The sequence below is a fragment of the Candidatus Polarisedimenticolia bacterium genome (genome assembly GCA_036004685.1).
In the GTDB taxonomy this organism is placed as follows: Bacteria; Acidobacteriota; Polarisedimenticolia; order Gp22-AA2; family AA152; genus DASYRE01.
The window spans coordinates 1-97,216 of the sequence record DASYRE010000037.1 but is presented as its reverse complement, the minus strand read 5'-3'; the positions used below and the strand labels follow the sequence as shown (position 1 = coordinate 97,216).

Annotated in this window: 81 protein-coding genes and 1 rRNA gene; 47 read left to right on the top strand and 35 right to left on the bottom strand. The window is 65.9% G+C overall.

Annotation, left to right across the window (positions count from 1 at the left end; genetic code table 11):
- Positions 1-167: 167 nt before the first annotated feature.
- Both VGR67_10325 and VGR67_10320 read right to left on the bottom strand, forming a co-directional pair.
- Positions 168-752 carry a hypothetical protein gene (locus tag VGR67_10325; GenBank protein ID HEV8336802.1) on the bottom strand — a complete coding sequence of 195 codons (585 nt, stop codon included), beginning with the start codon at positions 750-752 and terminating at the stop codon, positions 168-170.
- Between the two features lie 97 nt (positions 753-849).
- Entirely contained in the window at positions 850-2,082 is a 1,233-nt protein-coding gene (locus tag VGR67_10320; protein HEV8336801.1) for a hypothetical protein, read from the bottom strand.
- Between the two features lie 37 nt (positions 2,083-2,119).
- Between VGR67_10320 and VGR67_10315 the strand changes: the two genes are divergently transcribed.
- From VGR67_10315 to VGR67_10290, 6 genes are all read left to right on the top strand, one after another.
- Complete coding sequence (locus VGR67_10315; GenBank protein ID HEV8336800.1) at positions 2,120-3,004, top strand: DUF72 domain-containing protein; 885 nt, start codon at positions 2,120-2,122, stop codon at positions 3,002-3,004.
- Between the two features lie 73 nt (positions 3,005-3,077).
- Positions 3,078-3,452, top strand: a complete 375-nt coding sequence (locus VGR67_10310; protein ID HEV8336799.1) for a VOC family protein — start codon at positions 3,078-3,080, stop codon at positions 3,450-3,452.
- 25 nt (positions 3,453-3,477) lie between these two features.
- Positions 3,478-4,086, top strand: coding sequence for a transcriptional repressor LexA (gene lexA, locus VGR67_10305; protein HEV8336798.1), 609 nt, complete (start codon positions 3,478-3,480; stop codon positions 4,084-4,086).
- Positions 4,087-4,096: 10 nt separating this feature from the next.
- Positions 4,097-5,287 carry a hypothetical protein gene (locus VGR67_10300; protein HEV8336797.1) on the top strand — a complete coding sequence of 397 codons (1,191 nt, stop codon included), beginning with the start codon at positions 4,097-4,099 and terminating at the stop codon, positions 5,285-5,287.
- Positions 5,284-8,394, top strand: a complete 3,111-nt coding sequence (locus VGR67_10295; protein HEV8336796.1) for a DNA polymerase III subunit alpha — start codon at positions 5,284-5,286, stop codon at positions 8,392-8,394. Before VGR67_10300 ends, VGR67_10295 begins: the two co-directional genes overlap by 4 nt.
- Positions 8,395-8,412: 18 nt before the next feature.
- On the top strand, positions 8,413-9,408 hold the full coding sequence (locus VGR67_10290; protein ID HEV8336795.1) for a rhomboid family intramembrane serine protease: 996 nt from the start codon (positions 8,413-8,415) through the stop codon (positions 9,406-9,408).
- A 13-nt stretch (positions 9,409-9,421) separates the two neighbouring features.
- Here VGR67_10290 and VGR67_10285 read toward each other — a convergent pair whose 3' ends face one another.
- Positions 9,422-9,745, bottom strand: coding sequence for a carboxymuconolactone decarboxylase family protein (locus VGR67_10285; GenBank protein HEV8336794.1), 324 nt, complete (start codon positions 9,743-9,745; stop codon positions 9,422-9,424).
- Between the two features lie 305 nt (positions 9,746-10,050).
- Here VGR67_10285 and VGR67_10280 point away from each other — a divergent pair, with 305 nt between their 5' ends.
- From VGR67_10280 to VGR67_10265, 4 genes are read left to right on the top strand one after another with little or no spacing between them, the layout of a single operon-like run.
- Positions 10,051-10,530 (top strand): CBS domain-containing protein, encoded by a 480-nt coding sequence (locus tag VGR67_10280; GenBank protein ID HEV8336793.1) that lies wholly within the window; start codon positions 10,051-10,053, stop codon positions 10,528-10,530.
- A 16-nt stretch (positions 10,531-10,546) separates the two neighbouring features.
- On the top strand, positions 10,547-12,406 hold the full coding sequence (locus VGR67_10275) for a 2-oxoacid:acceptor oxidoreductase subunit alpha (protein ID HEV8336792.1): 1,860 nt from the start codon (positions 10,547-10,549) through the stop codon (positions 12,404-12,406).
- A gap of 10 nt (positions 12,407-12,416) precedes the next feature.
- Positions 12,417-13,457 carry a 2-oxoacid:ferredoxin oxidoreductase subunit beta gene (locus VGR67_10270; GenBank protein ID HEV8336791.1) on the top strand — a complete coding sequence of 347 codons (1,041 nt, stop codon included), beginning with the start codon at positions 12,417-12,419 and terminating at the stop codon, positions 13,455-13,457.
- A gap of 24 nt (positions 13,458-13,481) precedes the next feature.
- Complete coding sequence (locus VGR67_10265; GenBank protein HEV8336790.1) at positions 13,482-13,988, top strand: CBS domain-containing protein; 507 nt, start codon at positions 13,482-13,484, stop codon at positions 13,986-13,988.
- Between the two features lie 6 nt (positions 13,989-13,994).
- Here VGR67_10265 and VGR67_10260 read toward each other — a convergent pair whose 3' ends face one another.
- From VGR67_10260 to VGR67_10245, 4 genes are all read right to left on the bottom strand, one after another.
- Complete coding sequence (locus VGR67_10260; GenBank protein HEV8336789.1) at positions 13,995-14,891, bottom strand: NAD(P)-dependent oxidoreductase; 897 nt, start codon at positions 14,889-14,891, stop codon at positions 13,995-13,997.
- A gap of 13 nt (positions 14,892-14,904) precedes the next feature.
- Positions 14,905-16,056: a trypsin-like peptidase domain-containing protein gene (locus tag VGR67_10255; protein HEV8336788.1), complete on the bottom strand. Its 1,152-nt coding sequence runs from the start codon at positions 16,054-16,056 to the stop codon at positions 14,905-14,907.
- A 94-nt stretch (positions 16,057-16,150) separates the two neighbouring features.
- A complete protein-coding gene (locus tag VGR67_10250; GenBank protein HEV8336787.1) occupies positions 16,151-16,918 on the bottom strand; it encodes an ABC transporter permease in 768 nt (255 codons plus the stop codon).
- Positions 16,911-17,873 carry an ATP-binding cassette domain-containing protein gene (locus tag VGR67_10245; protein HEV8336786.1) on the bottom strand — a complete coding sequence of 321 codons (963 nt, stop codon included), beginning with the start codon at positions 17,871-17,873 and terminating at the stop codon, positions 16,911-16,913. The genes VGR67_10250 and VGR67_10245 overlap by 8 nt, the downstream gene beginning before the upstream one ends.
- Before the next feature lie 125 nt (positions 17,874-17,998).
- Between VGR67_10245 and VGR67_10240 the strand changes: the two genes are divergently transcribed.
- Both VGR67_10240 and VGR67_10235 read left to right on the top strand, forming a co-directional pair.
- Positions 17,999-20,851, top strand: coding sequence for an alkaline phosphatase family protein (locus VGR67_10240; GenBank protein HEV8336785.1), 2,853 nt, complete (start codon positions 17,999-18,001; stop codon positions 20,849-20,851).
- Between the two features lie 69 nt (positions 20,852-20,920).
- Complete coding sequence (locus VGR67_10235; protein ID HEV8336784.1) at positions 20,921-22,327, top strand: class I adenylate-forming enzyme family protein; 1,407 nt, start codon at positions 20,921-20,923, stop codon at positions 22,325-22,327.
- On the opposite strand, the gene VGR67_10230 is transcribed toward VGR67_10235, so the two are convergent.
- The 3 genes from VGR67_10230 to VGR67_10220 all read right to left on the bottom strand — a co-directional run bounded on the left by VGR67_10230 (position 22,324) and on the right by VGR67_10220 (position 25,661).
- Positions 22,324-23,679: an NAD(P)/FAD-dependent oxidoreductase gene (locus VGR67_10230; GenBank protein ID HEV8336783.1), complete on the bottom strand. Its 1,356-nt coding sequence runs from the start codon at positions 23,677-23,679 to the stop codon at positions 22,324-22,326. The genes VGR67_10235 and VGR67_10230 overlap by 4 nt on opposite strands.
- Positions 23,680-23,790: 111 nt before the next feature.
- Positions 23,791-24,849 (bottom strand): hemolysin family protein, encoded by a 1,059-nt coding sequence (locus VGR67_10225; protein ID HEV8336782.1) that lies wholly within the window; start codon positions 24,847-24,849, stop codon positions 23,791-23,793.
- A gap of 164 nt (positions 24,850-25,013) precedes the next feature.
- The gene (locus tag VGR67_10220; GenBank protein ID HEV8336781.1) at positions 25,014-25,661 is read right to left on the bottom strand and encodes a hypothetical protein; all 648 of its coding nucleotides are present in this window, start codon (positions 25,659-25,661) and stop codon (positions 25,014-25,016) included.
- Positions 25,662-25,915: 254 nt separating this feature from the next.
- Between VGR67_10220 and VGR67_10215 the strand changes: the two genes are divergently transcribed.
- From VGR67_10215 to VGR67_10205, 3 genes are read left to right on the top strand one after another with little or no spacing between them, the layout of a single operon-like run.
- Positions 25,916-26,410 (top strand): hypothetical protein, encoded by a 495-nt coding sequence (locus tag VGR67_10215; protein HEV8336780.1) that lies wholly within the window; start codon positions 25,916-25,918, stop codon positions 26,408-26,410.
- 7 nt (positions 26,411-26,417) lie between these two features.
- Positions 26,418-28,226: a SpoIVB peptidase S55 domain-containing protein gene (locus VGR67_10210; protein ID HEV8336779.1), complete on the top strand. Its 1,809-nt coding sequence runs from the start codon at positions 26,418-26,420 to the stop codon at positions 28,224-28,226.
- A 22-nt stretch (positions 28,227-28,248) separates the two neighbouring features.
- On the top strand, positions 28,249-30,486 hold the full coding sequence (locus VGR67_10205) for a hypothetical protein (protein HEV8336778.1): 2,238 nt from the start codon (positions 28,249-28,251) through the stop codon (positions 30,484-30,486).
- Positions 30,487-30,498: 12 nt separating this feature from the next.
- Here VGR67_10205 and VGR67_10200 read toward each other — a convergent pair whose 3' ends face one another.
- The 4 genes from VGR67_10200 to VGR67_10185 form a co-directional block, all read right to left on the bottom strand.
- Positions 30,499-30,723, bottom strand: a complete 225-nt coding sequence (locus VGR67_10200; protein ID HEV8336777.1) for a hypothetical protein — start codon at positions 30,721-30,723, stop codon at positions 30,499-30,501.
- Between the two features lie 27 nt (positions 30,724-30,750).
- Positions 30,751-31,839, bottom strand: a complete 1,089-nt coding sequence (locus VGR67_10195) for a hypothetical protein (protein HEV8336776.1) — start codon at positions 31,837-31,839, stop codon at positions 30,751-30,753.
- Between the two features lie 39 nt (positions 31,840-31,878).
- On the bottom strand, positions 31,879-33,048 hold the full coding sequence (locus VGR67_10190; GenBank protein ID HEV8336775.1) for a tetratricopeptide repeat protein: 1,170 nt from the start codon (positions 33,046-33,048) through the stop codon (positions 31,879-31,881).
- A gap of 99 nt (positions 33,049-33,147) precedes the next feature.
- On the bottom strand, positions 33,148-34,683 hold the full coding sequence (locus VGR67_10185; protein ID HEV8336774.1) for a tetratricopeptide repeat protein: 1,536 nt from the start codon (positions 34,681-34,683) through the stop codon (positions 33,148-33,150).
- 335 nt (positions 34,684-35,018) lie between these two features.
- Here VGR67_10185 and lpxC point away from each other — a divergent pair, with 335 nt between their 5' ends.
- From lpxC to VGR67_10150, 7 genes are all read left to right on the top strand, one after another.
- Positions 35,019-35,948 carry a UDP-3-O-acyl-N-acetylglucosamine deacetylase gene (gene lpxC, locus VGR67_10180; protein ID HEV8336773.1) on the top strand — a complete coding sequence of 310 codons (930 nt, stop codon included), beginning with the start codon at positions 35,019-35,021 and terminating at the stop codon, positions 35,946-35,948.
- Between the two features lie 125 nt (positions 35,949-36,073).
- Positions 36,074-36,667: a DUF4390 domain-containing protein gene (locus tag VGR67_10175; GenBank protein HEV8336772.1), complete on the top strand. Its 594-nt coding sequence runs from the start codon at positions 36,074-36,076 to the stop codon at positions 36,665-36,667.
- Positions 36,651-38,906, top strand: coding sequence for an ATP-binding protein (locus tag VGR67_10170; protein ID HEV8336771.1), 2,256 nt, complete (start codon positions 36,651-36,653; stop codon positions 38,904-38,906). The genes VGR67_10175 and VGR67_10170 overlap by 17 nt, the downstream gene beginning before the upstream one ends.
- Positions 38,907-38,909: 3 nt before the next feature.
- Positions 38,910-40,310 (top strand): sigma-54 dependent transcriptional regulator, encoded by a 1,401-nt coding sequence (locus VGR67_10165; protein HEV8336770.1) that lies wholly within the window; start codon positions 38,910-38,912, stop codon positions 40,308-40,310.
- A 98-nt stretch (positions 40,311-40,408) separates the two neighbouring features.
- Positions 40,409-40,840 (top strand): Rrf2 family transcriptional regulator, encoded by a 432-nt coding sequence (locus tag VGR67_10160; GenBank protein HEV8336769.1) that lies wholly within the window; start codon positions 40,409-40,411, stop codon positions 40,838-40,840.
- Positions 40,841-40,880: 40 nt separating this feature from the next.
- Entirely contained in the window at positions 40,881-41,933 is a 1,053-nt protein-coding gene (locus tag VGR67_10155; protein ID HEV8336768.1) for a PHP-associated domain-containing protein, read from the top strand.
- A 130-nt stretch (positions 41,934-42,063) separates the two neighbouring features.
- Positions 42,064-44,115: a radical SAM protein gene (locus VGR67_10150; GenBank protein HEV8336767.1), complete on the top strand. Its 2,052-nt coding sequence runs from the start codon at positions 42,064-42,066 to the stop codon at positions 44,113-44,115.
- A gap of 81 nt (positions 44,116-44,196) precedes the next feature.
- Here VGR67_10150 and VGR67_10145 read toward each other — a convergent pair whose 3' ends face one another.
- The 10 genes from VGR67_10145 to VGR67_10100 form a co-directional block, all read right to left on the bottom strand.
- The gene (locus tag VGR67_10145) at positions 44,197-44,952 is read right to left on the bottom strand and encodes a glycosyltransferase family 2 protein (protein HEV8336766.1); all 756 of its coding nucleotides are present in this window, start codon (positions 44,950-44,952) and stop codon (positions 44,197-44,199) included.
- 9 nt (positions 44,953-44,961) lie between these two features.
- Entirely contained in the window at positions 44,962-46,503 is a 1,542-nt protein-coding gene (locus VGR67_10140) for a fatty acid--CoA ligase family protein (protein ID HEV8336765.1), read from the bottom strand.
- 11 nt (positions 46,504-46,514) lie between these two features.
- On the bottom strand, positions 46,515-47,426 hold the full coding sequence (gene ftcD, locus VGR67_10135) for a glutamate formimidoyltransferase (protein HEV8336764.1): 912 nt from the start codon (positions 47,424-47,426) through the stop codon (positions 46,515-46,517).
- Positions 47,410-48,786, bottom strand: coding sequence for a glutamate-cysteine ligase family protein (locus VGR67_10130; GenBank protein HEV8336763.1), 1,377 nt, complete (start codon positions 48,784-48,786; stop codon positions 47,410-47,412). Before VGR67_10130 ends, ftcD begins: the two co-directional genes overlap by 17 nt.
- A gap of 71 nt (positions 48,787-48,857) precedes the next feature.
- On the bottom strand, positions 48,858-50,519 hold the full coding sequence (locus VGR67_10125) for a helix-turn-helix domain-containing protein (protein ID HEV8336762.1): 1,662 nt from the start codon (positions 50,517-50,519) through the stop codon (positions 48,858-48,860).
- A 10-nt stretch (positions 50,520-50,529) separates the two neighbouring features.
- A complete protein-coding gene (locus VGR67_10120; GenBank protein ID HEV8336761.1) occupies positions 50,530-52,017 on the bottom strand; it encodes a SpoVR family protein in 1,488 nt (495 codons plus the stop codon).
- Positions 52,014-53,120, bottom strand: a complete 1,107-nt coding sequence (locus VGR67_10115; protein ID HEV8336760.1) for a DUF444 family protein — start codon at positions 53,118-53,120, stop codon at positions 52,014-52,016. Before VGR67_10115 ends, VGR67_10120 begins: the two co-directional genes overlap by 4 nt.
- Positions 53,121-53,209: 89 nt before the next feature.
- Positions 53,210-55,276 carry a serine protein kinase gene (locus VGR67_10110; protein HEV8336759.1) on the bottom strand — a complete coding sequence of 689 codons (2,067 nt, stop codon included), beginning with the start codon at positions 55,274-55,276 and terminating at the stop codon, positions 53,210-53,212.
- Between the two features lie 214 nt (positions 55,277-55,490).
- Positions 55,491-56,090, bottom strand: coding sequence for a zf-HC2 domain-containing protein (locus tag VGR67_10105; protein ID HEV8336758.1), 600 nt, complete (start codon positions 56,088-56,090; stop codon positions 55,491-55,493).
- A complete protein-coding gene (locus VGR67_10100) occupies positions 56,090-56,725 on the bottom strand; it encodes a sigma-70 family RNA polymerase sigma factor (protein HEV8336757.1) in 636 nt (211 codons plus the stop codon). Before VGR67_10100 ends, VGR67_10105 begins: the two co-directional genes overlap by 1 nt.
- A gap of 197 nt (positions 56,726-56,922) precedes the next feature.
- On the opposite strand from VGR67_10100, the gene VGR67_10095 reads away from it, so the two are divergent.
- From VGR67_10095 to VGR67_10000, 20 genes are all read left to right on the top strand, one after another.
- Positions 56,923-58,146 carry a GGDEF domain-containing protein gene (locus tag VGR67_10095; protein ID HEV8336756.1) on the top strand — a complete coding sequence of 408 codons (1,224 nt, stop codon included), beginning with the start codon at positions 56,923-56,925 and terminating at the stop codon, positions 58,144-58,146.
- On the top strand, positions 58,143-59,351 hold the full coding sequence (locus VGR67_10090) for a diguanylate cyclase (GenBank protein ID HEV8336755.1): 1,209 nt from the start codon (positions 58,143-58,145) through the stop codon (positions 59,349-59,351). The genes VGR67_10095 and VGR67_10090 overlap by 4 nt, the downstream gene beginning before the upstream one ends.
- A complete protein-coding gene (tsaB, locus tag VGR67_10085; GenBank protein HEV8336754.1) occupies positions 59,352-60,032 on the top strand; it encodes a tRNA (adenosine(37)-N6)-threonylcarbamoyltransferase complex dimerization subunit type 1 TsaB in 681 nt (226 codons plus the stop codon).
- Positions 60,029-60,481: a ribosomal protein S18-alanine N-acetyltransferase gene (gene rimI / locus VGR67_10080; protein ID HEV8336753.1), complete on the top strand. Its 453-nt coding sequence runs from the start codon at positions 60,029-60,031 to the stop codon at positions 60,479-60,481. Before tsaB ends, rimI begins: the two co-directional genes overlap by 4 nt.
- Positions 60,482-60,602: 121 nt before the next feature.
- Positions 60,603-60,851, top strand: coding sequence for a DUF465 domain-containing protein (locus VGR67_10075; protein HEV8336752.1), 249 nt, complete (start codon positions 60,603-60,605; stop codon positions 60,849-60,851).
- 86 nt (positions 60,852-60,937) lie between these two features.
- Positions 60,938-61,591 carry a phosphatidylserine decarboxylase gene (locus tag VGR67_10070; GenBank protein HEV8336751.1) on the top strand — a complete coding sequence of 218 codons (654 nt, stop codon included), beginning with the start codon at positions 60,938-60,940 and terminating at the stop codon, positions 61,589-61,591.
- Positions 61,569-62,348, top strand: coding sequence for a CDP-diacylglycerol--serine O-phosphatidyltransferase (pssA, locus tag VGR67_10065; GenBank protein ID HEV8336750.1), 780 nt, complete (start codon positions 61,569-61,571; stop codon positions 62,346-62,348). The genes VGR67_10070 and pssA overlap by 23 nt, the downstream gene beginning before the upstream one ends.
- Positions 62,332-63,378 carry an Asd/ArgC dimerization domain-containing protein gene (locus VGR67_10060; protein ID HEV8336749.1) on the top strand — a complete coding sequence of 349 codons (1,047 nt, stop codon included), beginning with the start codon at positions 62,332-62,334 and terminating at the stop codon, positions 63,376-63,378. Before pssA ends, VGR67_10060 begins: the two co-directional genes overlap by 17 nt.
- On the top strand, positions 63,375-64,175 hold the full coding sequence (locus VGR67_10055; protein HEV8336748.1) for a hypothetical protein: 801 nt from the start codon (positions 63,375-63,377) through the stop codon (positions 64,173-64,175). Before VGR67_10060 ends, VGR67_10055 begins: the two co-directional genes overlap by 4 nt.
- A 31-nt stretch (positions 64,176-64,206) precedes the next feature.
- Positions 64,207-65,448, top strand: coding sequence for an ABC transporter permease (locus VGR67_10050; GenBank protein HEV8336747.1), 1,242 nt, complete (start codon positions 64,207-64,209; stop codon positions 65,446-65,448).
- Positions 65,441-66,169: an ABC transporter ATP-binding protein gene (locus tag VGR67_10045; protein ID HEV8336746.1), complete on the top strand. Its 729-nt coding sequence runs from the start codon at positions 65,441-65,443 to the stop codon at positions 66,167-66,169. Before VGR67_10050 ends, VGR67_10045 begins: the two co-directional genes overlap by 8 nt.
- Positions 66,170-66,215: 46 nt before the next feature.
- Entirely contained in the window at positions 66,216-68,642 is a 2,427-nt protein-coding gene (locus tag VGR67_10040) for an ATP-dependent Clp protease ATP-binding subunit (protein HEV8336745.1), read from the top strand.
- A gap of 59 nt (positions 68,643-68,701) precedes the next feature.
- On the top strand, positions 68,702-71,443 hold the full coding sequence (bamA, locus tag VGR67_10035) for an outer membrane protein assembly factor BamA (GenBank protein HEV8336744.1): 2,742 nt from the start codon (positions 68,702-68,704) through the stop codon (positions 71,441-71,443).
- Between the two features lie 48 nt (positions 71,444-71,491).
- Positions 71,492-72,112 (top strand): OmpH family outer membrane protein, encoded by a 621-nt coding sequence (locus VGR67_10030; GenBank protein ID HEV8336743.1) that lies wholly within the window; start codon positions 71,492-71,494, stop codon positions 72,110-72,112.
- Between the two features lie 17 nt (positions 72,113-72,129).
- A complete protein-coding gene (gene lpxD, locus VGR67_10025) occupies positions 72,130-73,161 on the top strand; it encodes a UDP-3-O-(3-hydroxymyristoyl)glucosamine N-acyltransferase (GenBank protein ID HEV8336742.1) in 1,032 nt (343 codons plus the stop codon).
- Positions 73,161-73,601, top strand: coding sequence for a 3-hydroxyacyl-ACP dehydratase FabZ (gene fabZ, locus VGR67_10020; GenBank protein HEV8336741.1), 441 nt, complete (start codon positions 73,161-73,163; stop codon positions 73,599-73,601). The genes lpxD and fabZ overlap by 1 nt, the downstream gene beginning before the upstream one ends.
- Entirely contained in the window at positions 73,598-74,380 is a 783-nt protein-coding gene (gene lpxA / locus VGR67_10015; protein ID HEV8336740.1) for an acyl-ACP--UDP-N-acetylglucosamine O-acyltransferase, read from the top strand. The genes fabZ and lpxA overlap by 4 nt, the downstream gene beginning before the upstream one ends.
- A 17-nt stretch (positions 74,381-74,397) precedes the next feature.
- Positions 74,398-75,330 carry a Gfo/Idh/MocA family oxidoreductase gene (locus VGR67_10010; GenBank protein HEV8336739.1) on the top strand — a complete coding sequence of 311 codons (933 nt, stop codon included), beginning with the start codon at positions 74,398-74,400 and terminating at the stop codon, positions 75,328-75,330.
- The gene (locus VGR67_10005) at positions 75,327-76,418 is read left to right on the top strand and encodes a serine hydrolase domain-containing protein (GenBank protein ID HEV8336738.1); all 1,092 of its coding nucleotides are present in this window, start codon (positions 75,327-75,329) and stop codon (positions 76,416-76,418) included. The genes VGR67_10010 and VGR67_10005 overlap by 4 nt, the downstream gene beginning before the upstream one ends.
- 1 nt (position 76,419) lies before the next feature.
- Positions 76,420-77,430 carry an energy transducer TonB gene (locus VGR67_10000; GenBank protein ID HEV8336737.1) on the top strand — a complete coding sequence of 337 codons (1,011 nt, stop codon included), beginning with the start codon at positions 76,420-76,422 and terminating at the stop codon, positions 77,428-77,430.
- A 12-nt stretch (positions 77,431-77,442) separates the two neighbouring features.
- Here VGR67_10000 and VGR67_09995 read toward each other — a convergent pair whose 3' ends face one another.
- Positions 77,443-81,117 (bottom strand): FG-GAP-like repeat-containing protein, encoded by a 3,675-nt coding sequence (locus VGR67_09995; protein ID HEV8336736.1) that lies wholly within the window; start codon positions 81,115-81,117, stop codon positions 77,443-77,445.
- A 212-nt stretch (positions 81,118-81,329) separates the two neighbouring features.
- Here VGR67_09995 and rsmD point away from each other — a divergent pair, with 212 nt between their 5' ends.
- From rsmD to VGR67_09980, 3 genes are all read left to right on the top strand, one after another.
- Complete coding sequence (gene rsmD / locus VGR67_09990) at positions 81,330-81,914, top strand: 16S rRNA (guanine(966)-N(2))-methyltransferase RsmD (GenBank protein HEV8336735.1); 585 nt, start codon at positions 81,330-81,332, stop codon at positions 81,912-81,914.
- Between the two features lie 56 nt (positions 81,915-81,970).
- On the top strand, positions 81,971-82,783 hold the full coding sequence (gene ybgF / locus VGR67_09985) for a tol-pal system protein YbgF (protein HEV8336734.1): 813 nt from the start codon (positions 81,971-81,973) through the stop codon (positions 82,781-82,783).
- A gap of 194 nt (positions 82,784-82,977) precedes the next feature.
- The gene (locus VGR67_09980; protein ID HEV8336733.1) at positions 82,978-84,411 is read left to right on the top strand and encodes a LysM peptidoglycan-binding domain-containing protein; all 1,434 of its coding nucleotides are present in this window, start codon (positions 82,978-82,980) and stop codon (positions 84,409-84,411) included.
- A 50-nt stretch (positions 84,412-84,461) separates the two neighbouring features.
- On the opposite strand, the gene amrA is transcribed toward VGR67_09980, so the two are convergent.
- Positions 84,462-85,040, bottom strand: a complete 579-nt coding sequence (amrA, locus tag VGR67_09975; protein ID HEV8336732.1) for an AmmeMemoRadiSam system protein A — start codon at positions 85,038-85,040, stop codon at positions 84,462-84,464.
- A gap of 97 nt (positions 85,041-85,137) precedes the next feature.
- On the opposite strand from amrA, the gene VGR67_09970 reads away from it, so the two are divergent.
- Positions 85,138-85,341: a helix-turn-helix domain-containing protein gene (locus VGR67_09970; GenBank protein HEV8336731.1), complete on the top strand. Its 204-nt coding sequence runs from the start codon at positions 85,138-85,140 to the stop codon at positions 85,339-85,341.
- Between the two features lie 8 nt (positions 85,342-85,349).
- On the opposite strand, the gene VGR67_09965 is transcribed toward VGR67_09970, so the two are convergent.
- The 9 genes from VGR67_09965 to rimP all read right to left on the bottom strand — a co-directional run bounded on the left by VGR67_09965 (position 85,350) and on the right by rimP (position 95,339).
- Positions 85,350-86,681, bottom strand: coding sequence for a hypothetical protein (locus VGR67_09965; GenBank protein ID HEV8336730.1), 1,332 nt, complete (start codon positions 86,679-86,681; stop codon positions 85,350-85,352).
- Positions 86,682-86,694: 13 nt separating this feature from the next.
- The gene (gene pnp, locus VGR67_09960; protein HEV8336729.1) at positions 86,695-88,860 is read right to left on the bottom strand and encodes a polyribonucleotide nucleotidyltransferase; all 2,166 of its coding nucleotides are present in this window, start codon (positions 88,858-88,860) and stop codon (positions 86,695-86,697) included.
- Between the two features lie 206 nt (positions 88,861-89,066).
- Positions 89,067-89,336, bottom strand: a complete 270-nt coding sequence (gene rpsO, locus VGR67_09955) for a 30S ribosomal protein S15 (GenBank protein HEV8336728.1) — start codon at positions 89,334-89,336, stop codon at positions 89,067-89,069.
- 148 nt (positions 89,337-89,484) lie between these two features.
- Complete coding sequence (truB, locus tag VGR67_09950; GenBank protein HEV8336727.1) at positions 89,485-90,405, bottom strand: tRNA pseudouridine(55) synthase TruB; 921 nt, start codon at positions 90,403-90,405, stop codon at positions 89,485-89,487.
- Complete coding sequence (gene rbfA / locus VGR67_09945) at positions 90,402-90,770, bottom strand: 30S ribosome-binding factor RbfA (GenBank protein ID HEV8336726.1); 369 nt, start codon at positions 90,768-90,770, stop codon at positions 90,402-90,404. Before rbfA ends, truB begins: the two co-directional genes overlap by 4 nt.
- Before the next feature lie 5 nt (positions 90,771-90,775).
- Positions 90,776-91,060 carry a DUF503 domain-containing protein gene (locus VGR67_09940; protein ID HEV8336725.1) on the bottom strand — a complete coding sequence of 95 codons (285 nt, stop codon included), beginning with the start codon at positions 91,058-91,060 and terminating at the stop codon, positions 90,776-90,778.
- A 47-nt stretch (positions 91,061-91,107) separates the two neighbouring features.
- A complete protein-coding gene (gene infB, locus VGR67_09935) occupies positions 91,108-93,417 on the bottom strand; it encodes a translation initiation factor IF-2 (GenBank protein ID HEV8336724.1) in 2,310 nt (769 codons plus the stop codon).
- A 28-nt stretch (positions 93,418-93,445) separates the two neighbouring features.
- On the bottom strand, positions 93,446-94,831 hold the full coding sequence (gene nusA, locus VGR67_09930; protein HEV8336723.1) for a transcription termination factor NusA: 1,386 nt from the start codon (positions 94,829-94,831) through the stop codon (positions 93,446-93,448).
- Positions 94,832-94,874: 43 nt separating this feature from the next.
- Positions 94,875-95,339, bottom strand: coding sequence for a ribosome maturation factor RimP (gene rimP, locus VGR67_09925; protein HEV8336722.1), 465 nt, complete (start codon positions 95,337-95,339; stop codon positions 94,875-94,877).
- A gap of 306 nt (positions 95,340-95,645) precedes the next feature.
- Here rimP and VGR67_09920 point away from each other — a divergent pair.
- Positions 95,646-97,205 (top strand): 16S ribosomal RNA (locus VGR67_09920).
- Positions 97,206-97,216: the final 11 nt, after the last annotated feature.

Genomic DNA, 97,216 nt, shown 5'->3' with positions numbered 1-97,216 from the left:
TTCGGCCCCCGATCCATCCCGGCTCGCCGCGTTGCGCCTCGCTTGCGTACCGCCTTGGGTACGCGACGCTCTGGCGCGCCTTGCGATCCGGGCGCCTCGGCGACCTCGGTGTTAACATGATTTCCGAAACGCAACACTAGGAAGGCTAGATTCGGCGGCCGCCCTTGTCAAGGAGGGCGGCGTTCGGTCGACGGCGCCGCCCCGGAACCCGATCGCGCCGGCGGAGCCGGGGACAGCAGGGTCATTTCGAAGAAGCTGTCGGAGGCGAAATGCCGGAGTAGTATCGTTCCATGCTGCCAGCTTCCGAGGATTTCAGGCGATTCGGCGAGCCCGGAATCCTGGGGGCCGTAGATCTTGGTCAGGTGCAGGAGGATCGATTTCGAGGTGATGTGCGGCGCCTGCATGACGGTGACGGTGATGTGGTCGAGGCGGGCTTCGGCGTCGCGGCCCGCGAAAACGAAGGACACGGTCGCGCGCCCCGAGATTTCCTTCACGAACGCCGTCGGGGAGCCGGCCTCCGCCGCCTCCTTCCCGAGATCGAGGCCGGCCGGGAGGTCGGCGCGCCGGATCCCCGGCACGATGCCGAACACTTCCGGCGCGGACCGGGGCTGGTCTCCGAAGATCTGGCGCAGGAGATAAGGGCCCCGCGGCCGGCGGGCTTCCGCCGATTTCGAGGAGCCTTCCTCTCCCGCCGCGCGGGCGGCCGTTCCGAGAGCGAATGCGCCCAGAAGGAGCAGGGAGCCGATCCGCATTGGCAGCTCTCCGTCGGGACGGCCTGAAAGAGGGAAGTCGATGCCGCAAGTTAGGCCTCCGGGACGAGGATGTCAAGACGGGAGGCGGCGCCGCGGCTCACGGGAAGACGACGTGCGCGGCAATCTCCGCGGCGATCCAGTCGATCCCTTTCTCACAGAAGTGCTCGTCATAGGGACATTGGAAGTCGGCGCGGCTGCGTCCTTCCCGCTCCAGGAGATCGGTGAGGTCCAGATAGCTGTCGATCGTCTTCCGGGCGAGGAGACGCCGGAAAGCCTCGGCGCTGGCCGCCTTGCCGCGAGCGGCGAGGGCGCGCGCGCGGAACGAATCGGGGAACTGCACCAGGTGGATGGCGCGCAGCGACGGGATCCTCCGGAGCGCGCCGAGGAGGAATTCCATCTGGGAGTCGAAGTATTCATGGCAGCGGGCGCGCGGCTCGCCGGCGTCGGTGTACGCGGAGTAGCAGGCCCAGTCGCGGCCCCGCGTCATGGCCTCGGGATCGACGTCCGCCGGATCCGGCTCCTCGAAGAAGCGACGGATCCTTCCCAGGCCGCGCGCCAGGAAGAGGTGATCGTCGAGGAAGCGCCGGGGCGCGTCGAGCCGCCGAGGCTCCGGCTTCCGGGCGACGCCCGTGCGGACGCGCGGGATGCAACCTCCGTCGAGGACGACCAGTCCGACGAAATCGCCGGGATAGGCCGGAACGGGATAATCGTAAGCGATGAAATCGGCGCTTCCTTCCGGACGGAGATAGACGCCCTTGCCGAACTTGCGTCCGGCTTCCCGGAGGACGTTGTTGTCGAAGGGATCGTTTTCCACGTACAGGTAAATCGCCGCGACGGGCTCCCGGCTCGCGGCGAACTCCAGCGCCTTGCGGACCGACTGATCGGTTCCATAGCCGCGGACGCCCAGGTTGACGACGTTGTAGCCCAAGCCCCGCCGGCGCAGCGCCTGCTCGAGACGGGCGGGGACGGTTTTCCCGTCGTCGACCTCCATGGAGACGGTCGTGCTGTCCCCCAGGAACAGGATGTCCCGATAGCCGGCGACGTAAGTGCCGGCGCTGGAATTCATCCGGTTTCCCGCGGCGTCGATGTGGACTTCCCCGCGGAAGGCGCCGTTGGTGAAATATCCCGAGGCGCCCGGGACGTGGTCCCATCCCAGGGAAGGACTCCGCCGCCAGAAGAGATGCTCCGCGCTCCGCTCCGCCGCGAGGGGCGCCCTTTCGAGCTCGCGCCGGAAGAAGATCCGCAGGAGGGCTTCCCCGAGGACGCCGGTGGCGGCGGCCAGCAGGAGGAGATAGAGAAGAATGAAAAGAGGCCGCGGGCCCTCGCGCATCTCGCGCACCATACCATGAGTTGGTAGACTCGCTTCGATGATCCGCCTCGGCGTCGCCGGATGGTCCTACCCCGACTGGGAAGGGATCGTCTACCCCGCGCGCAAGACGCGGAGCTTCGATCGCCTCGCCTATCTGGCGCGCTTCTTCGACACGCTCGAAATCAACACCTCCTTCTACCGGATTCCCGAGCCGGCCTACGCGGCTTCCTGGGCGGCGCGCGTCCGGGATCGGCCGGAATTCCGCTTCACGGTGAAGCTCTTTCAGAACTTCACCCACCGGCGCGACGAGCTGAGGCCGGGAGACGAAGCCGCCTTCCGGGGGGCTCTCGATCCGCTGGCGGCCGCCGGCCGGCTCGGCGCGGTGCTGATCCAGTTTCCCTATTCCTTCCGGCCCACCGCGGAGAGCCGGGACGTCATGGAGTCGATCTTCGAGGCCTTCCGCGAGTACCCCCTGGTCGTGGAAGTGCGGCATCAGGCCTGGGCGAAGGAGCCGTTCTTCGACCTTCTGCGCGCGCGGCAAGCCGGCTTTTGCAACGTCGATCAGCCGGGAGTGGCCCGGTCTCTCCGGCCCACCGAAGTGGTCACCTCGCGGGTCGGCTATGCGCGGTTCCACGGGCGCAACGCCCGCGACTGGTTCCGCCGGGAAGGACGGGACGGTCGCTACGATTATCTCTACGCCGAGGAGGAGCTCGCCCCTTGGGTGGATCGAATCCGGCGCATGGCCGAGCAGACCGCCGATCTCTTCATCATCGCCAACAACCATTTCCGTGGGAAGGCGCCCTTGGCGTCCCTGACGCTCTTGTCGATGCTCCTGGGCCGCAGGGTCGAAGCGCCGCCCGATCTGGTGGCCGCCTACCCGCAGATTGGACCCCGGGTCCTCACGCTTCCTCCCAAGGGGCAGGGATCGTTGTTCAGGGATTGACTTTCACCCTCCTTTCACCTACCTTATTACTATCACTTTTCGCCGAGCGGGCCCTTTCGGAAAGGAGGCCGGAATGTTCCAGGGACTGAGGACCGTCATCTATCCTGTGGACGATCTGGAGAAAGCGAAGGCGTGGTACAGCCAGGTCCTGAAAATCAGGCCCTACTTCGACAAGCCGTTCTACGTCGGCTTCAACGTGGGCGGGTTCGAGCTGGGCCTCGATCCCGACATCGAAGGCTCCTCCCGCGGCGGCCTGGTCGCCTATTGGGGGGTCGCCGACGCCGCCGCGGCGTTGCAGCGCCTGCTGGCGCGGGGAGCCACCGCCCACGGCCCCGTCCAGGAGGTGGGAGACGACATCCGCGTGGCCACCGTCACCGACCCTTTCGGGAACGTCTTCGGCATCATCGAGAACCCTCACTTTCCTGCCAGCCACGCTCCGGGAAGGTGAGGATGCCGGCGACCGAGGTTGGGCGATGTACCTGACGGCGCGGCAGAGGGAGATCTACGAGTTCATCCGGGACTACATCGCCCGGAAAGGGGAGGCGCCCACCTATCAGGAGATCGGCCGGGCGCTGCGCCTGCGATCCACCAACGCCGTGGCCAAGCACCTCCGGAAGCTCGAGGAGAAGGGATACCTCAGCAGCCCCTGGGGAAACCGCAAGCGCGCCCTCCGGCTCGTCGAGCACGGAGCGCCCTCCTTCTCCATCCCGTTGCTGGGGACCGTGGCGGCGGGCAAGCCGATCGAGCCGATCGAAGGCAGCGAGAAGATCGAGATCCCGCAAAGCCTGCTGGGAAGCGGCGAGAACTTCGCGCTGCGGGTGCGCGGCGACAGCATGATCGACGACGGCATCCGGGACGGCGACGTGGTGGTCGTGAAGCGGCAGGCCGTCGCCCAGAACGGCCAGACGGTGGTGGCCGTGATCGACGGCGAGGCGACGGTGAAGCGGTTCTACCGGAAAGGAGGCCGCGTGGAGCTGCGCCCGGCCAATCCCGCCCTGCAGCCCCTGTTCCTGGAGGAGGGGGCGGGAGATCTGGAGATTCGCGGCGTCGTCATCGGCCTGATCCGGAAGTTTCAATCGTGAGTCTCCGTCCATGCACCGCGCCATCCTGCACCTCGACATTCCCGCCTTTCCGATCGCCGTGGAGAGGGTGGTGGCGCCGCGCCTGCGGGAGCGTCCGGTCGTGGTGGCCCCCTCCTCTTCGACGCGGGCGCCGGTTCTCGTCGCGTCGCTCGAAGCGCGCGCGGCGGGGGTTTTTCGAGGGATGCTTCTCGTTCGGGCGCTCCGGATCTGCCGCGATCTGACGATCCTGCCGTCCAATCCATCCCTGTACCGCCGCGCCTCTGAAGCCATCCTGAAGCTGCTCTCCGGCTACTCGCCCCTGCTGGAGCCGGCGGGGGAAGGACACGTCTTCCTCGACATGACCGGGACACGGCGTCTGTTCGGCGAGGCGGCCGATTCGGCCGGCCGGATCCACCGGGAGCTCTTCGGGCGCCTGCGTCTCGCCTCCACCCTGGGGGTCGCCTCCAACAAGCTGGTGAGCCGGGTGGCGGCGCGGGTCGTCCGCCCGGAGCGTCTGGTCGACGTTTTTCCCGGCGGCGAAGCCCCCTTTCTGGCGCCCCTGGGAGTCGATTTCCTCCCCTCGGTGGACCCTCCCTCCCGCGAGATCCTGTCGGAAGTCAACGTGATCCAGGTGAGAGAGCTGGCGGCGCTGACGCTGGCGCAGCTGCGTCTCCTGCTCGGCCAACGGCGCTGCTGGCCTCTCTATCGGGAGGCCCGCGGCATCGACGAGTCGCCGGTGCGCTCCCCCACGGCGGCACCGGGAGTGCTGGAAGAGGAGACGCTGGCGGAGGATTCCAACGAAGAAGCGGTCCACCGCCAGGCGCTGGATCGCCTGGTGGTGCGGGGCGCGGCGCGGCTGCGGAAGCTGGAGAAGGAGGCGGCGCGGGTCGCGGTGCGGCTGCGTTACGCCGACGGGGTCACGGCGGCCCGTGAAGAAAGGCCGGCGCGGCCCACCGCCTCGGAGTTCCTTCTCCGCGCCACGGCGGGGCGGCTCTTCGAGACGGCGCGCCGGCGCCGGATCCGGATCCGGCACCTGGAACTGGAGCTGGCGGATCTCCGGACGCTGCCGCGGCAGCTCTCCCTTTTCGCGTCTCCGGCGGAGGGTGCGGTTCGGGCCGGGCGCGAGGCGCGCCTCGAGACGGCGCTGGCGCGGATCCGGGAGCGCCACGGCGAGGCCGCGGTCGCGCCGCGGCGGGCGCGGGACGGGTGGAGGGCGCCGTGAGCCGTTTCGTTCCCCTCGCGGTGCATTCCCATTACAGCCTCATGCGGGGAACGGCTTCGCCCGAGGAGCTGATCGCGGCGGCGGCGCGGCGCGGGTTCGATCGGCTGGCGGTCACCGACACCGACGGCGTCTACGGCATCATCCGGTTCTGGGAGGTGGCCCGCGCCGCCGGGATCCGGCCCTTGCTGGGAGCGGAGATCCGCGGCGCGGACGGACGCGCTTTCTGCCTGGTGAAAAGCGACGCGGGCTATTCCCGGCTTTGCCGGCTTCTCACCCGTCGGCATCAGGAGCCGGCGCTGCGGCTCGCCGAGGCGCTGGCGGAGCGGGAAGGGCTGGTGATTCTCTGCGCCTCCCTGCCGGTGCTGCGCGCCTTGTTCGAGACGGGAGGGGGGCGGGATCTCTACCTGGCGCTGACGGCGGGCGGGGAGGGGCGCGCGACGGGCTCGCTGGCGCGCCTGCAGGAGGCGCGCGCGCTCGGGCTGCCGCCGGCGGCGGCCGGCGAGATCTACTTCACCGATCCCGGCGATTGGGAGATGCACCGGCTGCTCCGGGCCATCGCGCTGAACACGACGCGCGATCGGGTCCCCCCGGAGGAGCTGGCCTCGAAAGGATCGTGGCTTCGATCCCCGGAAGAGCTGGAACGGATCTTCTCCTTCTGCCCCGAGGCGGTGGAGAACGCCGGCCGGATCGCCGGGGAATGCGAGCGGCAGGAGCCTCCCTGGGGACGGCTGATCTTCCCCTGCTTCCAGGGACGGGATCCCGAGGCCGCCTTCGCGCTGCTCAAAGAGCACGCGGAAGCGGGAGTGATCCGGCGCTACGGCTCGATCACCGCCGCCGCCCGCGCGCGCCTCGACTACGAGCTCGCCATCATCCGCGAGAAGCGCTTCGCCGACTACTTCCTGGTGGTCCAGGGAATCGTGCAGCAATCGCCGAGGACCTGCGGCCGCGGATCGGCCGCCGCCAGCCTCGTCTCGTATTCCCTGGGCATCACGCACGTCGATCCGCTCCGGCACGATCTCTATTTCGATCGCTTCCTGAACCCCGGGCGGAAGGACCCCCCCGACATCGACGTCGACTTCTGCTGGGACGAGCGGGACGACATCCTGAAATATGTCTTCGACACCTACGGCGGCGGGCAGGCCGCCATGATCGCGAATCACGTCACCTTGAGACCGCGCGCGGCGGTGCGGGAGGTGGCGAAAGTGTATGGGCTGCCGCCGGCCGAGATTGGCGCCGTGACGTCCCGGTTGAGCCGGTATGGAGGCCCCGAGGATCCGGAAGAGGCGGTCGGGCGCGATCCGCTTTTCCGCGGGCTGCGGCTGCCGCCTCCCTGGATGGAGATCCTGGCCTGGGCGAAGCGCCTCGCCGGCTCCCCCCGGAACCTCTCGGTCCATTGCGGCGGCGTGGTGATCGCTCCGGACGGGATCGACCGGCACGTTCCCGTTCAAAGGGCGGCCAAGGGAGTGCCGGTCGTGCAATGGGAAAAAGACCAGGCCGAGGAAGCGGGACTGGTGAAGATCGACCTCCTGGGGAACCGCTCGCTCTCCGTCATCCGGGACATCCTGGCGGCGGTGCGGCGGAACCACGGGACGGAGATCCGCCACGACGCCTTCAGCCCGCTCGACGATCCGGCGACGCTAGCGCTGATGCGCGACGGCAAGACGATGGGGGTCTTCTACGTGGAGTCGCCCGCCATGCGCCAGCTCCAGCAGAAGACCCGGCGGGGCGATTTCGAGCACCTGGTGATCCATTCCTCGATGATCCGGCCGGCGGCGAACGAGTACATCCGGGAATACGTCCGGAGGCTGCGCGGCGGCGCCTATCGGCCGCTCCATCCCATCCTGGGCAGGATCCTCACGGAGACGCACGGCATCATGTGCTACCAGGAAGACGTCGCGAAGGTGGCGATGGAGATGGGCGGGCTCTCCACCATCGAGGCGGACGGACTCCGGAAAATCCTGTCCCACAAGTGGCCCGGCCGGCGCCTCGAGGATTACCGCCGGCAGTTTCTCGCGGGGGCCGTCGCCCGGGGGGTGGACCGGGAGGTGGCCGACAAGGTCTGGGAGATGATCCTGTCGTTCTCGGGCTATTCCTTCTGCAAGCCGCACTCCGCCTCCTATGCCCTCGTCTCTTTCCAGGCGTGCTACCTCAAGGCCCATTACCCGGCGGAGTTCATCGCCGCGGTGATCAGCAACCAGGGGGGGTATTACTCGGCGCTCGCCTACGTCTCCGAGGCGCGCCGGATGGGATTGGAGGTGCTCCTGCCGGACGTGAACGCCTCCGCGATGCATTACACCGGAGTGAGCCACCCGAGGCCGGCGAACGGGAGGGCCCTGGAGGCAGAAACTTCCGGCCCGCCGGAGAAGCGGGGAAGCGTGCGAGTGGGATTCATGCAGGTGAAGGGGCTGAAGGAGGCGACGGTGGAGGCGCTGCTCGAGGAGCGGCGGCGCCGGGGAGCTTTCCGATCGATCGCCGATTTCCTGGCGAGGGTGGACGCCGATCCATCGGATGTGCGGCTGCTGATCCGCTCCGGCTGTTTCGACTCGATCGCGGGACGCCGTAGCCGGCCGGCGCTGACCTGGCGCCTCGCCGCCCATGCCGATCGAAGAGCCGCGACGGGAAGGCAGCCCTCCCTGTTCGAGCCGGAGCGCGCCGATCTGCCGGAGCCCCCGGAAGTGGACGGGGAGAAAATCCTGAGGGAGGAAGCCGACACGCTGGGCTTTTTGGTGAGCCGGCATCCGCTGACGCTTTACCGGCGGGCGCTTTCCGGAATCGGCACCATCGCCGCCCGGGACCTGGGGCGCCACGCCGGCCGGCGCGTCACCACCGTCGGCTGGCTGATCACCGGCAAGCTGGTGGAGACCCGCAAGGGGGAGCCGATGGAGTTCCTCTCCTTCGAGGACACCACCGACATCTACGAGACCACCTTCTTTCCCCGGGCGTACGACCGATTCTGCCGGATCCTGACGAACACCCGCCCGTTTCTCCTGCGCGGCAAGGTGGAGGCGGATTATTCGGCGCTGACGCTCACGGTGGAAGAGGCGCGGTGGCTCGAAGCGGGAAAGCGCCCCGCGCGCCCGGCCGCGCGCGCCGCGAGGATCGGTTAGACTCTGCCGATGCAGCTCGTGGCGCAGCTCCTCCGCTCCCTCTTCGATCTGGCGATGTCCCTGATGGGGCTCCTGGGGATGCGCGGCTCCCGCTGGGAGTGGAAGAAGAGCCAGTGGAAGATGTCGCTCGAGTCGAAGCTCGCCTCCTGGGAGATGACCGACCGCGGCGTGCGGGCGAAGGTGAGGATGTGCCGCCATTGCCGCGAGCTGGTCGACCGGAGCCTGGCGACCTGTCCCGCCTGCGGCGCTTCGATGCGCGACGTGCCGCGCGGCGGCATCGGCCGGCTGTTCGCCGCGGTCCTGCCGCAGTTCTCCTCGCTCACCGCGATTCTCATCACCGCGAACGTGGCAATCCTCGCGATTCAGCTGATGACCTGGGGTGCGGAACCGACCCGGGGGTTGTTCAGCATCTTATCCCCGCGCGGGGAGGCCCAGTTCGTATTTGGAGAGAAATGGACCTCCGCCATTCTCAACGGCCAATACTGGCGGCTCGTCACGGCCGGATTTCTCCACGGGGGGATCCTCCACCTCGCCATGAACTGCTACGCGCTATCGATCCTCGGTCCGATGCTGGAGGAGGAGTTCGGGTGGCGCAAGATTCTCGTCGTCTATCTCGTCAGCGACATCGTCGCCTTCTCGGTGAGCACCCTATTCAGACCGGACACCGCCAGCGTAGGGGCCTCGGGACCCCTGTTCGGACTGCTCGGATTCGGAGTGATCTTCGGGAGGTTCCGGGCCGGCGCGCGGGGGAAGGCCATGTCGGATCAGCTGATGCGCTGGATCACTCCCGCGATCGTGATGCTCTTCCTGCCGGGAATCGACAACGCCGCCCACGCCGGAGGATTCGCGTGCGGCGCTTTGCTGGCCCTGGGGATCGACCCCGGCGAGCCGCGCACCGAACGGGCGCGGAAGATTTGGGCCGTGCTGACGACGTTGAGCCTGGTGATCCTGATCGGGGCGTTCGTCGCCATGCTGATCGAATACCCGGCGAACGTCGAGCTGCTTCGACGCTGAGGGTCGTGGGCCTCTATTCTTCCGGATCGCTCAGGACGTCCTCGGCCCAGGTGAGCGCCGCCATCATCGTCGGGAGCCCGAGCGTCGGCAGCGCCAGGAGCACGGCGTGGCGGATCTCCTCGGGCTGCATTCCCGCTTCCAGCGCCTTGCGCACGTGAGAGTGCAGGCCTCCCTCGAGGCGGGCTCCCGTGGAGAGGCCGATCTTGACGAGCGCCTTTTCCCGCTCGCTCAGCGGGCCCGCGGCGGCGCACGCCTCGCCGAGCTTCTCGTAGGCTTCCATCATGAGGGGCTGCTGGTCTTTCAGTCGGCGGTAGCTCCGGGGAATCTTGGGCGACATCGTAACCTCCCAGCTCGTGCGAGGAAGACCGACGCGATGAAGATAACACACCCCGCCGGAATCGCTTCCGCGGATCGTGAAGGCCGCGCCGCGGCGGGCGGGCTTGAGCGCCGCGGCCGGACGCAGTAAACTATCGTCTGCCCGACAGCTTGGGACCAGGCATTCTGTCCGGCCGGTGGGGAAGGTCGGGCCCGGCGGTGGAGCGCGGCCGATTTCGACACTATATTGTCCGAGCACCCGGGCCCACGGACCTTGGGGACCCGGTCCTGAATCAGGACGGTTAACGTTCGTCGAATCCGTGGGTTATGAAGCTTAGCGCGACGGTCGTCGAAGCGCTCCAGAGCGAGCGCATCCGCACCTTGCGGCTCAGCGAGCCGGTCCGGGTGACCCCCGACACCACCCTTTCCGACACCCTCCGAGCCATGAAGGCCTCCGGCAGCGGCTGCACCCTGGTGTGTGAGGAGGGCCGCGTGGCCGGGATCTTCACGGAGCGGGACGTGCTGAACAAGATCGCCGGCTCGAAGGTCGATCTCACCGAGGCGATTCGCCACCACATGATCCGCGATCCCAGCTCGCTGAATCCGGACGACACGCTCCAGGAGGCGATTCAGCTGATGGTGGACAAAGGGTACCGGCACGTCCCACTCGCGGACGCGCAAGGACGCGAAGCGGGAATGGTATGCGCCAAGGATCTCGTCGAATACATCGCCGAACACTTCCCTGCGGAGGTGGTGAACCTGCCTCCGCGACTGCATCAGGTGATGCGGAAGCCAGAAGGCGGCTGAAGGAGTCCGATCGATTGTGAGCACACAAGCGGAAGCGCAAGTTCCCGAACCGAAGAGCCAGGTCCAGGAGCTCGACACCGTCGTCATCCGATTCGTGGGAGACTCCGGTGACGGCATGCAGCTGACCGGGACGCAGTTCGCGGACACGACGGCCATCGCCGGCAACGACCTCGCCACCCTGCCCGACTATCCCGCGGAGATTCGCGCCCCCGCCGGCACGCTTCCCGGGGTGAGCGGCTATCAGATCAGCTTTTCCTCGCGTGACATCCACACCCCCGGGGACCAGCCCGGCGTGCTGGTCGCCATGAACCCCGCCGCGCTGAAGACGAACATCCTGGATCTGGAGGATGGAGGGATTCTGATCGTCGACACGGATGCCTTCACCGCCCAGAACCTGACGAAGGCGGGATACAAGAGCCATCCCCTGAAGGACGGAAGCCTCGCCGGCTACCGTCTCTTCGAGCTGCCGCTGACGAGCATGACCCTGCGGGCGGTAGGCGACACGACGCTGGGAGCGAAAGCCGCCACGCGATGCAAGAACTTCTTCGCGCTCGGGCTGGTGTTCTGGCTGTACGAGCGGCCGGTCGATTACACGGAGCAGTGGATCAAGGAGAAGTTCAAGGGGAACGAGGAGGTGGCGCGGGCCAACCGGGCCGCGCTCCTGGCCGGTTACAACTACGCCGAGACGACGGAGATCTTCACCACCCACTACCGCGTGCGCAAAGCGCACCTCGCGCCCGGCACGTACCGGAAGATCACCGGCAACGAGGCGACGGCGCTCGGCTGCGTCGCGGCCTCGGTCCTCTCCGGGCGCCCGCTCTTCTACGGTTCCTATCCGATCACGCCGGCCAGCGACATCCTGCACGAGCTCTCGCGGCTGAAGAACTTTCCGGTGCGGACCTTCCAGGCCGAGGACGAGATCTCCGCGATCGGAGCGGCGATCGGCGCCTCCTACGGCGGCGCCCTGGGGCTCACCGGCACCAGCGGCCCGGGCGTGGCGCTGAAGAGCGAGGCGATCGGCCTGGCGGTGATGACCGAGCTGCCGCTCGTCGTGATCGACGTGCAGCGCGGCGGGCCGAGCACGGGGCTGCCCACGAAGACGGAGCAGGCCGATCTGTTCCAGGCGGTCTTCGGACGCAACAGCGAGTGCCCGGTCGCGGTCGTGGCGCCGGCGACTCCGGCCGAGTGCTTCACGATGGCCCTCGAAGCGTTCCGCATCGCCGTCCGCTACATGACGCCGGTCCTGTACCTCTCCGACGGCTATCTGGCCAACGGAGCGGAGCCCTGGAGGATCCCGGCGCTGTCGGAGCTTCCCGAGATTTCGGTGCACTTCCACACCGATGCGTCGACCTTCCAGCCCTACCGGCGCGACCCGAAGACCCTGGCGCGGCCCTGGGCGATCCCGGGTACGATCGGCCTCGAGCACCGGATCGGCGGCCTGGAGAAGGAGGACGTGACCGGGAACGTCAGCTACGATCCCCTGAATCACGAGAAGATGGTGCGGCTCCGCGCCGAGAAGATCGCGCGGATCGCCGAGGACATCCCCGATATCGAGGTCCACGGCCGCGACTCCGGCAAGGTGCTCGTGCTCGGCTGGGGCAGCACCCACGGGTCGATCACCTCCGCGGTGGAGGAGATGCAGTCCCGCGGGGCGGAAGTCTCCGCCGCCCATCTCCGATATCTGAATCCCTTCCCCAGGAATCTCGGGGAAGTCCTCGCCAAATTCGACAAGGTCCTCATTCCGGAGCTGAACCTGGGTCAGCTCCGTTTCATGATTCGCGCCCACTTCCTGGTGGACGCCGTCGGGCTGAACAAGGTCCAGGGAAAGCCCTTCAAGATCTCCGAGATCGTCCGCAAGATCGAGGAGATGCTGTGAGGAAAGACTGATGGCGCAGACGGAAGGAACGGGGCTCCTCGAGCCCCCGAAACTGACACGGCAGGATTTCGTCACCGATCAAACGGTCCGGTGGTGCCCGGGATGCGGCGATTACTCCATCCTGGCCCAGGTCCAGCGGGTCATGCCTGAGCTCGGGATCCCGAGGGAGAAGATCGTCTTCATCTCGGGAATCGGCTGCTCGAGCCGCTTCCCTTACTACATGAACACCTACGGCTTCCACAGCATCCACGGCAGGGCGGCGACGCTGGCGTCGGGACTCAAGATCTCGCGCCCGGACCTCTCGGTCTGGGTGGCGACGGGAGACGGCGACGGGCTGAGCATCGGCGGGAACCACCTGATCCACTGCCTCAGGCGAAACCTGGACATCAACATCCTCCTGTTCAACAACCGAATCTACGGGCTGACGAAGGGACAGTACTCGCCGACCTCCGAATTCGGAAAGAAGACGAAGTCGAGCCCCTTCGGGACGGCCGAGCAGCCGATCAACCCGGTCTGCGTGGCCATCGCCTCGGAGGCGACGTTCGTGGCCCGGAGCATCGACATCGATCCGGTCCATCTCGCCAAGATCGTCCATCGGGCGGCGCAGCACAAGGGGACGTCGTTCGTGGAGATTTACCAGAACTGCAACATCTTCAACGACGGCGCGTTCGAGGACTTCACGGCGAAGGACGTGAGATCGGAACGGGTGCTCGTGCTGGAGCACGGCCACCCGATGGTCTTCGGGAAGAACCGGGACAAGGGGATCCGGCTCAACGGCCTGGATCCCGAAGTGGTGACGTTGGGCCGGGACGGCGTCACCGAAAAGGATCTGCTGGTCCACGACGAGAACGCCCCCGAGCCGACCTTGGCGTATCTCCTCTCCCGGATGAGCTATCCCGAGTTCCCGGTTCCGGTGGGAGTCTTCTATTCCGCGCAGCGCCCGACCCTGGAGGAGATCCTCACCCAACAGGGGGAGGAGATCGCCCGCCGGAAAGGGCCCGGCGACATCGAGAAGCTGATTCGAGGAACCGAGACCTGGACGGTCGCCTGAGGGGCGATCGGATCGAGGCGCGTCATGATCTGCCCCGATTGCGGCCACGACAATCTCGCCGGGACCGACGCCTGCGAGCAGTGCGGGCAGGAGCTGGCGTCGCTGGACATCCCGACCCCGAGCGGCGGGATGCACACGACCCTTCTGGGCACTCCGCTCCGGGACGTGGGATTGCACGCCCCGAACGTCGTCTCCTCCTCCACCTCGCTGCTGGAGGCGATTCGCCTCATGCAGCGCACGCGCCAGGGAAGCGTCCTGGTGGTGGATGAGGGGAGGCTGGTGGGGATCTTCACGGAGCGCGACGTCCTGAACCGGATCGCGGGAGAGAACGTCGACCTCGCGGCGGTTCCCTTGCGGGATCACATGACGCCCGATCCCCAGGCGCTCAGCGAAGACGACGCCCTGGCGTTCGCGCTGCACCGGATGGCGGTGGGCCATTATCGCCACGTGCCGGTGGTGCGCGACGGCTCCCCGGTGGGATTCCTGTCGATCCGCGGAGTGCTTCGCTTCCTCGCCCGCCACAAGGCCTGAGAAAGCCTAGGACTCGATCTTCGTTCCCGCCCGCCGCTCCACGATCCGCGCGATCGAAATGAAGTCCTCCTCGCCGTATCCGCCCGCCATCGCGTCGGAGAAGAGGTCGCCGACGACGCGGCTGGTCGGCAGCTCCGCTCCCAGTCCCGCCGCCTCGTCCAGGATCAGCCTGAGGTCCTTGTGCATCAGCTTGAGCGAGAAGTTGGCGGAGAAATCCCGCCTCATCAGGAAAGACCCCTTGTAACGGAAGAGCGCCGCGTTGCCGGCCGAGTGCTGCAGGACCTCCAGGATCGTGTCGGGCGAGAGTCCGAGGCGCTTGCCGAGCGCCAGCCCCTCCGAGAAGACGGCGAGCATGCCCGCCTGGATCAGGTTCAGAACGAGCTTGGCGCGCGTCCCGTCGCCGCAGCGCCCTACGTGAAGAATCGTCCGGCCGACCGCCGTCAGGACGCCGCGGGCCTTCTCCAGGACGGCGGCGTCCCCGCCGACCAGCAAGGTCAGCGTCCCGTCGACGGCGCCGCTCCGGCTTCCCGTCACCGGAGAGTCGAGAAATCCGACGTGAGCGCGTTCCGCCTGCCGGGCGATCCCCTCGATCTGCGCGACGGCCTGGGTTCCCATGTTCACCAGGATCGTTTCGGGGCGCAGCCCCTCCCAAACCCCGTCCGGTCCGCCGAGGACCGCATCGAGGGCGGGCGGATCGGCCACCATCACGATGGTGATCTCGGCGTCGCGCGCCGCCTCCCGCGGAGAGGACGCCAGGGTCGCGCCTTCCGGGACCAGCGTCGCGGCCTTGGAAGGGGTGCGATTCCAGACGGTGAGCCGGTGGCCGGCGCGCAGCAGGTTGCGGGCCATGGGCCCGCCCATGATCCCCAGCCCGAGCACGGCCACCGCCGGCCGGGCGCTCACCCGCCGGCCCCGATCACTCGATCTCCTGCAGCGTGACCACCGCCTGGCGCTTGGCGTCGCCGCGCACGTATTCGACGGTGACCCGGTCCCCGACCTTGTGGCGATCGAGAATGGTCATCAAGTCGTCGGCAGTCTCCACTTCTTCTCCGTCGATCGCGGTGATCACGTCGCCCAAGATGACCTGGCCCGTCGCCGTCTCCACGGCCCCCTTCAGGCCCGCCCGTCCCGCGGCGCTGGAAGGGGCGAGTCTCATCAGGACGGCGCCCTTGATCCCGTAGCGTGCCGCGATGCCGTCGGAGAGCAGGTGCACTCCGAGCCCCGGCCGGATGATTTTACCGTGCGCGATGAGTTGCGGAACGATCCTCCTTACTGTGTCCACCGGGACCGCGAAGCTGATCCCCGCGAAGGCGCCGCTCGGACTGATGATCTGCGTGTTCACCCCGATGAGACGGCCCGAGCTGTCGAGAAGAGGGCCGCCCGAGTTGCCGGGATTCACCGCCGCGTCAGTCTGGATGACTTCCTCGATCGTTCGATCGCTCATCGAGCGAATCGTCCTCCCCAGGGCGCTCACCACGCCCGTCGTCAGGGTATGGTCGAGGCCGAAGGGATTGCCGATCGCCAGGGCCTTCTGGCCGACGCGCAAGTCCTTCGAGCTGCCGATCGCCAGCGGGATCAGCGATTTCTTCGGGGCCTGGATCTCGAGGACCACCAGATCGTGATCCGGATCCGATCCGGCGATCGCCGCGCGGTACTCCGAGTGGTCGGCCGTCACGACGGTGATCCGGTTGGACCCGGCGATGACGTGATAATTCGTGACGACGTGGCCCTGATCGTCCCACACGAAGCCCGACCCCGATCCCTGCGGGACCTCGAAGACGTTCATCGACCAGAAATCGCGGCGCAGCGCGCTGGTGGTGATGAAGACGACGGAGCGTGAGGCAGCCTCGAAGACCTCGATCGTGGCGCGCTCGTCCGTCCCGAGGTCGGCGGAAGGCGCCGGCGCAGGGGCGGGGGGGGAGGGGCGATCGGCGGCGCGGCCCGCTGCGGGCGCCGTCGCGGCGGCGCGCGACGAAGGGGGTGACGAGGATCCGCCCTGCACGCACGAGTTCGAGGCGACGAGAAGCGCCGCGAGCGGCGCGAGAATCCGCAACAGCCATGGTCCCATGGTCCCGGGAGTCTACACGATCTCCTTTCGGGGCGGCAAAACGGTCGAGCGCCGCGGCGGCCGGCGTTGGCGCGTCGAGTCAGGGCTCGGCGGATCAGGAAATACGCCGCCTCAGCGCGAGCGAGCCGAGGACGAGGCTGACGGCGTCGAAGACGAGGAGGACGGCCGCCATCCGCAGGAGTCCCGGCCAGTCCCAGCCCGAAACGACGAGCGTCCTCATGCCGTTCACCGCATAGGTCATCGGATTGACGCGCGCCAGAGCCGCCATCCACCCCGGCATCTTCTCCAGCGGCACGAAGGCGGTCGACAGGAAAGCCAGAGGCAGGGTGAGAAAGCTGAGGATGGCGAAGAACTCTCCGTGGTTCGTCAGGCTGAAGGCCAGCACCAGCGACACGATCGTCAGGGAGAAGCCCAGGAAGAGCCCGAGGATCAGCAGGGCGACGAGACCGGCCAGCCCGGTGGCGATACGCACCCCGAGAAGGTAGGCGAGGGTCACGACGATCAGCACTTGCAGCGAAGCGACCAGGTTGACGTAGAGGAAGCGGCTCACCAGGATCGAGGCGCGGGAGATGGGCGCCGCCAGGATGCGCGTCAGGGTGCCCGACTCCTTGTCGAACAGCAGCTCGATCCCGCCGGAGAGGCTGCTGCCGAAAACCGTCAGGGCGATGATTCCGGGAAGGATGAAGGTCCGGTAGCTTCCGCCCGGGAGCGCCGCCGGTGCCATTCCCGAAAAGGCTCCGCCGAAGAAGACGAGGAACGTGATGGGCGACACCAGGGCGAAGATCAGGCTGAACCGCTCGCGGCGGAGGTGAATGAGCCACCGGACCATCTGGGCCCGCGTCTCCTGGATGAAGTCAGTCATGGGGCGCGTCCTCGAACCGGTGGCCGGTGTATTTGAGAAAAACTTCGTCGAGACCCGGGCGGGAATAGGAGATGCGGTGAACGCTCGTCCCGTGGCGCGACGCCAGCTCGAGGATTCGGGGGACCGCCGTCTCGTTCGCCTCGACGTAGACGGTGAGGCGCGAGCCGTGAAGCCGCGTCTCCTTCACGAAGGGGAGGGAGGACAACGGCGCGGCGAGCGGCGCCAGCGGCTCGCCGTCCGGCTGCGGCGCCTCCAGGGTGACGACGTCGCCCCCGAGCGCGGCGCGCAGCTCGGAGGGGGTCCCCGACACGGCAATCCGCCCGCGATCGATGATCGCCACCCGATCGCAGAGACGATCCGCCTCGTCCATGTAATTGGTGCTGAGGAATACGGTGACCCCCGACGCCTTCAGGGAGGCGACGTGGCGCCAGAGATCCGAGCGGACCTTGACGTCCAGCCCCAGCGAGGGCTCGTCGAGGAACAGGATCCGCGGCCGATGGATCAGGCCGCACGCCAGATCCAGCTTCTTCTTCATCCCTCCCGAAAAAGTGCGGGTCGGGCGGTCCGCCGCCTCCTCGAGGCCGACGAGCCGGAGCGCCTCCGCGACGCGCGCCTCGCGTCCGGAGCGGGGAAGGTGATACAGGTCGGAGAACCAGCGCAGGCTCTCGCGGGCGGTCAGCGAACGATCGGCGGTGAGCTCCTGAGGGACGTAGCCGAAGAGCCTCCGGGCCCGGACGGGATCCCTCACGACGTCGACGCCGCCCACCTCGGCCATGCCCCGATCGGGCTGCGCCAGGGTGATGAGGATCTTGACGGTCGTCGTCTTCCCCGCGCCGTTGGGTCCGAGCAACCCGAAGGTCTCGCCCGGCGGGACTTCGAGATCGACCCCGTCCAGCGCGACGACGGATCCGTAACGCTTCACCAGTCCGCGGGCCCGGACGGCGGGTCGTTCCAAGAGTCACTCCCGTGGGCGAATCGCGGCGGAATATAGCAGAGCGCCCGGCGCCGTTCAAACCCCGCGATGGCGGCCGCCCCGGGATCGGTCTGGTATAATTTCCACGCAGGAGGGCAGTCCGTCTCATGCCGAGAAAACCCGGTCCATGGCTCCCGGCCTCCCTCTTCCTGCTCCCGATCCTCGTTCTGTGCGCCACGCTGACCCGGGTCCCGGCGGGGTTCCAGGCGGTGCAGCGCGGCGGATTCGGCCTCGGCTCCCCGAAAGTCCTCGCCCCCGGCCTGCATTTCCGGATCCCCCTGCTGCAGACCGTGCATCGTTATCCCTCGGCCCGGCTCGCGGTCGACGGAACGGGCGATTTCACTTCTTCCGAAGGCGTCAGTCTGCGCCTGCCGTACCATTTCTCGGGGCGGATCGATCCGGCGCGCCTGGGCGATTTCGACGAGCGGGCGCGCGGCCGCCCCGTCCGGGTCTTCCTGCAGGAGGCGGTGCAAAGGACCCTCTCCGCCTGGCTGTCGGGAGAATCGGCGGCAAAATGGACCGCCGGGGAGAGCCGGAGCATTCCGGACGCGGTGGCCGGGGAGCTGGCCGCTCTGGGCCTGCAGGAAGTGCGTCTCGTCCTCGGCAGCGCCGCCGGCGCGCCCGAGGCCCGCAGGGCCTCGGCGATCACCGCGCTGCAAGCGCGCTCCCGGAGCACCGGGAGAAAGATTCTGCTCATCGGACTCGACGGGGCCGACTGGCAGTTGATCGATCCCTGGATCCGGGAGGGCAAGCTCCCCACGCTCGCCCGGCTCAAGTCGGCGGCCGCCTGGGCCAACCTGAAATCGATGCAGCCGATCCTCTCGCCCTTGCTCTGGACGACGGTGGCCACGGGCCGGACGCCCGAGGAGCATGGGATCGTCGATTTTCTCGTCAAGGATCCCGGCACCGGGGAGCGGGTGCCGATCTCGTCGCGGTTCCGCAAGGTCGAGGCGCTCTGGAACATCTTCAGCGAAATGGGGAGAACGGTGGACGTCGTCGCCTGGTGGGCCTCCTGGCCCTCCGAGCCGATCCGCGGAGTGATGATCTCGGATCGCGTCTCCTACTCGCTGTTCGGCTATCAGGCCGACGCCGAGAAGCTTCCCGGCGCCACCTATCCGGAGGACTTCCTCGCCACGGCGCGCGGCCGCCTCGTCAGCGACGCCGACATCACCCTCGGCGAGGTCCGTAAATTCGCGGACGTCACGGCGGTGGATTTCCAGGAGCGGCGCGCGCGGATCCAGGAAGGCGATCCCCGCAAGGCTTATGCCGACCCGGTGAACCATCTGACGAGAATTCTCGCCTCGACCCGCAATTACCAGACCCTGGCGCTGGAGCTGCTCGGGCGCGGGCAGAGCGATCTGACGATGCTCTATTTCCAGGGGATCGACGAAGTCGGGCATCGCTTCGCCCACATGATGCCGCCGAAGATGGCCATGGTGACCGACGACGAGTACCGGCAGTTCCACGGCGTCGTGGAGGCTTTCTATCGCTACCAGGACCGCCTGCTCGGCGAGATCCTCCAGCACGCCGATCCGCGCACCACCGTGGTGCTGCTCTCCGACCACGGATTCAAGAACGGCTCCGGCCGCCCCACCGACGATCCTCCCTATATCGAGGGGAAGCCGGGTAAATGGCACCGTCTCTACGGAATCTTCCTGATCGCCGGCCCCGGGGTCCGTCCCGGAGCCCTGGACACCGTGTCGCTGCTCGACGTCGCCCCGACGGTACTGGCGCTGGCCGGGATCCCTCCGTCGCGCGAAATGAAGGGGCGCGTCCTCGCGGAAGCGCTCAGGCCGGCGGAAGCCAAGAGCCTGGCGCTCGAGAGAGTCGAGACCTACGAGCTCGGAGCGCGGCCCGAGTCGTCCGCCACGGCGACGACCGAAGCCGATCGGCAGATGATCGAGAGCCTGCGCTCTCTGGGCTACATCGCCTCGGGAGACGGGGGCGGGGGAAGCCGGGACGAGGCCCCGAGCGGAGAGCTGACGGGCGACACGGTGACCTATCATTCCAACCTGGCGGCACTTCACCTGAAATCGAAGAACTTCGCGAAGGCCCAGGCGGAAATCGACGCGGCGCTGCGGATCGTCCCCGACTACCTGCCGGCGCTGATGACGCAGGCCTCGCTGGATCAGGCCACCGGCCGGACGGACAAGGCGCTGGAGGTCTACCGGAAGATCGTCGATTCAGGCGGATCGGAGCGCGGAGTGATGAGCAGCCTGGCCGGCCTGTTCGAGAAATCGGGACGCCTCGAGGAGGGAATCGCCTACTTCTCCCGGCTGCGCGAAAGCCGTCCCGGCGTCGCCGAGGCCTCCCTCTCCCTCGGCCGGCTGCGTGAGGCGAAGGGGGAAGCGGCCGCGGCGGAAGCCCTCTACCGGCAGGCCGTCCGGGAGGATCCCGCCGGACCGGAAGCGGCGGCGAGACTGTTCGAGATTCTGAAGAAGAAAGGGGAGGAGGCGACGCTGAAGCCGGAGGTGGCGCGCGGCCTCTCCTTGAACGAGAACTCGGTGGGACATCACAACCTGATGGGGCTGATCCTCGAGCGCGAGGGGGACTGGGCGGGCGCCGAGAAGCATCTCCGGCGGGCGGCCGAGCTGGATCCCGATTACGCGGGAGTGCTCGCCAACCTCGGCTCGCTGTGCGCCCGGACCGGGCGGCTGGAGGAGTCGATCCGCATCCTCAGCCGGGCCGTCGCGAAAGAGCCGACGAACTACGAGGCCCGGATGAACCTCGGCGCCGCCCTGGGGAAGGCGGGACGCCACCGCGAGGCGATCGCTCAGTTCGAAGAGACGCGCCGGCGGGGATTCCGCTCGCCGGCCCTCTTCAACGGCCTCGCCGTGGCCTACCATGAGACCGGACAGATTCAGAAGTGCATCGAGAGTCTCAAGGAATCGCTCTCCCTCGATCCGGCGCAGCCCGAGGTCCGGGCGCTGCTCTCCGACGTGGAGTCGCAGCGCTCCTGAGCGCCGGGGCCCGGAGCGATCGCCCGGGGGCCTCGCCGCTTCGCGCTTCGCGGTAGAATCTCCCACGCCATGATGGCGCCGCTGGAACTTTTTCTGCGTTTCGAAGCCTCCGCCTCCACGACGCGCGAGATCGTGCGGTGCGGGACCCAGGGCCCCCCCGTCCCGGGCCACGATCTGAAGAACCGCGTCGCCGCCTGCATCCGGGAGCTGCGGGGCGCCTCGATCCAGGCGGGAGACGTCGTCCTCCTGGAGGGGCTGACCGGCGTCCCGTTCGTGATCGGCGTCCTGGCTTGCTGGGCCTGCGACGCCGTGGTCCTGACCGCGGAGCCTCAGCTTTCCCTCCCGGAGCGGCAGGCGCTGCGCCGCGCCTTCTCCCCCCGGATCCTGCTGCGCGAAGGTCCGGCGCACCTCGTCGCCGAAGGGCCGCGAGGCCCGGCCGGAGGCGCCCTCCCGGACGGCACCGCCGTGATCAAGCTCTCCTCCGGCAGCACCGGAAGCCCGCGCGGAATCGCCGTAACCGCCGCTTCGCTCCTCGCCGACACGGAGCACCTGATCAAGGGGATGAACATCGGGCCGGAGGACCTGAACATCGGGGCGATTCCGCTCTCCCATTCCTACGGCATGGACAGTCTGCTGATGCCGCTCGTCCTGCAGGGATCTCCTCTTCTCCTCGTCTCGCCCCTGCCCGAGCAGCTCGTCCCGGCGCTGGCGATCGAGCGGCCGGCGGTCTTCCCGGGGGTCCCGTACTTCTACGATCTTCTCGGGCGCTCGCCCGAGGTCCGTTTCGCCCCCCAAGGACTGAAGACCTGCCTGTGCGCCGGCGCCTTGCTGAAGCCGTCGACCGCCCGCGCCTTCCGGAGCCGCTTCGGCCTGCCGGTCCGCGCCTTCTACGGTTCCTCGGAGACCGGAGGCATCACCTACGACGCCTCGCCGGACGGTCTCGCCGCGGAAAGCTCGGAAGGTTGCGTGGGAACGCCGCTTCCCGGCGTCGAGGTGCTGCTCGAGGAGGAGGGGCGGGTCGTCGTCCGGGGCGCCAATGTCGCCTCCGGCTACGTCGGCGGCTCGGGGGATTCGGCCAACGGGGAATTCAGGGCAGAGACGTTCCGCACGGGGGACCTCGGCCGGATCGACGCGCCGGGGCTGCTCCACCTCACCGGCCGCCTCGGAAGCCTGGTCAACGTCTCGGGACGGAAGGTGAACCCGCGCGAGGTTGAGGCGGCGCTTTTGGCGCTTCCCGGAGTCGCCGACGCTGCGGTGCTGGGGATCCCGGACGCGGCCCGGGGCGAATCGCTTCTCGCCTGCCTGGTCGCCCGGGCCGGGATGACGCGGGAAGAGGTGATGAGGTTCCTGCGGGAGCGCGTCGCCGCCTACAAGCTGCCCCGCCGAATCCTGTTCCTGCCGGAGCTGCCGCGCAGCGAGCGGGGGAAGCTGGATCGCCGCCTGCTTCTGCGGCAAGCCCGCCTTCCGGAGGACTAGGCCCGGAGGTCCTCGGAATTCAGCGCCGCGGGGGCGCGCGCGGCTTCCGGCCCGGGCGCTTCCATCGCGCCCAGCAGGGGGACGGCGGGCCGCAATGGGAAGAAGCGGTGGATGCGCAGTCCGAGATAGAAGAGGGCCAGGCGCCAGCGCACCGAGAAAGGCGGCTGCATGTGTCCCGCCAGGAGGGTGATCACCGATTCCTTCACTCCGAGCCGAGTCGAAGGCTGCAGGAAGAGATCCATGAACCCGGGCCGGTAGAAGGCGCTGACGATCCGGGTGTAATGGCGGACGTGGCGGATGACCTTGCGCTCATAAGCGGCGAAGACCGAGGGCGAGAGATTCTCCTTCCGCCCCTTCGAGCCCAGCGCCGCGTGCAGCGTGTCGGCGGCCATCTCCGCCGAGGACATGGCCAGCCAGACTCCGGTCGAGAAGACGGGGTCGATGAAGGCTGCCGCGTCCCCGAGCAGCAGATAGCCGTCGCCGGCCACCTCGCGGCAGCGGTAGCTGTAATCGCTGGCGGTCCAATAGCCCGACACCCGCCGGGCTCCCGACATCCGCATCCGGGCCGCCGGGCAGCGCCGAATCGACTCTTCGAGCAGGTCCCCCGGGGCCAGGCCGCTTCCTTTTAAGGCCGCTCCCTCGAGGACCAGCCCCACGCTCGTCCGGCCGCCCGCGAGGGGGATCATCCAGAACCAGGCGTCCTTGAGGATGACCAGGATGATGTCCCCGGCGGCGCGTCCTTCATCCCGGGCGACCCCTTCGTAATGAGCGAAGACGGCCGCCTTGCGAAGATGAGGCGTCATCCGGCGAAGCCCCTTGCGGGACGCGAGGAAGGCATCCCGGCCGCTCGCATCGAGAAGAAACCGCGCCCGATGCCGGCTGAGATTTCCTGCCGCGTCGCGCACCGTCAGCTCGCACCCGCTCCGGGACGAGGCGGTCGCCTCCACGACCGAAACGCCCTGGTGGATCTCGGCCCCTCGATCCGCGGCGTTCTGCAGGAGCATTTCGTCGAAGCGCGAGCGGAGGACCTGATAAGCGCTGGGGTAGCCGGGAACGAGCCCTTCCTCGAAGCAGATGTACCGGGTCACGGCGCCGTCGCTTGAGATCAGCCGCGCGCCCCATTTCTTCACCTGCTCCGCCTGGAGCTTCGTCTCGATCCCGAGGCGCCTGACCAGGTCGGTGCTGAAGGGAAGAAGCGATTCCCCGATGTGGAACCGGGGAAACTTCTCCTTCTCGAAAAGGACGACGCGCCGGCCGGCGGAAGCGAGAAGCGCCGCGGCGGTCGATCCCGCGGGTCCTCCGCCGATGATGGCGACGTCCGCCGGCGCCTCGGCGGCGCGGATTTCGAGCATCGATTCCTCCTTCAGGCCGGCGGAAGCGTCGTCCGGCCGAAACGTCTTGGAAGCTGCCATCCTAAACAAAACGTGCCGCGGCGGGCAAGCGGCTCCTGGCGAGCCGCCGCTTCAGGCGGGCGAGGGGCTCGGCTCGAACTCGTCCTGAATCTCGCCGAAGATCTCCTCGATGATGTCCTCCATCGTCAGGATGCCGATGGCTTGGCCCTGGTCTTCCACGGCGGCGATATGGATCCGCCGCCGGCGCATCTCGCGGATGACCGCATCGATCGGGTCCCTGGGAGACACGGTCACGATGGCGCGCAGGAAGCGATCGAGATCCAGCTTCACCCACTCGGCCTCGGTCAGCCAGGCGAGGTCCTTGATGTTGATGACTCCCACGAACCGCTTCCCCTCGGCGTCAGCCACGGGGTAGCGGGTGTGGCCCGATTTGCGGGCGCGCATCAGGTTCTCCTCCACGGGGCGGCGGGAGTCCCAGACGACCGTCCGCGCCCGGGAGACCATCACGTCCTGCGCCCGCCGATCGGAGAAGCGGGTGGCCCGGTGCATGATCTCCATCTCGGCGGGCGAGAGGATCCCGTGATGCGTCGACTCGGTGAGGACCATCCTCAGCTCCTCCTCGGTCTGCCGGATCTCCCGCTCGCCGGGCTTGATCCCGAGGACGCGCAACGAGAGCATGGAGAGCCGGTTCATCAGGAAGAGGATGGGGTAGAAGATGACGTAGAAAAGCCGCAGCGGAAGAGCGATTCGGAGGGCGCTTCGCCCCGGGCGGCGGATCGCCGCCGACTTCGGCACCAGCTCGCCCAGAATGATGTGGACCACGGTGATCAGGGCGAAGGCGGAGGTCATCGATGCCGAGCGAACCCACACGGGAGCGATTCCCATCAGGGAGAAGAGGGCGGCGAAAAGGGGAGCGAAGGCGTCCTTGCCGATCCACCCGAGTCCGAGGCTCACGATCGTGATCCCCAGCTGGCAGGCGGAAAGGTACTCATCCAGGTGATGGAGGATGCCGGCCGCGATGCGCGCCCGGTGATCGCCCGATTGCTCCAGGTGCCGGATGCGGGTCGGACGGACTCGAACGATGGCGAACTCGGCCGCCACGAAAAACGCGTTGCCCATCACCAGGACCGCCGCCAGGCAAAGGCGGATGGAGATTTCCAAGGAAGTCATCGCGGGTCCTTTCTGCCCGGCGAACGGAGCCGGGCGACCCAAAATATCCCGTTCCGGCCGGCTTGTAAACGCGGCGCAAGGGAATGACGGTGACGGGGAAACCCGAGCCGGATCAGAACGCGGAGGGAGCGGCGGTCGGCAGGGAGGATCTAGCGACGGGAAGCCTATTTCTGCGCGAGGATGAGCGGCTCCCGGACGACGGGATCGGGGAGGAACCGCCGGTAATGGGCCCAGGCGGTCCGGTCGTGGCGCAGGACGTAGTCGCGGAAAGCCTCGAAGTGCATCGAGTAGTTGCGGAAGGCTTCCAGGTAGTCGGCGTGGGTCAGGGTCGGATACTGGTCCTCGTCCGCCTGGGCGAGGTTGTAGCCCCAGGCCACCGCTTCGTAGTAATGGCGATCAATCTCGGGATCGCCGAACGAGGGCACCGGGGTCCGGTCGCCGCGCGCCAGGTGACGGGCGTGGAAGTATTCGTGATCGATCAAGAGCATGGCCCAGCCCAGGCTTCGTCCCGCTTCGCGGGAATCGGCGTAAACGATGATGTCGTTGCGGACTCCCCGCCCCAGGGCGGGGGCGTCCGCAAGCCGGTTGGGGTCCCGGCCGCCGTTGCGAACCAGGCCCATGTAGAGGTTCGTGGGATGGAAGCGAGTCTCACCGACCCGAATCTTCCCCACGTAACGCGCATAATCCGGGCGCAACTCCCGCAGGATCTTGGAATAATCGTCGCTTGTGGCGATGGGCACCCCGGCGAGAGCGGCCCCCGCCACGCCCACCCCGAGCAAAGAGATCCCCACCCACCGGCCGGCCCGGTTCATCGATTCCTCCAAAAGCCTTGTTGGACGTGCCTTTCGGTGAAAACAGCCCGTTGGTTTTCCTAATACCGCGAAACCATCGATCCAGCAAGGAAAAAGAAGCAGCGAAGTGCGTCTGGGCGGGAAAGCGGGCCGCGGGCGGCGCGCGCGACCCTGCGGCGCGTCACCGCCGGAGCGTTCTTGACATCGGGCGGCGAGAATCTCTAATATTCCCGCGCCGTGAAGTCCGCTATGTCTTTTGGTGGAGGTTAATATAGATGGCGAGGGACGTCTATACGACGAACGGGGCGATCGCCAGGCGGGTCTATCGGGCGCTGAAAACCCCCACCGACAACGATCGGACGACCGATCCCATCCTGGCGTTTCACTTCAAATCCAAGAGCGATTCGATCATCATGCGCTGCAACAAGCAGCCGGAAATCTCCGTAAAGGGGAAGGAGCAGACGGCGGGGGAAGTGAAGTTTTTTGCTTACTCCGATTTCAGGGAGTACGATTCTGAAAGCGTGATCTTCAAGCTCAAGGACGAGGTCGCGCTCATCGAGCTCTACGGGAAAGGCGCCGTCGAGCCGCTCCATTGGGACCACTGGGATCGATTCGTCAAGTGGCTCGATTCTCTGACGGAGGACGGAGTGCAGATCTCCTTGAAGCTGCCTTGCCTGGTCTACGAGGCGGTCAAGAGGCAGAAACCCTCCATGCAGAACTTCATCGTCGAATCGATCAAGCGCAGCTTCAAAAACCAGGAAAAGGAATAGACGACGCATGACGCGCAGACGGCGGTCAAGAATCGCTCTGGCCGCGGCGGCCGCAATCCTGTGCAGCCTCGTGGGGGCGGCGCCGCGCGGCTCGGCCGACGGCTCGTTCTATCCCCCCGAGCAGATTCGGCCCGGCATGACGGGAGTCGGCCGCACCGTGTTCCAGGGCCACGTTCCGGAAGAGTTCGAGGTCGAGTTTCTCGGGATTCTGAAGAACGCCATCGGACCCGGCCAGGACATGATCGTCTCGAGGCTTCACGGGAAGAACGTGGAGCGCACCGGAGTGATCGCCGGCATGAGCGGGAGTCCCGTGATGCTCGACGGGAAGCTCGTCGGAGCGATCTCGTACCGGCTGGGGGCTTTCGAGAAGGAGGCGATCGCCGGCATCACCCCGATCGCGGACATGCTGAAAGTCCCCGGAAAGACGCCGGCGCGCTCCACGGCGAGCCCGACGAGCGCGGGCGCGCTGCTGGCGGAATGGACCGCCCCCCCGGCCGCCGCGTCCGGGGACTCCTCCGACCTTCCGGAGGCCGGCGCGGCGATGCGCCGCATCGGCACGCCTCTCGTTTTCTCCGGCTTCCCCGAATCGGTGATCCGGATGGCGACGCCTCTCTTCCGCGCCCGCGGCTTCGAGCCGGTGCAAGGCGGGGGAGGGGGGAGTGCAGGCGGCGAATACCCGATCGAGCCGGGGGTCCCGCTGGCGGTGGCGCTGATCTCGGGTGACCTCAGCATCGCGGCGACGGGAACCCTGACCCACGTCGAGGGCAACCGGATCTGGGCCTTCGGGCATCCCTTCTTCGGCACCGGACCCGTCGACTACCCGATGCTCCGGGCCGAAATCGTCGTCACCTATCCCTCCGCCATGGGATCGTTCAAGATTTCCAACGCCACCAGCACCATCGGCACGCTCAAAGGGGATCGTCTCACGGGCATCGAGGGAGAGATCGGCCCGGCTCCCCGGATGCTTCCCGTCAGCATCGTGCACGCCTCGCCCGAAGGGGAGAGGCGGATGAACTACGAAGTGGTGGAGAACCGCATCCTCACGCCGCTGCTTCTGGGGATCGCCGTTCAGGCCAGCCTGCAGCGGATCGTGGAGTACTCCGCCGAGGAGACGCTGCGCACCGAGCTCCGCATCGATCTGGAAGGGCACCCCCCGGTGGTCTATGCCGCGGTGGATGCCAATCAGGGCGGACCGCAGTCCGGGACTCCCGCCGACGTGGCGCGCGACGTGGCGACGATCTTCAACGCCGTTTACGGGAACCGCTTCAGCGAGGTGCGGGTCAAATCGCTGGCGATGCGGGCCGAATCGATTCCACAGGCCCGGATGGCGCGAATCGGGGAGGTTTCCGTGACACCGGCCACCGCGAGGGCGGGGGAGGACCTCACGGTAAGCGTCTCCATCCAGCCCTACCGGGCGGAGCCGTTCCTCCGGAGATTCCGCGTGCGAGTGCCCCCCGACACTCCCAAAGGGCCCCTCCTCCTCACCGTGTCCAGCGCGCGGAACCTCAACCAGATCGAGGGAAATCTCCTGCAGCGCCGATTCACCGGGGCTGAGGACGTCGACGACGTCATCCGTTTCCTCAACGGACTCCGGTCCGACGAAAAAGTCTATCTTCAATTGGCACGGCGCAGCCTGGGGGCGGTGGTGCAGGGCGAGGCGCTCCCCTCGCTGCCCCTTTCCGTGATGTTCACGCTCGGCAGCAGCCGTTACGCGGCCGAGGAGTATCCCTATCCCGATCTCCCCCTGCTCGAAGACTCGCAGAAGACCGACTTCGTCCTCACCGGCGGCCGCCGGATGAGCGTCCAGGTGCGCTGACGTCCGTCACCGCGGAGGAGTGATGCATCGAGGCATGGCTCGATACGGGTTCGTGGCGCTCGCGGCGCTGGCGCTCGCGGCGCCGATCTGGGCAGCTTCCTCCCAGACCTGGAGACACCGGACGCGCGGCGAGAGAGAGCAGGGGGATCTCAAGGGTGTGTCGCTCCTGAACGACGGATCCCTGACTCTCGGGCCGGCGCTGGAGAGTCTGGCTCAGTCGGCCGATCCCTACCTGTGGGCGCTGGCCCGGGATTCCCGCGGCAACATCTACGCGGGAGGAGGGAGCGAGGGAAAGGTCTACCGGCTGGAGAAGGGCGGCAAGCTGTCGCTTTTCCTCGACACGCCGGAGCTCGAAGTCCACGCCCTCGCGGTGGACTCGAAAGACAACCTCTACGTGGGGACCTCACCCCGGGGCAAGATCTATCGCGTCAGTCCCTCTGGCAAGGCCAGCGACTTCTTCGCTCCCGGGGAGACCTACATCTGGTCGCTGGCGTTCGACCAAGGCGGCGATCTCTACGCCGCCACCGGGACGGAGGGAAGGATCTATCGGGTATCGCCTTCCGGCAAGGGGGAAGTTTTCCTCGACACCGACGAAACCCACGTGCGAATTCTCATCCCGGCCTCCGGAGGCGGGCTGATCGCCGGAACGGACGGCAAAGGGCTCGTTCTTCGGATCGATCGGTCTGGAAAGAGTACCGTTCTGGCGAACTCCCCGCTCGGCGAGGTCACCGCGCTGGCCGCAAATCCCCGCGGCACGATCTACTTCGCCGCCGCGGGTCAGACGGCGGGCCGGGGGGCGGCGGCGCGGACTTCGCCTCCCCCTGCGTCGCCACGCCCGTCGCCGGCGGAGGAGGAACGGGCTCCCGGGCAGCCCCCGCCGGAGCCGCCGCAGCCGCCTCCCACGCCGCAGCCGGCGGCCCCGGCGCCCCCCTCGATGGCGGCCGTCGAGTCGAGGATTGTCCTCGTCGAGCCCGATGGCTACACGCGCGAAATCTGGACCGGCATGGGCGACCTGATTCTTTCCCTGGCGGTGGACCGGGACGGCACTTTGATCGCGGGAGCGGGAACGGACGGGAGGATCTATCGGGTCGATCCCGGACGGGGCGAGGCCACGTTGCTGGGGAAGGCCGAATCGGCCCAGGTCAGCGCGCTCCTTCCCGAGCCGGGCGGTTCTTTCCTGGTCGCCTGCAACAATCTCGGCGCGCTGTACCGTCTGGGCGCGAGAATCGCCTCGGAAGGGACGTTCGTCACCGTCCCCTTCGACGCGAAGGTCTTCTCGAGCTGGGGAAGAATCGCCTGGAAAGGGGAGACACCGGCGGGCTCCTCGATTGCCCTCCAGGTCCGCACGGGAAACACCTCGGATCCCGACGCCACTTGGTCCGACTGGTCGCCCGCCGCCCGCAACCCCGAGACGCTGATCGACCGCCCGCGAGCCCGCTACGTCCAATGGCGGGCCACCCTGAAGAGCTCGGACGGCAAGGCGGCCCCCCGGCTCGGCGAGGTCACGCTGAATTTCCTGCAGCGCAACCTTCCTCCGGAGCTCAAGTCGGTCGAAGTGCAGTCCCCGGGAGTCGTGTTTCAGCGGCCCAATCGAAACAACGCCACGGCGGCAGCTCCTTCGGAGGGAGCGGGGGGGGCTGGACGCGGCGCCGACCGCGAGCACCCGGCCAGGCGCCCCCCCCAGCAGCCCCGGCCGCAAAACGACAAGGACGGGCGGGCGGTCCAGTGGAATTCCCAGGATCCCAACGGCGACGATCTCCAGTACTCGGTCTACTATCGCGGCGTCGACGAGAAGGAGTGGAAGCTGATGGAAAAGGATCTCACGGATCCCTTCTTCAGCTGGGACGCGACGTCCATGTCGGACGGGACCTACCTCGTGCGCGTCGTCGCGGACGATTCTCCGTCCAATCCGGACGGGGCAGCCCTTTCCTCCGAAAGGCTCAGCGAGCCGTTCGACATCGACAACAACCCTCCGCGGGTCACGCCGATCAAGGCCTCCGTGGCGGGATCGACGGCCAAGCTGGAGTTCGGCGTGGAGGACTCGTTCTCGATGCTTGGAATCGTGGAGTATTCCCTGAACGCGGCGGAGTGGAAGGCGATCAATCCCGTCGACGGGATCACCGACTCGAGCCGCGAGGATTATCGCGTCGAGATCTCCGCCCTCAGCCCAGGGGAATACGCCTTCGTGGTGCGGGCCCACGATGCGGAGGGAAACTCCGCCACCGCCAAGACGCTGTTCCGGGCGAATGGATCCCGTTGAGCCGGGAATCGATCACTTGTTGCCGCTGTGCCCGGGAGAGAAAGTGTCCTTCTTGAAGCCGCCCCCGGGATAGCGGTGGCTGCTCGATTTCTTGCCCAGCATGCGGCTTAACTCCTCTTTCTCGCGGGCCCGCCGCTCCTGGAGCTGTTTCAGATAGTTCTTTCTCCGCTCCATCAGCTCCTTCGAAGCGGGTTGCGTCGCCTCGGTCTTTTCCTTTTTCTTCTTCGGCTTCTTCACGGCACGCCCTCCTTCGGAAATTACCGGCTAGCCCGCCATCTCGGGACCCAGAGCGGTCGGATCGCCTCCGGCGAGAGTCCGGACCAGCTCCTCGCGGAAATAATCGGCCTTGGCGGAGACGCTGCGGGGAACGCGCTGCTCGTAAGCCAGCCGGCTCCGATCGATGTCCTCCCTCAGGCGCGCGTAGAGGTCTCGGCGCTTACGCCCCAGGAGGACGAGATCCTCGTTGTAGAGCAGCAGCTCGGAAATCAACAGCCGGGCGAACCGGCGCGCGTCTTCGTGGAGCGCCTTCTCCTCCTCAGGCACGTCGGGACGGCCGGCGCCCGGCCCGGGCGGAGCAAGGTCCTCTTCGAACGGATCCGCGAACCCGCCGGCGTCCGCGACGAAGCTCCCCCCCTCCTCGCCCGCTGGAACGCGCACTTCCAGAGTCGTGGGCGATTCGATCTCTTCCTCGGCTGCCTCGTCGGGATGCGACAGGACGGCCAGATGGTTGGCCACCAGGGACGTCACGCTGGTGAGCACCTCGACGGAGCCCGCGTCGCGGGCTCGGCGCCTGTCGCCGCCGTCATCCGCATAGAGCACGGCCGCGACATGGTCCCGCACCAGGATCGGCGCCGCCATCGCCATTTCGGGAAGACGATCGCCCGGTCGCGGAGAAGGGAGAAATCGAATTCTCCCGTCGGCCACCCCGCGCCGCACCGCGGAACGGGATTCCACCGCCTCGAGAAGGATCGACTCTTCGCGCAGATCGACCGAGAGGCTCTTCGCCGGATCCCCGCTCTCGGCCTCGGGAAGTCCCACCGAGCTCCACCCGCGGGCCGCATCCTCCTGGACGATGAAGAGACAGACGCGCGAGAAGCAGCGGGAAGCCCCCTCGAGGAGGTGATCCAGCAGGGCGATCTGGTCTTCCGAGCCGGCCAGGGAACGGACCGACTCCGCCAGGAAGCCGGAATCGGCCGTCTCGCTCTGCGGGGCGATGTCCGACAGCGGAAACGCCGGAAAAGGCTGCAGGAGCTCTTGGCTGAGCGCGTCGACGCCGGCGCGGAACTGTTCGACTCTCTCCTTCAGGATGCGGGCGAGCTCAGTCTCCGTCCCGCTGCGGGTCGGCGGTGACATCGGGTCCCTCCTCGGTTCTCAAGATTGGCGGGAAGATGCTCAAAAGGAAGACGAGACGCGCGAGCGGGATCTCGGAGAGCGTGAGTCCCGAGGGGGACGGCGGTCGCGCGCTCCCTCTCCCGGGAGGGAGAGCAGGGTATGGCGAATCCCGTCCAGGACCGACAACATCGTCGTCCGGTCCGGGAGGCCGGGAAGCCGCGACCGCGCCCGAGCGGCGAGAGCCTTGCGATAGCAGCGCAGCGCCTCCCGGCGGCGGCCCCGGAGTCGATAGGCGTTCCCAAGATTGTTCCAGGCCGGCGCGTAGCGGGGATTGATCCGGAGGCATCGAAGGTAGCACTGAGCGGCCCGCCAAGAGCCGCCATCGTCGGCGTAGGCGTTTCCCAGATTGTTCCAGGCTTCAAAATCCTGCCCATCCAGCTGCAAGGCGCGACGATAGGCGCGGCGAGCCTCGGGGGATCTTCTGAGCGCGGCAAAGGAATTCCCGAGGTTGTACCAGGCCGCGGAATCCCTCGGGTCGAGCTCCACCGCCGTCTCGAAACAACGCACCGCGTCGGGATGCCGGCCGAGTCTTGAGCACGCACAGCCGGCATTATACCAAACGCGCTCATCGTCCCGGCAGAGACCGATCGAGCGGCGATAGGCGCGCAGAGCTTCTGCGAGCGCCCCGGAGTGCGACAGCATGTTGCCGTAGTTATAAAGCGATTGATACATCGGATCGGTCGATTCCGCCGCCCGCCGATAGCAGCGTGTCGCCTCGCCCAAATTGCCGGTCCGCTCGTGCGCATTGCCGAGATTGTTCCAGGCCGCCTGCATTCCCGGATCGAGCGCCAAGGCCCGCCGGTAGTGAGGCAGGGCGCGCCGCAGGCTCTTCCCCTTGGCGTGCGCGTTGCCGAGGTTGAACCAGGCGTGAGGATCCTCGGGCTGGAGCGACGCGGCGCGGCGGTAGGCCGCGCGGGCCTTGGGCAGATTCGCCATGAGCTCGTGGGCGTTTCCGATCCGGATCCAGAGGGCGCCGGCCGGGGCGTCGCCCTCCCGGATGATTCTCTTCCAGGCCTCGATGGCGGCGGCGTAGCGGCCGAGCCCGAAGAGACGCTCCGCCCGATCGAGAGGATTCCCGCTCCTCTGCTTGACCTTCCGCCTCGGGGCGGGCGCGTCAGGAAGCGGCGTTGAGTGGGAGGTCTCGGACTTTTTTCGACCCGGTGGGGGCACGGTGCGACCCCGGTGACGAATGGCGGCGAAAGGTACCACGTGGAAAGCCATCAAGTCAATCGATTGACGGAGAAAGGGGAGGCCGGCGGGATCGGAGCGTCAGTCGTGATAAGTGTTTTCGAGCCAGGCACGCGCCGCGTCACGGGAGCCTCCCACGTCGGCGTACTTCAAGGCCTCTTCGTAACGTTTCAAGGCTTCCTCCCGGCGCCCCATCATGTCGAGGACGTTGCCGATTCGGACGAGGGTCCAGCCGCGCCAAACATCCTCCGTTCGGGCCGGACGCGACGCCGCCTGCTCGAAGTTCCGGAGCGCCTCCGCGTACTTTCGGAGCTTCATGTAGGAGATTCCCTTGCGAAACAGCGTCTCCGGATCTCCGGGCCGGAGTTTCAGCGCCTGGTCGGCCTGCCCGATAGCTCCCTCGAAGTCCTCCCGATCGTAAAGGTAGTAAGCTCGCTCGAGGGGGTCGTTTTGCTCGTTTTCCGTGATCACCAGCGCCTCGACGAGACCCTCCTCGGAGGAGTCGGCCTGGAAGAGGTATGCCGGCCGCTTCAGGAAGCCGTCTTGCACCGCTTTCTCCATGAACCGAAAGCCCACTGCCGAGAACTCGGCGGCGATCGCCTCATCCCTCGACGCGCCGAGCAGCCGCGCCGCCGCATCCGGATCGAGGAGGTCGAGGACCTTCTTCGCGTACCGTCGCGAGGCCTGGCGGAGCTCCGCGAGAAGCTTGCTGTCTTTGCGCAGTACCGGAACGCGCACCCGCTTCTGCGCATCCAGGACGCCGAGCTCCGTGAGCGCCTCGGCGGTCCCCTCCTTCTCCCAGGGACGCTGGCTCAAGGCACGATCCAGAATCTCGCGCCGGGTGGAAAATTCCTCGACCACGGGATTGAGGTAGGAGGTGGCGGTCCAGAGGTAATGGAGCGTCTCGCTTCCCGAGCTGTACCGATCTACGCCGGTGGAGTATGGGTCTCCGGGAATCAGGATCCAAAGGTAACCCTCGTCCCGCAGGCGCTGCGCTTTCAACGCTCCCGTCTCGGCGAGCGACGCTTCGGCGGCGCGGGACTCAAGCATTTCCGACCAGAGGAGAGTGTAAAGCCAGGGAACGACTTTCTCCTTTTCGGCGGCCTTGCGGATTTTCTTCAAAGAAGGCCGCAGCGAAACGTAAGCTCCCTTCGCCGCCGATTGGACCGCCGCGCCGAAGGTTTCGCGGGCCGCCTCGCGAATTAGCGGGAAAGCGGGGCGGAGGCCGCTCGAGGATTCCCGAACCATCCTGCCGGCAATCAGATCCTGCAGCGCCAGGTCGAGATCCGGCACCCCAACGCGCGCCAGGTCTTTTCGATCGGCGCCGTCCTGAAGAGCCAGAAAGAGGCGCGCGTTAATCGGGTCGAACAGCTTCTCGGTTCCCCAGGCGTCCCGGAATCCGCCCAGATAACCGATTCCCATCACATATTCGTTGGGGATGGCCGGCTCGGGCGCGGGCTCGAAAACCAGCTCCCCTTCCGGCTCGGCGGGCTGGGTCTGGGAGAGGTCCGATCCGGGCTGGGGGGGCGGCGGAGACCCTTCCCCAGAAAGGGCCGCCGAACCCGCGAAGAGCGCCACGAGGATCGGCAAGAAACTGGCTCGCACCCACGCTTTCATGCTCTAGGACACTCCTGGCGAGATCGAGGCGGCTGGTCGGGACGGAGTCCTTTTTGCTTCGCGGAATCGTACCAGACCGGCTTAACCGATTCCACCTCCAGGCGAGGAAGCTTCACGCGAGGTTTCCTCCCGGCGATGTGCACAAACACCACAGCATTTGTGGCAGGAATGAGACTCCGGCTTCCATGGAGTAAGCCACTCTCAGTCGGGTTGATTCATGTAACTAATTTATTAACATAATGATAGACAAGCAAATTTGGCTTCTTCCCGGCCTGGCATAGAGACTGCTCTTAGCCGAACCGGGACTCGAAACGCGCCAGGCTCGGGGGAAGCGGATGTTCGATCAAAAAACCTTGAAACGCGAAATCGTCCTCGAAGGCCCGGGCCTTCACACCGGACGGACGGTGAGGATGCGGGCGCTGCCTGCTTCGCCCGACAGCGGTCTCGTCTTCGTGCGCACGGATCAGGATCGATACGAAATACCGGCCCGCCGGGAATTTCTGGAGACGACCCGCCTTTCAACGACGCTGGCCCGGAACGGCATCCGGATTGGCACCGTGGAGCATCTCCTCGCCGCTCTCACCGGGCTGGGAATCGACAACGCGCGCATCGAAGTGGACGGCCCTGAAGTGCCGATCGCCGACGGGAGCTCGGCTCCGTTCGTCGCCGCGATCCTGGAAGCCGAAGTGCTCCGGCAGAGAACCGAGCGGCGTTTCCTGACCATTCACCGCCCGCTCTTCGTGAGCGAGGGCGAAAAGAGAATCGCCGTTTTTCCCTCGAACGATTTTCGGGCCACTTATGCCATCGATTTTCCCGGCACCTCGATCGGATACCAGGAAAAAGAGATCCGTCTGACGGCCCAGAATTTCGTCGAGGAGATCGCGCCGGCCCGGACCTTCTGCCTTCACCGCGACGTGGAAGCGATGCGCCGCGAAGGGCTCGCGCTCGGGGGGAGCCCGGACAATGCCGTGGTCATCGGAGACGACGGGTTTGTGTTCGGATCCCTGCGTTTCGAAGACGAATGCGTCCGGCACAAGATTCTCGACCTGATGGGCGATTTGGCCCTTCTGGGACATCCGCTCCGGGGGCATATCGTCGCCTTCAAGGGGGGCCACCGGCTTCACGGAGCCCTGGTGGAGAGGATTCTTCGGGCTCCCGAGGCCTGGACTCTCGGCTCCGGCAGGGAGTTCCTTCCCGTGCACCTGCTCCGGAGATTCGAGGATCAGAAGGCCGGCGTTCTCCCCGGCCAACCCGTCTCGGCCTGATTTCCGCCCCGCCGCCCTCGGCCGCCGCCAATCCGCGCGGCAGCTTGTCATTCCGCGACCGCTTCTTCTAAACTGGCCCGGCAGGCGGCGCGCCGGATTGGCGATCCGCCTCCCAGGCGCGGAGAATGCCCCGGAACGGTTCAGCAGCCCTCTTTCTCGTCCTCTCCCTGGCGCCGCCCGCGCCGGCCGGGGAGGCGCTGCCGCAGCCCGATGCGCGCCCTCCCGCGATCGTCGGGCTGGCCGTGGAGCGCTCGGACGGACAATACGTCGCCTCGTTCCGGCTCGAATCGGCGTTCGACGCGGAGACTCTCGGGAAGATCGATTCCGGCCTCGAGGTGGTTCTCGATTACCGCATTGAAGTGGTGCGGCGCCGCCGCTTCTGGATGGACGATCGGACGGTGCAGCGCCGCGTCCTTGCCTCGACGCGTTACGACAGTCTCTCCCGCCAGTACAATCTCCTGCTCAGCGTCGACGCGCAGGTGGAGAGAAGCTCCACGACGGACAAGCCGGCGGAGATGCGCCGGTGGATGACGGAGATCCATGGAATCGTGCTGGGGCCGGTGTCCGGCTTCACGCCTCCCGGGGAGTTCGCCGTCCGTGTAAAATCGGACTTCCCGCCCCGCTTCGTCCTGTTCTTCATTCCCTGGGATCGGGACACCCCTTGGGCGAGAGTTCCGCTCGCCCCCGCGGCCCCCGACGTGCATGATGCCGGCCGGTAGCCACCGTCCCCGACGGGTCCGAGTCGATCGGCTGATTCTGCTGGCCCTGGGGATTCTGGTCATCCTGTTCCTGGCCGGCTATCTTCTGGCGCGCCGGGCCAGGGATTTCTCCTGGCCCTACATCACCAGCTCGGTACTCCTCTCCTTCCTCGGCATCACCAACGTCATCCTGATTCTGACCCTTCTCAGCCTGCTAATGAGGAACTTGATCAAGGTCCTCATCGAGCGGCGGCGCAACATCCTGGGGTCGCGTTTCAAGACGAAGCTGGTCTTCACGATGCTGGCCCTCTGGTTCGTCCCCTCGGGGATCATCTTCTGGGCGGCGCTGCATGCGATCCAGGGGAGCGTCGATCGCTGGTTCTCCACGCCCGTCGATCGGATCGCCGCGAGCTCTCAGGAGGTCGTCGACGCCTTCTATGCCGATTACAAGGAGCGCGGATCCGTCTCGGCGCGCCGGATTCGTGACCGGATGGAAAGCGGCCGGCTTCTCGACCCCGGCCGGCGGGAGGAGATCGGACAGGCGCTGCGGGAGCGGCTGCGCGAGGAGAAAGTCGATCTGGTGAGCCTCTACCGCAAGGACGAGGACCTTCCGCTGAGCCTCGTGGATCCCTCCGTGCCGCGGCCGGGCGACTTGGAGGGCATCCCCCAGCCGGTGCTGGCCCGGGGGTTTTCGGGGGAGCCTTTCCAGTGGATTTCCCATCTCGGAAGCGGGCTGGTGGTGCGCTGCGGCGAGCCGGCCCGGGACGTTTCGGGCAAGCCGATCGCCGTGGTCGTGGCCGGATACTACATCCCCAAGGATTTCACGGCCCTGACCGCTCGGATCAACGCCTATAACGAGCGCTACCGGCAGGACAAGGCCCAGAGAGGCTCGATCAAGAACGTGTACATCTTCGCCTTCGCCTTCATCACGTTGCTGGTCCTGTTCTCCGTGACCTGGATCGGGCTCTACCTGGCGCGGGGCGTGACCGAGCCGATCGGGATGCTGGCCCAGGGGACGCGCGAGATCTCGTCGGGCAATCTCGATTTTCGCGTGCACGTCCGGACGCGGGACGAGCTGGGGATCCTCGCCGAGTCGTTCAATCGGATGACCCACGAGCTGAAGGCGGGCAAGGAGACCATCGAGCGCTCGAATCGCGAGCTGCTCCGGAGCAACCAGGAGATCGAGGAGAGACGCCGGTACATCGAGGCCCTGCTGCAGAGCATCACCACGGGGGTCATCTCCCTCGACGCCGAGGGGCGGGTCACGACCCTGAACCGCGCCGCGTTCCGGATCCTGGCCCTCGACAGCCGGGCCGATCCTGTGGGAAGGCCCTACGGCGAGCTCCTCGCGCGACCCGCCCTGAAGGAGATCGCCGAAGCGGTGGAGAACAGCCGCCGCGCGCCGGACCTCACCCCCGCCCGGGAAATCACCTTGAACGTCGAAGGAATGTCGCTGACGCTCGCCGTGTCGATCACGGCGCTGCCGGACGGCCGGGGCGGGGCGCCGGGGCTGCTGATCGTGCTGGAGGACCTGACGCCGCTGATGCGGGCCCAGCGGGTGGCAGCATGGCGGGAGGTGGCCCGCCGGCTGGCTCACGAGATCAAGAATCCGCTGACGCCCATCCAGCTGTCCGCCCAGCGCATCCTCAAGAACTTCCATGAATCGAGCCCCGAGCTCCCGGAGGTGCTCGAGCAGGGGACGCAGACGATCATCCGCGAAGTGGCGACGCTGAAGACCCTGGTGGACGAGTTCTCCCGCTTTGCCCGGCTTCCGGCGCTGAGTCCGGTTCCCTGCGATCTCAACCAGCTTCTCGACGGCACCGTGTCGCTCTACGACGGGATGGACGGCAAGCTCCACTTCGAGAAGCGGTATGATCCGCGCCTGCCGAGGGTGCTCCTGGACCCGGAGCAGATCCGGCGCGTCTTCGTCAACCTGATCGACAACGCCCGGGACGCCATGGGGGGGGCGGGAACGATCACGCTCACGACCGCCTACTTTCCGGACGTCGAGGCACTGCGGGTGGAGGTCGCGGACGAGGGTCCCGGAATCCCGGCCGAGGACCGCGATCGCCTGTTCGTGCCGTACTTTTCCACCAAGAAGAAGGGGACGGGGCTGGGGCTGGCGATCGTGAACCGAATCGTCTCGGATCATCACGGATACATCCGCGCCGAGAGCCGGAAGCCGCGGGGGGCCCGCTTCATCGTCGAGCTTCCCGCCCGAAAGGAGGACGCGCCGGGCCGCTTGAGCCGGAGCGAATGACCGATGCCGAGAGCGCGAGTGCTGGTCGTGGACGACGAGGAAGGAGTGCGGACCTCCCTCTCCGGGATCCTGAAGGACGAGGGGTATCAAGTCGACTCGGTCGAATCGGGGGAGCGCTGCCTGGAAATGGTGTCGCGGAACGACTACCAGGCGGTCTTTCTCGACATCTGGCTTCCGGGAAGGGACGGGCTGGAGATCCTCGGCGAGATCGTCGCGCGCCCCGGCGCCCCGACCGTCCTGATGATTTCCGGTCATGGGACGATCGAAACGGCCGTCAAGGCGGCCCGCATCGGTGCCTATGATTTCATCGAGAAGCCCCTGTCCCTCGAAAAAGTGACCCTCACCCTGCGCAACGCTCTGACTCAGAGGCGCTTGGAGGAGAAGAACCGGCTCCTCAAGGAGGCGCTGTCGACCGATGAGACGCTGGTCGGCGACAGTGCGCCGATTCGGAGGCTCCGCGAAGAGATTGCCCTGGCCGCGCCGACGAACGGCCGGGTGCTAATCCTCGGGGAAAACGGCACGGGAAAGGAGCTTGTCGCACGGCAGATCCACTCCCTGAGCCTGCGGCGCGACGAGCCCTTCATCGAGGTGAACTGCGCCGCCATTCCGGAGGATCTGATCGAATCGGAGCTGTTCGGGCACGTCCGCGGGGCGTTCACGGGCGCCGTGGAGAACAAGCGCGGGAAGTTCGAGCTGGCGGACGGCGGGACGATTCTCCTGGACGAGATCGGCGACATGAGCTTGCGGACGCAGTCCAAGGTTCTCCGGGTCCTGCAGGAACAGACCTTCGAGCCGGTGGGGGGGAGCGTCAGCCGGCAGGTCGACGTCAGGGTCATCGCCGCCACCAACAAGGATTTGACCCAGGCAATCCTGCGGGGTGAGTTCCGGGAGGATCTTTACTTCCGCTTGAACGTGATCCCTCTTAAAGTCCCGCCTTTGAGGGAACGGCGGGAGGATATCCCCGCTCTGGCCAGGCACTTCCTGATGAAATTCGGCAAGGAGTACGGTCGCCGGCGCGCCGTCGCCCACGAGGCGATGCAGGCGCTGATGGCCTACGGATGGCCGGGGAACGTCCGTGAGCTGAGGAACACCCTCGAGAGGATGGTCATCATGACGTCGGCCGAGACGATCGGCCTCGCCGATCTGCCGGCGGCCGTGCGCCGGGGGTCGGCGGGCCCGGGAGTTCCCTGGCAGGGGCTCGACGAATTCGACACTCTCAAGGAAGCCCGCGAGGAATTCGAGAAGCGGTTCATCACCAAGAAACTCGAGGAAGCGGGCGGCAACGTCGCCAAGGCCGCGGAGCGCATCGGCGTCGAGCGCAGCCATCTCTATCGAAAGCTTCGGGCTTACGGAATCAAGGCCCCGCCGGCCCGCGCGGCGGAGGACGGGGAAGCCGAGCCTTGACTTGCGCCGGGGCTTCTGGTAAAAACATCGCCGCTTCCGAAAGTTACGGGCCGAACCGCCCCTTCGGAAAGCGGTCGGGATGCTCCTTGGGAGACGAGATGCACCTGAACCGGGGAGTCGAATACGGGATCGAGGGGTTGACCTACCTGGCCCGCGCCGGGAACGACCGATCGATGCTGCTCCGCGAGGTCTCGCGCGCCACCTGCATCCCGGAAACCTTCCTTTCCAAGATCTTCCAGCGGCTGGTCCGGAGCGGCCTCGTGCGATCGCGGCGGGGCTTTCGGGGCGGATTCCTCCTGGCCCGGCCGGCGAGCCAGATTACCCTTCGCGAGGTTATCGAGGCGCTTCAGGGACCCCTGTTCACGCCAGCGCGCGAGGAGTCACGCGCCCGGCTCACCGGCCGCGCCCGTCTGCTTCTTCAGCAGGTGATGGAGAAGGCCCAGGCGCGCGTTCAGGCGGTTCTGGAAGAAGCCACCGTCGCCGACCTCGCCTCCACCAATTTCTCGGCGCACCTCGGGGCACATTACTAGTCTCTTTTCGGACGAAATGGGTCCGTTTGGGGGAAAAGGCTTGGCATCGACATCTCCACGGAGGGCGCTCCGGACCGATCTCCATGTCCATACGCGGCATTCCCGCCTTCTCAAGATGTCGGTCCTTTCAGCCAGGGACTGTTACTCGGAGCCCGTCGAGGTCTACCGGCGCGCCAAGGCCCGCGGGATGGACTTGGTCACGTTCACCGATCACGACACCATCGACGGCTGCCTGGAGCTCCTGGAGAAGGAGGGCGAGTTCGCCGACTTCTTCATCTCCGAGGAGGTCAGCGTCCGGGATCCGCGCACGGGGTGCCGGTTCCACGTCGGCGTCTACGGCATCGATGAAGCGGCCCACCGGGAGATCCAGCGGCTTCGCGGCGACGCCGTGGAGCTGTCGGCGTATCTGGCGCGGGAGCGCATTCCCGCCGCCTTGAACCACCTCGGATCGTCCCTGGCCCGGGAGAGGATCTCGGTCGAACAGATTATCGATCTGGCCTCGCGGTTTCCCCTGATCGAAACGCGGAACGCCGCGCAGCGCCGAGCCCCCAATGCGCTGGCCGCGCAGCTCGCGGAGGTCCTCGGGGACCGGGGGCGCCCGACCGGCTGCGTCGGAGGAAGCGATGCGCATGCGTTGCAGCGAATCGCCTGGGCCTGGACGGAAGCGGAAGCCTCCGATCGATCTTCCTTCCTCGAGGCGCTGCGGGCGGGCCGGTCGGTTCCGGGGGGTGTATCGGCCCGGCTCTTCCCGATGATCCGGGACGTCTATGGCATCGTGGGGAATTACTACCGCGACGTGATCACCAATCGCTGGAGGCATTTCGAGCCGCGCGCGCGCCGTCGCGCGGCCTTCTGCGCCGCCGCCAGCCTGCCGCTCCACCTCGTCGCCCTTCCCGCGACCGCGACCGCCTTCAAGCAGGCGCGGGTGCATGGATCCTCGACCCGGTTCAGCCGCCGCTTGACGGAGGTGGCTGCCGGCAGGCGGCGTGAAGCAGCGCGAAGATCGCCCGAAAAGCCGGCCGAGGCGCCGCCCCTCGAAGGAAGGGTGGGCCCGGCGCGCTGGATTCCTCGTCCGGGATCGGAAGAAGTCTAGAAATCGGGGTGCCCCGCTCCGGATTCCGTGCCCGGCCGGGGGTCGAACGGAGAGGTGGTTCGGATCTGGTCCAATCGTCTGCAACGGTCCTTCGGAGTCTTGCCGGAGGCGGTTGAGAAGGAGTGGATTCATGAGCGAGATCGCGGTCTTTCAGGAACAGAAGGTCTTTCAGGAACAGAAGGAGAAGAGAAAGCGGGGCACGGCCGCTGAGCCTGCCCGGGCGGTGGAGGCCTCTCGTCCGGAGGGCCCTCTCGTGAAAGTGGCGCGCCGGCCGGCGAGCCCCTTCGCGCGGGCGCTGCGGAGCTCGCTGGGCGGCGCGACGCGTCATCTCGCCAACGCGGCGTGGCATACGTTCCAGACCGCCAACCGCCTCGTCCCCTATGGCCGCCTCCAGCCCCGCTGGGCTCACGCGCCGCTCCTCAAGACCGAGGAGCGCAGCCGGCCGCCCCTCGGATTCCCTCGCGAGACCGACTCGCTGTGCCCCAAGTGCGTCCTGGAGGTGCGCGCCGCCATTCTGGAAGGCCGGGAGGACTGGCAGCTCCTGATCCAGGGCAAGCCGGGAGAGATCAAGGCCCGCATCATCGAGCGGGACAACCGAATTTACATGGAGAAGGACTGCGCCAAGCACGGCCATTTCGAAGACATCATGGCGATGGACGCCGATTTCCTGCGCCGCATGGAGAAACTCTATCCGGGGCGGGATTTCGTCATGGCGAAGGACAATCTCCACAATCATGGGAGCTCGTCCATCAAATTCGGGCGGGGCGCCGTCCTGACCGTCGATCTCACCAACCGATGCAACATGATGTGCAATCCCTGCTTCATGGATGCCAATCAGGTGGGGTACGTCCACGAGCTGACCTGGGAGGACATCAAGGAGATCCTCGACAACGCCATCAGCATCAAGCCGCGCCGGCAGCTGTCGGTCCAGTTCTCGGGGGGCGAGCCCACCATCTCCCCCTACTTCCTGGACGCGGTCGCCTACGCCAAGAAGCTCGGGTACCAGTCCACCCAGGCCGCCTCCAACGGAATCCGCTTCGCTCAGGAGCCGGATTTCGCGAGAAAGGCGAAGCAGGCCGGCCTGCGGCTCGTCTACCTTCAGTTCGACGGCGTCGGGAACGAGAACAACACCCACCGCAAGGTGGGCAACCTCTACGACGTCAAGCTCCGGGCCCTGCAGAATCTCAAGGCGGCGGGCATCGACGTCACGCTCGTGGTCACGGTGGTGAACACGATCAACAACCACCAGGTGGGCCCCATCGTCAAGTTCGCCGTCGAGAACATCGACAAGATCAACGCCGTCTCGTTCCAGCCGGTCTCCTTCACGGGGCGCGACGACGAAATCGCGGACGAGGACCGTCACCGCCAGCGCTACACGCTGTCGCACCTGGCCCACGACCTGAAGGCGCAGCTCGGGATCACCGAGCCGTTGCGCGACTGGTACCCCCTCTCGGCGTCGGGGCCGTTCTCCGACCTCAAGGACACGCTCGACGGCGTCGAGGCGCAGTTCGGCTCCCTGAAATGCGGCTGCCATCCCAACTGCGGCATCGGGACGATGCTGCTCGTGAATCAAGTCACCCACGAGGTGCTGCCGATCCCCCAATTCCTCGACACCGATCGTCTCCTCGAGGACTTGAAGGTGATCAACGACTCCTCCCGGAGCCGGCTGATGACGGTGACCCAGGTGGGGCTGTCGGTCCTGCGGAATTTCCACGTCGAGGAGGCGCCCGAAGGACTGGGCTTCTGGCAGCTCCTGAAGATCATCGACGGCCACAACGGCGGCCGGCTCCGGCTGGCGGACAAGGCGCGATACGACTGGCGCATCATGATGGTGGCCGGGATGTGGTTCCAGGATCTGTTCAACTACGATTTCCGGCGCACCGAGATGTGCATCATCCCCTACGCGACCCAGATGGGCGAGATTTCATTCTGCGCCTATAACACCGGGGTAGGGTGGAGGCAGATCGTCGAGAGGGTGCACCAGACGGCGACCACGGCCGATTGGTTCGCGCGCAAAGGACGCCACGTCGTGTACGCGGGCGGCAAGAGCGTGCCGCTCCCGGAGGGCGGGCAGCCCGTAGGCGAGCTTCCCACCCCGACTTCAGTGGCCGTCCCGGGACTCAGAATCCTGTCCACGCCGGCGCAGGAGTTGGGGGCTGCTGCGGGCGGGTGCTGCCACTGAGCCTTCGCGGATTGGATCGCGAATCGGGCGGGAAGCGATTCCCGCCCTTTTCATTTCCGGGCTTCGCCGGGGGGGAGCCGGTCAGGATCTTCGGCCGAGCAGGCGGCGGCGCAGCGCGTAGCGCAGGACGCACGCGCAGATGCGATAGGTGTCGAGCCAGGGCCGGTAGTGACTGCCCGCCCGGCCGTCGGCGATGACGTTGGTGAGCGGCAGCGAAGTCACCCGGTAGCCGCCGGCCGCCGCCTTCAGCAGGAGCTCCATCTCCGCGTCGTAGGCCTCGGCGCGCAAGGAAACCCCCTTCAGAAACGCGCCGGAGTAGAAGCGGAAGCCGCTCTGGGAGTCGGCGATCCTCAGTCCCGAAAAGAAGAAGAGGGCCGAGGAGGAAAACCGGTTGCCGAAGCGCCGGCCGCGCGACATCCGCGGAAACGCCGTTTCGCGCGAGCCGACGATCAGGTCGGCTCCGGTCCGCCGGAAAGTCTCGACGAACCGGGGGATATCGGCGGGATCGTGCTGCCCGTCGGCGTCCAGCGTGATGATCCCTTCCAGAGCCTCCTCGTGCAGGCGCTGGAAGGCGGTGCGCAGCGCGGCGCCTTTGCCCCGGTTGGCGCGATGCGAAAGCACCCGGGCTCCCGCCTCCTCCGCCCGCAATCCCGTGGCATCGGTCGACCCGTCGTCCACCACCACCACGCGCGGCAGGAAGCATTGCGCCCGCCGGACGACGTCGCCGATGGAGTTGGCCGCCTCGTACGCCGGGATCACCACGGCGAAGCGGCTCTCGACAGCTTCTCCGCCCCGAGACGAGCGAGGCTCCCTGGGGTCCGCGGTTCCACGGGTCATTCCCGTTCCTTATCTTCTTGGAAGGGGCGCGACGGCGCGGATCTTAGCAAGGCCGTCCGGCGAGGTGCAACGGACCTCCGGCAGCGAAGGGGCCCGGGTCAGAAGCTCGCGGATGCGAGCCGTATCGGCCTTGCCGCGAGCGTTTCGGGGAAGGCGCCGGAAGACTTGGATCTTCTTCGGCATCTTGTGCAACGAGAGTCTCGCCCGGCAGAGCCCCAACAGAGAGGCCACGCTCACCTCGGTTTCGGATTCCACGGCGACGGCGACGACCTCGCCGCGGGCCGCATCGGGAATCCCGACCGCCACCGCTTCCCGGATTTCCCGTCTCTCGCGGAAGAGGCTCTCGACCTCGGCGGGCCAGACTTTCCGCCCGCTGACGTTGATCTGCCGATCGAGCCGGCCGAGGAGGTGCAGCCGGTTCCTCGAGTCGACCTTCCCCAGGTCGCCCGTCGCGAATCTGCCGCGGAACAGCTGCAGGCGGGCGCCGGCCCCGACGTACCCGAGGGCGACGGACTCTCCCTCCACAAGGACGCGGCCGCTCCGCGGGAATTCCGGGCGGCGGCCCTCGGCTCCCTTCCTCTTCTCCAGCGACAGACGGATCCCCTTCATCGGCCTCCCGGCGCAACCGGGAGGAGCCGCCGCCCGCCGGGAGCGCTCGCAGGCGATCGCCCCGCACTCGCTGGTGCCATAGAAATTGCGGACCGGCGATCCCGACAAGGCCCGAAACCGAAGGGCCGTTTCCGGAGGAAGGGGGGCGCCCGCCGAGACGCAGAGCTTTAAGCGCCGCAGATCGCGCCGGGGAATCCGGGCCCGCCCCAGCATGTCGAAGAGATAGGGGACCCCGGGGAAGAAGAAGGAGCGCCGCCCGCGGAGCGCCGCGCGGAACTGATCCGGCGTCGGCTGGCTCAGCATCACGACGGGACGGCTGTGGAACAGCAGCGGGGAGAGCAGGGTGGAGAAGCCGAAAGCATGGGTCAGCGGCACGGCCGCGAGTCCCCACCATTCCGGAGGGGTCCGCAGCGAGGCCAGAATGTTCGAGGCATCGGCGAGCATCTGGGAGGCGCTCAAGGCGACGCCGCGCGGCGGGCCGGTGGATCCCGAGGTGGTGCGGACCAGGACGGTCTCCCGGGGAAGCGAAAGTCTCGGCTGCCTTGCCGGCAGCGGCCGGAGTCGCAGAGGAGGCGGCCGGAGGGAGGGGACGCCGCCGGCGTCCTCCAGGAGGTGATCCGGCCGGAAGCGGCGAATCATCTCGTCGACTTCCGGGCGCGTGGCGCGGCCGTCGGCGAGAAAGGGGATGCAGTCGAGGCTCCAGAGAGCGGGAAGGACGAGGGTGGCCGAGAGGGGATCGGACAGAACGGCGAGAACGCGGCCGCCGGAAAGCCCGGCCCCGGAAAGGGCCCGGCTCAGCCGCTCGATGCGCCCCAGGAGCTCGGGCCCGGAGAAGGCGCATCGGGAAGGCAGCCAGACGAGCAGGCGGGGAAGAGGCGAATTCCTCAGGCAGCCGCGGGCGCGGGCGAACAAGGCTCGGGGACTCGAGTCGATGCTTCTCACCGGCGAAAAGGTCACTCCCCTCCGGGCTCGGCTAGCCGGTTCTCGAGGACCTGCGAGACGTGGAAATCCTCCAGGCGAAGATAGAAGTCGGCGGCGGAGAGGAGCGCGTCGTTGGGCACGAGCCCCACGATCTCGCTGCCGACGACCGGGACTCCGTAGCGCGCCGCCTCGCTCTTGATCATCTCCACGACGCGATGCAGCGGGGTCTTCTTGAAATTGACCATGTTGATGGAGACCTGGGCCAGGCGCCGATCGGAGAGCATCACGCCCATGGCCTTGCAAAACCGCAGGCCTCCGCTGCTGTGCCGGATCGCGCGGGCGATCTTTTCGGCGATCTGCACGTCGGGCGTGCCCAGGTTCACGTTGAACGCGATCAGGAACTCGCGGGCCCCGATCACCGTCGCGCCGGCCGAAGCGTGGGGCTCCGCGGGTCCGAAATCGGGAGCCCAGAGGGCTTCCTTCAGCTTCCGGGGCAAGGCCTCGAATTCCCCCTTGCGAATGTCCGCCAGGTTGCGACGGTGCTCGGCGGTGGCCGCCTCCTCGTAGAGGTAGACGGGTACCTGGAAGCGCCCCGCGATCTCCTCCCCCAGCGAGCGCGCCAGCCGCACGCAATCGGCCATCGCGACCTCCTTGACCGGGACGAAGGGGACGACGTCGACCGCCCCCAGGCGCGGATGCTCGCCGCGGTGGCTCCTGAGATCGATGTGCTGCAGGGCGGCCTCGAAAAGGGCGAGGATGGAGGCGCGCACCTCCTGCTCGTCGCCCGCCATGGTCAGAACGGATCGGTTGTGATCGGCGTCGGAAGAGACGTCCAGGACGCGCGCCCCCTGCGGGGTGCTCCGCACCGCTTGCACGATGGCCTGGACCACCTCGAGGCGGCGGCCCTCGCTGAAATTCGGAACCGTCTCAATAATCTTCGGCACCGCTTCCTCCCGGTGACTGGGTCGGTTTCAAAGTGTTCCGTCCGCAGAACTCGATCAGCCGCAGCGGCTCTTGACGCCACTCGCCGAGCCATCGCTCCTGTAAGAGCCGCGCGGGGCTGCTTTTGGCCTCGAAGAGGATCTCCGCCAACGGATCGAGAAGAGAGGATGGCTCGCCCTGCCTCGACAATCCCTCGGCCGCGATGCGGTAGAGGTCCGTCCCCATGGCGAGCGCCGATCGCCGGCCCAGTCGCGCCCGAGCGCCGATCCGCGAGGCTTGCTGGTGGAATTCGAGCCTCTCCTGGGTCGAGAACCCGGACACCAGGCCCCAGGCCTCCCGGCGAGAGGCGGCATCATAGAGCAACCCCTTCCACAACGCCACCAGACAGACGGCGGAGGCGCCGTCCCCCGAATCTCCGCCCCGGATCTCGAGATACCGCTTAAGGCGGACCTCCGGGAAGAGGGTGGTGAGGTGGAGCTCGAAATCGGCCAGGGTCGCCCGGTGCTCCCGGAAGCCCGTCCGGAGGTAGTCGCGGAACGTGAGGCCCGTGACGCGCCGGAAGCCCGCCTCGCGCTGGATGAACATGAGAGGAACGTCCAGGGCGTAGTCGAGATAATCGCGGAAGCGGACTTCCTCCGACCAGGCGAAAGGCAGCAACCCGCAGCGGGCCGGGTCGGTGTGCAGCCAGATCCAGGCGCGATAGCTCATGAATCCCGTGGGCTTCCCTTCGAGGAGGGGGGAATTAGCGAACAGCGCGGTGACCAGCGAGGTGGCGGCCATCGCCGTGCGAAGCTTGTCCATGGCATCGGCTTCGTCGTCGTAGTCGAGATTGACCTGGACGCCGGCCGTCTGCTTCATCATGCGATGGCTCAGCTCCCCGGTCGACGCCAGGTGGGCGGACATGACGGCGTACCGGGGCTTGGGAACCCATTCGATCTCGTGGAGCGGGGAGAAGGGCTGAAGCCCCACGCCGAGCCACGCGATTCCCAGGGGCCGGGAATGATCGCGGATCCGGGCGCTGAAGCGGGCCACCTCTTCGCGGAGGTCCTCCAGCCGGCGGTGCACCTTTCCCGACAGCTCGAGCTGCCCGCCGGGCTCTACGGTGATCCGGACCCCGTCCTTCTCCAAGGCGATGATGTGCTCGCCGGCGTACGATGGATGCCATCCGTCCATCGAGACCAGCCGAGCCAGCAGCGACGAGAGGGAGGCGCGGCCGTGGTAGGGGATGGCCCGGCCGCTTTCGGCGCAGACCCCCGCCCGCTCGTACTCGATCCCGACACCCCAGTCCTCGTGAGGCTTCGCCCCGGACTGGAAGTAGCCTTCGAGATCCCGGACGTCTTCGAGAGTCCCGTTTTCGAGCATGATTTCACCAGAATTGAGGCCGGATTCTATCTATTCCGCGTTCGGAAAGGAAGGCGTGAGGAGGAGGGGTCCTAGCGGGAGCGCTTGGGGATCGCCTTCTCGGGAGGATGGATTCGCGCCATGTACTCGCGGCTCACGACGGCCGGATCCAGCCCGAGGCAAAGCGCCAGCTGGCGCAGAAAGCCGCGCAGGAAAACAGCCTCGGGTAATTCGGCGAATCGATCCGCCTCCAGCGCTTCGAGGATCGAGGGGCGAATCTTGGTGCGCTCAACGATCGCCTCCAGGCTAAGCTTCCGTCCCTCCCGGTGCTCGCGCAGCGAGGCTCCGGTGACGGGCACGCCACGGCCGGGGATCTTCGCCTCCGAGGAGGAAGCGGCTTTCGGTCCGGGAGGCTCGCTCTTCGATTCGTCCGCCGCGGAGACGGGAACGGTAGTGACGGTTTCAGCGGCCTCGGCCGCCGGCGCGGCGTCGGGAGAGGCGGGGAGCTCGGGCTCCGGCGGGCGCACGTCCTCGGGACGGAGGATCCCTTCCGCGACGAGCCGGCGATCGTACTCGGCCCGGCTCTCCAGAAAAATCAAGGTTCGGTAGGCGTTCTCGACCAAGGAGGCCACTTGCTCCACCCGTCCGGGCGACAGGCCGGGGTGGCGGAAGGGGGATTCGGGATCGTAGGCGCGCTTCAGCAGCTGGTAGGACTGCTGGATCTCCTTGGAGGGGGCGCCGGGAAGGACCTCGAGAAGGCGGTAATAATCGAGCGAGCTCAAGTCCCGCGAGAGCGGCGGTTCAACGTCGGCTTCCCGGAACGGGGAGAGGAGCGCCGAGACGGTGCGCTCGATCCCCTGGGTCGCCGGGGAGTTGGGATATTGCTGGGAGAGCGGCTTGCGCTTCTGGACGGATTGCAGGACCGAAAGATCGTATTCCACGCAGCCCACCGGCTTCAGCTCCAGGCCGAAGAACTTGTCGAAACCGCTCCGCAGGAGGTCGGTAATCTCCGTCTCTGAATCGCCGCGGGCCTGGTTGAGGATCAGCCGGAGGCGAAGCGGTTTCAGCAGCTCCAGGATTCTGCCGCACAGTTCAGGTTCTTCGCCACGCAGGCGCTCCACGGCCGCGCGAAAGCTCGAATGGTCGCTCTGAGGATCCTCGAGGGCCGCCGCGATGGCGAGCTTCTCCCGGTCCTCCCCCGGAAGGCGGGACTCCAGGATTCTCTGAATCAGCGATTCGGTGAAGAGATAGAGCGATTCGAAGGAAGCCGGCTCGGGGCTCGTCACGAGGATTCCGAGGCGCGCGGCGCGAAAGAGATCCAGCGTCTCCGGCCCCCGTCCCGACCCGCAATCCACCAGGACGATGTCCACCGGCAGGGAAGCCGTTTTGTCGAGGAACCGCTTGAGGATCAGCTCCCGCTCGGCCGGCGAGAGGGAGCGTTGCGAGCCGGCCAGGAGCTTGAGTCCCGCGACGGACGTATCCCGCATCAGGGACGGAAGGGCGGCGTCGTCCGACTCCAGCAAGCCTTCCAGGCTGCGGGGGATCCGCCCGAGTCCGAGATAGGAGGGGAGGTTGGCGCCGTGGAAGTCGAGATCGGCGAGGGCCACTTTCCTCCCCAGCCGGGCCATCTGGATCCCCATGTTGGCGGCCAGGAGCGTCCGGCCGACCCCTCCCTTCCCGCCGGCCATGGCCCAGAGGACCGGGGGGGGAGGCGCGGCGACGTCTTCGGACGCGAGCGGGGGAGAATGCGGCATGAGCTCCGGATCAGGCGACCTGGTCGCCGACCTCCGTCTCCTCGAAGGACTCTCCGGTGAAGGTGATGATACGGGGTTTGTCGTCCACGACGGTCGCCAGATTCACCGGACGCTGCCAAATCTTCTGGACGTTCCGCAACGTGTCGCGCGCATAGTCGGACCGCAGCGGGACTCCTTCGTACCGGTGCCGGAGGAGGAGCTCTCCCTTGTTCCGATGGTTGCCGTCAGCCACCTCCACGAAGGGCAGTCCTCGATTGGTGAGCTGGAAGAGCAGCTTCTGCTTGATTTCCCGGAAGCTGCGGCTGCTGATCTGGTAGAGGCCGGTCTTCGGGTTGAAATCGTAGACGAACATCTTATGACGGCGGCAGAATTCCTCGGTGAGGTAGTTGTCGATGAAGGTGACGTCGTTGCCGAATCGCCGGACCTCGAAGATCTTTCCCCGGCCGAGCCCCAGCTTGCGATCCCAGGCCAGCCGCTCCGTCAGGGTCTCGCATTCCTCGTATTCCTTGCCGAATCGTCCGCGGTTCCAGCGGTCCTCGATGTCCCGGAACAGCTCGACCCCGAGCTTGTACGGGTTCAGGCGCCCCGGGTGCGCCGCGACAGTCCCCGAATGGTGATCGGCGTAGTCGATCACCTCGGCGTCGGTGAGGCAGCGCTCGGTCATGATCTTGGAATGCCAGTAGGTGGCCCATCCCTCGTTCATGATCTTGGTCTGTCCCTGGGGCGCGAAGTAGTAGGCTTCCTCGCGGACGATGCTCAGGATGTCGCGCTGCCAGTTGTCGAGGGGAGAGTACTCGATGAGGAACTTCAGCACGTCCCGGGCCGGCTCCTCCGGAAAGCTCTTCTTCCTCTCGGCCTGATCCTGGAGGCGCTTCTCTTCCCGCGCGATGTAGGCGGGGGGATTGATGTAATCGTGCATGTACTCCTTGCTCTTGAGCCGGCGGATCGCGGGGCGCGGCTCCTCCTGTTGCGGGCGGGCCGGCCGCTCCCGGACGATGAACAGGGAGTGGGGATCGATGAGGTTCTCGATCGAAAGACAGGTGTCGATGAACGCCTCGGTCTTCTCGACGCCGTGGCGGTCCATGTAACGCCGGATCCGGGTGGCGTGATTGGCCATCTCGTCCATCATCTTGCGATTGGTGCGCGAGAACCAGACGTTGTTCTTGAAGAAATCGCAATGCGCGTAGACGTGCGCCATGACGATTTTCTGATCGACGTCGGCGTTGCACTCGAGGAGGTAGGCGTAGCACGGATCGTTGTTGATCACCATCTCGTAGATGCGCTGCAGGCCGAACGTGTAGCCCTTCTGGAGCTGCTCGTAGTCCATGCCCCATCGCCAATGAGGGTAGCGCGTGGGAAACCCGCCGTACGCCGCGACTTGATTCAGCTTGCGGTAGTCCAGCACTTCGAAGAGGACGGGGAAGAAGTCGAGACCGTAGCTCTTCGCGTGGCCCTCGATCTCCTTCTGCAAGGCGGCGAGCAGCGGGGGCAGGCTCATCGGCCTCTCCCCAGGAATTCCTTGATCGACTGGTGGATGGCGTCCTTGTTCTCGATCTTGGAAAGGGCGACGGCCTCCTCGCTTCCGAAGGCCTCCTTGAGATCCACGAGGAACTGGCCCGTTCCGTAGGGGCTCTCGACCTGTCCGTAGCAGAACAGATTCACGCCGGGGAGGAGATCCTCGCGCAGCAGACGGACGCACTCCTGCGTGTCGCCTTGGGACCAGTTGTCGCCGTCGGAAAAATGGAAGCAGTAGACGTTCCACTCCTGGGCGGGATAATCGCTCCGGATGATGTCCAGCGCCAGCCGGTAGGCGCTCGAGATCACCGTCCCGCCGCTCTCCCGCGTGTGGTAGAAGGTCTCCTGATCCACCTCTCTCGCCTCGGCGTCGTGGATCAGGTAGCGGATCTCCAGCCCTTTGTAATGGTGCCGGAGCCAAGTGTCGATCCAGAACGACTCGATGCGCACGATTTCCTTCTGCTCTTCACCCATCGAGCCGGAGACGTCCATCATGTAGACGACGGCGGCGGTGGTTTCCGGCAGGACGGTCGTCCGCCAGGTCCGGTAGCGCTTGTCGGCGCGGATGATGAACGGCACGGAGGCGGAGCGGTGGTAGGTGCCCGTTGCGAGGGAGCGTTTCAGCATCTCCTTATAGGTCCGGCGGAAATGCCGGAGCCCTTCCGGCCCGGTCTGCGTGATGCCGTGATAGCGCGCCTTCTCGGCGACGATGTTCTTCTTGCCCCGGGGCTCAATCCGCGGAAGCTCCAACTCCTCCCCCAGCATCTCCGCCAGCTCCTCGAGCGAGATGTCGACTTCCAGGATGTGCTGGCCGGGGGAGTCCCCGGCCTGGCCGGACCCGTCTTCGGGCTCGGCCGCCCCGAGGACGGTGCCGACGTCGCCGTCGCCCTGGCCGACACCGCCGGCCTGGCGGCTGCCGTGCACGAAGTGGGGGATGGCGATCTGCGGGAGAGGAATGCTGATCAGATCCTTGCCGCGCCGGCCGATGAGCTCGCCCCGGGAGATGTATTTTCGGAGGTCCTGCTTGATCTTCCCGCGGATGATCTGCTTGAAGCGGTGATGGTCCTGTTCGATGCGGAGAATCATTTCAGCATCCGTCCTCGGGGGGCGGGGGGTCGGGCGGGCGCGGCGAGCCGGGCGGATGTCCCGACTCCTGCGGGCCGCCGGACGGCTGGCTAATCCCGGGCATCTCCCCGGGCGAAGATGCTGGCGATGTAGTTCAGGACATCCGTCGCGCAGACGTCGCAGTAGCCGTAGTCCTTGATGAGCCGGCTCTTCACCACATCGATCTTTTCCTGGGTCTCCTTGTCCACGACGCTGCTCACCAGGCTCGTCAGCTTGATGGAGTCCTTCTGGTCCTCGAAGAGCTTCAACTCGAGGGCCTTGTGGAGGCGCTCGTTGGTGCGGTAGTTGAACGTTTTGCGCTCCACGGCCAGCGCGCCGATGTAGTTCATGATCTCCCGGCGGAAATCGTCCTTCCGGTTCTCGGGGATGTCGATCTTCTCCTCGATCGATCGCATCAGCCGCTCGTCGGGCTCTTCGTCCTGGCCCGTGTACTTGTTGCGGACCCTTTCCTTCTGCGTATAGGCCTTGATGTTGTCGATGTAGTTCGCGCAGAGCCGACTGATCGCTTCTTCGTCCGCCGAGATGGCCCGCTGGACCTCGTTCTTGGCGATGTCCTCGTACTCCTGCTTCACGACCGAAAGCAGGTCCCGGTAACGCTTGCGCAGGTCCTCGTTCGTGATCAGGGAATGATGCTTCAGCCCGCTCTCCAGCTCGTTGAGCACCATGAAAGGATTGATGCACCCCTCTCCCTTGTCGGAGACGAGCGCATTGCTGATCTTGTCCTGGATGTAGCGGGGCGAGATGCCGTCCATCCCCTCGCGGACCGCCTCCTTGCGGAGCTCCTTGACGTTGTCCTCGGTGAAACCGGGGAGGGTCTTGCCGTTGTAGAGCTTCAGCTTCTGCAGCAGCGTCAGATCGGCTTTCTTGGGCTCCTCGAGACGGGTCAGAATCGCCCACATGGCCGCCATCTCGATGGTGTGGGGGGCGATGTGCTTGCCGCGGATCCGTGAGGGGTTGTAGTCCTTCTCGTAGATCCGAATCTCCTCGGTGAGCTTGGTGATGTAAGGGATGTCGATCTTCACCGTGCGATCCCGCAGCGCCTCCATGAACTCGTTGTGCTGGAGCTTCCGATACTCGGGCTCGTTGGTGTGGCCGATGATGACTTCGTCGATGTCGCACTGGGCGAACTTCTTCGGCTTGATCTTGTGCTCCTGGGAAGCTCCGAGAAGATCGTAGAGGAACGCCACGTCCAGCTTCAGCACCTCGACGAACTCGATGATGCCCCGGTTGGCGATGTTGAACTCGCCGTCGAAGTTGAAGGCGCGCGGATCCGAATCGGAGCCGTATTCGGCGATCTTCCGGTAGTTGATGTCCCCGGTCAGCTCCGTGGAGTCCTGGTTCTTCTCGTCCTTGGGCTGGAACGTGCCGATGCCGACGCGATCCTTCTCGGAGAGGATGAGCCGCCGGACCTTCACATGGGAGATGATGCGGGTCCAGTCGCCGCCATAGCGCAGGGTCAGCTCCTGGAACTGCTGGCGGCAGGCGGGACAGAGCTCGCCTTCCACGGACAGACGCTCCGCTTCCGGCTTTCCCTCATTCAGCCGGGCGAACACTTCCTGGCGCAGCTCCAGCGGAATCAAGTGCAGCGGCTCCTCGTGCATGGGACAGGCGAGCTCCAGCGTCGCGTGGTCCTGCTTCTTGCGCGTGTTCTCGTCCTCCACCACCCAGGAGAAGCTGTACAGGGCGCCGTCCGCGGTCCGCGAGTACTCCTCCAGGCCTTTCTTGAGCCTCCGGACGATGGTGCTCTTGGAGCTCCCCACCGGACCGTGGAGCAGGAGGACCCTCTTCTCCGTTCCGTAGCGCTTCGCCGCCGACTTGAAGACGTTCACCATCTTCATCAGAGGGATGTCGAGGCCGTACACCGCATCCACGCCCGCGCAGTCCTTGTCGTCGAAGAAGTTGTAGTGGATGATTTTCTTCTTGTACTCGTAGTATTCGCGGGTCCCTTGCGCGAGAATCATGTCGTAGATTCTCTGAAAGGCGCTGCGCGTCGCGCGGGGAGTCTGCCGGACGATCTGAAGGTAGTCCTCGAAGGTCCCTTCCCAATGCCGATCCCGGAATCCCTTGAGGTCCTGCAGCCTGCCGATCATCTGGATGACTTCGGCGCCCGATGACATGGCCTTCCCACCTCCCAAGCTGACCGCCTCGCCGCGATCGTGTGTGGTTTTTTCGGGATCCCGTTGAACCGGCCGGACTTCCCCCCGTGTCGACGTCATATCCGCAATATAATGCTCAGTCAAAGTTTTGTCAAAATTTATTCCCTTGGAAATCAAAGGACTTGCGCGGTGCCGGCAGGGAGGGAGGGGAGCTTCGGGGAAGCCTCGGGAAGCCTCAGGAGCGCGATTTTCCCATCAGGGCTCGGACCGTCGCGAGGAATCCGACCCCCAGCGCCCCGGCGGCGAGCGCGGCCAGCAACAGCGCCGTCAGGAAGCCCCCCGAGATGAGCGCGGTGTGGAAAGGAAGCAACGGTCCGGGAACTTCGGAGCGCGTAGCGATTTCCAGGAGGAGGGACAAAGCGAATCGACTGAAGCTGGCGATCCACTCCACGAAGAAATTCGGATCGAAGAGCGCCGTTCTTCCTGCGACGTCCCGTCCCCACAACAAGACCGCCGTGCCGGCGGTGGACCCGCCCGCGCCCGCGAGCGCCGTCCAGAACAGCGCCTTGACCAGCCGGAGATGGCGGGGGCGATCGGCCCGGGCGGGCGGCGAGGCGGCCATCACCCGGCTCATCACCGACGCGCGGAAGCTGGAAGGAGGGATCACCTGGGGAAGCCGGTCCAGCGCCGACAAGAGCTCGCGATGGCGGCGCACCCGGACCATGCAGGAGCCGCAGCACTCCAGGTGCGAGGCCACCCGCGAAGCCTCGGGGGTGGAGAGCTCTCCCTCCGCATACTGCGGAACCAGGGGCATGACGCGGGCGCAGGATTCCATCAGCTCTCCAGCTTTCTTCGGAGGATCTCGCGGGCGCGGAACAGCCGGTTCTTCACCGTTCCCAGCGGCAGGCTCTTGACGCGCGCGATGTTCTCGTAGGCCATTCCCTGCAGATGGCGCAGCAGGATCAGCTCCCGATAAGCGGCGGGGAGGGCCTCGATCGCCTCGCCAATCCGATCGCCGAGCTCCCGGCTGGCGAGAAGATCCTCCGGACCGCGCGAGGGGCTCTTCAGCTGGACGACCCCGTCTCCCCTGTCCGGATCCCCCGTGTCGTCCAGCGACAGAAGGGCGGGGGATTGCTTGCGCAGGTGATCGATGCTGCGATTCGAGGCAATCCGGTATATCCAGGTGGAGAAACGGTAGGTCGGGTCGAAGCGATCCAGCGAACGGTAAGCCTTGAAGAAGACTTCCTGCGCCAGATCCAGGGACTGTTCGTAGTCGCCGATCATCCGATAGATGAAGTTGACGATGGGCCGCTCGTAGCGTCGGATCACTTCTTCGTAGTGGTGAACTTCGCCCGCCCTCACCCGAGCCACCAGAATCTCGTCGGACAGCGCCGGCGCGGACGCCTCTCGAGCCGCGGAGGAGGCCGCCCCGGCTTCCCGGCGGGGGAATCTTTTCTCAACCAGGTTCATCGTCCACCCGAGCGAGGAAGGTAGGGGTTTTCGGATCCGAAGGGTCTCATTTTACCCGCATCCTCCGAGATTGAAACGTGGCGAGAGGGACGAAGTTTCACAATTCGCGGCATATCCCCCGCGGCGCGGCAGGGAAGGGTTGACAGCTCTTTCCAGGCGAGGCTAGGATAAGTCCTGTCGCTTCAAGGGAGTGCAGGGTGCACGCCTGGATGTTCCCGCCGAGCCTGGATGCCACGACCCGCGAGGAGCTTCTCTTGATCCTCGACGGGTCCCCCCCGGGGGATCCGGGGGAGGCCCGGGCCCGCCTGCAGGAAGTCTGCCGCCGGAAGGGATTGCCGACTTGCTCGACGTTGATGAGGCTGGTGATCCAGGCGGAGCTCTCCGAGGAGGAGGCCTCCGGCCTCTGGGACTCCCTCGGCGCCCACCGCGAAGCGCTGGCCTCGCATCTTGGAAGAGATCCTGGGTGGCGCGTGGCGGCCATGGACTACCTCCAGCAGGAAAAGGCGTTCTTTGCGGCTCCGGCCCTCGTCGAAGATGCGCTTCTCGAGAACGTCTTCCGTGCCGCGCGGCCAAACGCCGCGACGCGCCTCGCTTCCTCCCGCTGGTTCCTCGATCTGATGAAGCGTGAAATCCGGCGCGCGCGCCGGGCCTCGCGCGGCTTCTGCCTGATCCTCGCCGAGCTGGACGGCCTCGGTCGCGTGAATGCCGCCTACGGGCGCACCGTGGGAGATGCGGCGCTGAAAGAGGTCTTCCGCACGCTCGGCGCCCGTCTTCGGGACACCGACGTCGTGGCGCGGGCCGGCGGGACGCGTCTCGCGCTGCTGCTTCCCGAGGCGCGGCGGCTCGGGGCCCGTGCGGCCGCGGAGCGCGCTCGCGCGGCCGTGGAAGAGCGCACCCGGCAGCCCGGTCGCGCGGGGGAGAGGCTCCTGCTCACGATGTCGGCGGGAGTAGCCGCCTACCCCGACGACGGAGAGACGGCGGAGCGGCTTCTCCAGTGCGCCTCGTTGGCGCTCGAACAGGCCCGCGCGGGCGGCGGAAACTCCACCGTCCTCCATTTCCAGGAAAAGCGCCGCGGCATCCGTTTTCGAGTCGCGGGCAAGCCCCTTGAATGCGGGGTTCTCGGGCCGGAGGCGGCGGAGCCGATGCGTTTGAAGGTCTGCGAGCTGGGCACGACGGGAGCGCTTCTCGAGTCGCCGGGACCGTTCCGCGTCGGAGACGAGCTCGAGATCCGGCTTCCGGAGGGGCCTCCCCGACCCGATCTGCGGCTCCGCGCCCGGGTCGAGCGGCTCATTCCGCCGAGCCCCCGGTCGCCGGCCGAAGGCTTCCGGGTGGCGGTGGGATTCCTTTCCGGGGATGCCGGAGCGCTGGACAATTTCCTCGAAGGCCTCGAGGGACGCGGCATCCAGCGGGGCGATTCGTGATCACGGTCGACGAGGTGGAGCGCGTCAAGGGGGAGCTGCTGGCGCTCCTGGACGAGGACACGCACAACGAGGAGCGGATTTTGAATCGCCTGTCGCAAATCCGCGCCGAAACGGGAATCCAGGTCCACGCCGCGCTCCTGCTGATTTTGACCCGGCTTCTCATGGAGGAGGAAGAAGCCCGGGCTCTCTGGAACGCGATTCTCCAGCACCGTATCAACCTGATCACGCGCGTCGGGAGGGAGATTGGCCTGAGAGTGGCCACTTTCGACTACCTCCTGAACGTCAACCGCAAGCTGACCCGGCCGCGGATCATCGAGCTGGAGGTGCTCGAGGAGGCGGAGAGATCCAGCGCCCTCGATCCTCTCACCGGGCTGTACAACCAGCGCTATTTTCGCTCCGCCCTCCAGAAAGAGCTGCGCCGATCGCGTCGTTACGAGCTCGATCTGGCGCTGCTCTACATGGATCTGGACAGTTTTCGCGAGATCAACGAGCGGCACGGGGATCTGGTGGGGGACATCCTTCTCAAGGAAGTCGCGATCCTCATCAAGAACAAGATCCGGGACATCGACGTGGCGGCCCGCTACAGCGGCGAGGAATTCGTCCTGCTTCTTCCCGAGACCGAACGCATGGGCGCCTACCTCGTGGCGGAGCGGATCCGGCGGGAGATCGAGAGGCATTTCGTGCGCCGGGACGTCGACGGCAAGCCGATTCAGATGACCCTCAGCGTCGGCCTGGCCCAGTATCCCGAAGATGCCACCGTCGGCGATCGGCTCGTCACGAAAGCCGAGGAGGCCCTCTACCAATCCAAGGCCCGGGGCCCCAACGGGGTCTCCGTCTTCTACCGGGAGCGGCGAGATTTCATCCGATTCGATGCGGGATGCCGCGGATTGAAGATCGAGTTGCGGCCCGCCAACGGCGCTAGCGCCGGTTCGCCCTCCGCGGCGCGGAACATCAGCCGCAGCGGGCTGCTGATCGAGACCGGCAAGCCCTATTCCATTGGCGAGGAAGTCGCCGTCCGCTGTCACGACCCGGCCGGCGCCGAGACCATCACGCTGCGTGGGAGAGTCGTGCGGGTGGAGGATCTGGAGGGGATCGGAAAAGCCGAACGCTTCGACGTCGGGATCGCCTTCGTCCTGGACTGGGAGCACCAGGAGGCCGAAATCAGGGAGTTCCTCGAGCGCGAGAACGTCGGGGCCGGCGCCTGAATGATCGCCCTGGGCGTCGACACCTCGACCCCCGCCGGCAGCGTCGCGCTCGTGAGCGCCGGCCGGATCCTCGGTGAAATCAACCTGGAAGCTCCGGGCCATCACCAGGAGCGGTTGCTCCGCGTCGTGGATCTCCTCCTGGATCTGTCCGGCACCCGGATGGCCGACGTGGGAGTGCTCGGGGTGGGGCTGGGCCCTGGGACGTTCACGGGACTGCGCATCGGCATCGCCACGGTCAAGGGCCTGGCGCTGGCCGGCGGGATCCCCGCCCACGGGTTTTCGACCCTCGAGGCCATGGCCCGGACATACCGGGATCGCGGACTCCCGGTGGCGCCGATGATCGACGCCGGACGCGGCGAGGTCTATGCTGGGTTGTTCGATGCGGCCGCCGAGGCGCCACGATCGCTGCTCAAGGAGCGGGGAGGATCGCCGCGGGAGTTCCTGGAAGCGCTTCCGGAAGGCCCCGTTCTCTTCTGCGGAGACGGAGCCTTTAGGAACTGCGATCTGATCGCTCAAGTTCGCGGCTCGGCCGATTGGGTCGAGCCTAATCCCTGCTTTCTGGGCGGCACCCTGGCTCGCTGGGCCGCCGAGCGGCAGGCCGGGAGGATGCCCTGGTCCTTAAGCGCCCTCCAGCCCAATTACATCCGCCCGCCGGACGCCGAAATCCGCCCCCGGAGGTGACAGGGACGCGTATCGAGCCGATGCGTCCGGGAGATCTCGCCCAGGTCGTCGCCATCGAGGAGGCCACCTTCTCCGTTCCTTGGAGTCCGCGGAATTTCCTGCATGAAATGGAAGAGAACCCTTTTGCCTGCAGCCGGGTCGTGCGCGGCCGGGACGGTCGCATCGAGGCCTATGCGTGCGCCTGGATGGTGGATGCCGAGGTCCGCGTCAACAACATCGCGGTCCGCGAAGAGTCCCGAGGGCGCGGGCATGGAGAAGCGCTGCTCCGACACCTCATGGAGGAGGGCCGGTCCCAGGAATGCACGCGGGTGACCCTGGAAGTGCGGCCTTCCAACCGGGTGGCCCTCTCCCTTTACGAGAAGCTGGGGTTCCGGGTCGTCGCCCGGAGGAAGGGGTACTATAGTGACACCCATGAGGATGCCCTGGTGATGAGACGGAAGCTTCCGTGAGCCGTTCCGGCCGGGAGGCCTTGCCCAAAAGCGAGACACAATGCTAAATTAAGACTTAGAAGACCATGCTGAATCGTCCTGCCGATCCCATACGCCCTTTCATCCGCGAGGAGGTGCCGCCATGGAGACCGATCTCCGGGAGCTCAGGGAGCTCCTGCAGCGAGAGAATGTGGAGTTCCGCGCATTGATGGAATCGCACGCCAGCTGCGAGGTCAGGCTCCAGGAGCTTCAGGGGAAAGGGTTTCTCAACGAATCCGAGAAACTGGAGGAAGTGACGATCAAGAAGAAGAAGCTCCATCTCAAGGACAAGATGGAATCGATTCTGAGGCATTATCGTAATGACGATCTGGCGACGTCCGGTCCGCGGTGAGCCGGTCGCGAGACGGGCGGAACATTCGGGATTGAGTCGAAAGGGGGGGAACCCCCTTTTTTTCTGCCAATCAAGAGGCCGGGCGAATGCCTTTGGCACGTGAATCCTTTCCTTACCTGCTCACCGGAGTGTCGGTGGGAGCCGCCGCCCTTCTCTTCGGGTTTCCCTGGCTGGGCGCGATGGCCCTGCTCCTCTCCGGCTTCATCGCCTTCTTCTTCCGGGATCCGGCCCGGGAGATTCCCGGAGGCGCAGGCGTCTTCGTGTCCCCGGGGGACGGAAAAGTGACCGAAGTCCGCAGCCTGGGTCTCACCGGGGGAACGCGTGTTTCCATTTTCCTGTCCCTTTTCGACGTTCACATGAACCGCTCCCCGGTCGCGGGACGCATCGATCGGGTGAGATACCAGGAAGGGCGGTTCCTGCCGGCCAACCTGTCGCGCTCGGCGAGCGAAAACGAGCGGAATGAGATTACGATTTCGAGCGACATGGGATCCGTGCGGCTGGTCCAGATCGCCGGAGTGGTGGCGCGGCGAATCGTTTTCTGGAAGAAGGAGGGGGACGAGGTGGCGCTCGGCGAGCGCATCGGCTTGATCCAGTTCGGATCCCGGATCGAGGTGGATCTTCCGGCGGGAGTGAGTCCCGAGGTGACCGTCGGCTCCCGAGTCAAGGGAGGCAGCAGCATCCTGGGCGTGGCGCGGGCATCCGCGAAGGAGCAGTCGATTGCGCAAGAAAGCGGGAGGTAGACCGAGATTCCGGCGCGGGGCAACGCTGCCCAGCGTCCTGACCTCGGTGAACCTGTTTTTCGGCGTCCTCTCGATGGTTCGATCGGCGCAGGGGCAGTATGAGTTCGCGGCCCTGTTCATCGCCCTGTCGATTCTGCTGGACGGTTTGGACGGTATGGTGGCGCGGATGACGGGGACGGCGAGCGATTTCGGCCGGGAGCTCGACTCTCTGGCCGACCTGCTCGCCTTCGGAGTCGCCCCGGCCTTTCTCGCCTACTCCTGGGGACTGTCGGACCTGGGCCGCCCGGGGGTTGCGGCGACCTTCGCCTTCGTCCTCTGCGGGGCTCTGAGGCTGGCGCGATTCAACATCCAGGCCTCCACCATCGACAAGCGATATTTCGTCGGCCTGCCGATTCCGGCCGCCGCGGGGGCCGTGGCGGCGCTGGTCTATTACTACCCCACCGCCGTGCACGACCCAGTTCTGAGCGCCCTGGTGGGACTGCTGCTGGTGACCCTGTCCGCCTTGATGATCTCCCGGGCCCGGTACCGCAGCCTCAAGGAGCTGGACCTCCGGGCCCGCCGCCCGTACCAGCTTCTGGTCCCTCCCGCTCTGATCCTCCTGGCGATCTTCGCCTGGCCTGAGCCCGTCCTGCTCGGAATCAGCTTCCTCTATGTCCTGTCCGGCGTGATCCCGAGAGGCCTCTTCTCGGGGCGCGCGGAGAGCCGCGAGGGAGCAGGGCCTTTCCCCGTGGAGCCTGGCCGTGGCCAAGAGCGTTGAGCGCGCCGGCGGCGCCGAGCGGGTGAACATCGCTCTCTTCGATTCCTCGACCCTGATCGGCAAAGGGGTCAAGAGGCATCTGACCCGGCGGCGCTTTCCGGTGGGGGAGGTGCGCCTCTTCGACACCGGGGCCGTCGAGGAGGGGGGCAACCTGGGGGAGTTCGGCGGCGAGCCCCTCCTGGCCGTCCGGCCCGACCTCGACGAGATGGAGCGGATCGATCTCGCCTTCTGGTGCGGCCGCGCGGGGAGCGGAAAGGACTTCCTGGACTGGCCCGGACGCGGGAATTTCGTGGCCATCGATCTGACGCGCTCGGCGAACGTCATGCCGTCGGCGCCGCTGGTCAATGCCTCCGTGAATCCGGCCGCCGTGAAGCGCCACGAGGGGGTCCTCGCCTCCCCGCATCCCGTTTCCCAATTCCTTTCGACCGTGCTCGCGCCTCTGGCCCGGAGCGTTCCTCTCGCCGAGGTCGTGAGCGTCGTCCTGCAGCCGGTCTCGGAAGAGGGGGAGCAGGGGATCGAGGAGCTCTACCGGCAGACGGTGGGACTCTTGAACTTCTCGGAGGTGCCGCGGGACCTTTTCGGTCGCGTGCTCGCCTTCAACGTCGTTCCCGCCTCCCTCGTGCCGGGGGAAGGACCGCGAGACGATCGGCTCTCCTGGGAGGTGGCGACGATCCTGAACGACCACTCGTTCGCTCACGGGCTCAAGGTGCTTCACGTGCCCGTGTTCCATTGTCATGCCTCCGTCTCCCGGCTCCGGTTCCGGCAGGAGCTCTCGACGGAGGCCATCCGGAAGGCGCTCGCCCAGGAACCGACCATCCGAATCCGCGAAGGCGCGGGCGGCGCCACGCCGGCGGAGCTCGCCGGCGAAGATCACATCGTGCTGGGAGAGATCCGTCCCGACCCGTCCGCTCCCGGCTGCTTTTGGCTCTGGGGAATCACGGACAATCTGGCCACGGGAGCCTCCTTGAACGCCGTGCGGATCGCGGAGGAGCTGGTCAGCTCCGGTTCCCTAAAAAGGAGAAAGTCATGATCCGCACCCTGCCGGTGGCCTCGTGCCTGATCCTCGGGATTCTGGCGTTTTGGTCGACCCCAGGCCGGGCGATCGCCCAGGACGAGCCCGACACCCCGGAGGGCGCCGCCGCGGCCGTCTACGCGCTGAAGGTGGATCTCGACCTGGAGAAAAGCCGGCTGGATCGGCGCCTGGCGGGCTACGCGGATGCCGAGCGCCGGAGAGAGGATCTGCGGGATCAGATCTCGGTGCTTTACGCCCGAATCGGCGCCCTCGTCCGCCGGGGAGAGGCGACCGAGTCCGCGGAGGACAGCCTCGCCAACCTGACTTCGGGACTGTTTGCCGCGGAGCAGGCCGAGGCGGCGGCGCGCGAGGACCTGCGGCGTCTGCGGGAACAGATCGCCGAATCGCGCGAGCGCGTGCGGTTCCTGCAGGAACGCATCGCCAGCTTGAGGCGCGCCGCTCCCGTCGAGCCCGAGAGCCTCGCCGGAGTCTGGGATGTGACGATTCTCCCGAGCGGCAATCGGGGGGTGTTCACGCTGAGGCAATCGGGCACCCTGATCTCGGGAGAATACCAGCTCGACGGGGGATGGCGAGGCAGCCTCCAAGGCACCCTCGTCAACAACAAGCTGGTCCTGCACCGGATCGACAGCAAGCTGGGGTCCGTGTCGGACCTCGACGGGATCGTCACTTCCGACCTGAGATCGATCAAAGGGAACTGGCAGAGCCGCGTCCTGAGCGACGGATCGGCAAACTCCGGAGTCTGGAGCGGGCGGAAGCGGGAGACGAGGAAAAAATCGGAAGCCACCGCACCCTGAGTCCCCATCCGGCAGAATATCGATGAGGCCCATGTCCTACGAGCTCTTCATCGCGCTTCGTTACCTGACCGCCAAGAGGAAGCAGACCTTCGTCTCCGTCATCTCGCTCATCTCCGTGCTCGGAGTGATCGTGGGGGTCGCCGCCCTGATCATCGCTCTGGCGCTGATGACCGGCTTCCAGCAGGACATCCGTGAGAAGATTCTGGGCGCCAACGCCCACCTGACGGTCTTCGGATCCTGGGCGCAGCGGCCGATCGAGGACCCGGACCGTATCGTGCGTCTCCTCCTCGCGGTTCCGGGAATCGCCGCCGCCGCCCCGGTCGTCCTGGAGAAGGGGCTCGTCATCAGCGATCTCAATCCGGGTGGCACGGCGGTGATGTTGAAGGGAATCCGCCTGGATCAGGAGCGGCACGTCACCGATCTGGCGCGCAAGGTGGTGGCGGGCGATCTGAACGCCCTCACCCGCAAGGGGAGCGAGGGCAGGGAGGGGATCGCGCTCGGCAAGGATCTCGCGGCCGCGCTGGGGGTTGCCCCGGGCGATCGGGTGCGGGTCATCCTCCCTCAGCTGCAGATGACCCCCTTTCTTCCCATGCCGAAGAGCCGGCCGTTCGAAGTCGTGGCCCTCGTCGACTCTGGCTTCTACGATTACGACTCCACGCGCGCCTACCTGGATCTGCGGTCGGCGCAGGCCTTCGGATCCTTGGGGAGCGCGGCGACCGTCATCGAAGCGCGGACCACCGATCTCTCGCGGCTCAAGGAAATCGGCGAGGAGGCGCAACGCCGCCTGGGCAAGGATTACTTCGTGAACGATCTGATCGCCATGAACAAGACGTTTTTCACGGCGCTGAACCTCGAGAAGCTTCTGATGAGCATCGCCGTCGGGCTGATCGTGGTGGTGGCGGCCTTGAACATCATCACCGTCCTGATCCTGATGGTGATGGAGAAGGTGCGGGATATCGGAACCCTGGTGGCGCTGGGCGCGGCCCCGGGGGGCATCACCCGGATCTTCATGTTCCAGGGGGTCCTCATCGGGCTGTTCGGGACGGCGGTGGGATGTCTCCTCGGGCTCGGACTCTGCTGGGGGCTCGACACCTATCACGTGGTCAAGCTGCCCGTCGAGGTCTATTACATCCCCTACGTGCCGTTCAAGGTCCGCGGCCTGGACGTAGCGCTGGTCTGCCTCCTTTCCGTGGCCGCCTCTTTCCTGGCCACGCTATATCCCTCCTCGCGGGCCGGGCGGCTCGACGCCGTGGAGGCCCTGCGCTATGAGTAGTCCCGCCGTCGACGCCCGGAGTCTCTTCAAATCGTATCCGTCCGGGGCGAGGCGGCTCGAGGTCCTGCGGGATCTCACGCTGGCCGTTGACAAGGGAGAGATGGTCGCCGTGGTCGGGGAATCGGGCGCCGGCAAGAGCACGCTCCTGCACCTGCTGGGAGGGCTTGATCGCCCCGACTCGGGAACCATCGCGCTGGCGGGGACGGAGCTGACGCGTCTCGATGCGGTCCAGTCGGCGCTGTTGCGCAACCGCGAGGTCGGTTACGTCTTCCAATTCCATCACCTCCTGCCGGAGTTCACCGCGGAGGAGAACGTCTGCCTTCCTTGCCTGATCCGGCGGGAGCCCCTGCGCGAAGCGAAGCGCCGGGCCCGGGCCTTGTTGGAGGAGCTGGGGCTGGACTCCCGTCGCGAGCACCGTCCCGCCGAGCTCTCCGGCGGCGAGCAGCAGCGGGTGGCGCTGGCGCGGGCGCTTATCGCCCGGCCCTCGGTGCTGCTGGCCGACGAGCCGACGGGCAATCTGGACTTCCGAACCAGCGAAGTCGTCTTCGCGATGATCCGGGAGGCGGTAGGAAGACGCGGCACGGCCACGGTGCTCGTGACCCACAGCGAGAGGCTGGCGCGGCGCTGCGATCGAGTCTGGGTCATGGAGGAGGGCGCTCTGCGCCACCTTTCGGGAAGCGGATACCGGTTCGGTTTGGAATCGCCTGCGATCCAGATATAATTGACCTCAAAGCCGTTGCCGCGTCCAAGGCATCTTCGAGAGGCCCATGTTCGAAAAGTACACGGAGCGCGCCAAGAAAATCCTCTTCCTCGCCCGCTACGAGGCGAGCCAGATGGGGAGCAAGGTCATCGCCTCCGAGCACCTCCTCCTCGGTCTCCTGAAGGAGGGCGACGAGATCACCCGCGAGATCTTCCGTCGTTCCAACGTCAACGTCGAACTTCTGCAGGCCGAGCTGGAAGCCCGGGGGCCTTCGGGAGAGAAGATCTCGACGACGATCGAAATCCCCTTCAGCGAGGAGACGAAACGCGTGCTGGCGCACGCGGAGGAGGAGGCGGAGCGCCTGCTGCATCCTTACGTGGGCAACGAGCACCTTCTGCTAGGCCTCCTCCGGGTCGAGGACTCGGCCGCCGGACGGACCCTGCACGAGAAGGGGATGAGGCTGTATTCGGTGCGCGAGGACACCGTCGCCGTCTGGAAGGAGCGCTCGCTGCCGAAGAAGATCAAGGAGACGCCCTTCCTGAACGAGTTCTCCCGGGATCTCAGCGAGATGGCGGGCCGCCAGCTCTTCGATCCCCTGATCGGCCGCGACACCGAGATCCAGCGGATGATCCAGATTCTCTCCCGGCGGCGCAAGAACAACATCGTCCTGCTGGGCGACCCGGGAGTTGGCAAGACCGCGATCGTGGAAGGCCTGGCTTCGCGCATCGCGCTGGGAGACGTGCCCGGCTCGCTGGCCGCCAAGCGGATTCTGGCACTCGACTTGTCGTTGATCGTCGCGGGGACGAAATACCGCGGGCAGTTCGAGGAGCGCCTCAAGGGGATTCTCTCGGAGCTGATGGGGAACGAGAACATCATCATCTTCATCGACGAGATCCATTGCCTGATCGGAGCCGGCTCCGCGGAAGGGTCCCTCGATGCCGCGAGCATCATCAAGCCGGCCCTCTCGCGCGGCGAGGTGCAGTGCATCGGGGCCACGACGCCTAAGGAATACCACCGGTACATCGAGCGGGATCGCTCCCTCGTCCGGCGGTTCCAGTCGGTCAAGATCCACCCCCCGTCGGAGGAGGAGACGGTCCGGATCCTCTTCGGGATCAAGGAGCGGTACGAGAAATTCCATCGGGTCCGGTATTCCGACGAGGCCCTGTACCAGGCGGTCTACATGTCGAGCCGGTACATCAGCGACCGCTTCCTCCCGGACAAGGCGATCGACGTGATCGACGAGGCGGGTGCGCGGGTGAAGCTCTACCGCAGCGCCTCGTACAAGGAGCTCCGGGAGATGGAGCAGGAAATCGAGAGAGCCGTCTCCAGCATGAAGAATTTCCTGTTCCGCAAGGATTTCGAGAACGCCGTGAAGCACCACGACGAGGAGATCGCCCTGCGGAAGAAATACGAGGAATGCCGCCGGCGGGAGCAGGAGGAGTCGGGGACGGTCCTCGAGGTGAGCCGGGACGACGTGGAGGAAGTCATCTCGAAATGGACCGGCATTCCGCTCTCCTCGGTGCGCAAGGAGGAGATGGAGAAGCTGCTCAAGATGGAGGACTACCTCCATCGGCGGATCATCGGGCAAAACGAGGCGATTTCCGCGCTGTCCCGCGCCATCCGGCGATCCCGGGCCGGATTGAAGAGTCCGATGAGGCCGGTGGGGTCCTTCATGTTCCTGGGACCGACGGGAGTGGGCAAGACCGAGGTCGCGCGCAGCCTGGCGGATTTCCTCTTCGGCAACGAGCGCTCCCTCATCCGGTTCGACATGTCGGAGTACATGGAGAAGCACGCGGTGGCGAAGATGATCGGCTCGCCCCCCGGCTACGTCGGCTACGAGGAAGGAGGCCAGCTCACCGAGCGGGTCAAGAGAAAGCCCTATTCCGTCGTGCTCCTGGACGAAATCGAGAAAGCCCATCCCGACGTCCTCAACATCCTGCTTCAGGTCTTCGAGGACGGCCAGATCACCGACGCCTATGGCGACACGATCGACTTCAAGAACACTCTGCTGATCATGACGTCCAACATCGGATCCTCCCTGATCCAGAAAGGGCCGAAGCTGGGATTTCGGGGTGCCGATCCCCTGGAGGCCTACCGGACGAGGAAGGAGCTCGTGATGAGGGAGGTGAAGCACGCCCTCAGCCCGGAGTTCCTGAATCGGATCGACGAGATCATCGTGTTCGACGCCCTTTCCGACGACGACCTTCTCGCCATCGCCCGCCTGATGATCCGCTGGCTGAACGAAGGGCTCGCGCATCGGGGAATCGGACTCACGCTGCGAGACGAGGTCTACCGCTGGCTCATCGACACCACCTGCGGCGATCGATCCTATGGCGCCCGGCCGCTTCGTCGCGCCATTCAAAAGCACATCGAGGATGCTCTTTCAGAGAACATCATCCTCGGAACGCTGCCCCGCCAGGGGGAGATCGAGATTTTCCTGGATCAGGAGAAGCCGGCCTTCCGGGAAGCGATGGAAATCAACACCATCCAGTGAATTTCGCCAAGGCCGACCCCCGTCCCGGCCCGGCGTGGGATGCACGAGGAATCCTGGGCATGGACTTGCGCCGTGTGTGGAGGGCCGCCGCGTGGATCGTCCTGGCGGCGTCCGCGGCCGCCTGGGGCCAGGCCGAGATCATCGAAAAGATCGTCGTGGACGGCAACGTCCGGATCTCGACGCAGGCCTTGATGAGCCAGCTCTCCATCAAGGAAGGCGATCCCTACGACGAAGAGACGCTGCGCGCGGAGTTCCGGCGCCTGTGGGAACTGAACCTGTTCGACAACATCGCGCTGGAAGTCCGCCAGGGAGAGAAGGGCAAGATCGTCCTCTGGCACGTCACCGACAAGCCCCTGATCGCCGACGTCGAATACAAGGACGTCAAGGCGTTCACCGCCACCCAGCTCGAGGAGAAGCTGACCGAGCAGAAGGCCGACATCAAGCGGGGCTCGCCCCTGGACTACACGCGCATCCGCAAGGCCCAGGAGACGATTGAAATGCTCCTCGGCCAGAAGGGATTTCTGGACGCGGAAGTGAAGGTGGACGTGAAGGAGATCGCCCCGGGCCAGGAATCGATCACGTTCCGCGCCCGCCAGGGAGGCAAGACGAAAATCCGCAAGATCGACTTCGTGGGCAACACCGTCTTCAAGGACCGGCAGCTCAAGAAGATGATGAAGCTGACGCGCGAGCGGGGACTGTTCAGCTGGGCCGGCTCGAAGGACCTTTATCATCCCGGCAAGTTCGACGAGGACGCGCGGATCATCCGCCAGGCCTATCTGGATCGGGGCTATCTGGACGTGGAGGTGAAGCCGGAGGTGGTGGAGCTCCTTCCGGGCGAAAAGCCCGCCAAGACGCCGGAGGAGGCCGAGAAGAGGCGCCGGAAGGCCGAGCGGGCCGCGGCGCAGGCGGCCGCGAAGGCGGCGCGCCGGGAGGCGAAGGCGGCGGAACGGAAGGCGCAGGCCGAGGCGAAGGCCAAGGCGCTCGCGGCGAAAGGGAAGCCTCCCTCGGAAAAGAAGCCGAAGGAGGCGAAGACCCACGAGCCCAAGGTCCCGAAGAAATGGATCTTCGCCACGGTGCCGATCGAGGAGGGGCCCCAGTACCGCGTGGGGACCGTCTCCGTCGAGGGGAACGAGGTCTACACCGACGCCGAGATCCTGACCCGCGTGCCGCTTCAGTCCGGGGAGATCTTCAACGACTCGGTCGTGAAGAACGGACTCGGCCGGATTCAGCTCGATTACGGCGAGCGCGGCTATTTCTACGTCACGGCGAACCAGGTCGTGGACAAGACGCCGGCGCACCAGGCGAATCTCAAGATCGAGATCAACGAGGACAAGCAATACCGGATCAACACGCTCGAATTCTCGGGGAACTCCACCACCCGAGATCGCGTGCTGCGCCGCGAAATGAAGGTCGCCGAGGAGGACCTGTTCGACCTCAAGCGCTTCCGGCTCGGCATGAGGAAAATCAACCAGCTGGGCTACTGGCAGATCTCCGACGAAGCGTCGATCCGCCCCCGCACCGGCGAGAACAAGGTCGACATCGTGGTCCAAGGGAAAGAGGCCAACCGCAACGAGATCCAGGTGGGCGGGGGCGTCAGCGGACTCGACGGGGCGTTCTTCTCCGGATCGTACGCCACCCGGAATTTCCTCGGCCGGGGGGAGATCCTGCAGACCTACTTCCAGGTGGGAGGGCGTCTCACCCGGTACAGCATCTCCTTCATCGAGCCTTGGTTCCTGGGAAGGCCTTACACGGTCGGGTTCAGTCTCTTCAAACGCAACACCGATTACCGTGACTTCCAGCAGGGGGGGCAGGGGGTGAGCGTGCAGGTGGGGCGGCTCCTGGGCGATTTCAGCCGCTTCGACGCGACGTATCTCCTGGAGGACGTGACCTACACCGACAGACGCAACGTCACCTCCCGGAGCACGACCAGCAGCATCGTCCCCGTGTTCACGTACGATACGAGGAACAACTTCTTCCGTCCGACGCGCGGTTTCCGGTTCCAGCTCGCCACCGAGTACGCCGGGGGCGCTTTGGGCGGCGACAACTATTTCTTCAAGCCGTACGGATCCGCGACGCTCTATCTCCCGTCGTTTCGCCGTCACTACATGGGGATCAACGCCTCGGCGGGATACGTGTACGGGTTCGGAGGGCGGGCCATCCCCACGTTCGAGCGCTTTTTCCTCGGAGGGGAGCGCTCGCTGCGGGCGTTCAAGAGCCGGACGGTCAGTCCGTCCCGCTCGGATCTCGATCTGAACGGCAACGGCATCATCGACACCCCCGAGGATACCGACGGGGACGGAATCCTCGACCTGAACGAAGACGCGAACGGCAACGGAGTCCTGGACACGGAAGATCTGAACGGCAACGGGATTCTGGACGCCGGCGAGGATCTCAACGGGAACGGAGTGCTGGACACGGAGGACGTGGACGGCGACGGCCGGCTCGACTTCAGCGAGGATCGGAACGCGAACGGGGCGCTGGACAAGGGTGAGGATACCAACGGCGACAAGATCTTCGGCACGGTATTCCCCGGAGGGGACAAGTTCGTCCAGTTCAACTACGAGTACGTGATCCCGATCGGCGACACGTTCGAATTCCTGACCTTCGTGGACGCGGGCAACGCGTTCGACGACTATCAGAAGATCGATTTGACCCGGCTGCGCCTCGACTACGGGGTCGAGCTGCGTTTCTACCTTCCCGTGTTCCAGGCCCCGCTGAGGTTCATTTACGGCATCATCCAGAATCCGGAGCCGGGAGAGAAGGCGAGCAGCTTCCAGTTCTCCATCGGCACGACTTTCTAGGCGGACGAATCGGCGGCAACCATTTCAATGGTACAGGAGAGAAAAGGAATGACTGGAAAGATGATCGGAACGATCCTGCTGGCGATCGTCCCCTTCGCGCCGGCGGCGGCCCAGCAGCAGGAGCCGCGCATCGGGGTCTTCGATTCCCAGCCGGTCTGGCAGCAGACGGAAGAGGGGAAGAAGCTGCAGGCTCAGCTGGCCGCCTTCCGGGACGGCAAGGTCGGGGAGATCAACGGCAAAGAATCGGAGCTCAACAAGCTGCGGGAGAGGCTGCGCAGCCAGGAGGTGAGCCTCAGCGACGACAAGAAGAGCCAGATGCTGAAGGACATCGATCAGAAGACCATCGATCTCAAGCGGCTGAACGACGACGCGACCCGGGAGATGCAATCCCAGCTCAAGGACGCTCAGGATCAGTTCCAGCGGGAGCTCTTCGACGTGGTCGAGGCGCTCGGAAAAGACAAGAAGTACACTCTCATCCTGGAAAAGACGATCGTGGTCTACAACAACGAGACGGTGGACATCACCAAGGAGGTGGTCGCCAAATTCAACGAGATGTTCAAGGGCGCCGCGGCCGCTCCTCCCGCTGCGAAGACCAAGGAAGTGAAGCCCACGGCGGAGCCGAAGAAGCCGGCGCCGGATTCGAAGAAGCCTCCCGGAGGCGGCAACTGATCATTCCCGGGGCCTCGATGACGCTTGCTGAGATCGCCCGGAAAGTGGGGGGGCGGCTCGTGGGGCCCGATCGGAGGGTGCGGGCCGTGCGTCCGCTGGAGAGCGCGGGCCCGGAGGATCTCTCCTTTCTGGCCAACCCGCGCTACCGGCCCCAGCTGCGAGACTGCCAGGCGGCGGGCGTCCTGGTCGAGCCGGGCGTGGAGGCGGAGCATCTGAGCCTCGTCGTGGTGGATCGGCCTTACGTGGCCCTCGCCAAGGTGCTGTCGATGTTCGACGCCAGGCCGCGCCCGGCCGCGGGCGTCGACCCCCGCGCCTCCCTCCCGCCGGATTGCGATCTCGGCAAGGACGTGAGCATCGCGGCGTTCGTCTCGGCGGGAGCCGGTTGCCGAATCGGCGACCGCGCCGTCCTGATGGCGGGGGTCAGCCTTGGGGCGGGCGTGAGTCTGGGCGAGGAGGTCGTGATCCACAGCTCGGTGACGGTCTACGACGGCACGGCCATCGGCGCCCGCTCGATCGTGCACGCCGGAAGCGTGATCGGAAGCGACGGGTTCGGCTATGCCGAGGATCAAGGGACGCACGTCAAGATTCCCCAGCTGGGGAACGTCGTCATCGAGGAGGACGTCGAGATCGGAGCGAACGTCACGATCGACCGCGCCACGTTCGGGAGCACGCGGATCCGCAAGGGGACCAAGATCGACAATCTGGTCCAGGTGGGTCACAACTGCGACGTGGGGGAGAACACCGTCCTCGTGGCCCAAGTGGGCCTTTCGGGAAGCGTCCGGGTGGGTCGGGGGGTCGTGTTCGCCGGCCAGTCGGGATCGGTCGGCCACGTGACTATCGGCGAAGGAAGCCGCATCGGCGCGAAATCCGCCGTGACGGGCGATCTCGTTCCCGGGTCGTTCGTGGTGGGCTACCCGGCGCGCGATCACGCGGAGTGGAAGAGAATTCAGGCGACGCTGGGCCGGCTGCCGGAGATGCGGCGTCGACTGGCGCGGATCGAGCGCCTGCTGGAGGAGATCTCCGGGGGGCCTCGGAAGAAGGAGACTTGATGGAACCCCTGGATGTCCGGGCGATCATGGAGATCCTGCCGCACCGCTACCCCTTTCTTCTGGTGGATCGGGTGCTCGAGCTGGAGGAAGGGAAGCGGATCGTCGCGCTGAAGAACGTCTCGTCCAACGAGCCGTTTTTCCAAGGTCACTTCCCCGGAAATCCCATCATGCCGGGCGTCCTCGTGGTCGAGGCGATGGCCCAGGCGGGCGCCGTGCTGCTCCTCCACACGCGGCCGGAGAGCCGCGGACGCGTCGTCTACTTCGCCGGAATCGACAAGGCGAAGTTCCGGCGCCCGGTGGTTCCCGGCGATCCTTTGCGCCTCGTGGTCGAGGTCCTGAAGCTGCGGACGCGAACCTGCCTGATGCGCGGGGAAGCCCACGTCGGGGAGAGCATGGTCGCCGAAGCGGAGATCTTCTCATCGCTGGGAGGGGCCCCATGAGCCAGGGCAGCATCCATTCTTCGGCCATCGTCCACCCCGACGCGAGAATCGGGATGGGCTGCCGCATCGGCCCCTTTTCCGTGGTGGGCGCGGGCGTGACCCTCGGTCCGGAGTGCGAGCTGATATCGCACGCCGTCGTGGACGGACGGGTGGAGGTCGGAGAGGGATGCCGCTTCTTCCCGTTCTGCTCGATCGGCCTGGAGCCTCAGGACTTGAAATACCGCGGAGAGCCGACCCGGGTCGTCATCGGACGCCGCAACACGTTCCGGGAGTTCGTGACGGTTCACAGCGGCACGCAAGGGGGGGGCGCGGTGACCACGATCGGGGATCGGAATCTGTTCATGGCCTACACTCACGTGGCCCATGACTGCCGCGTGGGAAGCGACACCATCTTCGCCAACGCGGCGACCCTGGCGGGGCACGTCACGGTCGAGGATTTCGCGGTCATCGGGGCGTTTTCCGGGGTCCATCAGTTCTGCCGGGTCGGCGCGCACGCCTACATCGGCGGCTATTCGGTGATCACCCAGGATGCTCTTCCGTACGTTTTGACCGTGGGCAATCGGGCGAAGGCCTACGGAATGAACCTCGTGGGGCTGAAACGCCGGGCTTTCAGCGAGGAGAGCATCGCCGCGCTGCGCCAGGCCTACCGCCTCCTCTTTCAGAGCAATCTCACGACCACCCGGGCGCTGGAGCGCATCGATGCGGACCTGGGAGGGATCCCGGAGGTCGCCTACCTCGCGTCCTTCATCCGCTCCTCGGAGCGAGGGATCGTGAAGTAAGGCGCGGGAGCGGAGTCATGGCAATCCGGATCGCCGTGATCGGCGTGGGATACCTCGGCCGGCATCACGCCCGGCTTCTGCACTCCCTTCCGGAGGCGGAACTCTGCGGAGTGGTCGACGCGGATCCGGCTCGGGCCCGCGCGGTGGCCGCCGAATTCGCGACGCGCTCCTATCTTTCCCTGGATGATTTGCCCCCCGACCTCCAGGCCGCGACGATCGCGGTTCCCACCGCGGCGCATCGATCGGTGGCCGTCGCCTGCCTGAAGCGCGGCTGGAGCGTCATGGTCGAGAAGCCCTTGGCCGCCTCTCCGCGGGAGGGTAAGGAAATCGTGCAGGCCGCGGAGCAAGCCGGCAGGATCCTCCAGGTGGGTCACACCGAGCGCTACAATCCGGCGTTGCGGGCGTCGGTCTCCAGGATCCTCCGCCCCCGTTTCGTGGAAGCCCACCGTCTCGGGACGTTCGCGGCCCGCAGCCTGGACGTGGACGTCATCCTCGATCTGATGATTCACGATTTGGACCTGGTTCGCAGCTTCGATCCGAGCCCCGTCGTGTCGGTCGCGGCCGTCGGGGTACAGGCGCTGACCGACAAGATGGACATCGCCAACGCCCGAATTCAGTTCGAATCGGGTTGCGTGGCCAACCTCACGGCGAGCCGAATCAGCACGGACCGCGTCAGAAAAATCCGCATTTTTCAGAACGACAGCTACCTCGGCATCGACACCGCGGCCCAGGAGGTCGCTTGCTACCGGCTCGATCGGCAGGGGGGGAGTCCGAGAATCGTCCAGGATACGGTTCCCGTCGCGAAGGACGAGCCGCTGCGGGTCGAGCTGGCTTCTTTTCTCGAAGCGGTAGCCCACCGGCGGCGGCCGATCGTCTCCGGGGAGGACGGTCTGGCCGCGCTGGAGCTCGCCGAACGGGTGCGATCCGTCCTCCGCGAAGGAGGGACATGAAGCACGGGGGCGTGGAGCGATTCCTCCGGGAGAAAATCGAGGGCGGCATATTTCCCGGCGCGCGCTACCTGATCGCCCGGGGAGAAACGCTCCTTCAGGAGGGATGGCTCGGGCACAGCGTCGTGACGCCCGAGGAGCGTCCGGTCGGGCCGGACACGATCTACGACCTCGCCTCCCTCACGAAGCCCCTGGTCACCGGGACGCTGGCCGCGCTCATGTCCTCCCGGGGCGCCCTCGATCTCGAGGAGCCGGTGGAAGGCCTTCTTCCCGAGCTCGCCGGCCGCTGGATTGGCCGGGCCACCCTGCTCGATCTCCTGGCCCACCGCTCCGGCCTTCCCGCCTGGCAGCCGCTCTATCTGAGGGCGTCGGATCGCGAGGGCTATCTGTCTCAAATCGGAGCGCTGCCTCCCGATTACCGCCCCCGGACGCGGGTGGTTTACAGTTGCCTGGGATACATCCTTCTCGCCCTCGGCCTGGAGCGCCGCGCGGGAGCCTCGCTCGCCGCGCTCGCCGCGCGGGAGGTCTTCGGACCCTTGGGACTCCAGGACACGGGCTACCGGCCCGCGCCGCGGCTCCGGCCGAGGGTCGCGGCCACCGAGGAGGGAAACGCCAGAGAGCGGGAGCTGATCGGAGAATCTTCGGGAGACTTTCGCGGATGGAACCGCGGGCTCATCTGGGGCGAGTGCCACGATCTCAACGCCTGGACCCTTGGCGGCGTGAGCGGCAATGCGGGACTGTTCTCGAGCGCCGGGGACCTCCATCGCCTCTCGAGCGAGTTCCTCGGGCGCGGCACCGGCCTTTTCAACGCCGCGTGCCACGAGCTGTTCCGCCGGGACCTGACGCCCGGGCTCAACGAGAACCGTTCGGTCGGCTGGCAGCTCGCCGCCACGCCGGGCGCCTCGGCGGGGCCGTTTCTCTCCTCCGGAGCGTTGGGCCATACCGGCTTCACGGGGACCTCGCTATGGATCGATCCGGCCGGAGAGCGGATCTTCATCCTCCTCACGAACCGGGTTCATCCGAAATACCGGCCCGACGACATGAACGCCGTCCGCCGCGAATTCCACCGGCTCGCCCTGCAGGAGCCTTGACGTGACGCAATCCGGACTCTTCACGGTGCGCTCGGCGCGCCGGTTCCAGATCGGACCCGGAGGAGCCTTCCTCATCTCGCTGCTCTTCCATGCCCTGCTGCTGGGCTGGGTCCAATTCGGGGGAGCCGCGAAGTTCTTCGTCGTCCCCGCCTCGGAGGCAGCGCTCGCCTCTCCGGCGTCTCCGCGATCGTCGCAGTCGCTGGAATTCACCTTCGTGGACGTCCCGGAGGATCGGGAAGTCCCCGAGAACGCGCGCGCGCGCCTGCTTTCCGACAAGACGCGCGAGGCGAGCCAGAAGCTTCCAACGCCACCCGACGCCAGCGAGCTGGGGCCGGACCCCCATTCGGAAGGGAACTCACCGCTCCGGCAGGTGGCCCGCCCGGGGGCTCCCGCCCCTCCGCCCGTGCCGCGCGGGATGCCTTCGCCCCGGGGGGCGGGCCGACGCTCGTCCTCCGTGCCCGGGGGGCCCGTCGCCGGCGGGGAGGCGCAGCCTGGAGAAGGAGAGCAAGAGGAGGCGGGCGCCTCGAGGCGGGAAGGGACGGCGGGGAAGAGGGGGGAGGAGACAGGGACCGGGGAGGATCGGCGCGAAGCGTTCCGCAAGGCGCTCTCCCAGCTCGAATCGGGAACCTACGATTTCAGCACCTTCGACAACTCGGCCTACCTCCAGGGAGGGAATTACGGGACCCTCTCCTTCGACACCAAGGGATTCGACTGGGGGGACTATGCGCGGCAGCTCTACTTGATCATCAAGAAGAACTGGTACGACCGCATTCCGATCGCGGCCTACTACGGACAGAAGGGGAAGGTTTTCATCCGTTTCGTCATCGAGAGGGACGGGAGCGTCACCGATCTCGCGGTGATCCGCTCCTCGGACATCCCGCCGTTCGATCTCGCGGCGGAGAACGCCATCCGCGCCAGCCATCCTCTTCCGGCGCTCCCGTCGAACTTCCCCAAGGAGCGGGAGGGGGTCACGTTCGGCTTCTACTACAATCTGCCCATCGATCAGCCTTGACGGGAAGGTCCTTCAAGGCGGAACGTCGCTCCCGAACTGCGACGTGATGTAGACGAGATCGAAGCCGTCGATCTTTCCATCCAGGTTGACGTCGGCTCCCAGCAGCGAGTCGTAGCCGGGATTGCCGCGCGCCAGGCCGAACCCCTTGGCCCAGACGGCGAGATCCCGCCCGTCGACGCGGCCGGACCCCCGGCAATTCCCGGCCCCGCCGCAATCGGCGTCGCTGCGGCAGGGACTGTTCGGAGTGGTCCCTCCCGAGCAGGTCGTGATATCGGCCCTTTCCTGGATCACGTTCGCGAGAAGCAGCGGGTTGTTCAAGGGTTGGCTGACTCCCGCCAGCTCGGGGACGCTGCGGACGATGTCGCGCACCATGTCCCCGCTCCGCAGCGAACGCAGTGGCGCGGGAAGCTGCACCGGTGAGAAGGAGGGATCGGACAGGAAGAACCCGTCGCCCTCCCCCAGGAAAACGTCGACCGTCGAATCTCCGGCGTTGGCGACCGCGAGATCGACGATGCCATCGCCGTTCAGATCGGCCGCCACCAGCTCCCGGGGCTGGCTACCGGTCGGAAGGGGAGTGAGAGGAACCCACGATCCCGGCGGGGATTGAATGAAGATCTCGAGCTGATCCGACGCCTCGTCGATCATGGCCAGATCCAGCACGTTCTCGCAGGCGTCCCCGATTCCATTGAAGTTGACGTCCTCCTGCCCGGGGTTGTAGGTGTCGGGGCAGTTGTCGCGGATTCTCTTCGCGGTCGCGATTCGATCGCCGTCCGGATCACTTTCTTCGTCGCAGGCGTCCCCGACTCCATTGCCGCTGGAATCGCGCTGGTCGGGGTTGTAGCGCGTCGGGCAGTTGTCGCCCGCGTCGACTGCGCCGTCCGAGTCGTTGTCGTCGGAGGGGTTGGCGGCGCTGGGATTGAGATCGCACGCGTCCCCGATCAGGTCGCCGTCCGTGTCGGTCTGCGAAGGGTTGTAGACGTCGGGGCAATTGTCCTGCCTTTGCTCGACCCGCGTGACCACGAAGTCATGGTCGCCGAGGCAGGTACCCCCGGGGCAGCCGGCGTCCGAAAGACACAAGGCGCCATCGTTGGGGCCTCCCGCGCACAGGGCCTCGGGATCGACCTGGCTGCAGGCATCCCCCATTCCGTCTCCGTCCGCGTCGGTCTGGGCGGGATTGTACCGGGTGGGACAGTTGTCTTTGAGATTGGCGATTCCATCCATGTCGAGATCGGCCGAGTTGACCTCCAGGGCCGCCAAGGCGCCGGGAGCGGCTCCGGCGGCGACCGGCGAGAGAGGGAGGAACTGGCCGCTTCCGTCCCCTGCGAACACCTGGAAATTGCCGCTTCCCCGATTCGTCACCGCGAGGTCCGGGAAGGTGTCGCCGGAGCTGAAATTGCCGACCACCGCCGAGGCTGGATCCGTTCCGGTCGGCAGCGCTACGGAAGGCAGGAATCCCCCCTCGGGCTGGCCCAGAAAGATTTCTCCCTGAACGGAGCCTCCCTCGAGGACGACGACGTCGAGGGCATGATCGCAGGCGTCCCCGACGCGGTTGACGTCGAGATCGCCCTGCGTCGGATTGTAGAGATCGGGGCAATTGTCGTTCTTGTCAAAGATTCGGTCGGCATCCGGGTCGGCCGTCGCGCTGTCGCAATCGTCGCCCCGGCCGTCCGACACGCTGCAAGTTCCTCCGCCCGGACAATTGGGATCGATGCTGCAGGCTGCCCCGGGGTTGGTCCCGCCCAAACAGGTCAACCCTCGAGTCTCCGTCTGGGCCGGGTTGTAGCGGGCGGGGCAGTTGTCGGTGGCGTTGGGAACTCCGTCCCGGTCGGCGTCCTGAGGATTGAGATCGGTCGCCATAATCGTCGTGGCGACCCCCGCCAGCGGGACGGGAGCAAGCGGCAGGGTGCAGGTGCTGGAGGGGCAATCCCCGTCGCCTGAGCAGACCTTGCCGGCATTGGTCCCGGCGGCGCAGTGGCCGAACGAGAGGGAGAAAGCGCACTCTCCTCCCGGACAAGCCGCGTCCGAAGCGCAGTGTCCCCCGGCATTGGTTCCTCCTCCGCATCGCCCCGCAGGGAAGCCGAAGGTCGCGCCGCCGCTGCCCTTCAGCATGAACATGGCGGGGGAGCTCCCCAATCCGGCCGATCCGTCGGCGTCGGCGAGCGCCACGAGAGCGTCGACGAGGGCATCGCGATCGAAATCTCCCAGGACGATGGAGGTGGGATCCGTACCCGCGCCCAGCGGCGTGGCGCGCCGCTTGAAGAAGAACCCGTTGTCCAGGGAGCTGAAGGTCTGCAGCGTGGGATCGGCGTCGGAAACCACGGCGAGATCGTCGCCGAACCCGGCATCGAGACCCCCGACCGACAGCTGCACCGGATGCCGGGTCGCCGTGATCGGAGACAGGGGGTTCTCGACGAAAGGGGTTCCCCCGCCGCCGTCGAAAAGGGTCAGGGAATAGCTTCCGAAATTAGCCAGGGCGAGTCGATCGACGATGCCGTTGGCGTCCCGATCCATCAAGGCGATGGCCCGGGGGTTGCGGAGGGTCGTTCCGGCCCCTCCTAATACCTCGGGGTCGAGGAAGCCCCCGGCAGCGCCCGCAGCGGGATAGAGAAACACGGTGTTCGAGCCGAAATTCACCACGGCCAGATCGTCGAACCCCGCCGCGCCGAGTCCCATCCGGCCGGCGGCGAGATCGATGGGGGCGTCATCCAAGCTCACGACGAGAACGGCGCCGTCGAGGAAGGTGCCGTCACCGTTGCCGCGAAGCATCGAGACGCCGCCCACCTGGGGAGTCTCCGACGGATCCTGAGGGTTCTGGCGGCCGCCCTCGAGAAGGACCACCAAATCGACGAAGTCGTCGGCGGCCCCCGGGGCCTGATCGTCGTTGAACCGGCCTACCTCGATCGTGGTGGGGTGACGTCCGAGCGTCTTCATCACAGGAGGCTTGAACGTGCCGTTACCGTTTCCCAGCAGGACCGCCAGGAGATCGGTGTTCCGCTGCGTGACGGCGATATCCATTTTGCCGTCCCGGTTGAAGTCTGCGGCCGCGATTCCATACAGGCCGACGTCGTCGAGTTGGGCTTTCTGGGATGCGGTACGGGCGTCGATGCTGCGGAGAAAGCCGAACGTTCCGTCTCCTCTTCCAGAGAAGAGATAGACCACCTCGTCCTGATCGTTGGTCACCGCCAGGTCCGGCCGCGTGTCGCCGGTGAAATCCGCTATGGCCAGGGTCTGGATCGATCGACCGACGATGAGATTGGGAGTCGCCCGGAAAACCAGATCGGGGTCGGAGAGGCGAATTGAAAGGGAACGAGCCACGCGATCCAGGACAACGGCATCCATCCGTCCGTCTTTGTTCACGTCGGCGGTGGCGATGAAGGTAGGGCCTTCCAGGACCACGTGCGGTGAGGGGCTGCGCTCCACGTAACCCCCGAGCGCGTCTTCCTGGAAAAGAGAGAGATCGCTGGCGGCGAGATTCGTGACCAGGAGATCGAGGCGGCCGTCGGCGTTGAAGTCGCCGGCCGCGAGGTCGCCCTCCCGATCGACGAAGCCCGGACGCAGCGCCAGAACCCCGTGCGCTCTAGCCGGGGGAAACCCCTCGAGAACTCCCAAAGCCGCGACGAAAAAGAGCAGGAAGCTCCGAAGAGCTGGGCGGCAGCCCGATCGACGAGGGACGATGGACGGCTCCAATCTCAGAAAATCCCGGCAGAGGAGATAGGAACTTTCGTTTAATCAGAAGCTTAAGCATGGTAACCGCAAGATCTGCCCGAGTCAAGAATGGCCTCATCGCCAGGCTGGAAGCCGCGTCCCGAGCACCGCGGCTTGACCAAAGCGGAACGCGACCCTATTCTCTCCGCCGATGGGATAGCTGCCTGGCATGAACCTGCCTTCCCAGAGGCGCCATGGGAAACCTGCGAGTCATCGGAGGCGAAAAAAGAGGGTTTTCTCTCGCTTCCCCGCCAGGGTTCGACGTGCGCCCGACGTCGGCGCGGGTCCGGGAGGCTCTCTTCGACATCCTGGCGGGGGAGATTCCGGGAGCGGGCTTCCTGGAGCTCTACGCCGGGACGGGAGCCGTGGGCATCGAAGCGTTGAGTCGCGGAGCGCGCCGCTGTGTTTTCGTGGAAGCGAGCCACCGCGGGGCAAGGGCGATCCGAGACAACCTGGAGGCCTGCGGTTTCAGAGCCTCAGGGCGAGTGATCGCCGGACCTCTGCCGGCGGCGCTGCGGCGCGTGCCCACCGGCGAGGCGTTCGACATCGCCTTCCTGGATCCGCCCTACGGAGATCGAGGCACGGCGGCAACACTCGACGCGCTCGGCGGGTGGGAGGGGCTCTCGCGCGAGGGGCGGCTGGTTCTCGAGCACCGAAAATCCTGGGAGCCGCCGCGGCACGCCGGGACGCTGGTCCTCCGGCGGTCCGTCCGGTATGGCGACACGGTCCTGTCGTTTTATGATCGACGCGAGCGTCCGGCGGCGCGACGGAAGGTTTGACCCGATCAGAAGCGGCCGATATAATGCCGCGCGGGACGAAGGGAGGTCGGAAGCCGGTGAGAATCAGTTCCTACGCTCGCGTGATGAAGCTCGTGCCCCTGGCCGGTTTCATCGTCTTCACGGCGGGATGCGTCGCGCGGCAGGACACGGTGCTTCGGACCGAGATCCAGGACTTGCAGAATCGTATCTACGAGCTCCAGAAGCGCAACGCCGAATCCCAAGTCGAAATTCAAGAACTGCGGGAAAGGGCGGGGAAGCGAACGCCCGGCGCGCCGGGGGCTCCGGGCGCGCAGAATCCGGGGGCTGAGGCGGGAGTGGGATTCGAATCCGAACCGGCCGTCACCGGCTCCACGATCGACCTCGGCGAATCGGGCCCGACCCGGAACGTGGAATCCGCGGCCGATTCCGGGGAGGCTCCATCCCAGCCGTCCGGCTCCGAACCCTCCGAGCAAGCCGCGCCTTCCGAAAGCGCTCCGCGATCCGGAAACGCCGAGGCGGACAAGATCTACGTCGAGGGATACGCGCAATTCAACTCGGGGAACTACGACGCCGCCGAGACGGCGTTCCAGCGTTTTCTGACCCAGTCCCCCGGAAGCGATCTGGCGGACGACGCGCAATACTGGATAGGGGAGTGCTATTTTTCTCGCAAGGACTACCGCCGGGCGATTTTGGAGCTCCGTAAAGTGGTCGACCAGTTCCCCTTCGGGAACCGCGTGCCGCATGCCTTCTTGAAAATCGGTCTTTCCTACCTCGCCCTGGGGGATCGCGATCGGGCGGCCGAAAACCTCGAGACCGTCGTCCAGGCGTTCCCCAAAAGCGATGTCGCGACGGTGGCGCGCGCCACGCTCGACGAGATTCGCAAGCCCTGACGCTCTAAATCGCCGCCTTCAAACCAATTAACCCGTACCCTCCCGAGGGCGGGCCCGCCGGCGCGCGGATCCGCTTCCCGCCCCGCCAGCCGCGGAATCGTAATTGCTCGCTGAAACCTTGACAGTTCAACTTGTAGTCCTATCTTTCAAGGGGGATAGGTGCACGGCCGAGCGTCTTTCATGGGAGAGTGCGCATGAGCAAGGCGAGTTGGATATGCAAGGCCGGGTTCCTCCCGGCTCTTCTTCTTGTGGCCCTGGCTCTTCCCGGCTGGAGCGATGATCAGACCCAGAAGAACCCCGCTGCCAGTCCAGCGTCGGCCGAGGATCAGCCCGAGGCGGTTGCCACCGACGAGGCGCAAAAGCCGGCGCCACCCCCGGCGGCTGCGCCGCCTGCCGCGGCTCCGACGGCGAAGGCTCCGGCTCCAGCGGCCGCCATCCAGACTCCGCAGGAATCTCCCACACCCCCCACCCATCTCCACAAGGTGGGCGATCATTGGACGCCCTACGAGCCGCCGGATCCCGAGTCCTTCCCCGAGGGGGCCACGGTGCATATCATCGTGAGCGGGGACAATCTCTGGAACCTCGCGAACACGCATTTCCAGAATCCTTACCTCTGGCCCCAGATATGGAATGAGAACCGTTACATCCTCGACTCCCACTGGATCTATCCGGGGGATCCGCTGATCCTCCCTCCCCGGCCGACCGTCGTCTCCGAGATCGTCCCGGCGACGGGACAGACCGCGCCTCCCCTTCCTCCGGCCCCGGAAGGCCAGGAGGAGAACCCTCCGGAGACGGCCGAGCCTGAGGAGATCGCCCAGGCGGCCGTTCCCGAGACGCCCGAGCGGGAGGTCGACTCGGCTCAGGCGGTCTCGGCAGGGGACATCTACTGCACCGGGGAGATTCGGCACGACTACAAGAAGACCGATCTCTACATCGCGAATGAGGAGCAGGAGGAGAAGGCGGGCCTCACGGAGGGGGACCTGGTCTACCTGAACGCCGGACGCGACGGAAACAAGGTCCAGCCGGGAGAGGAGCTCCAGATCATCGTCAAGGACGAAGAGGTCTTTCATCCGGTTACCGACCGGTGGCTTGGAACGTACGTGCGCCGGGCCGGACGGCTGAAGGTACTGGCGGTGCAGGAAAACACCTCAATCGCCCAGATCACCCAGACGTGCGGAAACCGGATCGAGGTCGGGTTCGAGCTGGAGCCGATCCAGCAGTTCGCGATCCCGGAGTACCACGAAGCGCCCTTCGATCGTCTGGACGTGGAGCCGAGCGGCAAGTCCAACGGCTATGTGGTCCGCGTTCAAGACGGAAGGAACCAGGCCACTACCGGCAACGTCGTCGACGTGGACCTCGGCTCGAAGGACGGCCTGAAGCCGGGAGACATGCTGCAGGTTTACTTCCGGAGCACGCCCCCCGTCAACCACGGGGTGAAATACCGCTACAAGTGGGGGAATCGGCGATATGAGAGCCAGGATCTTCGGGACGACGACGCGAACCTGCTCTTCCCGCGCAAGCCGGTCGGGCAGCTCCTGATCCTGACGACCGGGGAGAAAACCGCCACCGCGAAAGTCATGTACACCGTTCGCGAGATCGAAGTCGGAACCGCGGTCGAGATTCGCTGAGAATCCTGCGACGCCGAGGGCGGGCTTTGGGCCCGCCCTTTGGTGTTGGATCACGCCCGCCGCTCGTCGACGATTTCCGCCGTAAAGATGAACAGGCTCTCCGCCAGATCCCTCCAGGCATCGGCCGGGAGACCCGCCTTCCGGCAGACCTGCCGCAAGAGGGTTTCACGGTCCCAGCCCCGCCCGACCGGAACTTGCGGAAGCAGCAGGCCGTGCCGGCGGCCGGCCCGGATCAGGACGCCGTGGCGACCGATCTCGATCTCCTCCGGGGTGGCGACCGGAAAAAGGGGCGATAGCAGGGAGATCTCGCACCGCAGTCCGGGCAACTCTTCGGCAATCACCGGGGGAAAGCGACGATCCTCGGAAGCCGCCGCGATGGCGCAATGAACCAGAGTACGATCCAGGGTCTCCGCGGGCTCCACGACTCCGATGCAGCCGCGCAGCTTCCCGTCGATGAACAGAGAGACGAACGCGCCGCAGCGACGGGAGAAGAGAGGCGTTCTCTCGGGAAGCGCGGGCTGTCGTCCCTGACGGACGAAGGTCTCGACGCTCCTGCGAACCAGCGCGGTCAGCATGAGTCGCTCGGCCGCGGCCAGGCGAGCCGGCGAGGGATCCTGCAACGGGCTCATGACGATCCCATGTTATGATGCGCCATCCCTGAGTCCAACACGTCGCGCCGTTCGCGCGGCGACCCGCGGCATGAGCCATGAGCTGATAGGAGCGAGCGTGACCAACAGGCTGCAGGCCATCGTGGAGGAGCTGTTCCAAAGTGGAATCAAGCTGAATCACGCGCTGAAGGAGTTCGAGAAGCGGTATATCCAGACGGCGCTCGCCGGAAGCCGCGGCAACCGGTCGCTGGCGGCGAAAACGCTCGGGATCCACCGCAACACCCTGGCGCACAAGATTCACCACCACCGACTGGCGCGGTAGCGGCTCGTTCAGATCATCTCGATCTTGTTGCGGAGGATGAGTATTTCAAGGGCCAGGGAGGCCTTCTGGGCGAGGCGGCGGAAGAGCAGGATGTCGGGCTCCTCGCGGCGCCCGGTCCCGTTGTCGCCGTACAGCAAGGCGATGAGGCGTCCCTTGATCTGAATGGGGATGAGGAGCACCCGCTCCGGAACCTCCGTCCCGAGGTCCCGGTAGAACTGGCGGTTGGCCGGAAGGTCGGGGACGGGGCCGAAATAGAATTCACTGCCCATCCGGAAATAAGAGAAAATCGAAGAGGCGCTGAAGGCGATCGTCGTGGCGCGGATCCGGCCCGGATCGAATCCTTCTCCCCGGCCTCCCCACCCGATGACCTTCTCTTGCATCACCACGAAGAGAGCCGTCCGAACGAAGCGGGCCCCCGAGAACGCCGCGAGGGCCTCAAAGATCTCGTCGCGTCCCGCACTGTTCTTCAGCCTCTGGGAGAGCTCCTCGAGAGAGGCGGGAGGCGGGGGGGGCACCAAGGTGAGCGACGGCTTGGCGGCGGTTGCGGGGGTCCTTCCGGCGCGGAAGGCTGGCTCGTGCTCCATCACAGGCCCGCGCGCTCCGGGTCCCCCGGAGGCGGGAGGGGAGGGGACGGCGGCGGACTCCTGCGCCGTTTCCTGGTCTCTCCACTCTTCGATGGTCCGGGGGAGCGGCGCGGAGGGCTCCGGAGCGGACTCGGCGGCCTTCGGGACGGCTTGAATCTCCGCGTCGCCGGCCGCGGAAATCGGGCGGCCGTCGAGCCCCAGCTCCTCCCGGGGCGGCGTGGAAGACGCCGACGGCGTCGGCAAGGGCGAGGGGAGCGGCGCCGGCTGGGCCCGATCCTCCCCGTCGAAGTCCTCGTCCCGGTCTGCGAGCGGGATCGTTTCGCGAACCGGCCGCGGGAACTGGTAGTACTTCTCAAGAGCGTCGAGAAGGACGTTTTCGGAGGAGACCCACGCCTCCACCTGCAGGCCCGTGAGAAAGGCAATCTCGTCCAGAACCAGGATGTCCCGCGGATTCATGATGGCGAGCTGGAGCTTGCGTCCCGCCACGGCCAGCGGGACGACTTGGTGCTTGCCGGCCATCGCACGGGGAACCATTCGGAGAACTTCGGGGGAGACGTCCGAGAACCTCTCGGCGGTGGCGAACGGGGCCTGGAAGGTTTCGCTCAGGTACTGGCCGAGAGTCTCCTCGTCCACGTAGCCGAGCTTGATGAGGCTGGAGCTGAGATAGCCCCCGTAGAAGGACTGGTCCAGAAGCGCCCTCTTGAGCTGAACCCCGGTGATTCTTCCCCTGGCGATCAGCCAGCTCCCGAGCTTCATCTCGCGGCTCCCTTCAGCGCGGTCGGCGGTGCGGTCTTCCCGCGTGGCGGGACTCCGCTTGCCGCGGAGGCGGCGGAGGCTCCGCGCCTCCCGTCTCCCCGCGCTTCTCCCGCAGCACCGCCTTGCGGCTCAAGCGAATCCGATCCCCGTCGACGTCGATCACCTTGACGAGAACCTCCTCGCCTTCCTGGATCTCGTCCGTCACCTCCTTCACGCGGTGCTCGGCGATTTCGGAGATGTGGAGCAGGCCCTCGATGCCGGGCAGAATCTCCACGAACGCGCCGAAGGCGACGATCCGGATTACCTTCCCGAGATAGGTCTTGCCGATCTCGGCCTCCGCGGTGATTTCCTTGATGATCTCGATGGCCTTCAGGGCCGAGGCCTCGTCGACGGAAGCGATATCCACCTTTCCGTCGTCGTCGATGTCGATCTTGCAGCCCGTGCGCTCGATGATGGAGCGTATCATCTTGCCGCCCGGGCCGATGACCTCCCGGATCTTGTCCTTGGGAACGCGAATGCTGAAGATGCGCGGAGCGTACATCGAAATATTGGTACGGGGGGCGGAGAGCGCGGAATCCATGACCTCCAGGATGTGCATCCTGCCCCGGTTCGCTTGCGCCAGCGCCTTTTCGAGGATCTCCCGGCTCAGGCCCTGGACCTTGATGTCCATCTGGAGGGCGGTGATCCCTTTTCGTGTCCCCGCGACCTTGAAATCCATGTCGCCGTAATGGTCCTCGGAGCCGGCGATGTCGCTGAGGATCGCGTAACGCTCTCCCTCCTTCACGAGCCCCATGGCGATCCCGCCGACGGCGGCCTTGAGGGGAACGCCCGCGTCCATCAAGCAGAGGGATCCGCCGCAAATGGAGGCCATGGAGGAGGAGCCGTTCGATTCCAAGATGTCGGACACGAGACGGATCGTGTAGGGGAATTCCTCGTCGGCGGGCATCATCGGACGGATCGCTCGCTCGGCCAGGGCGCCGTGGCCGATCTCCCGTCGTCCCGGACCTCGCAGGAACTTGACCTCTCCGACGCTGAACGGAGGGAAGTTGTAATGCAGCATGAAACGCCGCTCCGATTCTCCTTCAAGCCAGTCGAGCGTCTGGGCATCCTCCGAGGTCCCGAGGGTGGCCGTCACGAGCGCCTGCGTCTCGCCTCGCGTGAACAGCGCGGATCCGTGCGTCCGCGGCAGGAAGCCGACTTCGCAGGTGATGGGACGGATCTCCTCGAATCCACGATCGTCGAAGCGCTTGCCCTTCTCGATGATCTCGGCCCGAGCCAGTTTCTTGTGCGTCTCGTGGAAAACCGCCTTCACGAAGGAACGCGTCTCGGCGGGCTCCTCCGGGTAGCTGTCCGCCAGGGCTTTCTCCATTTCGGCGATCTGCCGGTAGCTCTGAATCTTCGTCTTGATCTTCATCGCCTCCCAGAGAGGCTGGGAGATTTTCTGCTCCACCTCGCTCCTGAGATTCGGAGGAATCTCGACGACGGCAGCCTTGCGCTTAGGAATTCCGATCTCGTCCCGGAGCTCGTTCTGGAGAGCCACCAGCTTGACGATCTCAGCCTGTCCGAACAGGATGGCGTCGATCATCTCGCGCTCCGAAACCTCGTTGGCCCCCGCCTCGACCATCACCAGCTCCGTGGCGCTGCCGACGACGACGAGGTCGAGACGGCTCTTCTCGAGTTGCGTCGTAGTAGGATTGATGATGAACCCGCTTTCATCCAGACCGACGCGGACCGCCGCGATCGGCGTCTCGAAGGGAATGTCCGAGATCGTCAGGGCCACGGAGGCCCCGGTGACGGCGAGGATGTCGGGATCGTTCTCGAGATCGGCGGAAAGGACCAGGGCGACGACCTGGGTCTCGCACCGCCACCCTTTGGGGAAGAGCGGGCGGATGGGGCGGTCGATCATTCGGGACGTCAGCGTCTCTTTCTCGTTCGGGCGGCCCTCCCGCTTGAAGAACCCTCCTGGGATCTTGCCGGCGGCGTAGGTATTCTCGCGATAGTCGACCGTGAGAGGAAGGAAATCGACGCCCACCCTTTCCTTCCGATCGGCCGTGGCCGTGACGAGCACCACGGTGTCCCCTTGCCGAATCAGGACGGATCCATCCGCTTGTCTCGCGACTTTTCCCGCCTCGATGGAAAGACGATGGCCGCCGATACTGGTCTCTTTCCGGATACTCAAATCACGACCTCCAGGATGTTGGGGGGAACCGGCGGCTCACTGCACGGGAAGGAGCATTCCTCGAGTCCGGACAGAAGGGGCGAATGATCAAAAATTAAGGGTGTGAGCGGGAATGATTGATGAGTAACGATGAGACCTAGAAAACCCTTAATTGTTCGATGAACCTCGGCCCTTGCGTCCGGATCCGGAACGGGCAGGCTTCCGCATTACTTCCGGATTCCCAGTTTCTTGATGAGTTCTTTGTAACGATCCGCGTCCTTGCGCTTGAGGTAATCCAGGAGCCGGCGACGAGTGCCCACCATCATGAGCAACCCGCGGCGGGAATGATGATCCTTCCGATGACTCTTGAAGTGCTCGGTGAGGTGCTCGATGCGCTCGCTCAGGAGCGCCACCTGGACCTCGGGCGATCCCGTGTCGCCAGGATGGGTTTGATAGGATTCGATGATGCCGCCCTTTCTCTCCTTCGGTATGCTCAAATTTCCACCTCCAGAATCAAGGGAGTTCAACGCCCGACGCCCCCCACGGAGAATTCACGAATCGAAACTCCAACGGATGACACGCGGCGCAGAAACTCTAGCATAGGATGCTGAGCCGGTGCAAACATGAAAAGGCGTCAAGCCCCTTTCAATCCTGAAGAAAAACGATCTGAGGCTGGATCAGCGGCACGTCCGATCCATCCGGGTGGGAGAGCCGTCCGATGGCGACGAGCTCTCCGGTCTCGTTCTCGACGCGGCAAGGACCCGGGCTCAAGCTCGAGCGGGAAGGCAGGATCTCCCGCACCCCGAGCGCCCGGCCGTTCTTGACCGCCTGGAGCCCCTGTCGATTCGCCACGACCGTGCCAAAGCCCAAGGGCACCCGCTCCAGCGGAATGAGAATCTCCGGAAACTGCCCCTCCCGGACCTTCTGCGCCAGAAGATCGAGATTGACGGCTCCGGAGATTTGGAAATCGCCGCAAGCGGTGCGCCGCAAGGAATGGAGGTGGGCTCCGCAGCCGAGCATCTCTCCCAAATCGTGAACCAGGACCCGTATGTAGGTGCCCGGGGAGCTCTTCACCTCGAACCGGAGGTCGCTCCCTTCCATCTCGAAAACTCTCAGGAAATGAATGACGACCTGAATCGGCGCGCGAGGAACGTCGAGCTGGCGGCGGGCGAAGCGGTACAGGGGCACGCCGCCATGCTTCTTCGCCGAGTAAATCGGCGGGACCTGGGTGATCGGGCCGCTGAGCGAACGGACGGCCACCATCAGCTGCTCCCGGGAGAATTCCACCGATCGCTGGGGACCGAGAGGACGCCCCTCCCGATCGTGCGTGTCCGTCGCCTGCCCGAACCGAATCGTTCCCGCGTAGGTCTTGTCCGAGGAAGTAAGAAACCGGGACAAGCGTGTCGCCTTGCCCAGGCAAATCGGCAGCAGTCCCGTCGCCATCGGGTCCAGGGTCCCCGTGTGGCCGACCCGCTGGAATCCGACGATCCGCCGCACCCGGTCGACGACGTCGTGAGAGGTGACGCCCTCTTCCTTGTCGATCAGCAGGACGCCGCTTGCGTTCATTCCTCTTCCCCTTCCTCGCCCCCGGCGCCGCGAATCTGCTCCAGGAGCTCGTCGATCCGGTTGCCGGTCGCGGCGGCCTCATCCAGGACGAAGACGATTTCGAGGTTCCGACGCAACCGTAGCTCCCGGAAAACCGCCCTTTGAAGGTAGCCGGCCGCGCGGTTCAGCGCTTTCAGGGTCTGCTGGCGGGCCGCATCGGTCCCGAACACGGTGAAGTAGATTCTCGAATGGGTGAGGTCGGGGCTCACCTCGGCGCGGGTCAGCGTCACGAACCCGACGCGAGGATCCCGGATGTCCCGCAACAGAAGCCTGGAGATTTCGCTGCGAAGCTCGTGGGCCAGACGTTCGCGCCGGGGGCTGGTCATGGGAATCAGGTCAGGTACTCGATTTCGAAGTTCACCACTTCGCCCGGCACCTCGCTCTCCACGATGCCCCGGACCTTCCCGAAGCACGACTCCAGAGGCTCGTGGCCCGCCGCGATGGAGACGATGCCCAGAGTCGCGCGCTGCCATAGATCCTGATGGTCAATCTCGGCGACCGAAACGTTGAACCGGCTCTTCAGCCGGTCTTTCAACCTTCGCAGGACGCGCCGCTTGTCCTTGAGCGAGTGAGATGCGGAGAGATGGATCTCCACGATGCACAGTCCGACGTTCATGAAGATCCCGCGATCTTAGGAGACGACCGGAGGCCAGGGCGCGGCTCTCAGAGGCTCTTCGGAATGATCTTCTCGAGCTTGAAGGCCTCGATCACGTCGCCGACCTTCAAGTCGTTGAATCTTTCCAGTGAGATGCCGCACTCGTAACCGGACTTGACCTCCCCCACGTCCTCCTTGAACCGCTTGAGGGAAGCCATTCTGCCTTGGTGCACGATGACGTTGTTCCGAAGCAACCGCACCTGGCACCCTCGCAGCATCTTTCCGTCCACCACATGGGTCCCCGCGACCATCCACACCTTGGGGATCTTGAACAGGTTGCGGACCTCCGCCCGGCCCAGATACTGCTCGTGAAACGTCGGATCCAGCAGACCGACCATGGCGTTCTTGATTTCGGTGTGGACGTCGTAGATCACGGTGTGCAGCCGTATGTCGACCTTTTCCTTTTCGGCGAGCTCCGCGGCCGAGCGGTCCGGCCGGACGCTGAACCCCACGATGATGGCGTTGCTGGCGGAGGCCAGCAAGACGTCCGTCTCGGTAATCGCGCCCGTCGCGCTGTGGATGATGCGCACCTTGACCTGATCGGTGGAGAGGTCGGTCAGGCTCTTGGCGAGCACCTCCACCGAGCCTTGGACGTCTCCCTTCAGGATGATGGGAAGCTCCTTGATGGAGCCCTCCTTGATTTGCTGGAACAGGTGATCCAGCGTCAGCCTCGAGGACTTCGCGAGGCCTTCCTGCCGTATCTTGGATTGGCGGAAGCTTCCGATTTGGCGGGCCTTCAGCTCGTCCACCACGACCTGGAAGGGGTCGCCCGCCCGCGGCACCCCCTGCAGCCCCAGGACTTCGGCGGGAATCGAGGGGCCCGCTTTCTGGATCTTCCGCCCCCGGTCGTCGAACATGGCGCGCACCTTCCCGTTCGCGGCGCCGGCGATGAACGCGTCGCCCGGGTGAAGGGTTCCCTCCTGGACCAGAATCGTGGCGACGGGGCCGCGATACTTGTCCAGCTTGGCCTCGAGGATCGCACCCGTCGCCGGCACGTCGGGATCGGCTTTCAGCTCGTGCAGATCGGCGACGAGCAGAATCATGTCCAGGAGATCGTCGATGTGGAGCTTCTGCTTGGCGGAGATGGCCACGCTGACGATGTCTCCCCCCCAGTCTTCGACGAGGAGGTTGTGATCCGAGAGGGCTTTCTTGACTCGGTCGAGATTCGCGCCGGGCTTGTCGATCTTGTTGATGGCGACGACGATCGGGACTCCGGCGGCGCGGGCGTGATCGATCGCTTCGACGGTTTGCGGCATGACTCCGTCGTCGGCCGCGACGACCAACACCACGATGTCCGTGACTTTGGCCCCCCGCGAACGCATCAGCGTGAAGGCCTCATGGCCCGGGGTGTCGATGAAAGTGATGCCGCGTCCGCGGACTTGGACATGGTACGCGCCGATGTGCTGGGTGATCCCGCCGTGCTCCTGCTCGATGATGTTCGACTGACGGATCGCGTCGAGAAGCGATGTCTTGCCGTGATCGACGTGCCCCATGATGGTCACGACGGGATCCCGGGGGCGGAGCTTCGAAGGGGCGCTGCCCGTCCGGTGCTCGCGGATGGCGTCCTCCTCGAAGGAGATGATGCGCGCCTCATAACCGAACTCCCTGCATATCTGCTTCGCCAGCTCGACATCCAGCGGCTGGTTGATAGTCGCGAAGATGCCCTGGTCGAGGAGCTTCTTGATGATGTCCTTCGACTTCAGGCCGGTTTTCTCGGACAGCTCTTTGACCGTCACTCCTTCGGTCAGAATGACGTCTCGCGGCGGAGAAGGGGGCAGCGGCGCCGGACGCGGCGCGGCGGGACGCTCGGAGACGATGGGCGCCGGCGGATGAGGTTTCACGGCGGTCAAGGGGATCTCGGAGACGGCCCGAGGCGCCGAGAGGGAAGAGGCGGAGCGAGCCGGCGCGGCGGGCAAATCCTGGGGCTGCCCCTTGCCGATGCTACGTGCCGGCGGAGCCTTCGAGGGGGCGGGTCGCACAAGGGGTTTGACCGTCGCTCCCGGTGCCGGTTTGGCCGCGCTCGGTTCTGCCGGTCGTGGCGTGGCCTTCTTGGCCGGCGTGAGCCCCGTCTTCGGCTTGGAAGGTTTCGCAGAGGGCCGCGCGCCGGAAGCGGGCGCGGGCGCGGCTGCCTCCGGGCGCGCCACTTCCGGCTTCGCCGCCGCGGGGGCGCTCTTCGACCGGAAGCGCTCGACGAGACTCTCGTCGATGCTGCTCAAGTTCGACTTGATTTCGATGCCGTTTCGGCGAAGGAGGTCGGCGGCCTCGTCGTTCGAGATTTTCAGCAGCTTCGCCAGCTGATAAACGCGGATTTTCCCCATACACCATCCTTCTCCCGCTCACGGGAGGTTATTCCTCTTCGGTCGCCCCGGGCTGGGCCTCGGCGATCAGGGCCGTATCCTCGGCGGATTCGCCGCCCGATTCGGAAGCGGCCGCCTCGATCGGCTCCTCCTCGGGGGGTTCCGGGGGCGCGAGCGGTGCGTCCAGAACCTCCCGCAGCGTAATCATGATCTTCTCGGCGGTTTTCGGACCGATCGAAGGGACCGCCGTCAGCCCTTCCATGCCGACGGCCAGCACGCTCCCGATCGTCGTGAATCCGGCCTCCAGGAGTTTTTGCATGGACTTGAAGCTGAGATCCTCGACGGTTTCAAGAGGACGGTTGGCTCGCGCCATCCGCTCCATCTCCATCTCCACCTCTCTCTTCTTGTCCTGCTCGCTCTTGATGTCGATGCGCCATCCCACCAGCCGCGAGGCCAGTCGGACGTTTTGGCCCTTTTTCCCGATGGCCAGAGAAAGCTGATCGTCGTCGACCACGACTTCCAGCACCTTGCCTTCCATGTCCACGATCGAGACGCGATTGATCCGAGCGGGGTTCAGCGCGTGCGTGACAAAGGAGTTGATCTCGGCGGAGTACTGGACGATGTCGATCTTCTCCCCGCGAAGCTCCCGGATGATGGACTGCACCCGCGATCCCTTCATGCCGACGCACGCTCCGACCGGATCGACGTCCTTGTCCTTGGAGCGCACCGCGATCTTGGCCCGATCGCCGGCGTCCCGAACCGCCACCTCGATTTTGACCGTTCCATCGTAGATCTCGGGCACTTCCATCTCGAACAACTTGATCAGCAGCCGGGGGTCGGTGCGGGAGAGGATGATCTGAGGACCCTTGGCGTTTCGATCGACGTCCACGATGATCGCGCGAATCCTGTCCCCCTGGTTGTAGTGTTCGGCCTTCGACTGCTCCTTCTTGGGAAGCACCGATTCGGTCTTGCCCAGATCGACGACGATGCTGCCTCTCTCGAAACGCTTCACCACGCCGTTGATCAGCTCGCCGAGCCGGGCGCTGTATTCCTTGTAGACATTCTCGCGCTCGGCCTCTCGGACTTTCTGGAAGATGATTTGCTTCGCGGCCTGCGCGGCGATTCTTCCCAGGCCCTCCGTCGGCTTGGGGATTTCAAGGACGGACTCGAGGTTGACCGTCGGATCCAGCTGCTCCGCATCTTCGAGCGATATCTCCAGATCGGGATTGAGCACGCTTTCCACGACTTTCTTCTTGGCGAAAACCTCGAGAGAACCGCTTTCCCGATTGAATCGCGCGCCGATCTCTTCTTTGGTCCGGTAGTATTTCTTGGAGGCCGCGGCGTACGCGTCTTCCACCGCGCGGATGATGACGTCGACTTCGATACCCTTCTCCCGCCCCACCTGTTCGATGGCCTGGATGATTTCACTGCTCATTGCGATTTCCCTCGATCGCTCGTTGAAGCGCCGCGGCTTCGTCTCAGAATTCAACCTCGAGCCGCGCCTTGGATATTTTCTGCCTGGGGATAGCGTACTCGGCTTCCTTATCGTCGATCAGCCTGGCGACGCCCGATTCGAAGCCCTGCAGCCTCCCGACGAAGTGCCGGCGCCCCTCGATGGGCTCGAACGTCGAGAGAGCCACTCGCTTGCCAATGAATCGGCGGAAATCGTCGTCGCTTCGCAGGGGCCTGTCGAGTCCGGGGGAAGAGACCTCGAGCGTGTAGGCGCCCTCGATCAGATCCTGCACGTCCAACTCCGCCCCCATCTGCTCGGAAACGGCCTGGCAATCGCCCAATGTCACGCCTCCGGGCTTGTCGATGTACAGCCGGAGGAACCAGCCTCCGCGCTGCCTTTCGAGGTCAACCTGAACCAGCTCCATCCCGGCGGCCTCCGCGACCCTGTGTCCCAAATCGCTTATTTTTGCGAATGTTTCGCCTTTTTGCACGGAGCGGCCTCGTTACCGGGGCGGACTCAAGCTGCGGCTCTAAGAAAAAAAAAGTGGGCAGACGCGGCCCACTCCAAGGGACGACGTATCGTACAATAGAGGCACCTGCGAAAGCAAGATCCGAAAAATCCTCAAAAAAGTGTTGACACATGCCTGTCGCTTCAGTAACATGGCGATCCCTCGAAAACACCTGCGTTCTTTGAAAACTAAATAGGACGTGCGTACGTCCCAAGTTATCCTGAGACCTTGCAGTAAATTCAGGTCAAGCAATCCGGATAATCCTCGCCCGAAATGGGCGTGAGATTTTAATTGGAGAGTTTGATCCTGGCTCAGAACGAACGCTGGCGGCGTGCCTAACACATGCAAGTCGAACGAGAAAGGGGTAGCAATACCCCCGGTAAAGTGGCGAACGGGTGAGTAACACGTGGGTAACCTGCCCTCGAGCTCGGAATAACCCGCCGAAAGGCGGGCTAATACCGGATAAAGTTTCTGGTTCTTCGGGACCGGCAACCAAAGATGGCCAATGCTTGCAAGCTATCACTTGAGGAGGGGCCCGCGGCCCATTAGCTAGTTGGCGGGGTAATGGCCCACCAAGGCGACGATGGGTAGCCGGCCTGAGAGGGCGATCGGCCACATTGGAACTGAGACACGGTCCAGACTCCTACGGGAGGCAGCAGTGAGGAATCTTGCGCAATGGGCGAAAGCCTGACGCAGCAACGCCGCGTGGGTGATGAAGGCCTTCGGGTCGTAAAACCCTGTCAGGTGGGAAGAATCGGGTGGGAGCCAATACCTCTCGCCCTTGACTGTACCACCAGAGGAAGCCCCGGCTAACTCCGTGCCAGCAGCCGCGGTAATACGGAGGGGGCCAGCGTTGTTCGGAATCATTGGGCGTAAAGGGCGCGTAGGCGGCCGGGTAAGTCTGACGTGAAATCCCTTGGCTTAACCAAGGAATTGCGTCTTAAACTGTCCGGCTTGAGTCCGGGAGAGGGTAGTGGAATTCCCAGTGTAGCGGTGAAATGCGTAGATATTGGGAGGAACACCGGTGGCGAAGGCGGCTACCTGGACCGGTACTGACGCTGAGGCGCGAAAGCTAGGGTAGCAAACAGGATTAGATACCCTGGTAGTCCTAGCTGTAAACGATGGGCACTTGGTGTAGCGGGTATCGACCCCTGCTGTGCCGAAGCTAACGCATTAAGTGCCCCGCCTGGGGAGTACGGTCGCAAGGCTGAAACTCAAAGGAATTGACGGGGGCCCGCACAAGCGGTGGAGCATGTGGTTCAATTCGACGCAACGCGAAGAACCTTACCGAGGCTTGAACTGTCGGTGACAGCCCTGGAAACAGGGTCTTCCTTCGGGACGCCGGTAGAGGTGCTGCATGGCTGTCGTCAGCTCGTGTCGTGAGATGTTGGGTTAAGTCCCGCAACGAGCGCAACCCTTGCCCTTAGTTACCATCGGGTCATGCCGGGGACTCTAAGGGGACTGCCCCGGAAAACGGGGAGGAAGGTGGGGATGACGTCAAGTCCTCATGGCCTTTATGTCTCGGGCTACACACGTGCTACAATGGGCGACACAAAGGGTTGCAATGCCGCGAGGCTGAGCTAATCCCAAAAAATCGTCCTCAGTTCGGATTGGAGTCTGCAACTCGACTCCATGAAGTTGGAATCGCTAGTAATCGCGGATCAGCACGCCGCGGTGAATACGTTCCCGGGCCTTGTACACACCGCCCGTCACATCACGAAAGTCGGTTGCACTCGAAGTCGCTGAGCTAACCCGCAAGGGAGGCAGGCGCCTACGGTGTGATCGATGATTGGGGTGAAGTCGTAACAAGGTAGCTGTAGGAGAACCTGTGGCTGGATCACCTCCTTTCTAAGGAGCTT

Bases quoted from the DNA above. Each gene is read 5' to 3' on its own strand.
- VGR67_10195 (HEV8336776.1), bottom strand. From the start codon at position 31,839: ATGTCACCGCCGACCCGCAGCGGGACGGAGACTGAGCTCGCCCGCATC.
- VGR67_10115 (HEV8336760.1), bottom strand. From the start codon at position 53,120: ATGATTCTCCGCATCGAACAGGACCATCACCGCTTCAAGCAGATCATC.
- rsmD (HEV8336735.1), top strand. From the start codon at position 81,330: ATGGGAAACCTGCGAGTCATCGGAGGCGAAAAAAGAGGGTTTTCTCTC.
- nusA (HEV8336723.1), bottom strand. From the start codon at position 94,831: ATGAGCAGTGAAATCATCCAGGCCATCGAACAGGTGGGGCGGGAGAAG.
- fabZ (HEV8336741.1), top strand. From the start codon at position 73,161: ATGGAACCCCTGGATGTCCGGGCGATCATGGAGATCCTGCCGCACCGC.
- VGR67_10265 (HEV8336790.1), top strand. From the start codon at position 13,482: ATGATCTGCCCCGATTGCGGCCACGACAATCTCGCCGGGACCGACGCC.
- VGR67_10320 (HEV8336801.1), bottom strand. From the start codon at position 2,082: ATGCGCGAGGGCCCGCGGCCTCTTTTCATTCTTCTCTATCTCCTCCTG.
- VGR67_10175 (HEV8336772.1), top strand. From the start codon at position 36,074: ATGCCCCGGAACGGTTCAGCAGCCCTCTTTCTCGTCCTCTCCCTGGCG.
- VGR67_10280 (HEV8336793.1), top strand. From the start codon at position 10,051: ATGAAGCTTAGCGCGACGGTCGTCGAAGCGCTCCAGAGCGAGCGCATC.
- lpxA (HEV8336740.1), top strand. From the start codon at position 73,598: ATGAGCCAGGGCAGCATCCATTCTTCGGCCATCGTCCACCCCGACGCG.
- VGR67_10210 (HEV8336779.1), top strand. From the start codon at position 26,418: ATGACGCGCAGACGGCGGTCAAGAATCGCTCTGGCCGCGGCGGCCGCA.
- VGR67_10005 (HEV8336738.1), top strand. From the start codon at position 75,327: ATGAAGCACGGGGGCGTGGAGCGATTCCTCCGGGAGAAAATCGAGGGC.
- rbfA (HEV8336726.1), bottom strand. From the start codon at position 90,770: ATGACCAGCCCCCGGCGCGAACGTCTGGCCCACGAGCTTCGCAGCGAA.
- VGR67_10300 (HEV8336797.1), top strand. From the start codon at position 4,097: ATGCACCGCGCCATCCTGCACCTCGACATTCCCGCCTTTCCGATCGCC.
- VGR67_10130 (HEV8336763.1), bottom strand. From the start codon at position 48,786: ATGCTCGAAAACGGGACTCTCGAAGACGTCCGGGATCTCGAAGGCTAC.
- VGR67_10010 (HEV8336739.1), top strand. From the start codon at position 74,398: ATGGCAATCCGGATCGCCGTGATCGGCGTGGGATACCTCGGCCGGCAT.
- infB (HEV8336724.1), bottom strand. From the start codon at position 93,417: ATGGGGAAAATCCGCGTTTATCAGCTGGCGAAGCTGCTGAAAATCTCG.
- VGR67_10050 (HEV8336747.1), top strand. From the start codon at position 64,207: ATGTCCTACGAGCTCTTCATCGCGCTTCGTTACCTGACCGCCAAGAGG.
- VGR67_10255 (HEV8336788.1), bottom strand. From the start codon at position 16,056: ATGGGACCATGGCTGTTGCGGATTCTCGCGCCGCTCGCGGCGCTTCTC.
- VGR67_09965 (HEV8336730.1), bottom strand. From the start codon at position 86,681: ATGAAGCTCGGGAGCTGGCTGATCGCCAGGGGAAGAATCACCGGGGTT.
- VGR67_10205 (HEV8336778.1), top strand. From the start codon at position 28,249: ATGCATCGAGGCATGGCTCGATACGGGTTCGTGGCGCTCGCGGCGCTG.
- VGR67_10160 (HEV8336769.1), top strand. From the start codon at position 40,409: ATGCACCTGAACCGGGGAGTCGAATACGGGATCGAGGGGTTGACCTAC.
- VGR67_10040 (HEV8336745.1), top strand. From the start codon at position 66,216: ATGTTCGAAAAGTACACGGAGCGCGCCAAGAAAATCCTCTTCCTCGCC.
- truB (HEV8336727.1), bottom strand. From the start codon at position 90,405: ATGAACGCAAGCGGCGTCCTGCTGATCGACAAGGAAGAGGGCGTCACC.
- bamA (HEV8336744.1), top strand. From the start codon at position 68,702: ATGGACTTGCGCCGTGTGTGGAGGGCCGCCGCGTGGATCGTCCTGGCG.
- amrA (HEV8336732.1), bottom strand. From the start codon at position 85,040: ATGAGCCCGTTGCAGGATCCCTCGCCGGCTCGCCTGGCCGCGGCCGAG.
- VGR67_10240 (HEV8336785.1), top strand. From the start codon at position 17,999: ATGCCGAGAAAACCCGGTCCATGGCTCCCGGCCTCCCTCTTCCTGCTC.
- VGR67_10215 (HEV8336780.1), top strand. From the start codon at position 25,916: ATGGCGAGGGACGTCTATACGACGAACGGGGCGATCGCCAGGCGGGTC.
- lexA (HEV8336798.1), top strand. From the start codon at position 3,478: ATGTACCTGACGGCGCGGCAGAGGGAGATCTACGAGTTCATCCGGGAC.
- VGR67_10055 (HEV8336748.1), top strand. From the start codon at position 63,375: ATGATCCGCACCCTGCCGGTGGCCTCGTGCCTGATCCTCGGGATTCTG.
- VGR67_10100 (HEV8336757.1), bottom strand. From the start codon at position 56,725: ATGAACCTGGTTGAGAAAAGATTCCCCCGCCGGGAAGCCGGGGCGGCC.
- VGR67_10030 (HEV8336743.1), top strand. From the start codon at position 71,492: ATGACTGGAAAGATGATCGGAACGATCCTGCTGGCGATCGTCCCCTTC.
- lpxC (HEV8336773.1), top strand. From the start codon at position 35,019: ATGTTCGATCAAAAAACCTTGAAACGCGAAATCGTCCTCGAAGGCCCG.
- VGR67_10165 (HEV8336770.1), top strand. From the start codon at position 38,910: ATGCCGAGAGCGCGAGTGCTGGTCGTGGACGACGAGGAAGGAGTGCGG.
- VGR67_10285 (HEV8336794.1), bottom strand. From the start codon at position 9,745: ATGTCGCCCAAGATTCCCCGGAGCTACCGCCGACTGAAAGACCAGCAG.
- VGR67_10225 (HEV8336782.1), bottom strand. From the start codon at position 24,849: ATGACTTCCTTGGAAATCTCCATCCGCCTTTGCCTGGCGGCGGTCCTG.
- VGR67_10145 (HEV8336766.1), bottom strand. From the start codon at position 44,952: ATGACCCGTGGAACCGCGGACCCCAGGGAGCCTCGCTCGTCTCGGGGC.
- tsaB (HEV8336754.1), top strand. From the start codon at position 59,352: ATGATCGCCCTGGGCGTCGACACCTCGACCCCCGCCGGCAGCGTCGCG.
- VGR67_10075 (HEV8336752.1), top strand. From the start codon at position 60,603: ATGGAGACCGATCTCCGGGAGCTCAGGGAGCTCCTGCAGCGAGAGAAT.
- VGR67_10220 (HEV8336781.1), bottom strand. From the start codon at position 25,661: ATGAACCGGGCCGGCCGGTGGGTGGGGATCTCTTTGCTCGGGGTGGGC.
- VGR67_10310 (HEV8336799.1), top strand. From the start codon at position 3,078: ATGTTCCAGGGACTGAGGACCGTCATCTATCCTGTGGACGATCTGGAG.
- VGR67_10125 (HEV8336762.1), bottom strand. From the start codon at position 50,519: ATGCCGCATTCTCCCCCGCTCGCGTCCGAAGACGTCGCCGCGCCTCCC.
- VGR67_10250 (HEV8336787.1), bottom strand. From the start codon at position 16,918: ATGACTGACTTCATCCAGGAGACGCGGGCCCAGATGGTCCGGTGGCTC.
- VGR67_10170 (HEV8336771.1), top strand. From the start codon at position 36,651: ATGATGCCGGCCGGTAGCCACCGTCCCCGACGGGTCCGAGTCGATCGG.
- VGR67_10120 (HEV8336761.1), bottom strand. From the start codon at position 52,017: ATGAGCCTGCCCCCGCTGCTCGCCGCCTTGCAGAAGGAGATCGAGGGC.
- lpxD (HEV8336742.1), top strand. From the start codon at position 72,130: ATGACGCTTGCTGAGATCGCCCGGAAAGTGGGGGGGCGGCTCGTGGGG.
- VGR67_10110 (HEV8336759.1), bottom strand. From the start codon at position 55,276: ATGTCATCGGGCGCCGAAGTCATCCAGATGATCGGCAGGCTGCAGGAC.
- VGR67_10070 (HEV8336751.1), top strand. From the start codon at position 60,938: ATGCCTTTGGCACGTGAATCCTTTCCTTACCTGCTCACCGGAGTGTCG.
- VGR67_09980 (HEV8336733.1), top strand. From the start codon at position 82,978: ATGAGCAAGGCGAGTTGGATATGCAAGGCCGGGTTCCTCCCGGCTCTT.
- VGR67_10150 (HEV8336767.1), top strand. From the start codon at position 42,064: ATGAGCGAGATCGCGGTCTTTCAGGAACAGAAGGTCTTTCAGGAACAG.
- VGR67_10315 (HEV8336800.1), top strand. From the start codon at position 2,120: ATGATCCGCCTCGGCGTCGCCGGATGGTCCTACCCCGACTGGGAAGGG.
- VGR67_10230 (HEV8336783.1), bottom strand. From the start codon at position 23,679: ATGCTCGAAATCCGCGCCGCCGAGGCGCCGGCGGACGTCGCCATCATC.
- VGR67_10235 (HEV8336784.1), top strand. From the start codon at position 20,921: ATGATGGCGCCGCTGGAACTTTTTCTGCGTTTCGAAGCCTCCGCCTCC.
- VGR67_10105 (HEV8336758.1), bottom strand. From the start codon at position 56,090: ATGGAATCCTGCGCCCGCGTCATGCCCCTGGTTCCGCAGTATGCGGAG.
- VGR67_10270 (HEV8336791.1), top strand. From the start codon at position 12,417: ATGGCGCAGACGGAAGGAACGGGGCTCCTCGAGCCCCCGAAACTGACA.
- VGR67_10045 (HEV8336746.1), top strand. From the start codon at position 65,441: ATGAGTAGTCCCGCCGTCGACGCCCGGAGTCTCTTCAAATCGTATCCG.
- VGR67_10185 (HEV8336774.1), bottom strand. From the start codon at position 34,683: ATGAAAGCGTGGGTGCGAGCCAGTTTCTTGCCGATCCTCGTGGCGCTC.
- VGR67_10325 (HEV8336802.1), bottom strand. From the start codon at position 752: ATGCGGATCGGCTCCCTGCTCCTTCTGGGCGCATTCGCTCTCGGAACG.
- VGR67_09940 (HEV8336725.1), bottom strand. From the start codon at position 91,060: ATGAACGTCGGACTGTGCATCGTGGAGATCCATCTCTCCGCATCTCAC.